This is a genomic window from Rhodococcus sp. DMF-1, from assembly GCF_021441945.1.
In the GTDB taxonomy this organism is placed as follows: domain Bacteria; phylum Actinomycetota; class Actinomycetes; order Mycobacteriales; family Mycobacteriaceae; genus Rhodococcus; species Rhodococcus ruber.
This window is the reverse complement of record NZ_CP090442.1, coordinates 796481-910344: the sequence shown is the minus strand read 5'-3', so window position 1 is coordinate 910344 and position 113864 is coordinate 796481. Positions and strand designations below refer to the sequence as shown.

At 70.7% G+C, this 113864-nt stretch carries 107 protein-coding genes, 1 pseudogene and 1 riboswitch (1 of these 109 cut by a window edge); of the genes and pseudogenes, 45 read left to right on the top strand and 63 right to left on the bottom strand.

The annotated features are described in order from the left end of the window. The 7 genes from LZP97_RS04235 to LZP97_RS04205 all read right to left on the bottom strand — a co-directional run. Window positions 1-650 carry the 5' portion of an MFS transporter gene (locus tag LZP97_RS04235; RefSeq protein WP_048772884.1) on the bottom strand. 520 nt of this gene lie to the left of the window's left edge, so the window shows 650 of its 1170 coding nt (coding positions 1-650); the start codon lies at window positions 648-650; the stop codon falls past the left edge of the window. A 148-nt stretch (window positions 651-798) separates the two neighbouring features. Beyond that, on the bottom strand, window positions 799-1179 hold the full coding sequence (locus LZP97_RS04230; protein ID WP_010595864.1) for a limonene-1,2-epoxide hydrolase family protein: 381 nt from the start codon (window positions 1177-1179) through the stop codon (window positions 799-801). 13 nt (window positions 1180-1192) lie between these two features. Continuing rightward, window positions 1193-2188: an MBL fold metallo-hydrolase gene (locus LZP97_RS04225; RefSeq protein WP_010595863.1), complete on the bottom strand. Its 996-nt coding sequence runs from the start codon at window positions 2186-2188 to the stop codon at window positions 1193-1195. A gap of 51 nt (window positions 2189-2239) precedes the next feature. Beyond that, window positions 2240-3355 carry a 3'(2'),5'-bisphosphate nucleotidase CysQ gene (locus LZP97_RS04220; RefSeq protein ID WP_010595862.1) on the bottom strand — a complete coding sequence of 372 codons (1116 nt, stop codon included), beginning with the start codon at window positions 3353-3355 and terminating at the stop codon, window positions 2240-2242. Next, window positions 3352-5187, bottom strand: coding sequence for an adenylyl-sulfate kinase (cysC, locus tag LZP97_RS04215; RefSeq protein ID WP_048772890.1), 1836 nt, complete (start codon window positions 5185-5187; stop codon window positions 3352-3354). Before cysC ends, LZP97_RS04220 begins: the two co-directional genes overlap by 4 nt. Further along, entirely contained in the window at window positions 5187-6104 is a 918-nt protein-coding gene (cysD, locus tag LZP97_RS04210; protein ID WP_017681716.1) for a sulfate adenylyltransferase subunit CysD, read from the bottom strand. The genes cysC and cysD overlap by 1 nt, the downstream gene beginning before the upstream one ends. A gap of 179 nt (window positions 6105-6283) precedes the next feature. Beyond that, window positions 6284-7198 carry an IclR family transcriptional regulator gene (locus tag LZP97_RS04205; protein WP_010595859.1) on the bottom strand — a complete coding sequence of 305 codons (915 nt, stop codon included), beginning with the start codon at window positions 7196-7198 and terminating at the stop codon, window positions 6284-6286. Window positions 7199-7281: 83 nt separating this feature from the next. On the opposite strand from LZP97_RS04205, the gene LZP97_RS04200 reads away from it, so the two are divergent. Genes LZP97_RS04200 through LZP97_RS04190 form a run of 3 tightly spaced genes read left to right on the top strand, consistent with a single transcriptional unit; the run spans window position 7282 to window position 10453 of the window. Next, entirely contained in the window at window positions 7282-8448 is a 1167-nt protein-coding gene (locus LZP97_RS04200) for a hypothetical protein (protein ID WP_048772891.1), read from the top strand. Beyond that, window positions 8445-9245, top strand: a complete 801-nt coding sequence (locus LZP97_RS04195; RefSeq protein WP_010595857.1) for an SDR family oxidoreductase — start codon at window positions 8445-8447, stop codon at window positions 9243-9245. Before LZP97_RS04200 ends, LZP97_RS04195 begins: the two co-directional genes overlap by 4 nt. Window positions 9246-9304: 59 nt before the next feature. Further along, complete coding sequence (locus LZP97_RS04190; RefSeq protein WP_017681719.1) at window positions 9305-10453, top strand: sulfotransferase family protein; 1149 nt, start codon at window positions 9305-9307, stop codon at window positions 10451-10453. Here the strand turns inward: LZP97_RS04190 and LZP97_RS04185 are convergent. Next, complete coding sequence (locus tag LZP97_RS04185; RefSeq protein ID WP_010595855.1) at window positions 10438-10983, bottom strand: arsenate reductase/protein-tyrosine-phosphatase family protein; 546 nt, start codon at window positions 10981-10983, stop codon at window positions 10438-10440. The two genes, LZP97_RS04190 and LZP97_RS04185, sit on opposite strands and share 16 nt — an antisense overlap. Before the next feature lie 177 nt (window positions 10984-11160). Between LZP97_RS04185 and LZP97_RS04180 the strand changes: the two genes are divergently transcribed. Continuing rightward, window positions 11161-11688: a MarR family winged helix-turn-helix transcriptional regulator gene (locus LZP97_RS04180; RefSeq protein WP_010595854.1), complete on the top strand. Its 528-nt coding sequence runs from the start codon at window positions 11161-11163 to the stop codon at window positions 11686-11688. 56 nt (window positions 11689-11744) lie between these two features. Here the strand turns inward: LZP97_RS04180 and LZP97_RS04175 are convergent, their stop codons facing one another. The 7 genes from LZP97_RS04175 to LZP97_RS04145 all read right to left on the bottom strand — a co-directional run bounded on the left by LZP97_RS04175 (window position 11745) and on the right by LZP97_RS04145 (window position 20917). Then, window positions 11745-12521, bottom strand: a complete 777-nt coding sequence (locus LZP97_RS04175) for an enoyl-CoA hydratase (RefSeq protein ID WP_010595853.1) — start codon at window positions 12519-12521, stop codon at window positions 11745-11747. Then, on the bottom strand, window positions 12518-13426 hold the full coding sequence (mmsB, locus tag LZP97_RS04170) for a 3-hydroxyisobutyrate dehydrogenase (protein WP_010595852.1): 909 nt from the start codon (window positions 13424-13426) through the stop codon (window positions 12518-12520). The genes LZP97_RS04175 and mmsB overlap by 4 nt, the downstream gene beginning before the upstream one ends. Before the next feature lies 1 nt (window position 13427). Then, on the bottom strand, window positions 13428-14489 hold the full coding sequence (locus LZP97_RS04165; protein WP_040275886.1) for an enoyl-CoA hydratase/isomerase family protein: 1062 nt from the start codon (window positions 14487-14489) through the stop codon (window positions 13428-13430). After that, window positions 14486-15640 carry an isobutyryl-CoA dehydrogenase gene (locus LZP97_RS04160; RefSeq protein ID WP_010595850.1) on the bottom strand — a complete coding sequence of 385 codons (1155 nt, stop codon included), beginning with the start codon at window positions 15638-15640 and terminating at the stop codon, window positions 14486-14488. The genes LZP97_RS04165 and LZP97_RS04160 overlap by 4 nt, the downstream gene beginning before the upstream one ends. Window positions 15641-15653: 13 nt before the next feature. Next, the gene (locus LZP97_RS04155) at window positions 15654-17165 is read right to left on the bottom strand and encodes a CoA-acylating methylmalonate-semialdehyde dehydrogenase (RefSeq protein WP_048772896.1); all 1512 of its coding nucleotides are present in this window, start codon (window positions 17163-17165) and stop codon (window positions 15654-15656) included. A gap of 189 nt (window positions 17166-17354) precedes the next feature. After that, on the bottom strand, window positions 17355-18113 hold the full coding sequence (locus LZP97_RS04150; RefSeq protein ID WP_010595848.1) for an SWIM zinc finger family protein: 759 nt from the start codon (window positions 18111-18113) through the stop codon (window positions 17355-17357). Further along, window positions 18110-20917, bottom strand: a complete 2808-nt coding sequence (locus LZP97_RS04145; RefSeq protein WP_026137995.1) for a DEAD/DEAH box helicase — start codon at window positions 20915-20917, stop codon at window positions 18110-18112. Before LZP97_RS04145 ends, LZP97_RS04150 begins: the two co-directional genes overlap by 4 nt. A gap of 146 nt (window positions 20918-21063) precedes the next feature. Here LZP97_RS04145 and LZP97_RS04140 point away from each other — a divergent pair, with 146 nt between their 5' ends. Genes LZP97_RS04140 through LZP97_RS04130 form a run of 3 tightly spaced genes read left to right on the top strand, consistent with a single transcriptional unit; the run spans window position 21064 to window position 23011 of the window. Continuing rightward, a complete protein-coding gene (locus tag LZP97_RS04140) occupies window positions 21064-21390 on the top strand; it encodes a hypothetical protein (RefSeq protein ID WP_010595846.1) in 327 nt (108 codons plus the stop codon). A gap of 48 nt (window positions 21391-21438) precedes the next feature. Further along, window positions 21439-22140, top strand: a complete 702-nt coding sequence (locus LZP97_RS04135) for an HNH endonuclease family protein (protein WP_372462642.1) — start codon at window positions 21439-21441, stop codon at window positions 22138-22140. A gap of 46 nt (window positions 22141-22186) precedes the next feature. Next, complete coding sequence (locus LZP97_RS04130; protein ID WP_200903455.1) at window positions 22187-23011, top strand: shikimate 5-dehydrogenase; 825 nt, start codon at window positions 22187-22189, stop codon at window positions 23009-23011. 10 nt (window positions 23012-23021) lie between these two features. Here the strand turns inward: LZP97_RS04130 and LZP97_RS04125 are convergent, their stop codons facing one another. Next, window positions 23022-23858 (bottom strand): sulfurtransferase, encoded by an 837-nt coding sequence (locus LZP97_RS04125; RefSeq protein ID WP_040275878.1) that lies wholly within the window; start codon window positions 23856-23858, stop codon window positions 23022-23024. An 80-nt stretch (window positions 23859-23938) separates the two neighbouring features. Here LZP97_RS04125 and LZP97_RS04120 point away from each other — a divergent pair, with 80 nt between their 5' ends. The 3 genes from LZP97_RS04120 (at window position 23939) to LZP97_RS04110 (ending at window position 26865) form a co-directional block, all read left to right on the top strand. Beyond that, a complete protein-coding gene (locus LZP97_RS04120) occupies window positions 23939-25126 on the top strand; it encodes a benzoate/H(+) symporter BenE family transporter (protein ID WP_017681727.1) in 1188 nt (395 codons plus the stop codon). Next, entirely contained in the window at window positions 25123-25599 is a 477-nt protein-coding gene (locus tag LZP97_RS04115; protein WP_010595841.1) for an acyl-CoA thioesterase, read from the top strand. The genes LZP97_RS04120 and LZP97_RS04115 overlap by 4 nt, the downstream gene beginning before the upstream one ends. Window positions 25600-25692: 93 nt before the next feature. After that, window positions 25693-26865 carry a thiolase family protein gene (locus LZP97_RS04110; protein WP_040275877.1) on the top strand — a complete coding sequence of 391 codons (1173 nt, stop codon included), beginning with the start codon at window positions 25693-25695 and terminating at the stop codon, window positions 26863-26865. An 88-nt stretch (window positions 26866-26953) separates the two neighbouring features. Here the strand turns inward: LZP97_RS04110 and LZP97_RS04105 are convergent, their stop codons facing one another. Next, window positions 26954-27424 carry an Lrp/AsnC family transcriptional regulator gene (locus LZP97_RS04105; RefSeq protein ID WP_010595839.1) on the bottom strand — a complete coding sequence of 157 codons (471 nt, stop codon included), beginning with the start codon at window positions 27422-27424 and terminating at the stop codon, window positions 26954-26956. A 167-nt stretch (window positions 27425-27591) separates the two neighbouring features. Here LZP97_RS04105 and pdhA point away from each other — a divergent pair, with 167 nt between their 5' ends. The 4 genes from pdhA (at window position 27592) to LZP97_RS04085 (ending at window position 32157) form a co-directional block, all read left to right on the top strand. After that, window positions 27592-28695, top strand: coding sequence for a pyruvate dehydrogenase (acetyl-transferring) E1 component subunit alpha (pdhA, locus tag LZP97_RS04100; protein ID WP_010595838.1), 1104 nt, complete (start codon window positions 27592-27594; stop codon window positions 28693-28695). Beyond that, window positions 28692-29675 carry an alpha-ketoacid dehydrogenase subunit beta gene (locus LZP97_RS04095; RefSeq protein WP_010595837.1) on the top strand — a complete coding sequence of 328 codons (984 nt, stop codon included), beginning with the start codon at window positions 28692-28694 and terminating at the stop codon, window positions 29673-29675. Before pdhA ends, LZP97_RS04095 begins: the two co-directional genes overlap by 4 nt. Before the next feature lie 10 nt (window positions 29676-29685). Next, window positions 29686-30954, top strand: coding sequence for a dihydrolipoamide acetyltransferase family protein (locus tag LZP97_RS04090; protein WP_010595836.1), 1269 nt, complete (start codon window positions 29686-29688; stop codon window positions 30952-30954). Window positions 30955-31050: 96 nt separating this feature from the next. Continuing rightward, the gene (locus LZP97_RS04085) at window positions 31051-32157 is read left to right on the top strand and encodes an MFS transporter (protein ID WP_230831840.1); all 1107 of its coding nucleotides are present in this window, start codon (window positions 31051-31053) and stop codon (window positions 32155-32157) included. Here LZP97_RS04085 and LZP97_RS04080 read toward each other — a convergent pair. From LZP97_RS04080 to LZP97_RS04065, 4 genes are all read right to left on the bottom strand, one after another. After that, a complete protein-coding gene (locus LZP97_RS04080) occupies window positions 32154-32777 on the bottom strand; it encodes an NADPH-dependent FMN reductase (protein ID WP_010595833.1) in 624 nt (207 codons plus the stop codon). The two genes, LZP97_RS04085 and LZP97_RS04080, sit on opposite strands and share 4 nt — an antisense overlap. A gap of 123 nt (window positions 32778-32900) precedes the next feature. Continuing rightward, entirely contained in the window at window positions 32901-34331 is a 1431-nt protein-coding gene (locus LZP97_RS04075) for an NAD(P)(+) transhydrogenase (Re/Si-specific) subunit beta (protein WP_010595832.1), read from the bottom strand. After that, complete coding sequence (locus LZP97_RS04070) at window positions 34328-34675, bottom strand: NAD(P) transhydrogenase subunit alpha (protein WP_010595831.1); 348 nt, start codon at window positions 34673-34675, stop codon at window positions 34328-34330. The genes LZP97_RS04075 and LZP97_RS04070 overlap by 4 nt, the downstream gene beginning before the upstream one ends. Continuing rightward, entirely contained in the window at window positions 34676-35788 is a 1113-nt protein-coding gene (locus LZP97_RS04065; RefSeq protein WP_040275874.1) for a Re/Si-specific NAD(P)(+) transhydrogenase subunit alpha, read from the bottom strand. Window positions 35789-36047: 259 nt separating this feature from the next. Here LZP97_RS04065 and LZP97_RS04060 point away from each other — a divergent pair, with 259 nt between their 5' ends. The 5 genes from LZP97_RS04060 (at window position 36048) to LZP97_RS04040 (ending at window position 39304) form a co-directional block, all read left to right on the top strand. Continuing rightward, on the top strand, window positions 36048-36413 hold the full coding sequence (locus tag LZP97_RS04060) for a DUF488 domain-containing protein (protein WP_017680382.1): 366 nt from the start codon (window positions 36048-36050) through the stop codon (window positions 36411-36413). Between the two features lie 171 nt (window positions 36414-36584). Then, window positions 36585-37355 (top strand): SIR2 family NAD-dependent protein deacylase, encoded by a 771-nt coding sequence (locus LZP97_RS04055; protein ID WP_040275867.1) that lies wholly within the window; start codon window positions 36585-36587, stop codon window positions 37353-37355. 4 nt (window positions 37356-37359) lie between these two features. Continuing rightward, on the top strand, window positions 37360-37800 hold the full coding sequence (locus tag LZP97_RS04050) for an HIT family protein (RefSeq protein ID WP_017680384.1): 441 nt from the start codon (window positions 37360-37362) through the stop codon (window positions 37798-37800). Beyond that, window positions 37797-38669, top strand: a complete 873-nt coding sequence (locus LZP97_RS04045; protein WP_010595825.1) for a maleylpyruvate isomerase family mycothiol-dependent enzyme — start codon at window positions 37797-37799, stop codon at window positions 38667-38669. Before LZP97_RS04050 ends, LZP97_RS04045 begins: the two co-directional genes overlap by 4 nt. An 11-nt stretch (window positions 38670-38680) precedes the next feature. Further along, window positions 38681-39304 (top strand): Type 1 glutamine amidotransferase-like domain-containing protein, encoded by a 624-nt coding sequence (locus tag LZP97_RS04040; RefSeq protein ID WP_040275862.1) that lies wholly within the window; start codon window positions 38681-38683, stop codon window positions 39302-39304. Between the two features lie 22 nt (window positions 39305-39326). Here LZP97_RS04040 and LZP97_RS04035 read toward each other — a convergent pair whose 3' ends face one another. Then, window positions 39327-39644, bottom strand: coding sequence for a hypothetical protein (locus tag LZP97_RS04035; RefSeq protein ID WP_010595823.1), 318 nt, complete (start codon window positions 39642-39644; stop codon window positions 39327-39329). A 128-nt stretch (window positions 39645-39772) separates the two neighbouring features. On the opposite strand from LZP97_RS04035, the gene LZP97_RS04030 reads away from it, so the two are divergent. The 3 genes from LZP97_RS04030 to LZP97_RS04020 all read left to right on the top strand — a co-directional run bounded on the left by LZP97_RS04030 (window position 39773) and on the right by LZP97_RS04020 (window position 41897). Beyond that, window positions 39773-40294, top strand: a complete 522-nt coding sequence (locus tag LZP97_RS04030) for a hypothetical protein (RefSeq protein ID WP_048772905.1) — start codon at window positions 39773-39775, stop codon at window positions 40292-40294. A gap of 162 nt (window positions 40295-40456) precedes the next feature. After that, a complete protein-coding gene (locus tag LZP97_RS04025) occupies window positions 40457-40735 on the top strand; it encodes a GNAT family N-acetyltransferase (protein ID WP_010595821.1) in 279 nt (92 codons plus the stop codon). A gap of 172 nt (window positions 40736-40907) precedes the next feature. Continuing rightward, on the top strand, window positions 40908-41897 hold the full coding sequence (locus LZP97_RS04020; RefSeq protein WP_017680388.1) for a rod shape-determining protein: 990 nt from the start codon (window positions 40908-40910) through the stop codon (window positions 41895-41897). On the opposite strand, the gene LZP97_RS04015 is transcribed toward LZP97_RS04020, so the two are convergent. Beyond that, entirely contained in the window at window positions 41898-44732 is a 2835-nt protein-coding gene (locus tag LZP97_RS04015) for an FtsW/RodA/SpoVE family cell cycle protein (RefSeq protein WP_017680389.1), read from the bottom strand. Between the two features lie 18 nt (window positions 44733-44750). After that, window positions 44751-45881, bottom strand: a complete 1131-nt coding sequence (locus LZP97_RS04010; protein ID WP_010595817.1) for a hypothetical protein — start codon at window positions 45879-45881, stop codon at window positions 44751-44753. Window positions 45882-46337: 456 nt separating this feature from the next. Between LZP97_RS04010 and LZP97_RS04005 the strand changes: the two genes are divergently transcribed. Continuing rightward, window positions 46338-46988, top strand: a complete 651-nt coding sequence (locus LZP97_RS04005) for a hypothetical protein (RefSeq protein WP_040275857.1) — start codon at window positions 46338-46340, stop codon at window positions 46986-46988. 239 nt (window positions 46989-47227) lie between these two features. Here LZP97_RS04005 and LZP97_RS04000 read toward each other — a convergent pair whose 3' ends face one another. The 6 genes and pseudogenes from LZP97_RS04000 to LZP97_RS03975 all read right to left on the bottom strand — a co-directional run bounded on the left by LZP97_RS04000 (window position 47228) and on the right by LZP97_RS03975 (window position 52794). After that, window positions 47228-47506, bottom strand: a complete 279-nt coding sequence (locus LZP97_RS04000; protein WP_230831839.1) for an MGMT family protein — start codon at window positions 47504-47506, stop codon at window positions 47228-47230. A gap of 21 nt (window positions 47507-47527) precedes the next feature. Next, window positions 47528-47737: a DUF2945 domain-containing protein gene (locus LZP97_RS03995; protein WP_040275852.1), complete on the bottom strand. Its 210-nt coding sequence runs from the start codon at window positions 47735-47737 to the stop codon at window positions 47528-47530. A gap of 123 nt (window positions 47738-47860) precedes the next feature. Further along, window positions 47861-48532: a sterol desaturase family protein gene (locus tag LZP97_RS03990; protein WP_010595813.1), complete on the bottom strand. Its 672-nt coding sequence runs from the start codon at window positions 48530-48532 to the stop codon at window positions 47861-47863. Next, entirely contained in the window at window positions 48529-49263 is a 735-nt protein-coding gene (locus LZP97_RS03985; protein ID WP_040275960.1) for a FadR/GntR family transcriptional regulator, read from the bottom strand. Before LZP97_RS03985 ends, LZP97_RS03990 begins: the two co-directional genes overlap by 4 nt. Window positions 49264-49449: 186 nt before the next feature. Continuing rightward, window positions 49450-51134, bottom strand: a pseudogene (locus tag LZP97_RS03980) (transposase). A 118-nt stretch (window positions 51135-51252) separates the two neighbouring features. Then, the gene (locus LZP97_RS03975; protein ID WP_010595811.1) at window positions 51253-52794 is read right to left on the bottom strand and encodes a carboxylesterase/lipase family protein; all 1542 of its coding nucleotides are present in this window, start codon (window positions 52792-52794) and stop codon (window positions 51253-51255) included. A gap of 112 nt (window positions 52795-52906) precedes the next feature. Continuing rightward, a riboswitch (TPP riboswitch) is annotated at window positions 52907-53005 on the top strand. On the opposite strand from LZP97_RS03975, the gene LZP97_RS03970 reads away from it, so the two are divergent. The 4 genes from LZP97_RS03970 (at window position 52998) to LZP97_RS03955 (ending at window position 56302) form a co-directional block, all read left to right on the top strand. Further along, window positions 52998-53717, top strand: coding sequence for a TenA family protein (locus LZP97_RS03970; protein WP_017680393.1), 720 nt, complete (start codon window positions 52998-53000; stop codon window positions 53715-53717). (Overlaps the previous riboswitch by 8 nt.) Further along, entirely contained in the window at window positions 53714-54742 is a 1029-nt protein-coding gene (locus tag LZP97_RS03965) for an ABC transporter substrate-binding protein (RefSeq protein ID WP_010595809.1), read from the top strand. The genes LZP97_RS03970 and LZP97_RS03965 overlap by 4 nt, the downstream gene beginning before the upstream one ends. Continuing rightward, window positions 54723-55517: an ABC transporter permease gene (locus LZP97_RS03960; protein WP_026137675.1), complete on the top strand. Its 795-nt coding sequence runs from the start codon at window positions 54723-54725 to the stop codon at window positions 55515-55517. Before LZP97_RS03965 ends, LZP97_RS03960 begins: the two co-directional genes overlap by 20 nt. Continuing rightward, a complete protein-coding gene (locus LZP97_RS03955; protein ID WP_010595807.1) occupies window positions 55514-56302 on the top strand; it encodes an ABC transporter ATP-binding protein in 789 nt (262 codons plus the stop codon). The genes LZP97_RS03960 and LZP97_RS03955 overlap by 4 nt, the downstream gene beginning before the upstream one ends. Window positions 56303-56308: 6 nt before the next feature. Here LZP97_RS03955 and LZP97_RS03950 read toward each other — a convergent pair whose 3' ends face one another. Next, window positions 56309-57682, bottom strand: a complete 1374-nt coding sequence (locus LZP97_RS03950; RefSeq protein ID WP_048772909.1) for a WS/DGAT/MGAT family O-acyltransferase — start codon at window positions 57680-57682, stop codon at window positions 56309-56311. 293 nt (window positions 57683-57975) lie between these two features. Here LZP97_RS03950 and LZP97_RS03945 point away from each other — a divergent pair, with 293 nt between their 5' ends. Together LZP97_RS03945 and LZP97_RS03940 are read left to right on the top strand one after the other, a co-directional pair. Further along, on the top strand, window positions 57976-58971 hold the full coding sequence (locus tag LZP97_RS03945) for an alpha/beta hydrolase (RefSeq protein ID WP_048772913.1): 996 nt from the start codon (window positions 57976-57978) through the stop codon (window positions 58969-58971). A 151-nt stretch (window positions 58972-59122) separates the two neighbouring features. Next, a complete protein-coding gene (locus LZP97_RS03940; protein WP_048772915.1) occupies window positions 59123-60505 on the top strand; it encodes a T3SS (YopN, CesT) and YbjN peptide-binding chaperone 1 in 1383 nt (460 codons plus the stop codon). A gap of 52 nt (window positions 60506-60557) precedes the next feature. Here LZP97_RS03940 and LZP97_RS03935 read toward each other — a convergent pair whose 3' ends face one another. After that, window positions 60558-62222 (bottom strand): protein kinase domain-containing protein, encoded by a 1665-nt coding sequence (locus tag LZP97_RS03935; protein WP_017680396.1) that lies wholly within the window; start codon window positions 62220-62222, stop codon window positions 60558-60560. Window positions 62223-62369: 147 nt separating this feature from the next. Between LZP97_RS03935 and LZP97_RS03930 the strand changes: the two genes are divergently transcribed. The 3 genes from LZP97_RS03930 to malQ are packed head-to-tail and all read left to right on the top strand — an operon-like array spanning window position 62370 to window position 66973. Next, window positions 62370-64136, top strand: a complete 1767-nt coding sequence (locus tag LZP97_RS03930; RefSeq protein WP_228287166.1) for a sensor histidine kinase — start codon at window positions 62370-62372, stop codon at window positions 64134-64136. Beyond that, window positions 64133-64798 (top strand): response regulator, encoded by a 666-nt coding sequence (locus tag LZP97_RS03925; RefSeq protein WP_010595801.1) that lies wholly within the window; start codon window positions 64133-64135, stop codon window positions 64796-64798. The genes LZP97_RS03930 and LZP97_RS03925 overlap by 4 nt, the downstream gene beginning before the upstream one ends. Window positions 64799-64846: 48 nt before the next feature. Next, the gene (gene malQ, locus LZP97_RS03920; RefSeq protein WP_026137676.1) at window positions 64847-66973 is read left to right on the top strand and encodes a 4-alpha-glucanotransferase; all 2127 of its coding nucleotides are present in this window, start codon (window positions 64847-64849) and stop codon (window positions 66971-66973) included. A gap of 43 nt (window positions 66974-67016) precedes the next feature. Here the strand turns inward: malQ and LZP97_RS03915 are convergent, their stop codons facing one another. The 3 genes from LZP97_RS03915 to LZP97_RS03905 are packed head-to-tail and all read right to left on the bottom strand — an operon-like array spanning window position 67017 to window position 69517. Beyond that, the gene (locus LZP97_RS03915) at window positions 67017-68807 is read right to left on the bottom strand and encodes an AMP-dependent synthetase/ligase (RefSeq protein ID WP_048772918.1); all 1791 of its coding nucleotides are present in this window, start codon (window positions 68805-68807) and stop codon (window positions 67017-67019) included. Then, window positions 68800-69294 carry a MarR family winged helix-turn-helix transcriptional regulator gene (locus LZP97_RS03910; protein ID WP_010595798.1) on the bottom strand — a complete coding sequence of 165 codons (495 nt, stop codon included), beginning with the start codon at window positions 69292-69294 and terminating at the stop codon, window positions 68800-68802. Before LZP97_RS03910 ends, LZP97_RS03915 begins: the two co-directional genes overlap by 8 nt. A gap of 43 nt (window positions 69295-69337) precedes the next feature. Beyond that, complete coding sequence (locus LZP97_RS03905) at window positions 69338-69517, bottom strand: hypothetical protein (protein WP_234574979.1); 180 nt, start codon at window positions 69515-69517, stop codon at window positions 69338-69340. Window positions 69518-69786: 269 nt separating this feature from the next. Here LZP97_RS03905 and LZP97_RS03900 point away from each other — a divergent pair, with 269 nt between their 5' ends. After that, complete coding sequence (locus LZP97_RS03900; protein ID WP_048772922.1) at window positions 69787-71061, top strand: hypothetical protein; 1275 nt, start codon at window positions 69787-69789, stop codon at window positions 71059-71061. Between the two features lie 113 nt (window positions 71062-71174). After that, window positions 71175-72731, top strand: a complete 1557-nt coding sequence (locus LZP97_RS03895) for a long-chain-fatty-acid--CoA ligase (RefSeq protein WP_048772925.1) — start codon at window positions 71175-71177, stop codon at window positions 72729-72731. 63 nt (window positions 72732-72794) lie between these two features. Here the strand turns inward: LZP97_RS03895 and LZP97_RS03890 are convergent, their stop codons facing one another. Together LZP97_RS03890 and LZP97_RS03885 are read right to left on the bottom strand one after the other, a co-directional pair. Next, entirely contained in the window at window positions 72795-73979 is a 1185-nt protein-coding gene (locus LZP97_RS03890; protein ID WP_017680402.1) for a thiolase family protein, read from the bottom strand. A 114-nt stretch (window positions 73980-74093) separates the two neighbouring features. Next, the gene (locus LZP97_RS03885; RefSeq protein WP_234574977.1) at window positions 74094-74945 is read right to left on the bottom strand and encodes a hypothetical protein; all 852 of its coding nucleotides are present in this window, start codon (window positions 74943-74945) and stop codon (window positions 74094-74096) included. A gap of 373 nt (window positions 74946-75318) precedes the next feature. Here LZP97_RS03885 and LZP97_RS03880 point away from each other — a divergent pair, with 373 nt between their 5' ends. Beyond that, complete coding sequence (locus tag LZP97_RS03880; RefSeq protein ID WP_048773088.1) at window positions 75319-75615, top strand: chorismate mutase; 297 nt, start codon at window positions 75319-75321, stop codon at window positions 75613-75615. 74 nt (window positions 75616-75689) lie between these two features. On the opposite strand, the gene LZP97_RS03875 is transcribed toward LZP97_RS03880, so the two are convergent. From LZP97_RS03875 to LZP97_RS03865, 3 genes are all read right to left on the bottom strand, one after another. Beyond that, a complete protein-coding gene (locus tag LZP97_RS03875) occupies window positions 75690-76157 on the bottom strand; it encodes a hypothetical protein (protein WP_010595791.1) in 468 nt (155 codons plus the stop codon). An 88-nt stretch (window positions 76158-76245) separates the two neighbouring features. Next, entirely contained in the window at window positions 76246-77670 is a 1425-nt protein-coding gene (locus tag LZP97_RS03870) for an aldehyde dehydrogenase family protein (RefSeq protein WP_010595790.1), read from the bottom strand. Window positions 77671-77766: 96 nt separating this feature from the next. Then, window positions 77767-78840 (bottom strand): alpha/beta hydrolase, encoded by a 1074-nt coding sequence (locus LZP97_RS03865; protein WP_010595789.1) that lies wholly within the window; start codon window positions 78838-78840, stop codon window positions 77767-77769. A 149-nt stretch (window positions 78841-78989) separates the two neighbouring features. Between LZP97_RS03865 and LZP97_RS03860 the strand changes: the two genes are divergently transcribed. Beyond that, window positions 78990-81077: an elongation factor G-like protein EF-G2 gene (locus tag LZP97_RS03860; protein ID WP_048772933.1), complete on the top strand. Its 2088-nt coding sequence runs from the start codon at window positions 78990-78992 to the stop codon at window positions 81075-81077. Window positions 81078-81090: 13 nt separating this feature from the next. On the opposite strand, the gene LZP97_RS03855 is transcribed toward LZP97_RS03860, so the two are convergent. The 3 genes from LZP97_RS03855 to ppk2 form a co-directional block, all read right to left on the bottom strand. Next, complete coding sequence (locus LZP97_RS03855; protein ID WP_010595787.1) at window positions 81091-81780, bottom strand: alpha/beta fold hydrolase; 690 nt, start codon at window positions 81778-81780, stop codon at window positions 81091-81093. A gap of 33 nt (window positions 81781-81813) precedes the next feature. Then, the gene (locus LZP97_RS03850) at window positions 81814-81984 is read right to left on the bottom strand and encodes a hypothetical protein (protein ID WP_017680406.1); all 171 of its coding nucleotides are present in this window, start codon (window positions 81982-81984) and stop codon (window positions 81814-81816) included. A gap of 135 nt (window positions 81985-82119) precedes the next feature. Next, window positions 82120-83067 (bottom strand): polyphosphate kinase 2, encoded by a 948-nt coding sequence (gene ppk2, locus LZP97_RS03845; RefSeq protein ID WP_010595786.1) that lies wholly within the window; start codon window positions 83065-83067, stop codon window positions 82120-82122. Between the two features lie 190 nt (window positions 83068-83257). Between ppk2 and LZP97_RS03840 the strand changes: the two genes are divergently transcribed. From LZP97_RS03840 to LZP97_RS03825, 4 genes are all read left to right on the top strand, one after another. Continuing rightward, entirely contained in the window at window positions 83258-83710 is a 453-nt protein-coding gene (locus LZP97_RS03840) for a DUF5994 family protein (protein ID WP_010595785.1), read from the top strand. Beyond that, window positions 83700-83885 carry a hypothetical protein gene (locus tag LZP97_RS03835; RefSeq protein ID WP_124258589.1) on the top strand — a complete coding sequence of 62 codons (186 nt, stop codon included), beginning with the start codon at window positions 83700-83702 and terminating at the stop codon, window positions 83883-83885. The genes LZP97_RS03840 and LZP97_RS03835 overlap by 11 nt, the downstream gene beginning before the upstream one ends. 105 nt (window positions 83886-83990) lie before the next feature. Then, the gene (locus tag LZP97_RS03830) at window positions 83991-85139 is read left to right on the top strand and encodes a serine hydrolase domain-containing protein (RefSeq protein ID WP_048772936.1); all 1149 of its coding nucleotides are present in this window, start codon (window positions 83991-83993) and stop codon (window positions 85137-85139) included. Between the two features lie 56 nt (window positions 85140-85195). Next, on the top strand, window positions 85196-85876 hold the full coding sequence (locus LZP97_RS03825) for a DedA family protein (RefSeq protein WP_048772937.1): 681 nt from the start codon (window positions 85196-85198) through the stop codon (window positions 85874-85876). A gap of 88 nt (window positions 85877-85964) precedes the next feature. Here the strand turns inward: LZP97_RS03825 and LZP97_RS03820 are convergent, their stop codons facing one another. The 5 genes from LZP97_RS03820 to LZP97_RS03800 all read right to left on the bottom strand — a co-directional run bounded on the left by LZP97_RS03820 (window position 85965) and on the right by LZP97_RS03800 (window position 89510). Then, complete coding sequence (locus LZP97_RS03820) at window positions 85965-87179, bottom strand: GNAT family N-acetyltransferase (protein WP_048772941.1); 1215 nt, start codon at window positions 87177-87179, stop codon at window positions 85965-85967. A 66-nt stretch (window positions 87180-87245) separates the two neighbouring features. Beyond that, the gene (locus tag LZP97_RS03815; RefSeq protein ID WP_048772943.1) at window positions 87246-87530 is read right to left on the bottom strand and encodes a hypothetical protein; all 285 of its coding nucleotides are present in this window, start codon (window positions 87528-87530) and stop codon (window positions 87246-87248) included. Beyond that, a complete protein-coding gene (locus LZP97_RS03810; RefSeq protein WP_048772945.1) occupies window positions 87530-87841 on the bottom strand; it encodes a hypothetical protein in 312 nt (103 codons plus the stop codon). The genes LZP97_RS03815 and LZP97_RS03810 overlap by 1 nt, the downstream gene beginning before the upstream one ends. Continuing rightward, window positions 87838-89217, bottom strand: coding sequence for a hypothetical protein (locus tag LZP97_RS03805; protein WP_234574973.1), 1380 nt, complete (start codon window positions 89215-89217; stop codon window positions 87838-87840). Before LZP97_RS03805 ends, LZP97_RS03810 begins: the two co-directional genes overlap by 4 nt. Beyond that, the gene (locus LZP97_RS03800) at window positions 89214-89510 is read right to left on the bottom strand and encodes a type VII secretion target (protein WP_082170378.1); all 297 of its coding nucleotides are present in this window, start codon (window positions 89508-89510) and stop codon (window positions 89214-89216) included. The genes LZP97_RS03805 and LZP97_RS03800 overlap by 4 nt, the downstream gene beginning before the upstream one ends. Before the next feature lie 242 nt (window positions 89511-89752). On the opposite strand from LZP97_RS03800, the gene LZP97_RS03795 reads away from it, so the two are divergent. The 3 genes from LZP97_RS03795 (at window position 89753) to LZP97_RS03785 (ending at window position 91261) form a co-directional block, all read left to right on the top strand. Beyond that, window positions 89753-90085 (top strand): hypothetical protein, encoded by a 333-nt coding sequence (locus LZP97_RS03795; protein ID WP_048772952.1) that lies wholly within the window; start codon window positions 89753-89755, stop codon window positions 90083-90085. Beyond that, complete coding sequence (locus LZP97_RS03790; RefSeq protein ID WP_048772953.1) at window positions 90082-90714, top strand: DUF3558 domain-containing protein; 633 nt, start codon at window positions 90082-90084, stop codon at window positions 90712-90714. The genes LZP97_RS03795 and LZP97_RS03790 overlap by 4 nt, the downstream gene beginning before the upstream one ends. A gap of 97 nt (window positions 90715-90811) precedes the next feature. Continuing rightward, window positions 90812-91261: a hypothetical protein gene (locus LZP97_RS03785; protein ID WP_048772956.1), complete on the top strand. Its 450-nt coding sequence runs from the start codon at window positions 90812-90814 to the stop codon at window positions 91259-91261. A 31-nt stretch (window positions 91262-91292) separates the two neighbouring features. Here the strand turns inward: LZP97_RS03785 and LZP97_RS03780 are convergent, their stop codons facing one another. From LZP97_RS03780 to LZP97_RS03715, 14 genes are all read right to left on the bottom strand, one after another. Next, complete coding sequence (locus LZP97_RS03780; protein WP_048772959.1) at window positions 91293-91520, bottom strand: hypothetical protein; 228 nt, start codon at window positions 91518-91520, stop codon at window positions 91293-91295. A gap of 169 nt (window positions 91521-91689) precedes the next feature. Next, window positions 91690-92901, bottom strand: coding sequence for a bifunctional 3,4-dihydroxy-2-butanone-4-phosphate synthase/GTP cyclohydrolase II (locus LZP97_RS03775; RefSeq protein ID WP_048772966.1), 1212 nt, complete (start codon window positions 92899-92901; stop codon window positions 91690-91692). A 5-nt stretch (window positions 92902-92906) separates the two neighbouring features. Beyond that, a complete protein-coding gene (locus LZP97_RS03770; protein WP_043797283.1) occupies window positions 92907-93392 on the bottom strand; it encodes a flavin reductase family protein in 486 nt (161 codons plus the stop codon). After that, on the bottom strand, window positions 93389-93892 hold the full coding sequence (locus tag LZP97_RS03765; RefSeq protein WP_048772970.1) for an NADPH-dependent FMN reductase: 504 nt from the start codon (window positions 93890-93892) through the stop codon (window positions 93389-93391). The genes LZP97_RS03770 and LZP97_RS03765 overlap by 4 nt, the downstream gene beginning before the upstream one ends. Window positions 93893-93916: 24 nt before the next feature. Continuing rightward, on the bottom strand, window positions 93917-94948 hold the full coding sequence (locus LZP97_RS03760; protein WP_048772972.1) for an ABC transporter permease: 1032 nt from the start codon (window positions 94946-94948) through the stop codon (window positions 93917-93919). After that, entirely contained in the window at window positions 94948-96486 is a 1539-nt protein-coding gene (locus tag LZP97_RS03755) for a sugar ABC transporter ATP-binding protein (protein WP_048772974.1), read from the bottom strand. Before LZP97_RS03755 ends, LZP97_RS03760 begins: the two co-directional genes overlap by 1 nt. After that, entirely contained in the window at window positions 96473-97651 is a 1179-nt protein-coding gene (locus tag LZP97_RS03750) for a sugar ABC transporter substrate-binding protein (protein ID WP_048772976.1), read from the bottom strand. The genes LZP97_RS03755 and LZP97_RS03750 overlap by 14 nt, the downstream gene beginning before the upstream one ends. Before the next feature lie 208 nt (window positions 97652-97859). After that, window positions 97860-98498 (bottom strand): isochorismatase family protein, encoded by a 639-nt coding sequence (locus tag LZP97_RS03745; RefSeq protein WP_048772979.1) that lies wholly within the window; start codon window positions 98496-98498, stop codon window positions 97860-97862. Further along, entirely contained in the window at window positions 98495-99988 is a 1494-nt protein-coding gene (locus LZP97_RS03740; protein ID WP_048772981.1) for an MFS transporter, read from the bottom strand. The genes LZP97_RS03745 and LZP97_RS03740 overlap by 4 nt, the downstream gene beginning before the upstream one ends. Beyond that, on the bottom strand, window positions 99981-101633 hold the full coding sequence (locus tag LZP97_RS03735; protein WP_048772983.1) for an amidase: 1653 nt from the start codon (window positions 101631-101633) through the stop codon (window positions 99981-99983). Before LZP97_RS03735 ends, LZP97_RS03740 begins: the two co-directional genes overlap by 8 nt. Further along, window positions 101630-102598 (bottom strand): carbon-nitrogen hydrolase family protein, encoded by a 969-nt coding sequence (locus LZP97_RS03730; protein ID WP_048772986.1) that lies wholly within the window; start codon window positions 102596-102598, stop codon window positions 101630-101632. Before LZP97_RS03730 ends, LZP97_RS03735 begins: the two co-directional genes overlap by 4 nt. Before the next feature lie 73 nt (window positions 102599-102671). Beyond that, window positions 102672-103757: a pyrimidine utilization protein A gene (gene rutA, locus LZP97_RS03725; protein WP_048772989.1), complete on the bottom strand. Its 1086-nt coding sequence runs from the start codon at window positions 103755-103757 to the stop codon at window positions 102672-102674. A 127-nt stretch (window positions 103758-103884) separates the two neighbouring features. Beyond that, a complete protein-coding gene (locus LZP97_RS03720) occupies window positions 103885-104937 on the bottom strand; it encodes a LacI family DNA-binding transcriptional regulator (RefSeq protein ID WP_048772991.1) in 1053 nt (350 codons plus the stop codon). Between the two features lie 204 nt (window positions 104938-105141). Further along, window positions 105142-106494 (bottom strand): T3SS (YopN, CesT) and YbjN peptide-binding chaperone 1, encoded by a 1353-nt coding sequence (locus tag LZP97_RS03715; protein ID WP_152693019.1) that lies wholly within the window; start codon window positions 106492-106494, stop codon window positions 105142-105144. Window positions 106495-106649: 155 nt separating this feature from the next. Between LZP97_RS03715 and LZP97_RS03710 the strand changes: the two genes are divergently transcribed. Beyond that, window positions 106650-108575: a DUF4011 domain-containing protein gene (locus LZP97_RS03710; RefSeq protein WP_234574972.1), complete on the top strand. Its 1926-nt coding sequence runs from the start codon at window positions 106650-106652 to the stop codon at window positions 108573-108575. After that, a complete protein-coding gene (locus LZP97_RS03705) occupies window positions 108524-112663 on the top strand; it encodes a DUF3320 domain-containing protein (RefSeq protein ID WP_234575103.1) in 4140 nt (1379 codons plus the stop codon). The genes LZP97_RS03710 and LZP97_RS03705 overlap by 52 nt, the downstream gene beginning before the upstream one ends. Window positions 112664-112736: 73 nt before the next feature. On the opposite strand, the gene LZP97_RS03700 is transcribed toward LZP97_RS03705, so the two are convergent. Beyond that, window positions 112737-113723, bottom strand: coding sequence for a hypothetical protein (locus LZP97_RS03700; RefSeq protein ID WP_152693020.1), 987 nt, complete (start codon window positions 113721-113723; stop codon window positions 112737-112739). Window positions 113724-113864: the final 141 nt, after the last annotated feature.

Below are 113864 nucleotides of genomic sequence, written 5' to 3'. Positions count from 1 at the left end.
GCGAAGTAGACCACGGAGTAGGCTGCCGGGACCCGCAGCGCTGCCACCAGCGAGGAGGCACCGGGTCGTGCCTCCGGGCGCGGGGCCGGCCCGGTCCGGGGCACCAGGCGCAGGTTCGCCAGGGCCGCGGCCACGGCGGCGAGGGCGATGCCGGCCCACACCAGGCGCCACGAGCCCACCGCGGCCAGGACGGCCAGCCCACCGAGCAGTACCAGTCCGCCGCTGGTGCCGGTGGTGATGATCGCCAACGCTCGGGGTTGCTGCCGCGCGGGCACCGATCGGGTCACGATGTCGGAGTAGGGCGCCCAGACCCAGCCGCCGGCGCTGCCGGCCAGGACGACACCGGCGGCGAGCAGCCCCGGGGACTGCGCGAGGGTCACGATCACCGCTCCCGCGGCGCCGCACACCCCGCCCACGGTCGTCGGAGCGCGCGACCCGCGGCGAGAGGCGAGCCGTCCGGCGAGCACCAGGCCGGCCAGGTAGCCCGCGAACGTTGCGCTGGCGATGAGGCCGAGGGCCAGCTCGGAGAGCCGCAGGTCTTCCCGGATGTCGGGCAGCGTCAGGCCGTAGGCGTAGCGGGCCATGCCGAAGGCGACCCCGACCACCGCCGCTCCGGCCAGGCCGATCCGCCCGCCTGGGGAGAGCGTCATGAATTCCCCCGCATGCCGTGGGCCCGGGCTACGTCACGGACCTTCGGCTGACTCCCGGGAGCGTCGACGATCACTGCGTGCATGCACCGACTCTCCCACGGCCGGATCAACCTCAGTCACCTGCGGCCGACGACCGCGAGACCGGGTATCAGCCCGCCGGATCCTGCTGCGCCGCCGCGGTGATCGGCGCCAGGTCGAAGTAGTCGCGCCAGCCGGCGATCTTGCCGTCGACGACCTCGAAGGCCCCCATCACCGGCAGTTCCACGGTCCGCCCCCCGAGCGTGAACACGTCGACCCGCTCGTTGAGCACCACACCGCCGTGGACGGCCTGGTGCCGGATGCGGAAATCGATGCCGCCGAACGAGGCGACGAACCCGGCGATGAACTCCTCGATCGCCGCGCGCCCACGCACCGGTTCCATCGGAATGTTGTGGTACACGGCGTCGTCGGTGAAGTAGGACGCGAGCACGGCCGGGTCGGGATCGGCCCAGCGGCGGCAGAATTCGGTGACGAGCTCGTCGGGGGTCATACGGTTCCTTCCGTCAGGCCCGGGCGAAACGCGCCGGGTCGGTGCCCGGGACCCGGCGCGCGCGGCCTCGCTCGATGAGGTGCCGCACGTGCGCCGACGCCTCGGACAGCGCCATCTGCTTGCCCGTGGGCGGAGTCTGGTCCCAGGGGCGGTACCACGTCATCCGCTCGGCAGCCTGCCACAGCGTCAGCTCCTCGTCGCCGAAGGCGGCGTACAGGTCGTCGAGGCGTCGTTCGTGGTGCTCGACAAGAGCGCCGGTGCGGGCCGCGAGGTCGTCGATCGGTTGCCGGTGCGCGGGCAGGGTGCGCCGCGCCGGGAGCGTGCCGACGGCGCGCAGCGAGTCGATGAACTCGCCGAGGGCGTCGCGTTCGGCGAGCGGGAAGTCGAAGTCGCCCACGTGCGGGGTCGTGGTGGCGAGGACGTGGTCGCCGCTGAAGAGGATGTCGTGCTCCTCGAGGTAGAAGCAGGCGTGGCCGGGCGTGTGCCCGGGGGTGAACACCGTGCGCAGGGTGCGGCCGGCGAGCGCGATCCGCTCGTCGGTGGCGAGCTTGCGGTCGGGGTGGACGTCGGGCTTGCCGGTCGCGCGTTCCCCGCTCGCCCGCTCGAGATAGGTGACGATCTGCTCGTCCGGGGCGCCGGCGCGGCGCCACTGCTCGGCCTCCCACTCGGCGTTGCCGTCGTCGGAGGTCATGAGGGCGAGCTGGCCGAAGTCGTCCTCGTGCATGCCGACCCAGCAGCCCGACGCCTCCCGGATCCGGCCGGTCAGGCCGACGTGGTCGGGGTGGAAGTGCGTGACGACCACTCCCTCGACGTCCGCGACGGAGGCACCGACGGAAGCGAGACCGTCCTGCAGCGCGGTCCAGGATGTGTCGTCGTTCCAGCCGACGTCGACGAGGACCAGTCCGCGCGGCGACTCCATCGCGTACACCTGGGTGTCGCCGACCGGCAGGTCGCCGACCGGCACGGGGATGCGGAAGATGCCGTCGCCGATGTCGCGGGCGTGGTCCATGGGTCCTCCAGGCACTAGATCGTTAGCTCGTCTATGAACACAAACAGTAAACTATTTGTGTTCGTGCGGCTCGATGATCGCCACGATCGAGCGGATCTCCCCCGCGGGGATGGCGAAGTGCTCGGTGACCGCCACCGTGAGGGCGGTGTCCCCGGCGTCGAGGTCGAGCAGGAACCGCGCGACGACGTTGTCGTCCCATTCGCGGAACGTCAGCTCCCGCACCCGCCGGATCGGGCGGTACTCGGGGCCGTGCTCGAGACGGTCCCGGATCTCGACGCCGGTGTCGCCGGTGCGCACGCCGTTCTCGACCCGCCACGCGTCGGCCGCAAGCCGGACATGCGACGCGTCGTGACTGACGAGGGAACGGATGTAGGAGCGGGCCATCGCGACCCGGGCACTGTCGGTGGGGGCGCCGGCATGCTCGGCGATCGCCGCCATCAGGGCCGGCGCCCAGTCCGGTCGGCAGATCACCAGATCCGGCATGTAGGGGTGGGGGCGGTTGTACTCGAGTTCGCTGCCGTCGATGCGGGCGCAGTACAGCCCCGCCGCCTGCGCGACCCCCACCGGCGCCGCGGAGTCCCACTCCCACTGCCCGCCGGCGTGCACATACGCGTCGACGTCGCCGCGCACCACGGCCATGGCCTTGGCCCCGGCGGAACCCATCCGCACCACGTCGGCGCCGAGGGCGCGGGCGACGTCCGCGACGAACACCGGCGGCCGGCTCCCGCTGACGACGATGCGGGGCCGTCGGCCGCCCAGCGGCCGCAGTTCGGCACGCCCGACGTCCGCGGTGCCGTAGACGGCGCCCACCGCCGGCTGCGCGACCGCGGCGGCGGTGATGCCGCGGCCGGCCTCCCACAGGGCGATGTGCACGGCCCAGTCCTCGTGGTCCGGCATGCCGTACTCCTTGGATCCGTCGAGGGGGTCGACGATCCACACCCGCTTCGCATGCACCCGAGCCGGGTCGTCGGCGGATTCCTCCGACAGCACCGCGTCGGCGGGGCGTTCGGCGGCGAGCCGGCCGAGGATGAAGGCGTCGGCGGCGCGGTCGCCGTGGCGGCCGAGTTCGCGACCGGTGAGCGCGTCGGCCTCGGCCGCGCGGACGGTCAGCAACAGTTCTCCTGCAGCGGTGGCGATCTCGGTGGCGAGGACGGCGTCATCGGTCATGGGGCCAACAATTCCATGATCAGTCCGGCCTGCGCGACCGGATCGCCGTCCTGGGGCCGCAGCACCAGCTCGGGACCGGTGGGCGGCTCGTAGGGGTCGTCGACGCCGGTGAATCCGGTGATCTCCCCGGCCCGGGCCCGCGCGTACATGCCCTTCGGGTCCCGGGCTTCGCAGCCGGCGAGGGGGGTGTCGACGAACACCTCGAGGAACGGCAGCCCGGCCTGCCGGTGCTGCTCGCGGATCCGGTCGCGGTCGGACCGGTACGGGCTGATGAGCGCGCAGATCGTCACCAGCCCCGCGTCGGCCATCAGCTGTGCCACCGCACCCACCCGACGGACGTTCTCCGCGCGGTCCTGCGGACCGAAACCCAGATCGGAGTTGAGGCCGTGCCGCAGGTTGTCCCCGTCGAGCCGGTAGGCCGGCACTCCGGCCGCGAGCAGACGCCGCTCGAGCGCCGCGGCGACGCTGGACTTGCCCGACGCCGACAGGCCGGTCAGCCACACCGTCGCCCCCCGCGAGAGACGTTCGGCGCGGGTCGCCTCCGCCGCGTGCCACACGACGGGGGCCGCGGCGAGGGTGGGGCCGGTGATCATCCCGGCCGCGACGGTGCTGCCGGTCGCGTCGTCGACGAGCACGAAGCTTCCGGTGGTCCGGTTGCGCCGGTAGGGGTCGAACAGGACGGGGCGGCGAGTCCGCAACTGGACCCGTCCGATCTCGTTGAGCGTCAACGACCGTGCCGTCCCGTCGCGGTGCAGGGTGGTCACGTCGAGCCGGTAGTCGAGCCGGACCACCTGCGCGGCGGTGGCGTTGGTGGTGTGCAGCAGGGTGTAGGTGGCGTCGGGCACGAGGCCGGGGCCCTCGGCGAGCCAGCACACCATCGCGTCGAGCTCGTGCCCGACGAGCGGCCGGTTCCCGGGGCGGCACAGCATGTCGCCGCGTCCCACGTCGAGGTCGTCCTCGAGCTCGAGGCACACGGCGCTGCCCGCGAAGGCGCTCGGCACCGGGTCGCCGCCCGGGCCGTGGACGGCGCGCACCCGCGTGCCGTAGCCCGAGGGCAGCACCAGCACCTCGTCGCCGGGGGCGAACACCCCGCTCGCGACGGTGCCCGCGTAACCACGGAAGTCGCGGTGCTCGCCGTGACCGGGACGGATCACGTACTGGACGGGGAAGCGCGCGTCGATGAGGTTGCGATCGGAGTCGACGTGCACCTGCTCGAGACGGTGCAGCAGCGAGGCGCCCTCGTACCAGGTCATGACGGTGGTGCGGTGGACGACGTTGTCGCCGAGCAGCGCCGAGACCGGCACGAAGGTCAGGTCGTGGATGTCGAGTTTGGCTGCGAACGTGGAGAATTCGGCACAGATCTCGTCGAAGCGCTGTTGCGACCAGTCGACCAGGTCCATCTTGTTGACGCACAGCACCAGATGGGGGACGCCGAGCAGGCTGGCGAGGAAGGCGTGCCTGCGGGTCTGCTCGACGACCCCCTTGCGGGCGTCGACGAGGATGAGGGCGAGGTCGGCGGTCGAGGCGCCGGTGACCATGTTCCGGGTGTACTGCTCGTGGCCGGGAGTGTCGGCGACGACGAAGGCGCGGTGCGGGGTGCAGAAGTAGCGGTGGGCGACGTCGATGGTGATGCCCTGTTCCCGCTCCGCCCGCAGCCCGTCGGTGAGCAGCGCCAGGTCGGGGGTGTCCATGCCGCGCTCGCGGCTGGTGCGGGCGACGGCGTCGAGCTGATCCTCGGGCACGGCCTTGCAGTCGTGGAGCAGCCGGCCGATCAGCGTGGACTTGCCGTCGTCGACGCTGCCGGCGGTGGCGATGCGCAGCAACCGGGTCATCAGAAGTAGCCCTCCTTCTTGCGGTCTTCCATCCCGGCCTCGGAGATGCGGTCGTCGGCGCGGGTGGCGCCGCGCTCGGTGACGCGGCTGACCGCGACCTCGGCGACGACCTCGTCGGGGGTGGCGGCGGTGGATTCGACGCAGCCCGTGCAGGTGGCGTCGCCGACCGTGCGGAACCGCACCAGCGCCTCACGCGGCTCGTCGCCCGGCAGGAGGGTGAGGAACTCGTTGAGCGCCAGCAGCATTCCGTCGCGCTCGACAACGGGTCGCCGATGGGCGTAGTAGAGCGGCGGCAGCTCGACGCGTTCGTCGCGGATGTAGTTCCAGACATCGAGCTCGGTCCAGTTGGACAGCGGGAACACGCGGATGTGCTCGCCGCGACGGTGCCGGCCGTTGTACAGCTGCCACAGCTCGGGGCGCTGCGCCTTCGGGTCCCACTGCCCGAACTCGTCGCGGAAGGAGAACACGCGCTCCTTGGCGCGGGCCTTCTCCTCGTCGCGGCGGGCGCCGCCGAACACCGCGTCGAATCCGCCTTCGCGGAGGGCACGCAGCAACGTCCGGGTCTGCAGCCGGTTACGGCTCGCATGCGGACCGACGTCCTCGACGACCCGGCCGGCGTCGATGTCGTCCTGCACCGACGCGACCAGCAGCCGCACCCGGCGCCGGGCCGCCTCGGCGTCGCGGTAGGCGAGGACCTCGGGGAAGTTGTGGCCGGTGTCGATGTGCAGCACGGGGAACGGGATCGGCGCCGGCCAGAACGCCTTGGCCGCCACGTGCAGCATCACCGCCGAGTCCTTGCCGCCGGAGAAGAGCACCACGGGACGCTCGAAGGTGGCCGCGACCTCCCGGAAGATGTGCACGGACTCGGCCTCGAGGGCGCGCAGCAGGGGCAGTTCGTACGACGGCGTGAGGGTCATCAGGGCTCCAGCTCACGAGCGCCGGTCCAAATATGTACCGGCTCGGTCGAAAGGTTCGCCCCGAACGATAGAACGAGTTTCAGTTCCGGGTCAACGCCCCCGCTGGGCGGCTGCGCCGCCGGTGTGTCGTTTGGGCTGCGGGGACAGCCCAAAGGACGCACCGGCGGCGGCCTCGGCCGTCATCGGGGCGGGCGACGCCCGCCGAGTTCGCGCGTGACGGCTTCGGCGGTGGCCACGAGCGCCACCCCGCGCCGGGCGATCTCCCGATTGGTCAGCGTCGCACCCACGTGGAGGGTGAGCACCACCGACTGCCGCCCGTCCGCGTCGTGGACGGGGGCGGCGAGCAGGTTCACCGGGTGCTCGGCATCGTCCGGTTCCGCCCCGGCCAGCAGCACGCGCTCCCCCAGGCTGGACACCATCTCCCCCAGCAGTTCGCGCAGCTCCGCCGGCAGGTCGTGCGCCGCCACCCCCGCCATCAGCGCATGCAACCGCCGGCCACCGGCCGTGAGCGACTCGACCAGGTACCCGGCGGCGCGGCACTCGTCGACCACGTCACGCAGGCGGTCCCGGTCCAGCCGCACCGGAAGCGTCGGTTCCCGTGCGAGCCACTGCTCGAGCCGCTCGTCGGAGTCCCACAGCACGTACATCAACCCGACCGGCGGCGCGAACGGATACACCTCCCCCACCCTCGCCCCGGCGCCGGCCGGATCGGGCCCGGCGACGTCGAGGACGGCGATGCGGTCGCCCACGACGGCCGACGCGGCGCAGGTGGCGCCGAACTCGGCGCCGAGCGCGGCCAGGTGCCGGTGGGTGACGGGACCGACGGCGAAGCCGCGCTGCGCGGCCCGGCCCGCGACGATCAGCGCGGGACCGAGCCCGTACGACCGGTCTGCGGGATGACGCATCAGGTAGCCGGCGTCCGTCAGGGCGGTCAGGATGCCCAGGCACGTCGGCTTGCTCATCCCCAGCCGGCGCGCCAGCTCGGAGAGCCCGAACCGGGCCTCCGGATGCGCCACCAGGTGGTCCAGGACCTGCACGACCCGCTCGGTCGGTGGCGAACGCCGCGCGGTCGACGGCGCGGGGGCCTCGGTCATTGACGCCTCCTTGGAACACGTTCTATCGTCGCTGCACCAGGAGCCTACCGCACCGGTACATATTTGAACCGCAAGGAGATCGTGTGCTCACCGATCCGCTCACGTCCGCCATCACCGAGGCCGAAAAGCTCGTCGCGACGGCGCCGCACATCCGCACCGAGCAGGACCTGATCGAGGGGTACCGCTACCTCGCCGGCGGGATCGCCGCATGCGTGCACTCGGCGTGGGCCGTCGAGGCGTCCCATCCCACGTTCGTCACCGGCACGGGCCCCTACACGAAGATGGGGCTCGACAACCCCGACACCCTCTACTGGGGTGCGCGCATCCGCGACGACGCCGAGTACGTCGTCACCGGCCGTCGCGGCACGACCTGCGACCTGAGCTTCCAGGTGCTCGCCGGCAACTACACCGACGCCCAGGTGCCCGGCAACGTCACCGCATTCGACGACCGCGAACTGCACGTCGCCGACGACGGCACCTTCGAGGCGCGGTTCGGCCCCGGGCCCGCCGACCCCGGGAACAACTACTTCACCCTCACCCCCGGTTCGTCGCAGCTCGTCGTGCGAGAGGTCTACAGCGACTGGTCCCAGCGGCGCGGCACCCTGCGCATCGACCGGGTCGATGCGCTCGGCACCCCGCCGCCCGAACCGACGCACGACGATGCCGCCGCCCGCTACCGGCGCGCCGGGAAAGCGCTGGTGTCGCGGGTGCAGACGTGGCTGCAGTTCCCGCAGTGGTTCTACCTCGACCTGCCGGTCAACACGGTCACCGCTCCGCGGCCGACGCCTGGTGGCCTGGCCACGCAGTACTCGTCCGTCGGGCACTTCGATCTGGGCGACGACGAGGCGATGATCCTCACCGTCCCCGCCTCCGACGCGCCCTACCAGGGCTTCCAGCTGGGCAGCCTCTGGTACATCTCCCTGGACTACGTCCACCACCAGACGTCGCTGAACAACGCGCAGGCCCAAGTGGATCCGGACGGGATGATCCGCATGGTCGTCTCCGCCCGCAACCCCGGCGTCGCCAACTGGGTCGAGACCCTGGGCCGCAGCCGCGGGTTCCTGCAGTTCCGCTGGCAACGGCTCGCCCGCGAACTCACGGCCGCGGACAGCCCCACCGCCGAGGTGGTCCCGTTCGACGACGTGCCGGCCGCACTGCCGTTCCTCGACCACAACCGCGTCACGCCGGAGCAGTGGTCCGGGCGGATTGCCGCCCGCCAGACCGCGATCGCCGACCGGATGCTCGGGTGAGCGCCGTGACCACCCCGAACCCCCTGCTCGCCGGACAGGTCGTCGTGGTCAGCGGTGTCGGGCCGGGACTCGGCCGCACTCTCGCGGTGCGGTGCGCCGAGCACGGGGCCGACGTCGTCCTCGCCGCCCGAACGACCGCCCGCCTCGAGGACGTCGCGGCCGAGGTCACGGCCCGGGGCCGACGGGCCCTGGCGGTCCCGACCGACATCGCCGACACCGACTCCGCGTCCCGGCTCGTCGAGACGACCCTCCGCGAGTTCGGCCGGGTGGACACGCTGGTCAACAACGCGTTCTCGGTGCCCTCGATGAAGCCGCTGGCCCGCACCGACTTCCAGCAGATCCGCGACAGCATCGAACTCACCGTCCTCGGGGCGCTGCGCCTGACGCAGTTGTTCACCGAGGCCCTGGCCGGGACGAAGGGCTCGGTGGTGAACATCAATTCGATGGTGCTGCGGCATTCACAGGAGCGCTACGGCAGTTACAAGCTCGCCAAGTCCGCCCTGCTGGCGATGTCGCAGTCCCTCGCCACCGAACTGGGCCCCCAGGGCATCCGCGTCAATTCCGTTGCCCCCGGTTATATCTGGGGTGAGACGCTGAAGGGCTACTTCGAGCACCAGGCGGACAAGTACGGCACCACCGTCGAGCAGATCTATCAGCACACCGCGGCCGGCACCGATCTCGGGCGTCTGCCCACCACCGAGGAGGTGGCCGACACCGTGATCTTCCTCGCCTCCCCCCTGGCCCGGGCCGTCACCGGCCAGTGCCTGGACGTGAACTGCGGCGAATACCACCACTGAAGCCGTGCGCGGTTTCGGTAGCCACTGCTACCGAAACCGCGCACGGGGATCGGAGATCCATGACCGAGCGCACCAGCGTCGGCACCGTCGAGGACCTGCACGCCTCCGCGACCCGGCTGACCGGCCTGACCGACTTCGGCGACGACGACTACACCGACGCCCTCGGCGTCCTGCTCGACTCGTATGCGCGCGACGAGCAGCTCACCCCGCTGGGCAGCAAGATGTCGCGGGTGTTCCTGCGCGGCGCCCTCGTCGCCCGCCTGCTGAGCGAGGCGGCCTGGCGTGCCCACCCCGAACACGCCGACGTGACGATCGAGCGCCCGATCTTCGTCACCGGGCTGCCCCGCACCGGCACCACCGCCCTGCACCGCCTGCTCACCGCCGACCCCGCCCACCAGGGACTCGAGATGTGGCTGACGGAGATGCCGCAGCCCCGGCCCCCGCGCGAGACGTGGCCCCAGAACCCGGCGTTCGCCGCGCTCGAAGCGGGATTCGCGCAGCATCACGTCGAGCACCCCGAGTTCATGGGCGTGCACTACATGTCCGCGGGCGAGGTCGAGGAGTGCTGGCAGCTGCTGCGACAGTCCTTCCGGTCGGTGTCGTACGAATGCCTCGCGCATCTGCCCACCTACTCGCGGTGGCTCGCGCAGCAGGACTGGACCGGCGCGTACGCCCGGCACCGCAGGAACCTGCAGCTGATCGGGCTGCCGGACGCCGACAAGCGCTGGGTCCTGAAGAACCCGAGCCACCTGTTCGCCCTCGACGAACTGCTCACCGTCTACCCCGACGCGCTGATCGTCGTCACCCACCGCGACCCGCGCACCGTGATCCCGTCGGTGTGCAGCCTGGCCGCGCACGCCACCGACGGCTGGTCGCACACCTTCCGCGGCGAGCGCATCGGGCGCAGCCAGCTCGAGCTGTGGGCGCGCGGGTTCGACACCTTCGAGGCGGCCCGGCGCCGGCACGACCCGGACCGGTTCGTCGACGTGGACTACCGCGACTTCGTCGCCGATCCCCTCGGCACGGTGGGCGCGGTCTACGACCGGCTCGGCATCCGGCTCACCGCCGGCGCCGAGCAGGCGATGGCCGCGCTGCACGCCGAGAGCCGCAGCGGGGATCGCCGGCCGGCGCACCGCTACCGGCTCGAGGACTTCGGGTTGAGCGCGGCCGAGGTGGACGAACGATTCGGGGACTACGCCTGCCGCTGACCGACGGCGACCGCCGCGCCCGCGAGGACGTCGAGCAGCGGGAACAGCGCCGCGGCGATCAGGTCCCCGGTCTCGACGAACACCGGCGCGGACAGGCCGATCGGGTCGGGAATGTTCGGGGTCCGGGCCGCGCCGCTCGGATCCCGGCAGGCATCGAGCCGCGCGACCGTCGCCGCGCCGGTGACGGTCGCGATGCGGTGCGCCTCGGTGAGGGTGAACGACTTCGCCGCGGCGCCGGCGACCAGGCCGGACACGCGGTCGCGCTGCTCCTCGCTCATGGTCAGGACCAGGTCGGCGCCGTCGACCATCGCGGCGGTCACCCGGCGGGCGCGGAAATCGCTCGCATCCGCACCGAGTCCGGCGATGACCGCGGCCGCCCGCGGCTCGACGGGATACCCGACGAGGGCCCGGGTGCCGGCGCTCTCGGCGGTCAGGTCGGCCCACCCGGACTCGCACGCGTACGCCCGCGTCAGCCGCTCCGCGATCACGGACCGGCAGACGTTGCCGCTGCAGACGAACAGGATGTGCACGCGCGCACTCTAGCCGTCGCGAATCGAGCGGCGGGCGGCCACATTTGGATGTCCTCGCGGGTTCATGCGACGTTGTTCCGGCCGTTGCGTGTCGTTCACCCTCGGCGGCCGGCCGCGCGGGGCGCGGAAGCTGTGTCCGCGTCACCTCCACGCGGCACCACGTGGGATGATCGACGTATGCCCGCACCGCTACCGCTCGATCCGATCGCCGAGGCCCACCGCCAGTGGACGGCCCACGGCTGGGGCGAGGTCGCGGACGGCATGGCCGCGGTGACCTCGGTGATGCGCGCGCAGCAGATCATGATGGCGCGGGTCGAGGAGGTCCTCAAACCGTTCGGGCTCACCTTCGCCCGGTACGAGCTGCTGACGCTGCTGCATTTCACCCGGACCGGGGCGCTGCCGATGGCGAAGGCCAGCGCCCGCCTGCAGGTCCACCCGACCAGCGTCACGAACGCCGTGGACCGGCTCGAGACCGCCGGTCTGGTGCGCCGCACCCCGCACCCGAGCGACCGTCGCGCGACGTTGGTGGAACTGACCGACGAGGGACGCGCGCTGGCCGTCGCGACCACCGAGAAGCTCAACGCCGAGGTGTTCGCGCGCCCCGGCGTGCCCGACGATCAGCTCGAGACGCTGCTGCGCATCCTGGCGGGCCTGCGCCACGACGCCGGCGACTTCGACACCGGCGGCGAGCCCAGCCGCTGGTGAAACACACCGGGGCCGTTCCGCACGAGTGCGGAACGGCCCCGGTGTGTTTCGGACGATCAGGCGTGCTCGAACTTCGGTGCACGCTTCTCGACGAACGCGGCCATGCCTTCCTTCTGGTCGGCGGTGGCGAACGTCGAGTGGAACACCCGGCGTTCGAACTTCACGCCCTCGGCGAGGGTGGTCTCGAAGGACCGGTTCACCGCTTCCTTGGCCATCATCGCGACGGGCAGCGACATCGACGCGATCGTGGTCGCGGCCTCGAGCGCCACGTCGAACAGTTCCGCGGCCGGCACGACGCGCGACACCAGGCCCGCCCGCTCGGCCTCCTCGGCGTCCATGTTCCGGCCGGTCAGGCACATGTCCATCGCCTTGGCCTTGCCCACGGCGCGGGTGAGCCGCTGCGAGCCGCCGATGCCGGGGATGACGCCGAGCTTGATCTCGGGCTGGCCGAACTTGGCGGTGTCCGAGGCGATGATGAAGTCGCACAGCATCGCCAGTTCGCAGCCGCCGCCGAGGGCGTACCCGGAGACGGCGGCGACGATCGGCTTCCGGATCGACGAGAGCCGATCCCACTGGGAGAACAGATCTTCCGCGTACACCTCGGAGAACGTCTTCGGCGCCATCTCCTTGATGTCCGCGCCCGCGGCGAACGCCTTCTCGGATCCGGTGAGCAGGATCGCACCGATGCCGGCGTCGGCGTCGAGTTCCTCGACGGCCGCCACCACCTCGCGCATCAGCTGGCTGTTGAGGGCGTTGAGCGCCTTGGGCCGGTTGAGCGTGATGATGCCGACGCGGTCCTTGCGGTCGAGCAGGATCGTCTCGAAGTCCGTCACTGGGTTTCCTGTTCTGTCGAGCGGTTGCGGATCTCGGTGATGATGGCCGAGAAGTCCAGCCCGCCGCCACCCGAGGTGTTGAACCGGTGGTAGATCTCCGCGGCCCGCAGACCCAACTCGGCGTCGACGTTGTTGGCGCGCAACGCATTCGCGGCCAAGCCGAGGTCCTTGTCCATGAGCGCGGCGGCGAACCCGGGCTGGTAGTCGTTGTTGGCGGGGGTGGTGGGCACCGGGCCGGGCACCGGGCAGTTGCTGGTCAGCGCCCAGCACTGGCCGGAGGCGTTGGACGCGACGTCGAAGAGGGCCTGGTTGGTCAGGCCGAGCTTCTCACCGAGGACGAAGGCCTCGCTGATCGCGATCATCGACACGCCGAGGATCATGTTGTTGCAGATCTTGGCGGCCTGGCCGACGCCGGACCCGCCGCAGTGCACGACCTTGCGGCCCATGACCTCGAGCAGCGGCTTCGCGGCCTCGAAGTCCTCCTCCGACCCGCCGACCATGAAGGCCAGGGTGCCGGCGGCGGCGCCCGCGACACCGCCGGAGACGGGCGCGTCGATCGCGCGGTGCCCGGCCTGCACCGCCTTCTCGTGGGCGGCGCGGGCGTCGGCGACGTCGATGGTGGAGCTGTCGACGAACAGGGTGTTCGGCCGAGCGGCCGACAGGACCTCGTCGTACAGCTTCAGCACGAGGGCACCGTTGGGCAGCATGGTGATCACGACGTCGGCGTCGCGGACCGCGTCGGTCGCGGACTCGACGATCGTGAGTCCGTCGGCGCGGCCCTGTTCCTGGGCGGCGGGCACCGGGTCGTAGCCGGTGACCGGGTAGCCGGCCTTGACGAGGTTCGCGGCCATCGGCCCGCCCATGTGGCCGAGACCGAGGAAGGCGACGTTCGGCAGAGTGCTCATGTCAGGCGGTTTCCTTCTCGGGTGCGGCGAGGCCGAGTTCGAGCTCGCCGAGGGGCTGGAAGTACGCGTCGACGTCGGCGTCGGTGACGTCGGCGAGGGTCGCCGGCGACCACGCCGGGTTGCGGTCCTTGTCGACCACCTGCGCTCGGATGCCCTCGACGAGATCGTGCGAGCGCAGAGACGCCAGCGAGACCCGGTACTCCTCGTTCAGCACCTCTTCGAGGCTGCCGAGTTCGCGGGCGTGCCGCACCGAGCGCAGGGTCGCCTTCAGCGCGACGGGCGACTTGCCGAGGATCTGCTCGGCGGCCGCGTGGGCCTCGGGCTCCTCTGCGGCCTGCAGGCGGGCGACGATCTCCTCGACGGTCGGCGCGGAGTAGGCGGCGTCGATCCAGGAGCGCTGCGCGAGCAGCGGCGACTCCGGGGCCGGTCGGGCGAATTCGGCGAGCGCCTCGTCGACCGTGCCGGATTCGAGGGCGGCGACGAACTTGTCGAGCGCCTCGGACGGCACGAAATGGTCGGCGAAACCGAGGGCTATGGCGTCGCCGGCCTTCATGCGACCGGTGGTCAGCGCGAGGTGGGTGCCGAGCTCGCCCGGGGCGCGCGAGAGCAGCCAGGTGCCGCCCACGTCGGGGACGAAGCCGATGCCCACCTCGGGCATCGCGATCGTGGAGCGTTCGGTGACGATCCGGACGTTGCCGTGGGCGGCGATCCCGACGCCGCCGCCCATGACGATGCCGTCCATGATCGCGACGTACGGCTTCGGGTAGCGGCCGATGGCGGCGTTGAGGATGTACTCGTCGCGCCAGAAGTCCTGCGAGCCGGTGCCGCCGTCGCGGGCGTCGTGGTAGATCGAGACGATGTCGCCGCCGGCGCACAGGCCGCGCTCCCCCGCCCCGTCCACGACGACCGCGCGGACCGAGTCGTCCCCGGCCCACTCGTCGAGCGCGGCGGCCATCGCCTTCACCATGTCGTAGTTCAGGGCGTTGATGGCCTTGGGCCGGTTGAGGGTGATCCGGCCGATGCCGCCGGAGACCCGGACGAGGACGTCTTCCGTCTCGGTCATTTTGCTCCGTTCTGCGCCGCGGCCACCACGCTGCGCGCGACGACCACCCGCATGATCTCGTTGGTTCCTTCGAGGATCTGGTGTACGCGCAGATCCCGCACGATCTTCTCGAGTCCGTACTCGGCAAGATAGCCGTAACCACCGTGCAGTTGCAGCGCGTCGTTGGCGACGTCGAAGCAGGCGTCGGTGGCGAACCGCTTCGCCATCGCGCACAGCTCGACGACGTCGTCGGCACCCCGGTCGAGGGCGTCGGCGGCGCGCCAGAGCAGCGTGCGGGAGGCCTCGATGCCGGTGCGCATGTCGGCGAGCCGGAACTGCAGGGCCTGCGAGTCGAGCAGCCGCTCGCCGAACGCCTTGCGCTCGGCGAGATATCCGACGGTCTTGTCGAGCGCGGCCTGGGCGCCACCGACCGAGCACGCGGCGATGTTGAGCCGGCCGCCGTTGAGCCCGTGCATGGCGATGCGGAAGCCGCTGCCCTCCTCGCCGAGAAGGTTCTCGGCGGGCACGCGGGCGCCGTCGAAGATCACCTGACGGGTGGGCTGGGCGTTCCAGCCCATCTTCTTCTCGTTGGCACCGAAGGACAGCCCGGGGGTGTCCTTCGGGACGATGATCGCGGAGATGCCGCGCGGGCCGGGCTCACCGGTGCGGGCCATCACCACGTACACGTCCGACGTGCCGGCGCCGGAAATGAACTGCTTGCCGCCGGTCAGGACGTACTCGTCGCCGTCGCGGACGGCCCTGGTGCTCAGGGCCGCCGCGTCGGAGCCGGCGCCGGGCTCGGTCAGGCAGTAGCTGGCGAGCTGGTCCATCGTGCACAGTCCGGGGACCCAGCGGCGGCGCTGCTCGTCGTTGCCGAACCGGTCGATCATCCACGTGACCATGTTGTGGATGGAGATGTACGCGGCGATCGACGGGCAGCCCTTGGCGAGTTCCTCGAAGATCCGGACGGAGTCGAGACGGCGCAGGCCCGACCCGCCGACGTCCTCGCGGACGTAGATGCCGCCCATGCCGAGCGCCGCGGCCTTGCGCAGGACGTCGACCGGGAAGTGCTTGTTCTGGTCCCATTCGACCGCGTTCGGGGCGAGGAACTCGGCGGCGAAGTCGCGGGCGGTGTCGCGGATCGCCCGGTCGTCGTCGGTGAGGGTGAACATCTGCTACCTCTGCCTAGTCCATCGTCGGGATGACGAAGTGGTTTGCCTCCGCGTGCTCCTTGACGCCGGAGAACCAGCGCTGGGTGACCGTCTTGGTCTTGGTGTAGAAGCGCACCGAGTCCGGGCCGTGCTGGTTGAGGTCGCCGAAGCCGGACCGCTTCCAGCCGCCGAAGGTGTGGTACGCGATCGGCACCGGGATGGGCACGTTCACGCCGACCATGCCGACGTTGACGCGGTTGGTGAAGTCGCGGGCGGTGTCGCCGTCGCGGGTGAAGATCGCCACGCCGTTGCCGTACTCGTGCTCCGACGGCAGCCGCAGCGCTTCCTCGTAGTCGTGGGCGCGGACGACGACCACCACGGGACCGAAGATCTCCTCGCGGTAGATCGTCATCTCCGGGGTGACCCGGTCGAACAGGGTGGGGCCGGAGAAGAAGCCGTTCTCGTGGCCCTCGAGCACGAAGTCGCGCCCGTCGACGGCGAGCTCGGCGCCCTCGTCGATGCCCTTCTGGATGTAGTCGTGCACCCGCTGACGGGCCTCGGCGGTGACCAGCGGCCCGAAGTCGGCGTTCGGGTCGTCGCTGCGGCCGACCTTCAGGCCGGCGACCCGCTCCTTCAGCTTGGCGACGAGCGCCTCGGCGGCCTCCTCGCCGACCGGCACGGCGACGGAGATCGCCATGCAGCGCTCACCGGCGGAGCCGTAGCCGGCGCCGACGAGGGCGTCGGCCACCTGGTCCATGTCGGCGTCGGGCATGACGATCGCGTGGTTCTTGGCGCCGCCGAAGCACTGGGCGCGCTTGCCGTGGGCGGCGGCGGTCTCGTAGATGTACTGGGCGATCGGGGTGGAGCCGACGAAGCCGACGGCCTTGATGCGCTCGTCGGTGAGCAGCACGTCGACGACGGTCTTGTCGCCGTTGACGACGTTGAACACGCCGGCGGGCAGCCCGGCCTCGATGAACAGCTCGGCCAGGCGCAGCGGCACCGACGGGTCGCGCTCGGAGGGCTTGAGCACGAACGCGTTTCCGCACGCGATGGCCGGGCCGGCCTTCCACAGCGGGATCATCGCGGGGAAGTTGAACGGGGTGATGCCGGCGACGACGCCGAGCGGCTGGCGCATCGAGTACACGTCGATGCCGGTGCCGGCCGAGTCGGTGAACTCGCCCTTGAGCAGGTGCGGGATCCCGGTGGCGAACTCGATCACCTCGAGGCCGCGCTGGATGTCGCCCTTGGCGTCGGCGACGGTCTTGCCGTGCTCGGAGGACAGCAGCCGGGCCAGGTTCTCCATGTCGTCCTGCACGAGCTGCAGGAACTTCATCAGCACGCGGGCGCGCTTCTGCGGGTTGAACGCCGCCCATTCCTTCTGCGCCTCGACGGCGTTCGCGATCACGGCCTCGGCCTCGGCGACGTCGGCGAGCGGAACCCGGGCCTGCACCGCACCGGTGTTGGGGTCGAAGACGTCGGCGAACCGGTCGGAGGCACCGGGGATGTGCTTGCCTCCGACGAAGTGGGTGAGTTCTCGAACGCTCATGTCCGGATCCGTCCTAACTGGTCGAATTCTCGTGTTTCGGTGGGATGATCGGGGGCAGCGGGCGGCACCCCCAGCAATGTGTGCTCATCCTATAGTTGGAAGTCCATGTATGTCCATAGGCGGCTTCGCCGCCGGTGTCTCCTTTGGGCTGCCCCAGCCGCCCAAAGGACGCACGGGCCGCGGAGCGGCCTATCGCAGCCGCCGGTACATCTCCTCGAGGTCCGACGTGCCGCGGAGGACGACCGACTCGTCCGTGCCGCCCGCCCGCAGCGCCCGGCGCAGCAGCGTCGGATCGAGATCCTCGGGCGCGGGCCGGTACGGCTCGGCCGGCAGATCCGGCAACCGGATCTCGTTCCCGTAGAAATCCTCGTCGCCGGCCTCGGCCTCGTCCACCCCACCGATCACCGTGCTCAGGTCGACCCCGCGCAGGGTGAGCACCGCCAGCGGCTGCTCGTCGACGTGCTCGGCCAGCAGGTAGGCCACCGCCGCCGCGTGCTTGCACGGCCACCCGTCGTCCGGGCAGGTGCAATCGAAGTCCAGCTCACCGGCACGCCGCGGGAGCAGCAGCGGACCCAGCTCCTCCGGCAGCGCACCCCCCGCGAGCCGGACCAGCATGCCCGGCGCGGACCGCACCCGGTCGATCAGGTCCGCGACCGCGTCCTCGTCGAGGGTGCGGATGGTCACCGTCGAGGTGAACGGGCGCAGCTGGCTGCCCTGCACCTCCCCCACCGCCGCGCCGGGCTCGAGCCGCATCGAGACCACCTGACCCGACCGGGCATAGGTCCGGCCCCGCGCGAGCCGGCCCTTGTCGGCGACCTGCTCCATCGCCGCAACCAGCTCCTTCGACCACCAGGTGCGTCCGATCGAGCCGCGTTTGGTCCGCGCCTCGATGCCGCCGACGACCCGCCGGCGCTTGCCGTAGCGATCGAACCCGCCCGCCGGGCTCATTCGCCCACCGCCTCGTCGCCCAGGGACAGCAGCGAGTGCAGTTGCTCGGTGGACAGCTCGGTGATCCAGTTCTCGCCGGCTCCCACGGCGAGCTCCGCCAATTCCTGCTTCCCCGAGATCATCTCGTCGATCCGCTCCTCCAGGGTGCCGACGCACACGAGCTTGCGGACCTGCACGTCGCGGCGCTGGCCGATGCGGAACGCCCGGTCGGTGGCCTGGTTCTCCACCGCCGGGTTCCACCAACGATCCAGGTGCACCACGTGATTCGCGGCCGTCAGGTTCAAACCGGTACCGCCGGCCTTGAGCGAGAGCAGCATCATCGGCGGACCGTCGTCGCCCTGGAACGCGGCGACCATCGCATCGCGCCGGCCCTTGGACACGCCGCCGTGCAGGAACGGCACCGTGGTGCCGAAGCGCTCGGCCAGATACGGCGCGATCAGGTCGCCGAACTCCCGGAACTGCGTGAACAGCAGGGCCTTCTCGCCGTCGGCGAGGATCGACTCGACGATGTCCTCCACCAGCCCGAGCTTGCCCGACCGGTGCCGGCCGCGGCGCAGCACCCCGGAGCCGTCGCCCAGGTAGTGCGCCGGATGGTTGCACACCTGTTTGAGCCGGGTCAGCGCGGCGAGCACCGCGCCCTTGCGGGCCATCCCCTCCTTGTCCCGGATCTGCCGCATCATCTCGTCGACCACCGCCCGGTACAGCGCCGCCTGCTCGGCGGTGAGATTGGCCCGCACCGTCTGCTCGAACTTCTCCGGCAGATCCGAGATCACCGACGGGTCGGTCTTGACGCGGCGCAGCACGAACGGCGACGTGAGCGCCCGCAACCGCGCGGCGGCCGCCGCGTCGCGTTCCCGCTCGATCGGAACGGCGAACCGGGCGCGGAACGTCGCCGGCGAACCGAGCAGGCGGGGATTGGCGAAGTCGAGGATCGAGCGCAGCTCCTCGAGCCGGTTCTCGACGGGGGTGCCGGTGAGCGCGATGCGGTGCCGCGCGGGGACCGCCCGCGTCGCGCGGGACTGCGCGGTCGCGGCATTCTTCACGTGCTGGGCCTCGTCGAGCACCACCCGGCCCCACCGCAGCGACCGCAACTGCGTCACGTCCCGCGCGACGAGCGCGTACGTCGTGATCACCAGGTCGCTGTCGGCGACCGCCGCGGCCAGGGCGGCGTCGCGCAGCCGCGCCGGGCCGTGGTGGACGTGCACGCGCAGGCCCGGCACGAACCGCTGGGCCTCGCGCTGCCAGTTGCCCACCACCGACATCGGGCACACCAGCAGCGTCGGATCGGTGGCGACGTCGCCGGCCCGTTCGTGGGCGAGCAGCGCGAGCACCTGCACGGTCTTGCCGAGACCCATGTCGTCGGCCAGCACGGCGCCGAGCCCGAGGCCGCTCATGAACGCCAGCCACTCGAGGCCGCGCTGCTGGTACGGGCGCAGGGTCGCATGCAGGCCGGGCGGGGACGGCACCGCCTCGGGCCGGACCTGCCCGTCGAGCAGGGTCGCGACCCAGCCGGTCGCGGCGACGTCGGTGACCTCCACCGGTGGTGGCTCGTCGCCGGTGAACCGGCCGAACAACGTCGCCAGCGTCGCGTCCGTCGCGCCCTGGCCGGCGACGTAGCGGGCGGCCCGGGCGAGCGCGAGCGGATCCGCCTGCACCCACTTGCCGCGCAGCTTGACCAGGTCGCTGTTGGCCGCGATCAGCCGTTCCATCTCGGCGGGGGTGAGCAGCATGTCGCCCACGGCGAGCTGCCACTCGAACGAGACGAGCGCGTTCATGCCGACGGTGTCGTCCTCGGCGGCGACGGGCGCCACCGGCGAGGACACCTGCAGCCGCAGCGACGGCTCGAGCCGCGCCCAGGCGCGGGGCAGCAGCAGCGCCACGCCGGCGTCCGCCAGTGCTCGGCCGCCGTGCTCCACCAGATCTGTCACCACCCCGGTCGGCAGCAACAGGTCGAGGCTGTCCGGGTCGCGCGGCACGTCCTGCAACCGCGGATACGCCTTCAGGGCAGCGCCGAGCTTGCGGATCCCGATCTGCAGCAGCTGCGCGTCGGAGCCGTCCACCGGCACCGGCGCCGGTGCCTGTCCCTCCGAGCGCAGACACACCTCGAGCCGCCACAGGGTGTCGGCGCCGATGGCCTCGTCCTCGTCGTCTTCCGGCTCGACGAGTCGCAGCACCAGGTCGGGCTCGTTTCCGGCGAGCGAGGACCGCCATTCGTCCAGTGCGTCGGCCATGCGCTGGGTGCCACTGTGGTGCGGTTGCCCCTCGGCCAGGGCCGCGATCAACGGGTGCAGGGAAGTACCGACGTTGCCGATCAGGGACCGGGTGATCGGATCGGTGAGTTCGGTGACGAGGTCGTCGAGCAGCGCCGCGGGCCGCCCGGCCTGCCGCTGCACCGGCGGCATCGCGGCGGACAGCTCGGCCGTCCAGGCTCGGATCCGGTCGCCGCCGAGCAGGCGCCACCGCGCCCACCACTGCCCGTCGGCGCGGTGCAGTTCCGGGGCCACCCGCCCGGCCTGTGCCCACCGCTCGATGCCGCGGGCGACGTGGGCGAGGTACCGCAGGTCCCCGGCCACCGTCTCGGCGTGCCGGGGCAACGCCAGCAGCAGCTCCGCGGCGTCGGCAGGCGCGATCGCCACCGCGGGGAGCGGCCGCGGTGCGTCGTCGCCGGGCAGTCGCAGTTCGACGCGGTGCCGGAACGGGCGGTCGATCCATCGGCGCAGGACAGCCGGTGTGTCGTCGGCCGGGTGCTCGTCGTCGCGCCACAGCATCAGGCCCGCCCCCGGTGACCACAACCCGTGCAGCATGCCCACCATGGTGCCAGTCGTGCCCGACACCGCCGGCGCAGGCCGGGGCGCGGGACGAGCGGGCGTGCGCCGGGGACGATCGACCCTGGATCGGGCCGGGCCCCCGGAGGACACTGGGCTGCAGGTGCACCCACCAGGAGACTGCGATGTCGATCATGATCCAGGTCCTCGAGCAGACCTACAGCGCCCACACCCCGTGGGAGCAGGTCAAGTACGCGTTCGTCGACTCCGAGCACGTCACCGCGATGCGACTCGACGGACAGTGCGGCGTGTGGCTCGACGGAACGAAACACGGTGAGTCCCATCGGCTCGCCGCCACCACGACCGCGGAGCAGGCGGTGTTCTTCCTGCTGACCGTGTTCGACCGGGTCGCCGAGTGCAAGCAGCACGGCGGGTCGTGGATCGTCGGGCACGACGGCCGCACCATCGAATCCATCCACGCGGTCCGGTTTCCGTTGACGACCGACGGCTGAGCCGGCGCCGGCGCCGGCGCTGTCGGGGCGATCGGTGAGAATGTCCGCGTGCGAGGGGGCGCAGTTTTCTGGGGGCTGGTGGTGGCGGTCGCGATCGCCGTGTCGTGGGGGTGGGACCGGATCGAGTCGAACGCGCCACCGGCACCGGGCAGCCCCGCACGCGGCGCGCTCGAACAACTCTTGGCGCGGGCGGCGGTGGTGCCGCACCGGCCGCAGGTGCCGGGGTACGAGCGCGGGTGCGGGCCGGGCGAGGGATGTGTGTTCGGGGAGGCGTGGTCGGACGATCATCCGGGCCCGGGTGGGCGCGACGGGTGCGACACCCGCAACAACGTGCTCGCCCGGGATCTGCGCGACGTGGCGTTCCGGCCCGGCACCGGCGACTGCATCGTGCTGTCGGGCACGCTGTCCGACCCCTACACCGGTGCCCGGCTCGAGTTCCGTCGCGCCGAGGGCCGGGCCGTGCAGATCGACCACATCTATCCCCTGGCGGCGGCGTGGGACCTCGGTGCGGCGGAGTGGCCGGTCGAGCGGCGCCGGCAGTTCGCCAACGACGTCGCCTTCAACCTGATCGCGGTGGACGGGCCGGCGAATCAGGACAAGCGCGATCACACCCCGGCCGAGTGGCTGCCGCCCGCGGTGGCGTACCGCTGCTGGTTCGCGGGCAAGTACCTGTCGGTGGCGGTGCGGTACGGGCTGCCGATCACGGCGGCCGACCGGGAGGCGCTGGCGGCGACGATCGCCGCGTGCTGAAAGCGCCGTGCCCCGCGTCCTCGCGACGGGAACTAGCGTGGCACGCATGCTCTCGCGCATCACCAAGGACACCCGTCTGTGCATCTCGCTGTCGGGACGGCCGAGCAACATCGGCACCCGCTTCCACAACTACCTCTACGACGAGCTCGGCCTCGACTACGTGTACAAGGCGTTCACCACCACCGACCTGCCGTCGGCCGTGGCAGGGATCCGCGGCCTCGGCATCCGGGGGTGCGGGGTGTCGATGCCGTTCAAGGAGGCCGTGATTCCGCTGATCGACGAGCTGCACGACTCGGCGCGCGCCATCGAGTCGGTCAACACGATCGTCAACGAGGACGGCGTGCTGCACGCCTACAACACCGACTACCAGGCGGTGGCGGACCTGCTCCGCGAGCACGAGGTCGACCCGGGGATGCCGGCGGCCGTCGCGGGCAGCGGCGGGATGGCCAAGGCCGTCGTGGCGGCCCTGCGCGACAGCGGGTTCACCGACGTGTCGGTGATCGCCCGCAACGAGGAGACGGGAGCCGCCCTGGCTCGGCAGTACGGGTTCGACTGGCACACCGAGCTCGACGGACGCACGCCGGGACTGCTCGTCAACGCCACCCCCGTCGGGATGACCGGTGGTCGCGAATCGGAGCAGCTGCCGTTCCCCGCGGCCGCGGTGGCCGCCGCGTCGACGGTGTTCGACGTCGTGGCGATGCCCCCCGAGACACCACTGATCCGTGCGGCCCGCGCGCACGGGCTGCCGGTGATCACCGGCGCCGAGGTCATCGCCCTGCAGGCGGCGCAGCAGTTCGCGCTGTACACCGGGGTGACCCCGACGCCCGAGCAGGTGCGCCGCGCGTCGGAGTTCTCCCGCTCGCAGGGGTGATCGCGGGTCCTCACGCCCCGGTGGCGACCTCCCGGGCCGGGTCCTGGCACCACTGCGACCACGACCCCGGGAACAGCGCGGCCTCGATACCCGCCACGGCCAGTGCCGCGATGTCGTGGGTCGCGGTGATCCCGGACCCGCAGTACACGGCGACGGGACGGTCCCCGCACAGTGCGGTGAATCGTGCGGCGAGTTCCTCGGCGGATCGGAACGTGCCGTCCGCCCGGAGGTTGTCCGTGGCGGGGGCGCTGACCGCGCCGGGGATGTGCCCGGCGCGCGGGTCGACCGGCTCCTCGTCGCCGCGGTAGCGCGCGGCGGCTCGCGCGTCGAGCAGGGTTCCCCGCGCGGGGTATCGCCCGGCCTCGTCGATGTCGACCGTGGGCAGGTAGCCGCCGCGCAGGGTCACCGAGCCGGACTCGACGAATTCGCCGGGGCCCGCCGCCAGAGCACGGCCCGTCGCCGTCCACAGCGGCAGCCCGCCGTCGAGCAGGCGCACGTCCTTCAGACCCGCCCAGCGCAGCAGCCACCAGGCGCGGGCGGCGGCAAGGCCCCCGGTGTCGTCGTAGACGACGACGGTGTCGCCGTTGTCGATCCCCCACCGGCGGGCATGGTCCTGCAGCCGGGCGACGTCGGGCAGCGGGTGCCGGCCGCGGCCGGGGGATCCGCGGTCGGCGAGTTCGGTGGCGAGGTCGACGTACACCGCTCCGGGGATGTGGCCTTCGCGGTAGCGGTCCTCGCCGTCCGGGTCCTCGAGCGACCATCGCACGTCGAGCAGCACCGGAGGCGTGCCCGCCTCGACGAGGTCGGCCAGCTCGTCCACGGTCATCAGCACGGGATCGGCAACCATGCCCCCGATCCTGACACGTCGGCGCGGGCGGTGCCGGGCGGCGCGGGCGGTGCCGGTCCGCTGCGGCAGAATTGCCGCCCGTGTCCGATGCCCCCGCGCCCAGTCGTCCCGACTCGCTCATCCGGCCGCTCGGGGCGGGCGTCGTCACCGCTCTCGTCGGGTTCACCAGTTCGTTCGCGGTGGTGCTGACGGGGTTGCAGGCGGTGGGGGCGTCGCCGTCGCAGGCGGCCTCGGGGTTGTCGGCGCTCTGCCTGACCCAGGGTCTCGGCATCCTGTGGCTGGCACGGCGGTTCCGCACGCCGATCACGCTCGCGTGGTCCACGCCGGGCGCCGCGCTGCTCGCGGGCACCGGTGTGGTGGCGGGCGGCTGGCCGGCGGCGGTGGGCGCGTTCGTCGTCGTGGGCGCCGCGATCGTCCTGACGGGGCTGTGGCCGCGCCTCGGCGCGCTGATCGCGGCGATCCCCGCATCGTTGGCGCAGGCCATGCTCGCCGGGATTCTCGTGCCGCTCTGCCTCGCCCCGGTCGAGGGCGTGATGGACGCGCCCGCCGCGATCCTGCCGGTGGTGGCGACGTGGCTGGTGCTGCAGCGGCTGCGGCCACGCTGGGCGGTGCCGGGGGCGTTCGGGGCCGCGGCCGTGGTCGTCGCGATCCATCTGGTGCGCTCGGGAACCGCGCCGGCGGCGCGGGAGCTGGTGCCGGCGCTCGAGCTCACGGCCCCGGCGTGGACGTGGCAGGCGTTGCTCGGCATCGCCCTCCCCCTCTACATCGTGACGATGGCGTCGCAGAACATCCCGGGCACGGCCGTGCTCGACTCGTTCGGTTACGCCACGCCGTGGCGGGCGGCGATGACGGTCACGGGGCTCGGCACCGTCGCGGGAGCGACGGCCGGTGGGCACGCGATCAATCTCGCCGCGATCAGCGCCGCGCTGGCGGCGGCGCCCGAGGCCGAGCCCGACCCGGCGCGCCGATGGGTGGTCGCGTGGTGCGCGGGCTGGTCCTACCTGGCGCTGGCGGTGTGCTCGACCGGGCTCGCGACGGTCGTGGCGACGGCGCCCGACGGTGTGGTGGAGGCGGTGGCCGGGTTGGCCCTGCTCGCGACGCTCGGCGGGGCGCTGGCCTCGGCTCTGCGCGACGCGCCGGAACGCGAAGCAGCGGTCGTGACGTTCCTGGTCGCGGCGTCCGGTTGGAGCATGTTCGGTATCGGATCGGCATTCTGGGCGTTGATGGTCGGACTTGCCGTCCGCGTGGGACTATCGTCAGGACGGTGACGAACCGCCAGCCGACGACGCCCGCCGCCGACCCACCCGTTCCCGCCCGGTTTCCGGTCCTGTGGCCGATGCAGACCCGGTGGGCGGACAACGACCACTACGGCCACGTCAACAACGTCACCTATTACTCGTACTTCGACTCGGCCGTCAACGGGTGGCTGATGGCCACGACCGGGGTCGACATCCGGGAGCTGGACGCGATCGGCGTGGTCGCGGAGACGTCGTGCCGGTATCTGGCGGAGCTGTCGTTCCCGGACCGGCTGCGCGTGGGCCTGGCGGTGGAGCGGCTGGGAACCAGCAGCGTGACCTATTCGCTGGCGATCTTCCGGGAGGACGGCGAGGGGGGTCTGCAGGCGGCTGCGACCGGGCGGTTCGTGCACGTGTACGTCGACACCCGCACGCGACGTCCCGTGGCGATCCCCAAGGAGATCAAGAAGGCGGTCGCGCAACTGGTGACGCCCCCGGCGGAGTAGTTCCCACCCACCAAGCATCCGCTTGGCATCATATTCATCTACCGGATTACACTCCGGGGCATCCGCACGTCCCCGACAGAGAGTGATCCGAAGATGCGCGATGCAGTCATCGTCGAAGCCGTCCGCACCCCCATCGGCAAGCGGGGCGGCGGCCTGTCCGGCGTTCACGCCGTCGAGCTGTCCGCCCACGTCCTGCGCACCCTCGCCGAGCGCACCGGCATCGACCCGAGCCTCGTCGACGACGTGCACTGGGGCACCGTGCAGTCCGTGGGCATGCAGTCCGGGAACATCGGCCGCATGGCGGTGCTCGGTGCGGGCTGGCCGGAGTCGGTGCCCGGCTTCACCATCGACCGGCAGTGCGGATCGTCCCAGCAGGCCGTCTCGACGGCGGCCGCCGCGGTGATCTCCGGCCAGGCCGACCTCGTCGTCGCCGGCGGCGTGGAGATCATGTCCGCGATCCCGCTCGGCTCCTCCGCGCCCGAAGGCACCGGGCAGATGGGCGGCCCGGCGCGCGAACGGTACGCCGACGAGCTCACCGCGCCCGGCTTCAACGGCCGCTTCAACCAGGGCGTCGGGGCCGAGATCATCGCCGAGCAGTGGGCCATCTCGCGCACCGAACTCGACGAGTACTCCGTCCGCTCGCACGAGCGTGCCGCCCGGGCCCAGGACGAGGGCCGGTTCGCGGACGAGATCGCGCCCTACACGCTGGCGGACGGCACCGTGATCGACTCCGACGAGGGCATCCGGCGCGGCTCCACCGTCGACAAGCTCGCCGGCCTGAAGGCCCCCTTCCGGGAGAACGGCGTGGTCACCGCCGGCAACGCGTCGCAGATCTCCGACGGCGCCTCCGGGCTGCTGATCACCACGTCGGAGCAGGCGAAGGCACTGGGGCTGACGCCGCTCGCGCGCGTGCACACCGCCGTCGTCACCGGCGACGACCCGGTCAAGATGCTCACCGGTCCGATCCCGGCCACCGCCCTGGCGCTGAAGCGGTCGGGACTCTCGCTCGGCGACATCGACGCGTTCGAGGTCAACGAGGCCTTCGCCTCCGTGCCGCTCGCATGGCAGCGCGAGACCGGCGCACCGAGCGAGAAGCTGAACCCCCTGGGCGGCGCGATCGCCCTCGGCCACCCCCTCGGCGCCTCGGGCGGTCGTCTCGCCGCGACCCTGATCCACCACCTGCGCCACACCGGCGGCCGCTACGGTCTGCAGACCATGTGTGAGGGCGGGGGCACCGCCAACGCCACGATCTACGAAATCCTCTAGCCCGCACGCCGAGGCGCCTTCCGGGTTCGGTCCCGGAAGGCGCCTCAGCGCTGCACGGAAGGCGCCTCAGCGCTGCGCGGAAGGCGCCTCAGCGCTGCGCGAGCCGCTCGAGCAGCGGCGCCGTGCGCGGACCCACCAGTTCGCGCATCACCAGCGCCATGTTGGTGCGCTCGACACCGGGGATCTCGAGGATCTGCCCGGCCAGCCGGTAGAGATCGTCGGCGTCCCGCGCGACCACCTTCACCGACAGGTCCGTCTGCCCCGTCATGCCGTACACCTCGGTGACCTCCGGGATCTGCCCGAGGGCCGCGACGACGGCGTCGAGCCGGTGCTGATCGACCCGGGTCGCGACGAACGCGGCCAGCGGGTAGCCGAGCGCCCGCGGATCCACCCGGCGCTCGAACGAGCCGAGAACCCCCTCCGCATCCCACCGCGCGAGCCGTGCCTGCACCGTGTTCCGGGACAGCCCGAGACGCTGGGACAACTCCACCCCGGTCGCCCGCGGGGTGCGCGCGAGCTCGAGCAGCATCCGGGCGTCGGTGGCATCGAGACTGGTCATGTTTCGCAGTATGACAGCGCCGGACCCCCCGAAACCGTGCTTGCTGCACAATCACGCGACGATCGATTGCGCACCTGCACCCCGCGTGGATCATGTGATGTACAACACAGGTTTGTCCGGGGCGCCTCACGAGGGCGACCGGTCCCGCCATAGCGAGGTGGTGCACGGTGGTCGACAAGATTGCCTACCCGATCCAGCTGATCCAGCCCGACGGTCGACGGGTCCACAATCCCGAGTACTCCGCGCTCGTCGCCGACGTCGGACCCGACGAACTCCGGGCCCTGTACCGCGACATGGTCGTCGTCCGCCGCCTCGACGCCGAGGCCACCGCGCTGCAACGGCAGGGCGAACTCGGACTGTGGGCACCACTGCTCGGCCAGGAGGCCGCTCAGGTCGGCTCCGCGCACGCCCTGCACCGCGACGACTACGTCTTCACCAGCTACCGCGAGCACGGCGTGGCCTGGTGCCGCGGCGTCGACCCCGCCGACATGACCCGGTTGTGGCGGGGCTGCGCCCACTCCGGCTGGGACCCGGCCGCCGTGAACATGACCAACCCCGCGATCGTCGTCGGCTCCCAGGGGCTGCACGCCACCGGCTACGCGATGGGCGCCCACTTCGACGGCGCCGAGATCGCCACCGTCGTCTACTTCGGCGACGGCGCGACGAGTCAGGGCGACATCGCCGAGGCGCTCGGCTTCGCCGTCGCATGGGGGGTGGGCGTGGTCTTCTTCTGCCAGAACAACCACTGGGCGATCAGCAACCCGGTCCACTCGCACAGTCCCGTCCCGATCGCGCAGCGCGCCGCCGGGTACGGAATGCCGGCCGTGCAGGTCGACGGCAACGACGCGCTCGCGGTGCTGGCCGTCACCCGCCAGGCCACCCGGCACGCACGGGAGGGCAGCGGCCCGTCGTTCGTCGAGGCCGTCACCTACCGGATGGGCCCGCACACCACCTCCGACGACCCCACCCGCTACCGCACCCCGGCCGAGGCCGAACTGTGGCGGATGCGGGATCCGATCGACCGGCTCCACCGGCTGCTCGAGCGCGAGGGCCACGCCGATGCCGGGTTCTTCGACGAGGTCGGCGCCACCGCGGACGAGGCCGCGGCCCGGTTGCGCGCCGGCACCCTCGGCGCCCGGGATCCGGAGCCGCTGAGCATGTTCGACCACGTCTACGCCACCGACCACCCGGCGATCGCCGAGGAACGCACCCGCTACCGCGACTACCTCGCCGGTTTCGAGAACGCGACCCACGAGGAGGCGCTGTCATGACCACCACCACCCTGGCCCTCGGCGCCGCCCTCGGCGCCGGACTGCGCCGGGCCCTCGAACACGACCGCAAGGTGGTGATCATGGGAGAGGACGTCGGCCGGCTCGGCGGAGTCTTCCGCGTCACCGACACGTTGCAGAAGGACTTCGGCGACAACCGCGTCATCGACACCCCCCTCGCCGAATCCGGGATCGTGGGAACGGCTTTCGGCATGGCGCTGCGCGGCTACCGACCGGTGTGCGAGATCCAGTTCGACGGCTTCGTCTACCCCGCGTTCGACCAGATCGTCTCGCAGGTCGCCAAGATCCACTACCGCACCGCCGGGCGGGTCACCGCACCGCTGACCATCCGCATCCCCTACGGCGGCGGGATCGGGGCGGTCGAACACCATTCCGAGTCACCCGAGGCGTACTTCGCGCACACCGCCGGACTGCGGGTGGTCAGCCCGAGCAACCCGGCCGACGCCTACGCGATGATCCAGCAGGCCGTCGCCCTCGACGATCCGGTGATCTTCCTCGAGCCCAAGCGCCGGTACTGGGACCGCGCCGAGGTCGATCTCGACGCGGAGCCGGAGCTGCCGCTGGACCGGGCCCGCGTCACCCGCGCGGGCACGGACGTCACCGTCGTGACGTTCGGCTCGATGGTCGCGACCGCCCTGCAGGCCGCGCAGATCGCCGAGACCGAGGGGCATTCCGTGGAGGTGATCGATCTGCGGTCCGTCTCGCCCGTCGACTTCGACACCGTCGAGGCGTCGGTGCGGCGCACCGGACGCCTGGTCGTGGTGCAGGAGGCACCGCTGTTCTGCGGCATCGGCGCCGAGATCGCCGCCCGCCTCTCGGAACGCTGCTTCTACCAGCTCGAGGCGCCGGTGCTGCGGGTCGGCGGATTCGACATCCCCTATCCCCCGGCGAAACTCGAGGCGCACCACCTGCCCGACCCGGACCGCATCCTCGACGCCGTCGACCGCAGCCTCGCGGCGTGAGGACCGGGACATGGAGCAGAGCGTGAGCGAGCGCGGCGACGTGGCGGGCGGGCACAGCGAGGTGTTCCGGCTGCCGGACCTCGGTGAGGGCCTGACCGAGGCGGAACTGGTGTCGTGGACCGTGGCCGTCGGGGACCGGGTCGAGCTCAACCAGGTGATCGCGGAGGTCGAGACCGCCAAGGCGACCGTGGAACTGCCGTCCCCGTACGCCGGGACGGTCGCCGAACTGCTCGCCGAACCCGGCGACAGCGTGCCCGTGGGGAATCCGCTGATCCGGTTCACTCTCCCCGGCGCGGGCGACGGCGGCGGACCCGTGCAGGTGCTCGTCGGCTACGGTCCGGGCGCGGCCCCGGCGAGCAGGCGCGCGGCACGCGCCGCGGCGGCGCCGTCCCCGCAGGCGCCGGCCGGGGCGCGGCACCGGCCGGACGCCAAGCCGTCCGCCCGCCGCGAGGCCCGGGAGCTCGGCGTGGATCTCACCGGGGTGACCGGCACCGGTGCGGGCGGGGTGATCACCGTGCCCGACGTGCGCCGGGCCGCGGAGGCCCGCGACACGCAGCCGCCGGAAGCCGGACCGCCGCGCGAGACCCGCACCCCGATCCACGGGATCCGCAGACGCACCGCCGCCGCAGTGGCGCGCAGTGCCTTCACCGCCCCGCACGTCACCGTGTTCCTCACCTGCGACGTCACGGCGACGGTCGAGCTCGTCTCCCGGCTCCGCGGCGCGGCGGCCTTCGAGGGGCGGCATCCCACGCCGCTCACCGTGGTGGCCAAGGCGCTGCTGCGGGTGCTCGCGCACCAACCGGTCCTCAACGCGGCGTGGGACGAGGAGCACCAGGAGATCGTCACCCGTCACTACGTCAACCTGGGCATCGCGACCGCCACCGACGCGGGACTGATGGTGCCGGTGATCCACGACGCCGACCGCCTGTCGCTGCCGGACCTCGCCGACGCCGTCGCCCGGGCGGCGGAGACGGCCCGCTCGGGCCGGGCCACCCCGGCGGAGCTGACCGGCGGCACGGTGTCGATCACCAACGTGGGCGTGTTCGGGGTCGACACCGGCACCCCCATCCTCAATCCCGGGGAGACCGCCATCCTCGCGCTCGGTGCGATCGGCCCGCGTCCGTGGGTGGTGGACGGCGAGCTCGCCGTCCGGCAGGTCACGACGCTGTCGCTGTCGTTCGACCATCGGCTCGTCGACGGTGAGCAGGCCGCGCGGGCGCTGGCCGAGATCGGCGCGATCCTCACCGACCCGGTGCCGGAACTGCTCGCCGGCATCTGAGGGCCGGTAGCGTCGGGACATGTGAGCGCTCACGATCTTCGCCGTGCCCGCGCGGCCGTGTTCGCGACCTTCGGCGTCAACGGGTTCCTGCTCGCGATGTGGGTGGTGCACATCCCCGCGATCGAGCAGCGCGTCGGCATCGACCACGCCACGCTCGGTTCCCTGCTGCTGGTCCTCGCGGCGGGCGCGATCGCGGGGATGCAGGCCACCGGTCCGCTCGCCGACCGGTTCGGCAGCGACCGCACCACCGTCACCGCGGCAGTGCTGCTGGCGGCGGCGACCGTCGGCCCCGGTCTGGCCGGCGCGGCCTGGCAGCTGGGTGCCGCGCTCGCGGTGTTCGGGTTCGCCAACGGCGCGCTGGACGTGTCGATGAACTCGCAGGCCGTCGCGGTCGAGCAACGCTACCGGCGGCCGATCATGGCCGCGTTCCACGGGCTGTTCTCGGTGGGCGGGGTGGCCGGGTCGCTGGTGGGGGCGGGCACCCTGGCGGCCGGGCTCGCCCCGGCGGTGGCCCTGGGCGGGGCCGGCCTCGTCGGCATGCTCGTCGTCGTGGTCGCGGCGCCGCACCTCGTGCGGGTGCCGCGCGTCGAGCACCGGCACGGGTCCGGCCCGCGCGGCGGATACTCGCGGCGGGTGCTGCTGCTCGGCGGGCTCGCGTTCATGCTGATGCTCAGCGAGGGCGTCGCCAACGACTGGAGTGCCCTGCAGGTCAAGGAACAGCTGGGCAGCCCGGACGCGGTCGCGGCGTTGGCCTTCGGGGCGTTCTCCGCGACGATGACGCTCGGGCGCTTCGTCGCGGACCGGGTCAGCGCCCGCGTCGGTGCCGTCGCCGTCGTCCGGTACGGCACGCTGCTGGCGGGGGCCGGGATGGGCACCGTCATCGCCTCCCCGTGGCTGCCGGTGACGCTCGCCGGGTGGGCGTTGTTCGGGCTGGGCCTGTCCGGGGCCGTCCCGCAGATCTTCAGCGCCGCCGGGAACATCGATGCCCGCGCCCCGGGCCGCAACATGTCCCGCGTCGTCGGCATGGGGTACATCGGGTTCCTGGCGGGCCCCGCCACCATCGGCTGGCTGTCGGAGGCGACCTCGCTCACCGTGGCGATGACGGTGCCGCTGGCGTGCGTGCTCGCCGCCGCCGCCCTCGCCGGCTCCGTCGGTGAGCGGAGCCGGCGCGCGCTCGAGCGGGTGGACGAATCGGTCGGCTAACGCGGCAGCACGGTCAGCACCCGCACGACGTGGTCGCGGAACTCGCGCATGTAGTTGCGGAGGAAGTCCTCGGTGCCGGCGTTGTGCACGCTGCCGTCGTCGCCGAAGACCTCGGGCGTGTAGTGGATGTACGCCTCCGGCGACGTCATCTGCCGGGCGTTGCAGAAGCTCAGCACGGCGCGCAGGCTCTGCTGCCCGACGGCGGTGCCGATCGCGCCGATGGACGCGCCGATCACGGCCGCCGGGATGTGATCGAACGAGTTCTGCCCCCACGGCCGCGACGCCCAGTCGATGGCGTTCTTCAAGGCGCCGGGAATCGACCGGTTGTACTCGGGTGAGACGAACAGCACCGCATCGACGGCGCCGATCGCGTCCTTGAGCGCCGCCCCCTCGGGCGGGTAGTTCGCGTCGTAGTCGGGGCTGTAGAGCGGCAGGTCCCGGATGGGGATCTCGACGAAGTCGAGATCGGACGGCGCGAGCCGGATCAGTGTCTTCGCCAGGATCCGGTTGATCGAGGTGGACGACAGGCTGCCGACGAAATAGCCGACCTTGTAGGTCCTGTCGGTGCCGGTCCGGGGCTGCTCGGTCCCCGAAGGCTCGGTCGCGGGGTGCTCGGTCACGGGACGCGTCCTTTCCGTCGGTGCGACGGGCCGGGCGCGGCCCGCCTGCCGCCTTCGACGGTCGCACACGAACGGGGCGTCCGCACGGTGTTCCGTGCGGACGCCCCGGGCGCGCCGAACTGCTTACAGCGCCTTGAGTTCCTCGGTGACCTCGGAGACCATCTTCTTCGCGTCGCCGAACAGCATGGAGGTCTGGTCGGCGGTGAACAGCGGGTTGTCGATGCCGGCGTAGCCGGAGGACATCGAGCGCTTGAGCACGATGACCGACTTGGACTGGTCGACGTTGAGGATGGGCATGCCGTAGATCGGGCTGGACGAATCCTGCCGGGCGGCGGGGTTGGTGACGTCGTTGGCACCGATGACGATGGTGACGTCGGTGCGGGAGAACTCGCCGTTGATGTCGTCCATCTCCTTGAGCGCCTCGTAGGGCACCTCGGCCTCGGCGAGCAGGACGTTCATGTGCCCGGGCATCCGGCCGGCGACCGGGTGGATGGCGTACTTGACCTCCACCCCCTTGTCCTCGAGCATTGCCGCCATCTCCTTGACCGCGTGCTGCGCCTGCGCCACGGCCAGGCCGTAGCCGGGCACCACGATGACCTGGTTGGCGTAGGCCATCTGGATCGCCGCGTCCGAGGCGGAGGTGGCCTTGACGGTGCCGCCCGCCCCGGCCGGGCCGGCGCCGGCGCCGCCGTCGCCGCCGAAGGAGCCGAACACGATCGCCGGGATCGACCGGTTCATCGCCTTGGCCATCAGGTTGGTCAGGATCGAACCCGACGCGCCGACGATCATGCCGGCGACGATCATCGCCTGGTTGTTCAGCGCCAGACCCGCGGCCGCCGCGGACAGACCGGTCAGGGCGTTGAGCAGCGAGATCACCACCGGCATGTCGGCGCCGCCGATCGGCAGCACCACGAACAGGCCCATCAGCCCGGCCACGACCAGCAGCGCCACGATCCACAGCGCCGAGGTGGGATCGTTGGCCGGATCGGCCGCGAGACCGATGTACACGGCGATCGCGATCGAGGCCAGCGCGAGCACGATGTTGGCCAGCTGGAAGGCCTTGGCCGCGCCGACGAGGCGGCGTTCGAGGTTCTTGTTCAGCAGCTCCTGCAGCTTGGCGAACGCCACCAGCGAACCCCAGAACGAGACCGAGCCGACGATCGCGGCGAACAGCGAGCCGACCACCACGTGCACCGTGGGCTCCTCGGCGAGGGTGGTGAACCCGTCCGAGTCGAGGAACTCCGCCCACGCGATCAGCGCGACGGTGCCGCCACCGACACCGTTGAACAGCGCCACCAGCTGCGGCATCGCGGTCATCTTGGTGCGCAGCGCCGGCGGCACACCCAGGACCACACCCACGGCCAGGCCGGCGACGATCCACAGCCAGTTGTCGGTCTCGCGGATGTCGATCAGCACGGCGACGACCGCGACGAACATGCCGGCCGCGGCGATGTAGTTGCCGCGCACCGCGGTCTTCGGGCCGGTCAGGCCCATCAGACCGTAGATGAACATCGCGAACGCGACGATGTACAGGACGGAGACGAGGTAGCTCATTTCGCGTCGGCTCCCTTCTCCGCCACCGCAGGCGCGGTCTGCGGTGTCACTGGCTTCTTGGGTTTGAACATGCCCAGCATGCGGTCGGTGACGACGAAGCCGCCGACGACGTTGAGCGTGCCGAACACCAGCGCCACGAACAGGATGACCTTGATGCTCCACGGCGCGCCGGCGGGCAGGTGGCCGAAGACCACCAGCGCACCGAGCACCACGATGCCGTGGATGGCGTTGGTGCCCGACATCAGCGGGGTGTGCAGCGTGTTGGGCACCTTCGAAATCACGGCGAAGCCCACGAACCCGGCCAGCACCAGGATCGCGATGTTCGCCAACAGTTCCGTATACATCTAGACGTTCTCCTTCGAGCGGGTCACGCACGCGCCGGCGAGGATCTCGTCGGAGAAGTCCGGGGCGAGCCTGCCGTTCTCGTCGAGCATCAGCTCGAGCAGGGCCACGACGTTCTTCGAATACAGCTGCGAGGCGTGCTCGGGCATGGTCGCGGGCAGGTTCAGCGGCGAGCAGATCGTCACCGCGTGCTTGACCACGGTCTGCCCCGGTTCGGTCAGCTCGCAGTTGCCGCCGGTCTCCCCGGCCAGATCCACCACCACCGAACCGGGCTTCATGCCCTCCACGGCGGCGGCGGTCACCAGCCGCGGTGCGGGCCGGCCCGGCACCAGCGCGGTGGTGATCACCACGTCGAAGCCCTTGATGGCCTCCTCGAGCGCCGCCTGCTGCTGCGCGCGTTCGTCCTCGGTGAGCTCGCGGGCGTACCCGCCCTCCCCGGCCGCGTCGATCCCGAGATCGAGCCACTGCGCCCCGACCGAGCGGACCTGGTCGGCCACCTCCGGACGCACGTCGTACCCGGTGGTGCGCCCACCGAGGCGCTTGGCCGTGGCCAGCGCCTGCAGCCCGGCCACCCCGACACCGAGCACCAGCACCGTCGCCGGCTTGACCGTGCCCGCCGCGGTGGTGAGCATCGGGAAGAACCGGGTGGACTCCGACGCGGCGACCAGCACCGCCTTGTACCCGGCGACGTTCGCCTGCGACGACAGCGCATCCATCACCTGCGCGCGGGAGATCCGCGGGATCGACTCGACGGCGAACGCCTGCACCCCGGCCGCGGTGAGCGCCCCGATCTGGTTCTCGGCGTTACGGGGGGCGAGGAACCCGATCAGGGTCTGCCCCGACCGCATCCGCGCGACCTCCGCGTCCGACGGCGGCGCCACCTTGAGCACCACGTCCGCCGACCAGGCATCCCCGATCCGCGCCCCGGCCTCGGCGTAGGCCTCGTCCGGGATCAGCGCACCGAGCCCGGCCCCGGACTCGACGACCACGTCGAGCCCTTTCTTGATCAACGACGGCACGATCATCGGCACCAGCGCGACCCGCCGCTCGCCGTCGTTGGTTTCCCGAACGACGCCGACGGTGGGTCGCGCTGTCACCGCACGTCCCGTACCCATATCCTCGGTTTCCAAAGTTTTCGACTCCTGCGTTGAATCGGCACCTCACCGCGATGAGCGGCGGGTCATGTGCGACGAGCGGCCGACTCGGGCCGTGCACTATGGGCGATGAGCCCAGTCAGACGTACCGCGCCCAGGTCGGGGGCGCAACCGTTCGGTTTCGTCTGAATCGAGTCCGAACAGTGAGTCGGTGCCAGAATGTGAGGTAGTTCACTTCACAATTCTGCCGTATCGGCCGTGAGGGAGGAGGCACGAGTCCATGGCACGTCGCAGTGTCGTCGTCGAGCGCGTCTACGACCATCCGGGCGACGAGGAGGCGTTCCGGGTGTTCGTCGACCGGCTGTGGCCGCGCGGCCTGCGCAAGGACGCGTTCCACCACGACGACTGGGCCAAGGACCTGGCGCCGTCGACCGGACTGCGCAAGTGGTACTCGCACGACGCGTCGCAGTTCGCCGAGTTCCGCGACCGGTACCTGACCGAATTGGACGGCCCGGACGCGCGGGCCGCGCTGGCGCGCGTCGACGCCCTGGCCGACGGCCGGTCGATCGTCCTGCTCACCGCGACCCGGGACGTCGAGCACAGCGGCGCCGCCGTCCTCGCGGAACGGATGCGGGGTGCGCGATGAACGATGTGCCGGACGCCGGCGGCGACCCCGTCTGCTGGATGCATCGCGTCTGTCCCGACTGCGGTTTCTTCCTCGAGGAACCGGAGGCCCCGTGCCCGCGCTGCGGCGCCGTCCTCCTCCACGACGAGAAGGGGACCGACGAGTCCGGTCCCGGCCCCCTACCCTGAACCGATGACCATTCCCCCTCCGCGGATCCTCCGTCTGGCCCGGCGTGCACGACGGATCGCCGTGCTCACGGGCGCCGGGATGTCCGCCGAGAGCGGCGTGCCCACGTTCCGCGACGCACAGACCGGTCTGTGGGAACGCTTCGACCCGGCCGACCTGGCGACCCCGGAGGCATGGGAGCGCGACCGCGCGTCCGTGTGGGCCTGGTACCAGTGGCGCGTGGCCCTGGTCCGGCGAGTGCAGCCGAACGACGGCCATCGGGCGCTGGCCGACTGGGGACAGGCCGTGGAACTGTCGATCGTCACCCAGAACGTCGACGACCTGCACGAGCGCGCCGGCAGTCCCGTGCTCTCGCACCTGCACGGCAGCCTGTTCTCGCCGCGGTGTGCCGACTGCGGCACGCCCGCCGATCCCCCGGAGGCCCCCACGGAGACGGTCGCCCGCCTCGACCCACCGGACTGCGGCGCGTGCGGCGGCGACGTGCGGCCCGGCGTCGTGTGGTTCGGCGAGCCGCTGCCGACCGGCCCCTGGGAGGCCGCCACCGCGTCCGTCCTCGCCGCCGACCTGGTGTTCGTGGTGGGCACGTCGGGGATCGTGTACCCCGCGGCCGGCCTGCCCTCGCTGGCTCGCCGGCACGGCGTCCCCGTCGTGGAGGTCAACCCCGAGGAGACCGGCCTGTCCGATCAGATGGACGAGGTCTGGCGCACCACCGCGGCAGTGGGCCTGCCGCAACTCGTCGCCGCAGTCGCCGCCGATCGGACGCCCCGCCTACAGTGAGCGGGTGAACTCCTGCGTGTTCTGCGCCATAGTCCGCGGCGACGGCCCGGCAGTGCGCGTGTACGAGGACGACGACGTGCTGGCCTTCCTCGACATCCGGCCCATCGCCCGGGGCCACACCCTGGTGGTGCCGCGGGTTCACGCACCCCGGCTCGACGATCTCGATCCCGGGCACGGCGCCGCATTGTTCCGCGCCGGGCAGCGCATCGCCCGCGGCATGCAACGCTCGGACCTCGCCGCGGACGGTGCCAACCTGGTGTTCAACGACGGTCGGTCCGCCTTCCAGACCGTCTTCCACGCGCATCTGCACGTGCTGCCGCGACGGCGCGGCGACAAGCTGCGCCTTGCGGCAGGACTGCTGCGGCGCCGACCCCACGACCCGGAGGCCACCGGCGCGGCGATCCGCGCCGGTCTGGCCCGTCTCGAAGCGGAGGACGCACTGTGACACACGGAAACACCCCGGCTCCCGGAAGCACTGCGCCGGATACGAAGGAGACGCCGGAGTTCCCGGTCGAACCGATCCGCACGCTGCTCCTCGAGCAGTTCGACGCCATCGACGGGCTGCTCGCCGACGTCCATGGGGACACCTGGTACACGCCCACCTCCCTGCCCGGCTGGACCGTCAAGGACATCACGGCGCACCTGATCGGAACCGAGTCGATGCTCGCCGGCGTCGAGACGCCGCACGTCGCGATCGACGTGCACGCCCTCGGCCACGTCCGCAACGAGATCGGCGCCTTCAACGAACGCTGGATCGAGTCCCTGCGCGGCACGCCGGGCGACGAGGTCCTGGCCCGCTACCGGGAGATCGTCGCCCGTCGCCGGGAGCAGCTCGCGGCCATGACCCAGGCGGACTTCGAGGCACCGGCGACGACCCCGGTCGGCCAGGCGACCTACGGCCGGTTCATGCGGATCCGCATCTTCGACTGCTGGATGCACGAACTCGACCTCCGAGACGCGCTCGGCGTCCCCGGCGACGAGGGCGGCGCGCGCGCCGAACTCGCGTCCGCGGAGATCTTCGGGGCCCTCGCATTCGCTGTCGGCAAGCTCGGCAAGGCTCCCGCCGGGTCACGGATCACGTTCGAGCTGAGCGGCCCGCTCGCCCGCACCGTTCACGTCGAGGTGGACGGCCGGGCCGCGGTCGTGCCGGCCCTGTCCGGTCCGGCGACGAGCACCGTCGCGATGGATTCGCGCCTGTTCGTGCGGCTCGCCGGCGGCCGTGTGCACGCGTTCGAACACCTCGACGAGATCGCCCTCGGCGGCGACACGACGGTCGGCCGGCGGATCGTGGACAACCTCGCCTTCGTGATCTGAGCGGCAGCTCCGTGCGGCTGTTCCTGTCGTCCTACCGGTTCGGCGCGGACCCCGGGTTGCTGCTCGGGGTCACCCGAGGCCCATGCCCGATCGCGGTGATCGCCAACGCGGCCGACGCGTGGCCTCCCCGGGCCCGCGACTCGGCGGTGGCGAGCGAGCTGGCGCCGTTGCGCGCACTGGGATACGAACCCGCCGAGGTGGACCTGCGGGACCACGTCGGCTCGCCCGAGTCGCTGCGAGCCGCGCTGTCGCGGTTCGGGGCGCTGTGGGTGCGCGGCGGCAACACGTTCGTGCTGCGCACGCGGCTCGCCCTGTGCGGCGGGGACGAGATCCTCACGGACCTGGTCCGTTCCGGCCGGACGGCCTACGCGGGGTACAGCGCGGGGGCCTGCCTGGTGACGCCGTCCCTGCGCGGTCTCGAATTCTCCGACGACCCCGGCGAGGCGGACGTCGTCTGCGGGGTTCCGGCCCGCTGGGACGGTCTGGGGTGGGTGGACTACGCGATCGTCCCGCACGCCGGGGACTCGGCCCTGGCCGACGCGGGCGTCGCACGGACGCTGGAATATCTCGCGCAGCAGCGGCTGCCGTTCCGGGCACTCGACGACGACGAGGTGATCGTCGTGGACGAGGCGTGAGTGGGCGTACCGGCGCGGTCGCTCACGGGCCGCTGCTCGCGTGGACGAACGGCGCGAACCGGTCGAGGGAGACCCAGGCCGTGCGGCACCGGCGGGCGGTGACCTCGTCGGCGCGGGCGAGCAGGATGTCGAGCAGTTCCCGGGGATTGTCCCGCCAGCGCAGCACGAGTTGCCGTTCCTCCTCGTCCGACAGCGCCGCGACCCGGCTCGCCGCCGCGGCCCAGTCCGCCACGTTCCCGTGGTGAAGGCTCTCCAGAGCCTGGTAATCGACCCGCCGCGAGAGGAATTCGTCGGACAGGGCGCGGACGAGTCGTGCGTCCGACAGCACGGATGCGGTCATACGGCACCTCCTTCGAACGACCGTTGACGTTAGTGACCTGCCACAACCACCCGATCGCACCGGCGGCACGATTCGGTAACAGAGTGACTGGTGCGACTGATGTGACTTCCGCTGTTAGCATTCCTACGGTGGAGACACTGACCGACCTGCTCACGAGCGGTGCGGCGCCCTGGTGGGCCGTACCGGTGGGACTCGCGGCCGGCGTCCTGCTCGGCGTCTTCGCCACCCGGATCGGCGCGCGACCGTCGCGGCCGGCCGCCACCGTCGCCGCGCCCCTGCGGGCGGCCGATCGCGCCTTGCAGGTCCGCTTCCTGCACGCCGCCGACAGTGTCTACAACCATCTGTTCGAGGCGGATCACTCGGCCCTCGCCGAGGCCGACCTCGCCGAAGCCCTGCAGTCCGACGACCTGCACCTGCGTTCCGTCGCCCGCGGCATCGTCGACCTCGACGCGATCGTCAACGAGATGCGGCTGTCCGCCCCCGAGCCGGTGCTCACCGCCGCGGTCGCCCTCTTCGGCTACCTCACCGCCGTCTCGAGCGACGGGACCGACGATCTCGACGAGTTCCGCGACCGCTACCTGGCGCGCAAGTCCGCGTTCGTCGACGCCGTCCGCGCGGCCCACCCCCCCGCCGGCCAGGTCCCCGCCTGACCCCGTCGCCGCCGTCGCCTGCATCGCGTCACCACCACGTCACCACTCGTACCGGCCCGCCCGCGACACAGGTCCACAACCAGAACATCGCATCCCACCCCGGGCCCATTACCGGCTCGGGCAGATCCCACTGCCCGCGTGCAGGCCGGTAGGGTCGATGGTGTGACCAACGACGAGCACCGCATCGAACATCACCCCGGCCAGTCCAGGTTCGCGTTGTACACCGGGGACACCCTCGCCGCGTTCGCCGACTACACCGACTCGGACGGGGTGCGCGACTTCGACCACACCGTCACCCAGCCCCAGTTCCGCGGCCACGGACTCGCCGCCGAGGTGGTCCGCCACGCTCTCGACACGACCCGCTCGGAGGGTCTGAAGATCGCGGCCTCGTGCTGGTACGTCGCGAAGTTCCTCGACGCGAACCCCGAATACCGCAACTGACCCGCAGCGGATCCCGGGACGCGGGTTCCCGGCGGCGTCGGGCTCGGGCTCGGGCACGGGCACGGTCGGCGACGAACGGACGTCCTCGTCGGTGACACGCCATATCCGCCCCCGCGGAGCCGGTGCTGCGTAACATCGAGACGGTCTCGGTTCGAACCCTTCGGAGGCCGACATGGGTGGACTCGGAATCGATCTCGGCACTGCCAACACAGTCGTCGCCACCCCCGAAGACGGCGTCGTCTTCAACGAGCCGTCGTTCCTGCTGGTTCGCACGAAGGACCCGCATCGCGCACTCGCGATCGGTCAGGATGCGCGTGATCTGGTCGGTCGCACCCCCGTCGGCATCACCCCGGTTCGCCCGATGCGCGACGGCGTGATCGTGGATCTGGAGTCGGCCCGCACCTTCGTCACGGCCGTCGTCAAACGGGTTGCCCCGCACCGGTCCTACGGTCTGCGACCGAAGGGTGTGATCTCGGTTCCCGCAGGGGCCACGCCCCTCGAGCGTCGCGCGGTGCTCGAGGTCGGACACGAGGCCGGCCTTCGGAAGGTCGGTCTGGTGCCGGAGCCGGTCGCCGGCGCCCTCGGCTGCGGCATCAACCCGCTCGAGGCACGTGCCCACCTCGTCGTGGACATCGGCGGCGGCACTTCGGAAGTCACCGCGATCTGTTTCGGCGGCATCCTCTCCCATCGCAGTTGCCGACTCGCCGGAGACGAACTGACCAACGCGCTGTACCAGTACCTGCGCGCGGAGCACAAGATCGTCGTCGGCGAGCTCACCGCCGAGCGGGCGAAGGTGGCCACCCCCGGAACGCCCGACGGGCAGGCCCTCGTCGTGGAGGGACGCGATGCCGTCACCGGCCGCGCCCGGCTGGTCACGCTCGAGACCGAGGAGATCGTGGATGCGTTGCGACCCACGACGGCGGGAATCGTGCAGACCTTGACCGACTGCCTCGAGGACCTGCCCGCCCAGGCGATCGGCGACGTGATGTCGGAGGGGCTGCTCACCATCGGTGGCGGGGCGATGCTGCGCGGTCTGTCGCAGCTGCTCGAGGAGGCCTTCGGGTTCCCGGTGAAGACCGCGGAGCGTCCCCTCACCTGCGTCGCGGAAGGCGCCAAGGCCTGCTTGGAGCACCCCGAGGTGGTGGCGGCGTACAGCAGCTGATCACCGATTCGACTCCACGACCGGCGGTGACGGGAAGTACCACCGCAGGAGTCTCTCGACCACCGGCCCGGCGGTCGCCGACCCGAACCCGCCGCCGCGCACCAGCACCGACACCACGATCTCGGGCGCGTCCAGGGGCGCGACCGCGGAGAACCAGGCGTTCAGACCCTCCCCGGGTGCCGACGGATCCTCCGCCGTGCCGGTCTTGGCGCCCGCCTGCACCGGCAGATCGGCCAGCTGCCCGGCCGTACCGGCCGACGCCGACGCCCGCATCCCCGCCCGAACGGGGTCGAGCCGGTCGGCGAAGGGCAGCCGGCGCGGCTGCGCCGTGGGAATCGGGATGTTGTCCTCGGACCCGTACGCCGCCGCGAGCCGAGGGGTGACCATCGCACCGGTGGCGATGCCCGACGTCCACCGCGCCACCTGCAGCGGGGTCGCGCTGACGGTGCCCTGGCCGATGCCCATCAGCAGGGTGGAGCCCGGATACCAGGTGGCCCCGATCCGTGCCACCGACTCCGGCGTGCCGAGGAAACCTTCGGCCTCGCCCGGCAGGTCGATTCCCGATCGCTGCCCCACGCCGAGTTGCCCGGCGACCGCGGCGATCCGCTCGGGACCGAGGAGCTCGGCCAGGCGGTAGAAGTAGACGTTGTCGGACCACTGGATCGCCTGCAGCAGGTCGTGCGGACCCATCGGCTGCCAGTTCCGGAAGGTGTGCCCGCCGTAGGTGTAGGCCGCGCCCGTGGCGATCACGGTCTCCGGTGCCAGAACCGGGTTCTCGGCGTTCGCGGCGGCGGTGACGATCTTGAACGTCGACCCGGGCGGTGCGGCGGTCTGGGCGACGTGGTTGACCATCGCCCCCGGTCCGGACGACTGAGCCTGCGCCGCGAGGGCGACGAGGTCGGCCGGCGGGCCGTAGGCGTTGTTGTCGAATCCGGGCACGCTGGCCATCGCCCGTACCGCTCCGGTGCGGGCGTCCATCACGATCGCGGCGCCCAGGTCGCCTCCGCTGGTGCGGACGGCCTCGGTCAACGCAGTGGTCGCCAGGTCCTGCAGACCGATGTCGAGGTGCAACCGCAGGTCGTGTCCCCGTATCGGGTCCACCCGCGTGCCGGGGGCGACCGGACGTCCCGTCGGATCGACGTACATGCACTGCTTGCCGTCGCTGCCGCGCAGCAACGCGTCGTACTGCTTCTCGAGTCCGGCCTTGCCGACCCGCGATCCGAGCGCGAGATGCGGCCAGCGTTGCATGTCCTGCTGGTCGGCGACCCCGACATGGCCGAGTACCGACGCGAGCGTCGCGCCGTGCGGGTACGTCCTGCGGCCGGACGGGGCGACGAGGATCCCGGGAAGTCGCGCATTCACGACCTGCCGAGCCTGTTCGGGCGCGACCCTGCCGACGAGGACCTGCGGTTCCCCTTCGGCACGTCCACCCATCACCTCGGCCAGTTCGTCCGGGGAGAGGCCGATCAGCGCAGCGAGTCGCGGGCGCGAGTCCGCATCGTGCTCGTCGAACACCTCGGGCAGGACGGCGACGGCGTACTCCGCGGCGTTCAGCGCGAGCGGCACACCGTTGCGGTCGACGATGAGACCGCGCTCGGCGGGCAGCCGGATACAGCGCATCATCTGCGCCTCGCCCGCGGTGCGCAGCTCCGCACCGCGGACGTGTTGCAGCTGCCAGGTGACCATCGACATCGCGACGAGCGACGCTGTCAGGCCGACGGCCCCTGCCGAGACCCCTCGCAGTCGACGGTGCCGTCGCGGGTCCGGACGCCACAGCGGCCGCGCGACGCCGTCCCTGCGCACCGCGAGTACCAGTCCGACTGCCACGAATGCGACGACCGCGGCAGTCCCCCCGTAGCTGAACAGGGGGATCGGCATGCCGGTGTGCGGGATCAGCGACAGACTCGCACCGATCGATACCAGGGCGTGGATCCCGAACGACGCGCCGATCCCCGCCGCGACCAGCGCCGCCTCACGGGTCCGGGCGGTGCGGGCGGCGAGGACGGCCCGCCATACGATCACCGTGGTGGCCACCACGACTGCCAGGCCGGCGAACAGTCCCCATCCGTACACGACGCTCGCGAAGGCGAGATCGTGTTCCGATTCCGGGAGATAGTCGGCTCTCACCTCGTACAGGGGGTCTCGCGCCAGACCCCACCAGCCGCCGCTGCCGATGGCGATGTCCGCCTGCAGTGCGGCCCACCCCGCCCCGCTCGGGTCGACGTTGCTCGACAGGAACACGTGCACGCGTTCGAGTTGGTAGGGGCGGAGGACGAGAACGGCGAGCGGCAGCGACGCGACTCCCACCGCGAACAACGGCAGCAGGGGCAGCAGCGGCACCCTGGCCAGGATGAGCATGACCATGACCGTCGCGACGAGCACCAGGGCAGTCGACAGGTCCGGTTGCAGCGCGACGAGCGCGATCGGTACCCCGGTGGCCGTCAGGGCCGCCACGAACCGGCCGAGGGTGAAGCCACCGGCCAGGATGCCGGCCGGGACCAGCACGACAGCGAGTTTGGCGAGTTCGGACGGCTGGACGGTGAACACGCCGAAATCCAGCCAGCGCTGGGCGCCTTTCGTCGCGACCCCGGCGAGCGGTACCGCGGCCAACAGCACGGTCGCCACGGCGAGCACCGTCCACCCGAATGCTCGCAGGTCACTCGTCCGCAGGCGAGAGACGACGCGCATCAGGACGAGACCGGCCGCGGCGAACAGTGCGTGCCGAACGGCGTGCGACGTCATCCCGATCGCGGTCAGATTCAACAGGCCGAGCACGACCAGGACCACGGCCGCGGTTACGAGCCACGGATCGGATTCCCGCCGGCGTTCGGCCATGTCCCCTCCTCCGCCGCCTCAGCAGGTCGCGTTCTCGGCGGGCACCGACAGCGGCTCCGAGGCGGCTGTTGCCGGGGCGCTGGTCACCGCGGCGACAGCCAGCGCCCCACCGGGTGGCAGATCCGCCCAGCTGATTCCGTACACCTCCTCATCGCCCGGCTGGGCGGCCAGCGAGACCTCGGCGCTCGCGCCGACCGCGCCGGAACATCTGTCGTAGACGTTCAGCGCCCAGGTCACGGTGCCGACACGTGCCGCGGAGTCGAGGTGTACGTCGACGCGGACGGCGCACATGCGTCCGGGCGCGCACTCGCCGTTGGCGAAGGTGGCGGTGACCAGCCTGATCGGTCCCGCGCTTGCCGGCGCACCGACCTGGACCGGTCCGGGGGCCGTCGTGCCTGCGCTTGCTGCCGGCTCGTCTCGACCGCCCACGGGTTCGGGCGGCGGAGGCGAGACCGGCTCGATCCGGTTCGGCTCCGCCGTATCCACCGGGTTGAGGACGGCATCCCAGCCGCGGCGCAGCTCCGCCCACACCCGCGGTGCCGCCCACAGCGTCCCGACGAGAATCAGGAGTGCGACGAGACCGAGAACCCCCTGCCGTCGCGACGGCCGTCTCCGCCGGCGATGCCACCCACTGCCGGCCGGTGGATACCAGCCGGCCGGTGCGAGGGACGTTCCGGCCCCGCTGCCCGGGCCCCGCGGTGCAGCCGCCCGCGCCACCACCGGATCGTCCGGAACGCGGCGCCCCGCCACCACCGCGACGAGCGCGGCGAGCTGGCTCCGCACCCGGGACTCCTCGGCCGGGTCGCGGTCGGCTGCGACCACGCGACGAACCCGGTGCATCAGGTCCTCGAGATCTGTTGCTTCGCCGATCGATTCGCTCACCCGGTCGGCCCATTCCGGACAGCGGCAGCTCGTCACGATGCTGCCGAGCAGCCTCGCCACCGACTCGTCGGCTGCGTGCCCGTCCGTCGCGCTCCCGTTCCATGCGATCGTGAGCCGTCCGGTCTCGGACACCGTCACGGCGTCGTCCCGCAGCCGGCTCGGACCGCCGCGCTGACGGCGTTCGACCCGGCAGATCAGATCGTCGACGAGCAGTGCGGTCTGCGCTCGGGTCAGCGCGGCCACCGCGAGAAGACGCCGGAGCGTCACACCGTCGCCACGAGTCTCGTCGCCGAGGACGGACGGGTCCCATCGGGGTTCGACAGGCTCACGCCTTCTCCCCGGGAGCTCTGTCACCGCTTCGCTCATCGTGCACCCCGAACCGCTGCGCCGCCCGTACAGGTCGCAACCGGGACGGGCGACGGTGAACCATGACTTGGGATTGGTCGTTGTCGAGTTCCACTACCCCTGGGGTCTCCATTCAACTCCGACTCGCGCTGGCGGACATGCTGTTTACTCATCCGAGACCCGGTCGGTCCCGTCCACCGACTGCATGCGGGCTGTATGTCCGACCGGCCGTCCGCCGGGCGGGCACACGCGTTCGCTCCCGATCCGCGCAGCCCGCCCGAAACGGGCACCGCGTCGCGTCCCGGACCGGTGGCGGCATCCCATTCCCCGTTCCATTGCGCACGTCTGCGACCGGCCCGCGGCGGCTAGCCTCGAACCATGATGCTGGCGAACGCCTGCGAGCTGTATCGGGGCACAGGTCTCGTCGGCCAGCCCGCGGCCACCGTCAGCAGCCTGGCCTTCGTGGTCGCCGGCCTCGCGGTCCTCGCACGCCGGGGCACGGCGAGCGTCACCTACGGCCTGCTCGTCGTCGCGGTCGGCGCCGGATCCCTCGTCGCGCACGGACCGAACCCACCGTGGCAGGCGTACGCACACGACCTCCCGCTTGCGACACTGCTCGCCTACGTCGCCGTCGACGCCGCCTCCGACCGGTTCGGCTCCCGGCTGTCGCCGTGGTGGTGGCGCGTCGTTCCGCTGCTGATGGTTCCCGTCGTGGCCGCCGGGCCGTCGGTCTCCACCGGCGTGCAGGCGCTGCTGGCCGTCGTCGCAGTCGGACTCGCGCTCGACCGCGCCCGCATCCGTCCGGACCTGCGGCGGTCGACGATCGTCGCGGCACTGCTCCTCGCGTCCGGTGCCGTGCTGGGCACCCTCGGCGACCGGACGTCGCTCTGCCGGCCGAGCAGTATCCTTCAGGGCCACGCGCTGTGGCATCTTCTCGCCGCGGCCGGACTGTTTCGGCTCGCCCCCGCCATCGGCTCCACCGGGACCGTCACGGCACAGCGCATGCCCTCGCGGCCGGAAAGCGGCTGAGGGTGCGGCCACTGCCGGGACGAACCGAAGCCGGGTCGACCGACCCAGGAAGGGGTGGCCTGCCCGGACTGTCGGCGCCTGCACGACATGGAGCGTCGCGTCGTTCCCGAGCCGAGTCACCGGCACACGGCCTCGACAGGCACCCGACGCGAGACCGCCGAGCAGCAGTGACCCCGGCTCGCTGCAGCCGCGAGGCGGGGCCGGAATCGGACATCCGACCGGCAGCGTCGGGGCGATCGTCAGGCCGTCCCTCGCTGCCGAGCACGTTGCATGTCTACCCGCTTCCCCGAGACGGGGGTGCCCTCCTCGAGGAGCAGTGCCCACGCACGACCGCCGTGACACGAGGCCGTTGTTCCGTCGGCGTAGACGACTCGCCACCAGGGAATGTTGTCGTCGAGCATGCCCATCGCTCGGCCCACTTGTCGTGGACCTGCCCCGATTCTCCTGCCGATGTCTCCGTAGGAGGCCACCGAGCCCGGAGGGATGGCGAGGACTGCCTCACGGACAGCGTCGATCATGCTCATCGATATTCGGGTGCGCTACAGCTTGGTGAGTGCATCGCCCTTGTGCATCGCGATGTGATCGGTCTTGTCGCTCTTGATCTCGTACTGAGGGTGACTTTCACTGCACCGCCGAGTACGTCCCTTGAACTCCACGTCCTCGGTGTGCTTTGCGATGATGACGCCCTCGACGTATCCGGCTTCGGAGTTCCACCGGACATGGTCACCGACGGAGAAATCGCTCGCCACAGCCCCTCCCTGGTCTGGATGCTGGTTCTGGGGATGCTACCCGGTGCACGGTTTCGGCGACGGCATCACAAGGTCACCGCCTCTCGCCGGCAACCTCCCCGCGAGCGCGGTTCGCGCACCGGATCACCGGGTCGCGTGCAGGTTCCGGGCGGTCGGCGAGGTCTCGACCGTGGCCGGGTCCGGCTCGGTGCCGAGAATCCGGTCGGCGGTGCCGGCGGTGGTGACGGTGAACCAGTAGTGCTCGTTCTTGAAATGGTGGTGCCGGTGATGGCGCCACACCGCGCGGTAGGGCCGCGAGCCGGGGCGGTAGTCCGTGTGGATGAGGTAGTGCATCCACTCGTAGGTCAGGCCCAGGACACCGAGCGTCACCAGGAATGTCAGTCCCAGTCCGGGCCGGGGGAAGACCAGCCACGCGACGAGGACGAGCACCGGCAGCAGCCACGCCAGGGTCTGCCAGGGGATGAAGACCAGCGGCACGTCGCGCGGATCGCTGTGGTGTTCGCGATGCTTGCGCGCCAGCAGCGAGTCGAGCGTCAGCCCACCGATCCGGCGCGGCCGCCAGTGCAAGATGCCGACGTGGATGACCCACTCCACCAGCGGGAACACCAGCAGGGCGACCAGCGGGACCAGCGCGTCGGTGACCTGCCAGTCGCCGACGAGTATCCGTGCGACGACCGCAGCAGCGAGCAACCCGCCGATCATCCACGGCGACGGGTGCCGCACGAACTCGACGGCGGCGTCCCGCAGGCCGATCGAGGCGCGACGGCCCCGTCCCTCGGTCCGATTCGTGCTCATGTCCGGTTCCTCGCCTCTCCGTGTTCGGCCTGGTCGATGGCGGTGGTCAGGGCCGACGTGCCCAGGTCGAGCAGTTCGCCGGCGGCGTGCTCGGCGCCGTCCTCGTCGCACGCGACGATCGCGTCGGCGAGCCGTTCGTAGAGGTCGGCGCGCCCGACCTCGACGATCAGCACCCCGGCCATCGCGGTCATGGCCGGCTCGTACGCGTTGCGCAGGCTGTTGAAGATCAGCCGGAACGCGAGGGAGTCGGCGGCGTCGACGACGTGTTCCCAGAATTCGAGGGCGGCGACCTGCAGCGTGACGGGGTCGTCCCCCGCGGCGAGGCGTGCCACGGACTCGCGCAATCGGGGTTGCGTCTCGTCCGTCGCGCGGGTGGCCGCGAGGCGGGCGACCTGACGGCCGATGAGTTGCCTGGCTTCGAGGACGCTGCGGACGACACCCCAGTCGGGCCGACCGTCGCGCACGAGCAGCCGCGGCAGCAGTTCCGGCCCGGCCTGGGTGCGGAAATCGCGCACCGAGGTCGCCTCCCCCTGGCGCACCTCCACCAGCCCGGCGTGCGCGAGCCGAGAGAGGGCTTCTCGCACAGCGGGTCTCGACACTCCGAACGCCTCGGCGAGGTGGCGTTCGCTCGGCAGCGACACCCCGGCGGCGAGGTCGCCGCCGAGCACCCGGGCGGCGATCTGGTCGTACACCTCGCCGGAGGCGGACTTGCGGGCGATCGGCTCGAACATCACGACCCGACCGTAAGCCCCCATCCGGACAGAGGTCAAGTGGTAAGACCAGTTCCCACCACCGTCGGGAGTGGCCGAATGTCACATCGCGTCGGTCAGCGGGCTGTTGCGAAATCGCCGAGGGTCCGCGACCGCGAACCAAAGCGCCGGTCCCGGGGCGGGGTCTCCCGCCCCGGGACCACCGCCTCACACAGCGGCCGGCAACCCGCCCCCACCCACCGCAGCGAGGATCTTGCCGATGTTGTGCACCGCGGCATGAAAACTCCACTCACCACGGGCACGGACCAGTCCCCGGCCGGTGAACCGCCGAAAATTCAGATTGTGTTTGGCATGCCCGAACGGAGTCTCGGCAATGTGAGAACGCTTGCGGTAGGTGGCGATTCCCTCCTCGGTGCGCAACCGGTGGGCCATCACCTCGACCGGTGAAGCCTCGACCGGCGCCGCCCAGACACCGGTGTGTGCCGGGCCGCGTGTTCGAGGTGGCGGGCCTTGCCGCGGGCGATCAACCGGTCCGGTCCCGGCGCGGTGATGTTGGCTTCGGAGAAGTACCCGGCATCGGCGAGCAGCATCCCGATCCCCTCGCCGTCGGTGCCGTCGGTGCCGTCCGTATCGGCGGTGCCGGTGGGGCGGGCAGCGATGATCGACCCGGCAGCGGCCACCGCCGCCTGCATCATCGGCACGAACGTCGGCGCATCGGTGGGATTGGCCGCCACCGACACCGCCATGATCAGCCCGTCACCGCTGGTCACGGCCTGACAGTTGAACCCCTGCACCCAGCCGCCACCACGCAACGGTTGCAACCCGGACTCCGGGTCGGTGGTGTTGACCACCCGCTCGGGCCGGCCCTCGGTGTCGGCATCGGCTCGTGCCGCCGCGACCGCAGTCGCCGCCGCCGCTGCGGCGGTGGCACGAGCCAGACGTGCCCGGGCCTTGATCACCTTCGGGTCCTGCCCGGCCGGCCGGATCACCCAGCCACCGTATCGGTGGCCTTTCGCTGCCGCTTCGGCCCGCCGCTGCTCGTACCGCCGAACTTTCGCGGCATGGGCAGCCAGGGTCTTCTCCAACGCCAGTTCCGCTGCCGCGACCGCCGCCGAGGCGGGCGGGGCACCCATCGGCATCTGCCCGCCGCGGGCCTGCTCGAGATACAGACGGGCCGAGGTGTCCTTGTCGGCCCGGGCCTGCTCGTCGGCGGCGCGGGCAGCGTCGAGTGCGGCGATCGCCTCGCTGATCCGCGCTGCCCGTGACCGGGGGTCGGTCAACGCCGGTGGGACCGAACCGGGACCGCGGTCGCCGTGATCGTGGGGTTCGTCTTCGGCGGCATCGGTGGCCGCATGCGCGGCCACCGCTGCCGCCGCCACTGCTCGGGCGTGGGCGGCGGCTTCGGCCCGCACCGACGATTCGGTGCGGTTGGCGCCGGCCGAGGCGTTGGAGGCGATCTTGACCGAGTCCAACGCGATGGTCTCCAGCCGGCCCAGTCCCAGGGCTGCAGCCAGCAGCAGGACCTGGGTGAACAGGTCTTCGCAGGCGGTGGCGTGGGTTTTGCGGAACCGGGCGATCGTCACGTGATCGGGGATGTCCTGGGCGCAGATCACCCGGTAGGCCACGTCCTCGGTGCACAGCCGTTCGATGCGGCGGGAGGAGCGTTCCCCGCGGGACCAGGCCCACACCAGCAAGGTGAGCAGCATGTCCGGGTGGTAGCCGGCACGGCCGGCGCCACCGGTCTTGGCGGTCCGATGGAATGCGGTGGTGTCGATCCGGTCGATGATGTCGATGACCGTCCACACGGGATGGTCGGTGCCGAGCCAGTCGCGCATGTCCGGGGGGATCAGGAACTGCTGGTCACGATCGACGGGTCGATATCCTTTGGCCACCAACGGATTCTACACGAAACCGCAGGTCAGCCCCGCCGTGACATGACGGGGCCGACCCACGATTCTGCAACAACCCCTCAGACCGACGGAATGTCACATTCGGCCGCCCCCCGAGCGGTCAGCTGAAGCCCATCACCTGGTCGCCCCACACCTCGCGCAGTATCTTGTCGGGGTCCGGGACGAGGGTGTCGGTGTTGTCGATCAGGAGGGTCATGCGCTTGTCGGTGTCGTACGGCGCCCAGTGCCGGGATCCGTCCAGGGCGGCCGGCACGCCGTGGTGCGCGAAGGCCAGCCAGCGACGCTGGATCCGGCCCGAGATCGTCGTCGCAGCCTTGCGCCCGCCGAGCCAGAACGTGGGATCGCGATCGAGCGTCCCGAAATTGCCGAAGACGTAGGGCAGTTCGGTGGCATGGCCGGCACCGATCCGTGCCGCCTTGAGCATCGGGGTCGCATGGTCGAACCGGTACACCCACGTCGGCGAGTGGGCGCTGTGCGCGTCGGCGATCCACACCACCGGCATCCGGAACCCCGCGTCCCGCGAAAGAGCCATCGCCCCGGACGTTTTCGTGACATCCGGGTACGCGGAGATGATCTCCGCGATGCGGTCGGGCGGCAACTCCGGGTGGTCCTCGGCGAGGGCGTCGAGCATCGCCTGCACGGAGGCGTCGCTCACCGGCATCAACGGCGACTTCATGAAGCGGAAGATCGACGGCTCGTCCTTGTTGGAGCCGATGATCAGGGGGATCCGGTGCGCGAGCCCCTTCTGGAACGCCGCCACCGGATACTTCGGCACCAGGTCGCGATCGACCACGGGCGCCATCGCGAGCGTGCCGGGGAACTTCGTGGGGATCTCGCCGACGAGCACGTCCCCCGCATCGGTCAGCGCCTCGTGCGGCATGTCCCGCAGCGCCCACACCCGCGCCGGGGTGAGGTCGAGGATCTCGAGGTACCGCTCGGCGACCCGCGCAGCCCGCTCGGACCCGTACGCCGACGTCGCCGGCGGGCTCTGCGCGATGGCCCGGTGGAACAAACCCTCGGCGCGGGGCACGGTCATCAGTGTGGTCAGCGACCCGCCACCCGACGACTCGCCGAACACGGTGACCCGGTCGGGGTCGCCTCCGAACGCGGAGATGCAGTCGCGGACCCACTCGAGCGCGGCGATCTGATCGCGCAGCCCCACATTGGATTCGAAGGTGGTCCCGGCGGTCGAGAACGACGAGAAGTCGAGGAACCCGAGCGCGCCGAGCCGGTAGTTGACCGTCACCACGACGACGTCGCCGCGCTCGGCGAGCAACCGTCCGTCGTAGATCCGCTGACCCGAGTAACCGAGGACGTAGGCGCCGCCGTGGATCCACACCATCACCGGCCGGGGCTCCCCGTCCGGCTCCGGCGCCCAGATGTTCAACGAGAGGCAGTCCTCACCGATCGTCAGCCCCGGATCGATGGGGATCGGGTTGTTGCGTCCCTGCGGCGCGATGGGCCCGAAGCGCCGCGCGTCGAGCACGTCGGTCCACGGCTCCGGCGGTTCGGGGGCGCGGAACCGGAGGTCGCCGGACGCCGGCGCGGCGTACGGGACTCCCTTCCACGTGTAGACGGAGCCGTCGCGGTAGCCGCGTACGTCGCCGTACTTGCAGCCGACGATGAGCGTCTCGGCGTCCACGGTTCCTCCCGAACGAACGGTCTCGGGCCAAGGTACCAACAACAGACAGGTTGCATGCGGAGCCCGGTGGCCCGGGCGGCGGAGGCGGTCTGCGCCGAGTGCTATCGTCGGCTCCGTAGACACGGGGTGCTCCGCACATGCGCGGGGCTGAGATCACACCCGTCGAACCTGATCAGGTAATGCTGACGAAGGGATGTCCTGGCATGACCATGCCTGCCCGCGCGTCGGTCCCGGCAGGGACCGACCGCTTCACCGATCTGCTGTGGGACCGGACCAAGGTCCTGCGCGAGGCCATCGACGACCTCGAGTTCCTGCGCCGCCTCGGCGACGGGACGCTGCCGCTCGACGCGTTCCGCTTCTACATCGAGCAGGACGCCCTGTACCTCGCCGGGTACGCCAAGGCACTCGCCCTGCTCGCGGCGAAGGCCCCGGACCCGGGCACCGCCGCGTTCTGGGCGAACAGCGCGGCCACGGCCGCCACCGAGGAATCCGCCCTGCACCGGGGTCTGCTGACCGGTGGCGTCCTGCCGCCCGCCGAGGACACCCCCGCGCACTCGCCCGCTTGCCTCGGCTACGTCTCCTATCTCACCGCCACCGTCGCCACCGACCCGTATCCGGTGGGCGCCGCCGCGGTACTCCCCTGTTTCTGGATCTACGCCGAGGTCGGCCGCGACCTCGCCGTCCGCGCCGCCGACGTGCTCGCCGCGGATCCCGCCCACCCCTACGCCCAGTGGGTCACCACCTACGACGCGCCCGAGTTCCATGCCGCGGTCGCCGGCGCCCGTGACCTCGTCGACGCCGCGGCGGCAGCCGCCACCGACGCCGAGCGCGACGCCATGGCCGAGGCGTTCACCATCGCCACCCGCTACGAGCTGCTGTTCTGGGACACCGCGCTCAACACCCAGGAGTGGCCGGCCTCATGACCACGCTCCCCCGGCTGCGCCGCCGGTTCACCGTCCTGGCCGCCGTCACCGCCGCGCTGCTGCTCACCGCGTCCTGCGCCGGGAACGGCGACGAGTCCGGCGACACCATCCGATTCGCCCTGGACTGGACGCCGAACACCAACCACACCGGCCTGTACGTCGCCCAGCAGGAGGGCCTGTTCGCCGACGCCGGTCTCGACGTCGAGTTCCTGCCCTACAACAACACCACCCCGGACACCCTCGTCGACGCCGGCAACGCCGAGTTCGGCATCTCCACGCAGGCGCAGGCGACGTTCTCCCGGGCGGCCGGCTCGCGCACCGTCTCGGTGCTCGCGCCGCTGCAGCACTGGGCGACCGGCATCGCCGTCAAGGCGGACCGCGCCGACCTGACCCGGCCCGCGGACCTCGACTCCCGCACCTATGCGGGCTTCGGCGACCCGGGCGACGAGGAGACGCTCGCCCAGGTGATCCGCAACGACGGCGGGCGCGGCGACTTCACCTCGGTCACCCTCGGCACCTCCGCGTACGAGGCCGTGTACTCCGGCACCGCCGACTTCACCGTCTCCTACCTGGCATGGGAGGGCATCGAGGCCGAGCACCGCGGGCTGCCGATGCGCTACTTCCGCTACACCGACTACGGGTTCCCCGACGCCTACGCGATCGTGGTCGACGGCAACGAGGACTGGCTGGCCGAACACCCGGACCAGGCCCGGGCCTTCGTGCAGGCCGTCCAGCGGGGCTACGAGATCGCCGCGCAGGACCCCGACCGCGGCGCTCGCGCGCTGATCGAGGCGAACCCGGGGGCCTTCTCCGACGAGGACCTCGTCTACGAGAGCCAGCGGATGCTGTCGACCGACTACCTGCGCGACGAGAACGGCCGCGTCGGCACCCTCACCCTCGAGCGATGGACCGGGTACTCCCGGTTCCTGTTCGAGAAGGGCCTGCTCTCCGGTCCCGACGGCGCACCGTTGACCACCGAGCCGGACTGGTCGACCTACTTCACCGATGACTACCTCACCCCCTGACCCCACCCGCAATTCCTGGGCGCGGCGCGTGGCCCCGGCCGCGCTGACCGTCGCCGCGCTGGCCCTCGGCTGGCAGCTGTACGTGGCGGTCAGCGGCATCCGCCCGCAGGTGCTGCCCTCCCCCGCCCGGGTCCTCGAGCAGGGGTGGGCGCACCGCACCGACATCGCCGGTCACGCCTGGTCGACGCTGCAGGTCACGCTCGTCGGCTTCGCGGTGTCCCTGGCGGTCGCCTGGGCGCTGGCGATCGTCGTGGACTTCTCGCCGTGGCTGCGCCGGGCCCTGGTGCCGCTGTTCGTGGTGTCGCAGACCCTGCCGATCATCGCGATCGCGCCACTGATGATCATCTGGTTCGGATTCGGGCTGCTGCCGAAGATCCTGGTGATCGCGCTCGCCACGTTCTTCCCCATGGCGATCGGCCTGATCGAGGGCTTCGCGGCCGCGGACCGGGAGGCGGGGGCGCTGCTGCGCAGCATGGGCGCCTCGCGTCGGCAGGAGTTCCGGTACGTGCGGCTCCCGTCGGCGCTGCCCCGATTCTTCACGGCGCTGCGCATCGGGGTCACCTACGCCGTGGTCGGCGCGGTCTTCGCCGAGTACGTCGGCGCCACGTCGGGACTCGGGATCTACATGAGCACCCAGAAGAACTCGTTCCGGACCGATCTGGTACTCGCGGCGGTGCTCGTCACCGCGGTGCTCTCCCTCGCGTTGTACCTGCTCACCTATGCCGCCGAGCGGGTGGTGGCCCCGTGGGCGCTGGCGACGAGGAGCCTGCGGTGAACGCCGTCGCCGTCACCGGCGTGCACAAGGCGTTCGATGGGCGCACCGTCCTCGACGGCGCCGAGTTCGCGGTGGCCGACGGCGAGTTCGTCTCGCTCATCGGCCCGAGCGGCTGCGGCAAGTCCACCCTGTTCGGGCTGGTCGCCGGCCTCGACGTGCCCGACACCGGCGCCGTCACGGTCGCCGGTCGGCCGGCCGCACCGGGACGCGCCGCGCTGATGCCGCAGAAGGATCTGCTGTTCCCGTGGCGCAGCGTGCTCGACAACTGCGCGCTCGGCCTCGAGGTCCAGGGCACGCCCCGCGGTGAGGCGCGGGACCGGGCACGAAAGTTGTTCCCCGCCTTCGGTCTCGCCGGGTTCGAGGAGGCCGCGCCGCGGCAGCTCTCGGGTGGGATGCGGCAGCGTGCGGCACTCGCGCGGACCGTCCTGCAGGGCCGCGACGTGCTGCTGCTGGACGAACCGTTCGGCGCCCTGGATTCGCTGACCCGCACCGAGATGCAGTTGTGGCTGCAGCAGGTGTGGCAGCGCGACCGCTGGACGGTGCTGATGATCACCCACGACGTGCGGGAGGCGCTGCTGCTGTCGGATCGGGTGCTGGTGCTCACGCCCCGCCCGGCGCGGGTGTGCCACGAGGTGTCGGTGCCGCTGCCGCGCCCCCGGGGCCTGGACGCGCTGACGTCTCCGGAGTTCGTGGCGCTCGAAGGCGAACTCGTCGACGTCCTACACAGCACGGGCGCGCGGGGTTCGACACCCCAGGACCCGCGCAGCTCGTCGCTGCGGGACTGACACCGCTCACGAAATATCTAGTGCGAGTTCGAGTTCCGTGAGGGCGTCCTCGAGATGTCCCAGCAGTCGCTGCAGTGCGGGGACGGTGCGGCGGCACCCGACCACGCCGAAGTCGACGGTGTCCGCGGTGTTGGTCAGCGTGATGTTGAGCGCCTGACCGCTGAGCACGACCGACACGGGATAGATGCCGTCGAGCCGGGATCCACCCCGGTACACCGGTTCCCGAGGTCCCGGCACGTTGGAGATGATGAGGTTGAACGGTGGCGGCGCCAGGGCGACCGCGCCCGAGATCGGTGCCAGCGCGAGTCCGGCGATGTTGAGCGCCGACCACACCGTCGCCTGCAGCGGTGTCATGCCACCGAACAGGGTCTTGCCCTCCGCCATCGAGTCGCTGACCGTCGACAGCCGGGCGAGTGGATCCTCGAGATGGGTGCCGAGGTTGCACAGCGTGACCCCGACGCTGTTGCCGCCCGAGGCCGATTCGGGGGTGTCCTTCGCGCGTAGCGACACCGGGACCATCGCGATCAGCGGGGTCTCGGGCAGCGCCTGCCGTTCGAGGAGGTACGCGCGGATGGCCCCGGCGCACATGGCGACGACGACGTCGTTGCTCGACACACCGGCCGCGCGCCGCACCCGGGTGATGCGTGCGCGGCTCCAGGACTGCGCCGCGAAACGTCGCGTGCCGTCGATCGGGACGTTGAACATCGACCGCGGGGCCTCGTACGGCAGTGCGACGCGGCGCCCGCCGAGCACGGTCCGCGCGATCCGCAGCGCGACGGGTGCCGCACTGATCACGTCACCGGCCACGGAGCGCACCGTACCGACGGTCGACGTCCGCTCTGGCGTCCCGGATCCGTTCCCGGATCGGGGGCGGGGCGGCAGGTGCCACGGCGCCGGGAAGTCGCGCACACTCGGGTCGACGGTGTAGGTGCGCTGCAGCAGCCGCAGCCCCGAGACCCCGTCGAGCAGCGCGTGGTGCATCTTCGTGTAGACGGCGAACCGGCCGTCGGCGAGCCCTTCGATCAGGTGCGCCTCCCACAGGGGCCGGTGCCGGTCGAGCAGCCCACTGTGCAGGCGGGAGACGAGGGTGAACAGCTCGCGGATCCGCCCCGGTGCCGGCAACGCCGAGTGCCGGACGTGGTACTCGAGATCGATCTCGTCGTCGACGGTCCACCAGGTGTAGCCGAGACTCGACACCGGATCGGCCGGTCGCTTGCGGAACAGCTCGTCGACGTGCGCGTCGGCGACGAGCCGGTTGTAGAGGTCGGTGACGTACCCCGGTCCGGCGTCGGGCGGCGGGGTGAACAGTTCCAGCGAACCGAAGTGCATCGGGCGCTCCCGCGACTCGGCGAGCAGGAACATCGAGTCCGTCACCGGCATGTACCCCACGGGGACTGCCCCCTTTCGTCCGCCGTCGCATGCTGGGATGGATCGTACGTCGGCCCCGCCCATGCCGTACCGAATCGGTAACAGAAAGGCCTGCGACCTGCGAAAACCTCGATGTCCGGTCTCCATCGAGTCACGGTGCTTCGCCCCGGCGGATCGTCGTCGTACTGTCGATCAACCGACCCGGACGAACGTTGCGAAAGCCACGGCGGACGGGCCGCGGAGGACGAGCCGGAGCCGACGACGAGTGCAGCTCCGCCCGAGCGGACGAGGACGAGGAGGTCCCGGTGACGAGCACCGCGTCGAACCATCCTTCGTTGTCGTATCCGCCCGTGCCGCGGCCGGTGCTGCGGCGTGAGATCGCCGGGGTGAGCATGCCGTCGCAGGCCCTGACGTTCTCGGTGCGCAGCACCGTCAAGCCGGTCATCGACGCGTGGGCGCGTGCCCCGCACCTGCCCTGGCCGACGGGCGTGGTCGACCGGCTCGCGTTCCCCCTCAAGCCGGTCCCCGGCACGCACCGGCATGCGGTGCGGCTGCCGTCCTGCCGCGCCGAGTTCCTCGCCGCGCCGGGCGCCGACGGCTCCACCGCGATCCTGTACCTGCACGGCGGGGCGTTCCTGGTGTGCGGGCTGACCACCCACCGGCAGATGGTCTCCCGCATCTCGTCGGCAGCCGGGGCCCCCGTGCTCAGCGTCGCCTACCGCATGCTGCCGGGGCACCCGATCGAGAGCGCGGTCGAGGACGGCATCGAGGGGCTGCGGTGGCTGATCGCGCACGGCTACCCGGCCGAGCGGATCGTGGTGGCCGGCGACTCGGCGGGTGGATTCCTCACCTTCCAGGTCACGCTCGAGGCGCTGCGGCTGGGCCTCGGCCGTCCGGCCGGCAACGTGGCGCTCTCGCCGCTGACCGACCTCGACACCCGCGGCAAGCTCGCGCATCCCAATTCGTATCGGTGCGCCCTGTTCCCGCGCCGCGCCGTTCCGGCCCTGGCCGACGTGATCGCCCGCATCGACGCCGCCGCCGGCGGGCCTGGTCCGCGCGCGGTGTCCCCGGTCGACGCCGACCTGACCGCCATGCCGCCCACCCTCATCCAGACCGGTTCGGAGGAGATGACGTACGTCGACGCCGAGCTGATGGCCGCGCGTCTCGCGGGCGCGGGTGTGCACTGCGAACTGCAGGTGTGGGAGCGGCAGGTGCACGTGTTCCAGGCCGCGGCGGGCATCGTGCCCGAGGCGGGACGGGCCGTCGCGTCGATCGGGGTGTTCGTCCGCAGCCTGCGCTGACGGGTCGGCTGCCCGCAGCCTGCGCCGACGGCGACCCGGGCGGCCGGATGTTCCGGGCCCGCCACCGAGTGATGCTGCCCGCCCGGCGACTGTCGGTCCCCCCGGCTAGTGTCGTCACACGGTCCCGCGACAGCGGAAAAGGGGGTGGATCGTGACCGACACCGAGAGCCGATTCGACCGCGACGTCGACCGGTCCTGGAACGAGTTCCGGGCACGTCTCGCCGACCACGTGGCGGCGATGAGCGACGGCGACGGGCTGGTCCTCGAGCCACTCGTCGAGGAGGACACCGGCCCGGCCGGACCGTGCGTGCAGTTCTACGCGTGGGGTGAGGGCCAGGTTCGGTGCGAGGTGCCGTCCAATGCCCACCTCGACCCCGATCGTCGTCTCGGCCCGGGCGACGAGGCGTTGCTCGCCGAGCTCGGCTGGCGCGCACCGTCCCGGGGACCCGACGACCCGGAGGACGGCGGGTCGCCCGCCTACTGGATGGACCGGCCCGCGGCGTGGGCGGACCAGCTCGCGGCCGTCGCGGTGACGGCGCTGCGGCGGGTGTGGGGGGTGCCGCATCCGCTGTTCCTGCGCACCGACACGTTCGGCACCGGCCGGGCCGACTTCGAGCTACCCCCGCCGGCCGAGGAGATCCCGCCGCAGGCTGCGCTCCCCCTCGCCGTCCAGACGGCGGGCGAGGAGCACGTACGCGAGCTGATCGAGTCGACACTGCGCGAGCGGATCGGCGACGTCCCGCTGTGGGACGAGGACGGCGACCTGGCGTTGCGGGTCGCGGGGATGGTTGTGTTCGTCGGTGTCGGACCGCACGAGCGCACCGTCGACGTGTTCGCCCCGATCGTCCACCAGATCACCGGACGTACCCGCGCCGCCGAGGTCGTCGCGGACCTCAATCGGCGGTGGCCGCACCTGAAGTTCGTGCTGGTCGAGGACCGGGTGGCGGTGGCGGCACACCTGCCCGCGTCGCCGTTCGTGCCGGCCCACCTGCTGGTCACGCTCGACCTGGTCGTGCAGTTCCTCGAGGGACTGGACGAGGGGTTCGGCACCCGTCTCGGCGGCGAGCTGCTGCACGAGATCGACCACGACGGTGTGCCGCCGCCCGCGGACGAGCTGCCGCCGTGGACGGCGGAGTCCGAGGCGGATCTTCCGTTGACGCTGCTGGCACTGCGCGACTTCCATCTCGACGGACAGGTGGCGGTCGAGCCCCGCACGGTGGCCCGCATGGCCGACGACGAACCGGACCAGCTGCTGCGCTTCCTGCGGATGAGCGTGGACGCGCAGGTGTGCTGGCAGGCCGAGGCGATGGGACGCGCCGCGGCCGGGGACGGCGCCGGTACCGCACGGGCCGAGGCGAAGGCGCAGGAGTGGGAATCGACCTGCCGGTCGCTCACGGCGGCGATGCGGCTGCTCGTGCCCCCGGCCGGCACCACCGGGAAACGCCGGCGCCGGCGCCGGTCGTCCCCGCCCGAGCAGATCGAGCTGTTCGAGAATCCGGACGAGCCGACCCTGTTCGACGAACTTTCCGACTGAGCACCTCACGCCGGCCTTCCGTTTCCGAGGGTCGGGCCGTGCCCGGGACGGCTCAGGGCGTGGTCGCCTCGAGGTGCTTCAGCACGGCGAGGACGCGCCGGTGGTCCTCGGGTTCGGGGTGCAGACCCAGCTTGAGGAAGATCGCCCGGACGTGCGCCTCGACGGTGCGTTCCCCGAGGAACAGGGCCGCCCCGATCGCCCGGTTCGAGCGGCCCTCGGCCATGAGCGCGAGGACCTCGCGTTCGCGGGTGGAGAGCGTGTCGATGGGACGGCTGTCGCGGTGCGGGCGGGCCACCAGCCGGCTCACCACGCTGGGGTCGATGGCCGAACCGCCCCCGGCGACCCGGTGCAGGGTGTCGACGAACTCGTCGATGTCGGCGACCCGATCCTTGAGCAGGTAGCCCAAGCCGGCGGCCCCGTCGGCGAGCAGGTTCATGACATGGTCGGTTTCCACGTACTGCGACAGCAGCACCACCGCGGTGTCGGGGTGGTCGGCTCGGATGGTCGCGGCGGCACCGATGCCCTCGGTGGTGTGGGTCGGGGGCATCCGGATGTCGACGACGGCGACGTCGGGACGTTCGTCGGCGACGAGAGCGAGCAGGGTGGCGGCGTCACCGGCCTCGCCGACGACGTCGATCCCCTCGTCGCACAGCAGCCGGGAGATGCCCTCGCGCAGGAGTACGGAGTCGTCGGCGAGCACCACCCGCAGGGGTGCCGCACTGTCGCCGCGCCGTGCGGCGCGCCGCGTCGCGGCCACCTGGGTCGGTGCCGCGGCGTCCACCGCCACCGTGCGGGCCAGCGTGTCGTCGCCCGCCGCACCGGGAACCGGGGTGGGGACGGTGGCCGTGGCCTCGGTGGCGAGGGCATCGCGGGCGGCGGCGGTGAGTTCCCGGCAGGTGCCGTAGCGGTCGTTGCGGTCCTTCGCGAGCGCGCGCGCGACGACGGAGTCGAACGCGGTCGGCAGGTCGGGCCGGGCCTCGCTCGGCCGGGGTATCGGGCTGCGGACGTGCCCGTGCCACAGCTTGGGCAGGGTGTCACCGGAATACGGGGGCCGGCCGGTGAGCAGGTGGTAGAGGGTGCAGCCGAGCGAGTAGATGTCGGTGCGGTGGTCGAGCGCGACGGTGGTGTCGAACTGCTCGGGTGCGGCGTTCTGCAGACTGCCGACGAACGTCCCCGTGCGGGTGAGCCCACTCGCCTCGTCGAGGGCCTTGGCGATGCCGAAGTCGGTGAGCAGGACCCGTTCGGGCTCGCCCGGACCGGCGGGCTCGGCGAGCAGGATGTTCGTCGGTTTCACGTCGCGGTGCAGCACCCCGGCCTGGTGCGCATAGTCCAGGGCCTTGCCGATCTCGCAGACGATGTGCACTGCCCGCTCGGGTGGGACGGGGCCGTGCCGGAGCAACGCGGCGGCGGTGGTGCCGGGGACGTACTGCATCGCGATCCAGAGCCGGCCGTCCTCGCAGCCGCGGTCGTAGACCTGGACGATGTTGGCGTGTTCGAGCCGCGCGGCGTGGTCGGCCTCGAGTTCGAAGCGGGCCCTGACGCTGTCGTCGGCGGTCAGGACCGGGTGGAGCAGTTTGAGGGCTACCTTGCGTGGCAGGTGCGGGTGCTGCGCGAGGTAGATCGACCCCATGCCGCCCGCGCCGAGCAGCCGTTCGATGGTGTATCCGGCAAACACCGAACCCGGCCCGGGAGCCCCGTTCCCGTTCACCGCCACCACCTCCCGAAGCGGCCCGTCTCCTCTATTCAACCCCTCGGGGATCGTCGGCGGAACCGAGGCCGAATCCCAGATGTTCGAACAGTGCCAGCACGGTGGTCGGCCGGGACCCGAAGCGGGATGCTGAGAGCGAGGATCGGAGGCCTCGTCGTGAGTCGTCGAACATTGCCGGCGGTCGTCGCCGTGACCACCCTGCTGGTTGTCGGGGTGGCGGTGGTGTCGGTCGATTGGCCGGGCGGTCCGCCCGCGGGACCGGCGGAGCTGATCGCGTTCCTCGCGGTGGGCGTCGCCTTCGTCGCGGCGGGCGTCGTCGCGTGGCAGAGCCGGCCGGACGACAACACGGGACGGCTGATGGTGCTGGCCGGATTGTTGTGGCTGGTGAAGGGGGGCGCCGCGGCCCGCAACCCGGTGGTCTTCACCGTCGGGGCAGCGCTGACGGTGATGTACCTGCCGGTGTTGATCCACGTACTGCTCGGCTTTCCGACGGGACGACTGACCCGCAGGTGGGAACGGTGGTTCGTGGGTGGCTGCTACGTGTACTTCCTGGCCTCGGTGCTGCTCGACCTGATGTTCTACAACCCCTCCGTGATGATCGGCACCGACCGCTTCACCGCACCCAACCTCCTGCTGGTCCGGGACGATCCGACGATCTTCGCGGCGCTGCAGCTCGTGTTCGGAGCGGTGGCCATCGGCATCAGTGTGGTCGTGATCGGCGTGCTGCTGGCCCGGTGGCGGTCGGGCTCTCCGGCCTATCGGGCCGCGTTCGCACCCCTGTGGATCGCGGGGATCCTGGGGTTCGCCACGGTCATCGGCACCGGGCTGGTCACGGCGCGCTCGTCCGGCGTGGGGAACGTGTGGACGGCCTACGTGGGCTACCTGGCGACCGCGCTGTTTCCGATCGCGGTGCTGGTGGGGTTGTGGCGTTACCGGGTGGCCCGCGGGGCGGTCAGCGACGTGATGGTCGAGGTCGGTGCGGCCCCGCTCGGGGAGGAGTTCGTCCACGCGCTGCGCAAGGCGCTGCGCGACCCCGGTCTGGTCCTGTGGTCGTGGTCGCCGCGGTCGAACAGCTACCTCGACGCGCACGGGGACCCGCAGCGCCTGCCCGGCGGCGGCGACCCCCGTGCGGCGACCGTCCTGGAACGCGACGGCGTCCCGGTCGGGGCGCTCGTGTACGACCGGTCGCTGCGGCATCAGCCGCAACTGCTCGCGGCGGTGCGCAGCGCGGCGACCCTCGCGCTGGACAACCAGCGGCTCCAGTTCGAGTTGCAGGCTCAGCTCGCCGAGGTCCGCCGGTCCCGGGAGCGGATCGTCGCCGCCGGGGACGCGCAGCGGCGGCGACTCGAACGCAACCTGCACGACGGTGCGCAGCAACGCCTGGTCGCTGCGACGATCCTGTTGCGGCGCGCGCAGCGGACGTCCCAGCCGGAGCGCAAGCAGGAGTTGCTCACCGAGGGCACGGCCGAACTGGACTCGGCGCTGGTGGAGCTGCGGGAACTGGCCCGGGGCGTCTATCCGCCGGTGCTGCAGGAACACGGTCTCGCCGCCGCGCTGACCGCTCTGGCCGAGCGTGCTCCGCTGCCGGTGGAGATCGTCGACACCCTGACCGGGCGAGCTCCCGCGTCGATCGAACTCGCCGCCTACTTCATCGCCGCCGAGGCGGTCGCCAATGCCACCAAGCACTCCGGCGCCACGCACATCGAGATCGACCTCCGCCGGGACGGCGGGATGCTGCGGATGGTCGTCACCGACGACGGGTGCGGCGGTGCGACGCTGACTGCCGGCGGCGGTTTGAGCGGACTGAGCGACCGCGCCGCGGCCCTCGGTGGGGTGCTCGGGGTGCACAGTCCCCCGGGGGGCGGGACGACCCTGACGCTGTCGCTTCCCCTCACCGCCGGGACATCCGGGGAGCCGTCATGAACCTGCGGGTGGTGCTCGCCGACGACTCCGCGGTGCTCCGCGAGGGCATCGCCGGCCTGCTGCGCGACGAGGGAATCGAGGTGGTCGGCCAGGCCGCGGACGGGCAGGGTCTGCTGCACCTGGTGGAAGAGCACCATCCGGACCTGGCCGTGGTCGACATCCGGATGCCGCCCACCCACACCACCGAGGGCATCGACGCCGCCCTCACCGTTCGCCGGTGCTTCCCGGGCACCGCCGTGCTGCTGCTGTCCCAGTACGTCGAAACCGAGAACGTCATGAACGTCTTCGCCGGCGGGACCGCCGGCCTGGGATATCTGCTCAAGGACCGCCTCTCCGACATCGACGGGTTCCTCGGGTCGCTGCACCGCGTCGCGGCGGGCGGAACGGCACTCGATCCCGACGTGGCCGGCCGGTTGATCTCCCGGCCGCACCGCGACCGGGGGGCCCTCGACGAGCTGTCCCCCCGGGAGCGGGAGGTCCTCACCCTCGTGGTCGAAGGCTGTTCGAACCGGATGATCGGAGCCGCCCTGGCCCTCGGGGAACGCTCCGTGGACGTGCTCGTGCGTGCCGTCTTCGACAAGCTCGGTCTGCCACCCGAGCCCGACGACCACCACCGTGTCCGGGCGGTGCTCGGCTACCTCGGCCCCACGGTCCGCAGCTGATCTCGCCAGGTCTGCCGACCCGTCCGCGACCTGGCATGATCGGGTGTCGTGACATCGACGGTGAAGCTGCGTGAACTGGCCGAACGATTCGGGATCGCCACCACGTACGTGGGGTGGGATCAGCAGGACCACTACGCGAGCGACGACACGCTGCGCCGGGTCCTGGCCTCCCTGGGGGTGCCCGCCGGCACCGAGGCGGAGATCGACGCCGCCCTCGCGGATGTGCCGAATCAGCCGTGGCGGCGGATGCTGCCGCCCGCGCTGGTCGTCGTGCAGGGCGAGGAGCACACCTTCCCCGTGCACGTGGCCCACGGTGATCCCGTGCGGGTGCAGGTGCGCACCGAGGACGGCGACGTCGTCGACGTCGCGCAGCGGGACGTGTGGGTCGATCCCCGGGAGGTCGACGGCCGGCTCGTCGGCCGCGCGACGTTCGCCGTGCCGGATCTGCCGCTCGGGTGGCACACCCTGCACGCCCGCAGCAACGACACCGAGGCCGAGGCCACCCTGGTGGTGACGCCCGCCCGCCTCGCCACCGCCGACCGGCTCCTCGAGCGACGTCGCCGCGGCCTGGCCACGCAGTTGTACTCGGTGCGGTCGACGCGGTCGTGGGGCGTCGGCGACTTCGCGGACCTCGCGGACCTGACGGCGATCACCGCCTCCGTGCACGGGGGTGACTTCGTGCTCGTCAATCCCGTCCACGCGGGCGAGCCGGAGCCGCCGCTCGAGCCGTCCCCGTACCTGCCGAGTTCACGGCGGTTCGTGCACCCGATCTACCTGCGGGTGGAGAACATCCGGGAGGCGGCGCTGCTGCCGCGCAAGCACCGCAAGACGCTCGAGGCGTACACCGAGAAGTTCGCCAAGTCGAACCGCAAGGACAAGCGCATCGACCGCGACACCGCGTACCGGGCCAAGCTGGAGGTGCTCGGGCACGTGTTCCGGGTGCCGCGCAGCCCGGCGCGGCAGGCACAGTTCGATGCGTTCCGCGCGGCGGGTGGCGACGCGCTGACCGACTTCGCGTTGTGGTGCGCCCTCGGCGAGAAGTTCGGTGAGCGCAGCACTCGCTGGCAGACCCTGGCGGCGACCCCGGACGAGCCGTACGTCACGCGCCAGCGGACCAAGCTGGCCGAGCGCATCGAGTTCCACTGCTGGCTGCAGTGGCTGTGCGACGAGCAGCTCGCCGAGGCACAGGCCACAGCGCGCGCGGCCGGCATGGACATCGGGATCGTGCACGACCTGGCGGTGGGTGTCCGGCCCGACGGCGCGGATGCCTGGACACTCGGCGACGCGCTCATCCGCGACATGACCGTCGGGGCGCCGCCGGACGACTTCAACCGGCAGGGTCAGGACTGGACCCAGCCGCCCTGGCATCCGGTCCGGCTCGCCGAGCTCGGCTACCGGCCGTACCGCGACGTGGTGCGCACCGCGCTGCGCCACGCCGGGGGCCTGCGCGTGGACCACATCCTGGGCCTGTTCCGCACCTGGTGGATTCCCGAGGGCTGCACGCCCGACCAGGGCACGTACGTCAAGTACGACCACGACGCCTTCATCGGGATCCTGGCGCTCGAGGCGCACCGGGCGGGCGCCGTGCTGATCGGCGAGGACCTCGGTGTGTTCGAGGGCTGGGTGCAGGAGTACCTGTCGCGCCGCGGCATCGCCGGGACGTCGATCCTGTGGTTCGAGCGGGACGGCGACGATCCGCGGCCACCGGAGAGCTACCGCAGGCTGTGCCTGACGTCGGTCACCACGCACGACCTGCCGCCGACGGCGGGTTTCCTTGCCGGAGAACACATCACGCTGCGTTCCGAGCTGGGCCTGCTGGAGCGGGACCTGGAGACCGAGGCCGCCGACGCGGCCGCCGAACGCGACGCCGTGCTGGCGGCGCTGCGGGAGCGCGGACTGCTCGACGCGGACGCCGACGAGCAGCGCACCGTCGAGGCGCTGCACCGGTTCGTCGCCGCGAGCCCGTCGGCGCTGATCGGGGTGTCGCTGGCCGACGCCGTCGGGGAGCGACGCAGCCAGAATCAGCCGGGCACGTCCGACGAGTACCCCAACTGGCGGATCCCGCTGGCCGACGAGAACGGCCGGACCGTGCTGCTCGAGGACCTGCCCGGCAACGCGCGGTTCGCGGCCCTGCTCGCCGCGGCGGCCCCGGAGTCGTCCGCCGACAAGGCCTGAACGCCTCGGGCCGGCTGCCGGGGATCCGGCAGCCGGCCGAGCGTCACTTCGCGTACATGCTCTCGATGTCGGCGGCGAACCGCTCGGTCACGACGTTGCGCTTGATCTTCAGCGTCGGCGTCAACTCACCGGTCTCCTCGGTGAGGTCCCGGTCGAGGACGACGAACTTCTTGATGGCCTCGGCGTGCGAGACCATGGAGTTGGCGTCGTCGACGATGGACTGCAGCGCGTCGTGCAGGGCCGGGTCGCGGCGCAGGTCGGCGATGGTGGCCGTGGGGGGCTTTCCGTTCTCGGCCTTCCAGTTGTCGAGCACCTCGGGGTCGACGGTGAGCAGCGCGGTGATGTAGCTGCGCCCGTCGCCGATGACGACGGCCTGCGAGACGAGCGTGTGCGAGCGCATCCGGTCCTCGAGCGGACCCGGGGAGACGTTCTTGCCGCCGGCGGTGATGATGAGGTCCTTCTTGCGGCCGGTGATGCTCACGTAGCCGTCCTCGTCGATCTCGCCGAGGTCGCCGGTGCGGAACCAGCCGTCGTGGAAGGCCTCGGCGGTGGCCTTCTCGTTGCGCCAGTAGCCCTGGAACACGACCCCGCCGCGCAGCTCGATCTCGCCGTCGTCGGCGATGCGGGTGCTGTTGCCGCCCATCGGTTGTCCGACAGTGCCGATCTTCTGGGCGCCGGGGACGTTCACGCTGTGCGCGGCGGTGCTCTCGGTCAGGCCGTAGCCCTCGTAGATCGGGACGCCGACGCCGCGGAAGAAGTGGCCGAGGCGGGGGCTCAGGGCGCCGCCACCGGAGATCGCGAACCAGCACTCGCCGCCCATCGCCTGCCGCAGCTTGGCGTAGACGAGCTTGTCGGCCATGTTGCGCTTGGCCTTGAGCGCGAACGACGGACCGCCGCGGTCGAGCGACTCGCTGTAGGCGATGGCGGTCTCCTCGGCGAACGCGAAGATCGCCGCGTTGAACCGGCCGCCGGCCGCGGCCTTGCGGGCCGCCGCGTCGCGCACCTTCTCGAAGACGCGCGGCACGCCGAGGATCGTGTTCGGGGCGTACCGCTCGAACTGGGCGGAGATGGTGCCGAAGTCCGACCAGTGCGCCTGCGCCGCACCACCTTCGAAGACGGCCAGCGACACGGCCCGGGCCAGCACGTGCGCGAGCGGCAGGAAGGTCAGGACCCGGCTGCCCGGCTTGGCGACCTCGCCGATCGACGCGGTGAGGATGCCGCGGACCTCGCTGTAGAAGTTGCGGTGGGTGAGCATGCAGCCCTTGGGCCGGCCGGTGGTGCCCGAGGTGTACACGAGCGAGGCGAGGTCGTCGGCGCGGATGCCGTCGAGGCGGGCCTGCAGGGTCGCGTCGTCGACGCCGGCGCCCTCGGCGATCAGCGTCTCCACCGCACCGCCGTCGATCCGCAGGGTGCGGCGCAAGGTGTCCGGCATGTCGACGAACAGCGCTTCGTGGCGTGCGGTCTCGACGACGGCGATGCCGGCCTCGGAATCCTGCAGGATCCAGCGGATCTGCTCGGTGGACGAGGAGTCGTAGATCGGCACGGTCGCGGCACCGGCGGCCCAGATGGCGTAGTCGAACAGCGCCCACTCGTAGCGGGTGGCCGAGAGCAGGGCGACCCGGTCGCCGGGCTGCACGCCCGCCGCGACGAGGCCCTTGGCGACCCCCGAGACCTGCTCGGCGAACTGCCGGGCGGTGACGGCGACCCAGTCCTCGCCCTCGGGGCGGGAGTACATCACGCGGTGCGGCGTCTTCTCCGCGTGCGTGAAGACCGTGCGGACGACCGATTCGTCGTCGCCGACGGTGAACTGGGCGGGGGTGGTGTACTCACGCACGAGCGTCTCCCTCGTTGTGGTCGGGGTGGGCAGTGGACCGGTGTTCCACTCCCTGGCGGAATCGGCGCAGCATGTCGACGAACCGGTCGATGTCGTCCCGGTCCCAGCCGGTCAGCGCCGCGCGGATCTCGTCGTGGCGTCCGGCGACGGTGCGGGCGAGGATCTCGCGGCCCCGGTCGGTGAGCCGGAGGGGATGGCCGAGCCGGGTGGGTCCGGCCTCGGCGTGGACCCAGCCGGCGTCGATGCAGCTGCGCAGTTGACGGGAGACGGTGGACCGATTCACGCTGAACGCATCCGAGATGTCGGTGGCTCGGCAGCCCGGGTTGCGGTCGATGAAGCCGAGCATCGAATGCTGCGCCAGGGACAGCACGTCGTCGTGGGCGCGCTCCCCCGCTGTGAGATGGCGAACCAGGTACACGAACTCGTCGTAGACCTCGGATACACCGGTCGCTGCGGACTGCGCCGCAACCTCCCGTTTGTGTTGCACGACGCAACTGTAAGCCCTGTGCCGCTCGACACCCCAATCGCCTCTACCCGCGGCGCCGCACACACGACTCGACGCCCCGATCGAGCACCCCGTCGCCGGCGCCGTCGACGAGCCGCACCGTCGCCGGCACCAGGCCCCGGCCGCGCTCGTCGAGACGCACGTCGTCGATCGCATCGGTGCCGGTCAGGGCGTCGCCGGGACGCCTCGGACGCCGGAAGCGCACCTCGCGCAGACCCGTCCGGCGACGACGCGCCGGCACCCGTACGCGGCCGCCACGCTCGGGCGCCGGGCGACGGCCCGGGTGTGGATCCCGCTGACGATGAGCCCGCCGACATGCCGCCCTCCGCGGCCGCGCGATCGGTGCGGAACCACCGGGGGTCCAGCCGACCACGGCCGCACCGCCGGCCGCGGATTCGCCCGAACCGCCGGTGCGGCCGGCCCGGGTCGGGTACAGATGATGCGACAGGACTCTCCCTCACCCGAGGAGTTCCCATGGCCGTACGCGATCCTTCGACGGCCGGGCGCGGCCGTCGCCTGACCACCGTGCTCGTCGGCGTGCTCGCGGCAGCGCACGCCCTGGTGATGCCGGCGGTCACCGCGGCGCAGCAACCCGTCGGGTCCTGCGCGTGGCAGTTCCGGTCCGATGCGACCGTGCTGGACATCGCGTTCCCCGACGCCGCCGCCACCTACTGGGTGCTGCCGTACGCGCTGACCCCCGGCGACAGCATCGAACTGCACGGCACCTATCCGGCGGCGCGGTACTTCTCGCTCAACACCTACGGAACGAACTTCGACACCGTCGACACCCTGCGCGACGCGCAGATCGCACCCGACCCGGGCAGCGGCAATCCGTTCGCGGACGCGGCTGCCGAGGCGCTGCCCCCGTCGGCGCGGCGCTGGAGCGCGACCGTCGTCACCGGTCCGGCCGACCCCGCCCGCAACGAGATCGCCGCGCTCCCCACCGGGTCGCCCACCGCACCGGTCGGATTCCTCATCATCCGGGTGTACGTGCCCGACGACCCGGCCTCCGCGTCCGGCGGGGTTCCCCTGCCGGACGTGACCCTGCACCAGGGCGGGCGCGCCGTGCCGGTACCCACGTGCACCGCCGAGTTCGACCCCGCCGACTACGGCAGCGGACCGGTCGAGCGCGCCGCCGAGGCGGCCGTCGACCGCATCGTCGAGAGCGCCGCCTCGGGCGCCTTCCCCGGTGACGTTCCCGAGACCACGTTCGTCAGCCCCGCCACCACGTCCGGTTTGTTTCCCAACGGCGACAACAAGTACATCGGCACCGTCCTGACCTACCAGCCGGGCCGCATCGCCGTCGTGCGCGGCAAGGCCCCCACGTTCCCCGACACCCGCGCCGGCGAACCGGTCACCACACCGGGCCGCCAGGTGCGGTACTGGTCGATGTGCCAGAACGACCAGGTCACCCCGTACCCGGTCGTCGCGTGCGCGGCCGACTTCGAGACGGCCGTCGACGCGGAGGGCTGGTTCACCTACGTCGTCGCCGCGCCCGAGGACGTGCCCGCCCGCGCCACGGCCGATCCGACGGTGACGGTCCTGCCGTGGGGCTCGACGGCGGTCCCGAAGAAGACCCTGCTCTACCGGAACATGCTCCCGTCCGACGAGTTCCTGCCGCAGTCGGTGCAGTCCGCGCAGGGCGGCGATCCGGCGGCCACGATGGGGCCCTACTACCCCCGAGGGGCCTACTGCGAGACCTCCACCTTCGAGGCCGGCGGAGTCGCGGCCTGCCTGCCCGGACAGTGAGGCCGCTGGGGTCTGCGGCGATACGCCCGATTCCGAGACGCCGCGCCGCCCCGGCAATAACCTGTGTGACACCCGCCACAGGGCGGGCAGCTGTTCTTCCAGGAGGCCCCCGCATGTCCGTCCCCGCTCCGTCCGTCATCCTCGACCGCGTCGCGCACTGGGCGCAGACCAAGCCGGACGAGGTCGCGGTGCAGTACCTCGACCGCACCCACACCTGGGCGCAATGGCACGAGCGGCTGCTCCACCTCGCCGGCGCCCTCGCCGCGGAGGGGATCGGGCCGGCCGACACCGTCGCGTTCGTCGACAAGAACAACCTCGCCTGCCTCGAGGTCACCTACGCCGCGTCCGCGCTCGGCGCGGCCAACGCGATCCCGAACTTCCGGCTCGCCGGGGACGAACTCGACTACGTGATCAACGACTCGCGGGCGCGGATCCTGTTCGTGGGAGCGGAGTTCGCGCAGGAGATCGCGTCGCTGCGGTCGCGGTTGTCCTCCGTGGAGAAGATCGTCGTCGTCGGCGGGGAGAACGACGAGTTCGAACCGTGGCTCGCGGCCGCCGCTCCGGCGACCCTGCCCGACGTCGCGGCGGAGACCACCGCGCTGCTGCTCTACAGCTCCGGCACCACCGGCCGGCCCAAGGGCGTCCAGCTGACGCACCGCAACCTGTTCGCCCATGCCGAGGACGTGCTCGCCGTGCTGCCGTTCACCGACGGCGACTGCCTGCTCGTGGCGATGCCGCTGTTCCATGTGGGCGGCACCTGCTACGCCGTCATGGGTATCCACGACGGCCGCCGCTGCGTGTTCACCCGCGAGGCGGATGCGCCCTCCCTGTTCGGGGGTCTGGCGGCGGGAGCGAACATCGCGTTCCTGGTGCCCCCCGTGATCGCGGCCGTCCTCGCCGCCGGCGAACGGGCGATCGGGGCGTTCGCGCGGCTCAAGCGCATCACCTACGGCGCCGCGCCGATGCCGCTGCCGCTGCTGCGGGGCGCGCTCGCCGCGTGGCCGGACACCGAGTTCGTCCAGGTGTACGGCATGACCGAACTCGCCGGGGTGATCACCGCGCTGCTGCCGGACGTGCACCGCGACCCGGCACAGGAACGGCGGATGGCGTCGGCGGGCACCCCGATCCCCGGGGTGGAGATGCGCGTCGTCGATCCGGCCACGCTCGAGGACGTGGCGCCGGGCGGGATCGGCGAATTGTGGTGGCGCTCGGCGCAGACCACACCCGGCTACTGGAACCGGCCCGACGCGACGGCCGAGACGATCACCCCCGACGGGTGGTTGCGCAGCGGCGACATGGGCCGGGTCGACGACGGCGGGTTCGTGTTCATCGAGGACCGCCTCAAGGACATGATCATCACCGGCGGCGAGAACGTGTACTGCCCGGAGGTCGAGCGGGTCCTCGTCGAGCATCCGGCCGTGGCCGAGGTCGCCGTCATCGGCGTCCCGGACGAGAAGTGGGGTGAGACGGTCAAGGCGGTGGTGGTCCTCGCCCCGGATCAGAAGGCCGACGAGCAGGAACTCGTCGACTACACCCGCCGGCACCTCGCGCACTTCAAGTGCCCGTCGAGCATCGACATCGTCGACATGCTCCCGCGCAACCCCACCGGCAAGATCCTCAAGCGCTCCCTGCGCGCCCCGTACTGGGCCGGGCACGAACGCACCATCTGAGCGGTGCGTCCTTTGGGCGGCTGCAGCAGCCCAAAGGACGCACCGGCCGCGGAGCGGCCCGGCTCAGCGGATGCGGCGGATCAGGGCGGCCAGGGCCTGGCCGCCGCCGATGCACATGGTGACGATGCCGAGCTCGAGGTCGCGGCGCACCAGGTCCTTGGCCACCCGCAGGGTCAGGATGCCGCCGGTCGCACCCACCGGGTGGCCGAGGGCGATCGCCCCGCCGTACGGGTTGGTGCGGGCCGGGTCGAGCTTGGCGTCCCGGATCACCGCGACGGCCTGCGACGCGAACGCCTCGTTCAGCTCGATCGTGTCGATGTCCGCCGGGGTGGTGCCGGTCTGCTCGAACAGCTTCTGCAGGGCCAGCACCGGCGCGTAGCCCATCAGCTCCGGCTCGAGGGCGGCGGTGGCGACGGACTCGAGCACCGCGAGCCCGCCCAGGCCCCGCTCGACCGCGACGGACTCGCGGGCGAGCACGACGACGCCGGCGCCGTCGTTGATGCCCGAGGCGTTGCCGGCGGTGACGGTGCCGTCCTTGACGAAGGCCGGGCGCAGCGTCGCCAGGGTCTCGACGGTGGTGTCGGGCTTGGGATGCTCGTCGGTGGTGACGACGGTGGGCTTGCGGCCGCCGATCTCGACGGGGGTGATCTCCTCGGCGAACGCGGCGCGGGCGGCGTCGGTGGCGGCGCGGCGCTGCGACTCGGCGGCGAACTCGTCCTGCGCGACGCGGTCGATGCCGTACTCGCGGGCGACGTTCTCGGCGGTGACGCCCATGTGGATGCCGTGGAACGGGTCGGTGAGCATGCCGACGGTGCCGTCGACGAGGGTGCGATCGCCGAGCTTGTAGCCGGAGCGGGCGCCGAAGTCGTAGAACGGCATGCGGGACATGTTCTCGTCGCCGCCGGCCAGGGCCAGGTCGACCCCGCCCCAGCGCATCTGCATCGCCGCCGACCAGATCGCCTGCAGGCCCGAGCCGCACAGCCGGTTGACGGTGTACGCGGGGGTCGAGACGGGCAGTCCGGCCGCGAGGGCGACGCGGCGGGCGTTGTAGGCGTCGGGTCCGACCTGCCCGATGCAGCCCATGACGACCTCGTCGATGTCCTCGGCCGCCACGCCGGCACGCTCGAGGGCCGCCTTCGCGGCGGTCGCGCCGAGTTCGTGGGCCGGCACGCCGGCGAACGCGCCGCCGAAGCTGCCGACCGGGGTGCGCGCGCCGTCGACGACGACGATCCGTTCCGCTGTGCTCATCTCACGTCCCATCTCTCGCAGGAGCGGCACCGAGTGCCATATCTTGCGGTCGACGATACCGGAGCAGTGAGCCGCAACACAGTCGGGTGGCACTGCGACGCAAGGCGGGCACTGTCAGGTGGGATCGCCGAGGTCGTGCCGATGCACGCGCTCGGTCGCCGCGGCCGACCCGAGTTCCGTGCGGGCCTGCGGATTGCTCGCATAGAACTCGAGCACCCGGAACAGCAGCACCGGGTCGCAGTCGAACTTGCGGGAGTCGATCTCGATCACCGGTTCGGGAGGCAACCGGTCCAGGCGGAACAGCCGGCTGGTCCGTCGTCGCGCCCAGGCCGCGGCCGGCGTGCCCAGCACCCAGATCTCGGGGAAGCCGTGGTGGACGGCATGCACCCCGGCCACCGACACCCACGGCAGATACGACTCGATGGTCCAGTCGCGCTGCCGGATCCCGTCCGGTGTCAGCAGTAGCGCCCCCCGGCGGATCCCGCCGCGCAGCACCTCCACGACGAACGCCGCGCACGGCAGCCCGAATGCCGCGAGGAGCACACTCACCCACGGAACGCCGGGGGCGAACAGCACGATCTCGACGGCAGCGCCGAGGGAGAGCAACGCCGCACTCGTCGTCATGGCGCCCATCAGATGGAAGACCGGGCCGGATGCGCGGATCTCGGTGGCCCCGCGGCCCCACGCCTCGACGAGACGGATCTCCGGGTCGCCGCGCCGTGGCCGCCAGAACACGTATCCGAAGAGCGCGGTGAGGGCCATCAGGCCGGACAGGATGAGGAAGAACCGCATCACCGCCCAGGCCCCCGCGTGACCGGCATCCCAAGCCCGCCAGAGGGAGACGAGGATCACGACACCCGCCAGGACTATCGCGGCGGCGACCCGGGTATTGACCTTGGGAGGCGGCCACTCCTCCGGGCGGATCATTCGCGCGGAGGCGGACTCGTCTTCATCGGTGCCGTGCACGAAACACCCGTCCCACTGCGTTCCCCTTCCGGAAGCGCCGGGGACCCCGCCGCCCCGACCGGTTGCCGGTAGGTGGGGAACGCTACCGCAGGGCTCACCGATCGTGGCGCACGACACGCACCGCGACCGCGGTCGCCCGCCGAAGGGACCTTCGACCCTACGCCCGGGGGCCGGATCCGGGCCCGCACGCCGCGGTGTGACCATTGCCACATACGCCCCAGGACGGACATAAAGCCCAGTTCAAGAGGTGTTCATCTCGTGGCCGTCGATCCCGGGCGGCGGGACACGAAAATCTTGTCTACGGATGAGTAACACTGGCGCCGACGGGAACGACACAATCATCGACGATCCAGACGAGACCGGAGGAATCTGCATGACTGTCCAGCTTGATTCGCCTGGCTTCGAGTCCGCCCGCGAGGTGGTTTCGACCCAGGAAGACCTCGGTCGACTGTTCGACGAGATCGGGGAGCTCGACGCGCGGATTCTCGAGGCGATCGAGCGCCGCAGCGAGCTGTCGCGCCGGGCGGGCATCGCTGCGAAGGAGTCCGGGACTGCTCGGCAGGCCCAGAACCTCGAGATGCGAGTCCTCGACCGTTTCGCCGAACTCGGCGCCGACGGCAAGACCCTGGCGATGACGCTGCTCCGCCTCGGACGCACCCGCCTGTCCTAGACCTGACGACTTCCGCGGCCCCCGCACCGATCGGTGCGGGGGCCGCATCGTCGGCACTGCCGGAACACGAACGTTCAGTGCCTCGCGTGCAGCAGACCCTCCCGCACCGAAGCGGGCCGAGATGCCTCGAGCTCGAACTCGGCGAGCGCGCGGCCCGCGACGGCGGCGATGCCCGCCGGCGGCAGCTCCTCGAACTCGCCGAGCACGAGGGCGATCTGCTCGATCGGCGGCAACGTCGAGAACAGCACGGCGTCGTCACCGCAGCCCTCCGCACGCCGGGGCGCCCGGCCCTCCGCGTGCAACAGGTACACGAACCACGACACGGCGTACGCGCACAGTTCGGGACCGATCGGGCCGCGCCAGGTCGCGACCGCCCGTGCCAGCGCCCGGTCCAGGATCGGAGCCGCCCGCTCGGAGCCGACGGACAGCAGCCGAGCGCACGCGGCGAGGTCCGGGAGCCGGCCTTCGAGCACCTCGCGCAGACCACGACCACTCGGGTCGCCCGTGGACCCGCCACTGGGCTCCGGCGGCATGATGTACATCGTCCGCTCCCTCCGTGCATTCCGGCCCGGGGAAACCGATGCCGTCTCCCCGTCTATCGTTCGGCGAGGCCCGAACGTGACGGACCTCTCACCGCAGCAGTGCCTTGACCTCCAGGAATTCTTCGAGGCCGAAGACGCCTGCCTCGCGGCCGACACCGGAGTGCTTGTAGCCGCCGAACGGTGCGTCCGTGTTGAAGGCGCCGCCGTTGAGGTAGACCTGCCCGGTGCGCAGCTGCCGAGCGACTCGCTCGGCCCGGGCGCGGTCGGCGGACCAGACGCCGCCGGAGAGCCCGTAGTCGCTGTCGTTGGCGATGCGCACGGCGTCGTCCTCGTCGCGGTATCCGATGATCGACAGCACCGGCCCGAAGATCTCCTCGCGCGCGATCGTCATGTCCTCGGTCACGTTCGCGAACACGGTCGGTCCGACGAAGTAGCCGGTGCCGAGGCCGGTTTCGCGGCCGTCGAGGACCAGCTCGGCGCCCTCCTCGATGCCCTTGTCGATGTAGGACCGCACCCGCTTGAACTGGTTGGCGTTGACCAGCGGCCCGAGGCGGGTGGTCGCCGCGGCGGGATCGCCGACGGTGTAGGCGCGCGCGACCTGTTCGGCGAGGGCCGCCACCTCGTTCATCCGCTCGGCGGGGACGAGCATGCGGGTCAGGGCCGAGCAGGTCTGCCCGGAGTTCAGGAAGCACTGGGCGACGCCGTCGGTGACGGCGCGGGTCAGGTCGGCGTCGTCGAGGATGACGTTGGCAGACTTGCCGCCGAGTTCGAGCGCGACCTTCTTCACCGTCTCCGCGGCGACGACGGCGACGCGCTTGCCCGCGCGGGTGGAGCCGGTGAACGACACCATGTCCACGTCGGGATGCGCGGCGATGGCCTCCCCCACGACGGGACCGTATCCGCTGACGAGGTTGAACACGCCGGGCGGCAGCCCGGCCTCGTCGCAGAGGTCGACGAGCGCGTAGGTGATCAGGGGCGCCACCTCGGTCGGCTTGAGCACGACGGTGCAGCCGCCCGCGAGGGCCGCGAAGACCTTCAGGACCACCTGGTGCAGTGGGTAGTTCCACGGGGTGATGGCACCGACGACGCCGATGGGTTCCCGGACGATGAGGGCGTTGCCCACCTCCCCGGCGTCGAAGTCGTAGGTCGCGGCGAGTTCGGCGTAGCGGGTGATGTTCTTCAGCGGCATGCCGATCTGGACCGGCTTGGCCAGCGCCACCGGCATGCCCATGTCGCGCGAGACCAGTTCGGCGAGCTCGTCGATGCGCTCGGCCATGAGGGCCGCGACCTTGCCGAGGTGGGCGCCCCGTTCGGCGCCGCTGAGCGCCGACCACGCCGGGAACGCCGCACGCGCGGCGCGGACGGCCCGGTCGACGTCCTGCGCGGTGCCTTCGGCGACGACAGCGATAACGTCCTCGGTGGCCGGGGCGATCACGTCTATCCGGCCGGTGCCGTCGGAGTCCACCCATTCGCCGCCGATGTAGATCTTCGTGCGATCGAGCACGTTGTTCATGTGTCGGTCCTTCTCCCCTGAGTGATGTGCTTCACAGGCAGCGTACGACGCGGGTCCGACGCGCAGCGGGAAGCCGGTCCGGCCCGCCGCGGCGGGTCAGGGCCGGGTCTCGAGGGCGCGCTGGAGCGTCGGCCACGCCTTGGGCAGCTGGTCGCGCCAGTAGCCCCACGCGTGCACCCCGACGGGTTCGTAGGTGACGGTGACGGGGATCTTCAGGGCCCCGAGGCGCTCCTCGAGCCGCTGGGTGCACATCCGCGAGCCGGCCTCGAGGATGCCGCCGAGGACGAGGGTGCGTGCGAGGTCCGGGGTGTCGGGTGTCTCGTGGGGTCCCGGCACGCCGGTCGCGGCGGACAGGTACAGCTCCTTGCCGGCGAGGTTCTCGGCGTGCGCGACGGTGTCGTGCTCGGCCCACTCCCGGCTGCCGGGCGGCCCCCACATGTTCACGGCGTCGCCGCCCTGCGACGAGGTGCTGGTCTGCACGACGGCGCTGCCGAGCAGGTCGACGGTCGAGTAGCAGCCGCTGAACGCGGCGACGCCCCGGTACAGCTCGGGGTGGCGGTGGGCGAGCATCATCGCCGCCTGCCCACCCATCGAGTTCCCGGCGATCGCGTTGACCCCGTTGCTGTTCAGCCGCGCGGCGAGCAGCGGCGGCAGTTCCTGGGTGAGGAAGGTCTCCCACTTGTTGAGCCCGAGCTTGGGGTCGGACTGCAGCCAGTCGCTGTAGAGGCTGCCGCGCCCACCGTTGGGCATGACGACGTTGACGTTCTTGTCGGCGAAGAAGGCGGGCGCGCCGCCGATGTTCATCCAGCCGCTCGTGTGGTTGCGGGCGCTGACCCCGTCGAGCAGGAACAGGGTGGGACGCGGGACGGAGTTGTCGGCGGGGAGCAGGACCTCGACGCCCACGTCGCGGCGCAGGGCGGGGCTCGCGACCGTCAGCCGCACCGCGCGTTCGGCGATCGGGGTCTCCCCCACGATGGCCGCGGTCTCGATGTCACGCAGCTCGGGCAGCGGGCCGGGGTCCTCCTGGAAGGCGGCCGGCACCGAGGAGCCGGAGTTCGACCCGGTGCCGGGTGCCGCGACGGCGGCTCCCGCACCCAGCACGGTCACGGCGGCGAGGGCCGTACCGGTCGTGAGCAGGCGGACGAGTGCCGGACGCCGGGCAACCACCACGAGGACCTCCCTAAACCTCAAGTTCAGGTTGAGAGTAGCCGACGCGCGGGCTTCGTGGTGCCTTTCCGGATCGTCGGCGTGCCCGAAAGACGCCACGGCGACGGAGGCGCCTCCTACACTTTTGGCACAGGCCACGGGAGGAGTCGCCGATGCCCGACCGCTCTGCCGCACGCACCGAACGGGCGCCCGCCGTCGAGCGCCCCGCACAGCTCCGCAACGTCGTCCTCGTCGGCTGCAGCGGGGTCGGCAAGACCACCCTCGCCGAATCCCTCGCGCTGGCCGCCGGCGCCGTGGGCCGGGCCGGCCGGACCGCCGACGGCACCACAGTCTCCGACTACGAGGCGATCGAACAGCAGCACCGTCGCTCGGTGCAGCTGGCCGTGCTACCGCTCGCGTGGAACGGGGTGAAGATCAACATCATCGACACCCCCGGGCACCCGGACTTCGACGCCGAGGTCCGCGCGGGACTGCACGCCGCCGACGCGGCCGTATTCGTAGTCTCCGCAACCGATCCCATCTCCGCCGCCACCCGCACCCTGTGGCGCGAGTGCGCCGAGACCGCGATCCCCCGCGCCATCGTCGTCTCCAAGCTCGACGTCGCCCGCACCGGCTTCGACGACATGCTCACCGCGTGCCACGACGCGTTCGACCTCGGCCCGGACACCCTGCGCCCGGTCTACGTGCCGGTCTTCGACGGCGGCCGCCCCTGCGGCTCGATCGATCTGCTCACCGGCCGCGGCTACGGCAATCCTGCCGCCGTGCCGGACACCGGCGCCGCACGCGAGAGCCTCGTCGAGGCGATCTCCGGCCAGGACGACACCCTCATGGAGCGCTACCTCGCGGGCGAAGCCCTCGACACCGAATCCCTCGACGAGGGGCTGCGGCACGAGATCGTCGACTGCGCACTGCATCCCGCGCTCGCCACCACCGACTACGGGGTGGGTGCCGCCGAGCTCCTCGACCTCCTCGCGATGGCCTTCCCCGACCCCACCCACCGTCGCCCGCCCGCCCCCGCCGCCGACCCCGAGGCACCGCTGGCGGCGCAGGTGATCCGCGTGGCCGGGGACGCCTACGTCGGACGCATCAGCCTCGTGCGGGTGTATTCCGGAACCCTGCGGCCCGACACGACGATCCGGCTGGCCGGAGCCGCCGGCGACGACACCACCGAACGCGTCGCGACCCTCACCAGCCCGTTCGGCCGGCAACAGCGCCCGGTGCCCGAGGCCGTCGCCGGCGACCTGGTCTGCATCGCCAAGCTCCTCACCGCCCAGCCCGGCGACACCCTTTCCGACGCGGGGGAGTCGACCCTCCTGGACCGCTGGCCGCTACCCGAGCCGCTGCTGCCGGTGGCCGTCGAGGCCCACACCCGCAGCGACGACGACAAGCTCTCCCAGGCCCTCGCCCGGCTGACCGCCGAGGATCCGGCCCTGCGCCTCGAACAGAACCCTGACACCCACCAGCTGGTGCTGTGGTGCACGGGCGAGGCCCACGCCGAGGTCGTCCTCGACCGGCTCCGCACCCGCCACGGCGTCCACGTCGACGCCGTCCCCTACCGGGTGGCGCTGCGCGAGACGTTCGCAACCCCGGCCAAGGGCCACGGCCGGCTCGTCAAACAGTCCGGCGGGCACGGCCAGTACGCGGTGTGCGACGTCGAGGTCGAACCGTTGCCGCTCGGCGGCGGCATCGAATTCGCCGAACGCGTCGTCGGCGGCGCCGTGCCCAGGCAGTTCTACCCGTCCGTGGAGAAGGGCGTGCGGGCGCAGGCCGCCAAGGGGGTGGCCACCGGGAACCCGCTCATCGACGTCCGCGTCACCCTCGTCGACGGCAAGGCGCACTCGGTGGACTCCTCCGACGCCGCGTTCCAGACCGCGGCCGGGCTCGCCCTGCGTGACGCCGCCACACACACCGAGGTCACGCTGCTCGAACCCGTCGCCGCGGTGCGGGTGATCCTGCCCGAGGAGTACCTCGGCGCCGTCCTCGGCGACCTGTCCGCCCGGCGCGGCCGGGTCCTGGGCACCGAGAGCGCCGAGCCGGGCCGCACTCTGCTGCGCGCGGAGGTCCCCGAACTCGAACTCGCCCGCTACCCAGTGGATCTGCGGTCGCTCACGCAGGGCACCGCGGAGTTCTCCCGGATGCACCTGCGCTACGAGCCCATGCCGGCCGCGGCGGCGGCACAGTTCACCGGCGGGCAGCGCGAGTCCACGTCGAACGGCAAGTCCCGCAACGGAAACCGGTAGCGTCCCGGTCAGATCATTCCCGCAGCAGCAGCGACGCCAGTTCGGGCGGGCGGGCGAGGGCCGGCAGGTGGCCGGTGTCGATCACCTCCGGCTCCACCCCCACGCGTTCGTGCGCGAGCCGCTCGATCAGCGGCAGCGGGAACAGCCGGTCGTGCCGGCCCGCGATCACCCGCACCGGCACGTCCGGCCACCGCTGCGCCCGCCACGCCGGCTCGAACGCCGACTCCGCCATGTCCGGCTGCTCGTGCGCGAACGCCTCGTCGACGACGTCGTCCGGCACGTCGTGGAAGAACAACGCGCGCGGATCCAGCGGCGCGTCCGGGTCACGTCCGTCGGCGACGTCCTGCGCGCGCTTCGCCTCGGCCTGGCCCACCGCCGACCACCACTGTCCCGGCGACTCGCCCGGCGCCGGGATCATCGGCGCCACCAGGACCAGCGCGTGGACCGGCATCCGCTCGGCGACGATCGCCGCGGTGAACGCGGACATCGACTGCGCCACCACCGTCGGTGGGCGCGCGAGGTCACGGCAGGCCGCCACCACGACGTCCGCGTACGCGTACTGGTCGGCGCCGGGATCGGTGTACGGGAGGTCGACCGGCACGACCTCGTGCCCGCGCAGCAACGGCGCCACCCGGTGCCAGTACCACGAGTCCGACCCCGCCCCCGGCAACAGGACGAAGCTGCGGGTCGTGGCACCGGGCATCGTCGGCGGCCGATCCGTCACGAGAGGGGCCGGTCAGTCCGGCGCCTCGTCGCCGGTCTCGATCGGACGCTGCTCCTCGCGGTCCGAAACGCTGCCCTCGACGCCCTCCTCCTCGCGTTCGCTCTCGACCCGTTTCTCCATGTCGTCCACCAGGTTCTCCAGGTCCTCCCCGGTGACCGGGGCGGGACGGTCGGTGGCCTCCACGGGCTCTTCTCGGTCATCGCGCTGTTCCGGACTTCCCACGGTGTGACGTCCTTTCGATGTCGGCCGACCTCGGTCGGTGCAGCCCTCCCGCATTACCCGGTCGCCCGCGCCCCGAAACCGCGCACCGGGCGCACATCACACCGTCGGGAAGGTCTCCGAGGGGCGCTCCCCCTCGTCGTAGACCGTCTCGGGCGAGCCGATGATCTGGGCATCCGGGGTGCCGACCACGCGCGGATTCTTGCCGGTGTAGTCGAAGCGATGCAGCACCCACTTCATCGCCTCGATCCGCGAACGCTTCTTGTCGTTCGCCTTGACGATGGTCCACGGGGCGTGCGGGGTGTCGGTGTAGAACAGCATCGCCTCCTTCGCCTCCGTGTACGCATCCCACTTGTCGAGGCTCGCGAGGTCCGTCGGCGAGAGCTTCCACTGCTTGACGGGGTCCGTGCTGCGCGCGACGAACCGCGCGTGCTGCTCCTCGCGGCCCACCGAGAACCAGAACTTGACCAGGTGGATCCCGGACTGCACCAGCATCCGCTCGAATTCCGGTGCGGAGCGCGTGAATTCGCGGTACTCGTTGGGGGTGCAGTAGCCCATCACCCGTTCGACACCGGCCCGGTTGTACCAGGACCGGTCCATCAGCACGATCTCCCCGCCCGCCGGCAGGTGCTCGACGTAGCGCTGGAAATACCACTGCGTGCGTTCCCGCTCGGTCGGCTTCTCGAGCGCCATCACCCGCGCACCGCGGGGATTGAGATGTTCGGTGAACCGCTTGATCGCCCCGCCCTTGCCGGCCGCGTCGCGCCCTTCGAAGATGACGACGATCTTCTCGTTGTGCTCCTTGACCCAGGCCTGCAGCTTGAGCAGTTCGATCTGCAGCTTGCGTTTGCGGGCCTCGTACTGCCGCCGCGTCATCTTCGTGTCGTACGGATAGCCGTTCCGCCACGGTTCGTCGACGTCGGCGATCCGATTCTTGCGGCCGGACTTCCGCAGCAGCTCGCCGATCTCGTCGATCTCCGGGGTGACGTCGATCTGACCGTCCGACGCGAGTTCGAACGGTTCGCCCTTCTCGTTCAACTCGTCCACTCCGTGAGATTACCGCCGCCACCGGCCCGTCGCGGTCCGAACGCCGGTGCGACCCGCGGCGCATTCGCCCGTTTCCACCCCACCCTGTAGGCTTCGAGTCATCGATGGGCATTTCGCATCGGGCTTCCCGCCCGGTGGGCCCCGATTGGAACATCTTCCGGCTGATTCGCGGCCGACCAAGGAGCGTCCCGTGACGCACACACCGCGGCCCGGACAGCGCGGCACCGACCGGGGTGTGCCGGCGCAGCCGGGAACGCAACCGTTCCCCGAACCCACCCGCACCCCGCGGCTCCTGCTGCGACCTGCCGGGGCGCCTACGTCGTCCGTCGACGGCGCCTGGTTCCCCTGGACCCAGAACATCACCTCGGAGCTGCACGACCTGGTCTCGGCGCTCGCCCCGAGGCTCGGGCCCGTCGTGCGGATCGCGTTCGAATGGAATGCGGTCAGCTCCGCCCAGCGGCGCATCGACGACGTCGACGGCATCGAGATCACCGGTCCGATCCCCGGCCAGCCGTCGACTCTGATGTACCTGTTCGGCGAACACGGCACGCGGCTCGCGCTGACGATCGTCGCGCCCCACACCGACCCCGACCGCGCCTACGAGATCATGCGGACCGTCGCCGGTGTGCCCGATGAACACTGACCCGCTTCCCCCGACGATTACCACCACAGAACAGGACACCATGCAGCACCACGAGTACCCGATCTTCCTTCAGCCCGGCACCCCCGCCGACGCGGACACTCCCACCGAGGCCGAGACGGATCCCCGCCGGCACGGACCGCACGACTACTCCGGGCTCTTCTCGGCTCCGAACTGACCGGCATATCCCCGCTGCGGGGGGAACATGATCGAATCCGGCGCATGACCCCGGCGCAGACGTCACACTGAAATCCGGAGAAATCCCCCGAACTCTGGAGACGCCATGCGCCGGCTGTCGATCCTTGCGATGACCACCTTCGTTCTGGCGGCCGCCGCCTGCGGCTCCGACAGCGGCACCGAGGACTCCGCGACGACGACCACCCGCGCGCCCGACTCGGCCCAGGCCGAGCAGTTCCAGGCCGCGCTCGACGACGTGCGCGACGACTTCAAGTTCCCCGGCGTCGTCGCGCGGGTGATCACCGCCGACTACGAGTGGACCGGCAGCTCCGGGACCGCCGGCCGGGACTCGACCGAGCCCCCGACCGCCTCCGACCACACGCGCATCGGCAGCATCACCAAGACGTTCACCGTCACCGCGATCCTCCAGCTGATGCAGGACGGCAAGCTCTCCCTCGACGATCCCATCGGCAAGTACGTGCCGGGCCTGCCCAACGGCGACACCGCCACCCTGCGCCAGCTCGCCGACATGACCAGCGGCATCCCCAGCTACACCTTCGACGAGAACTTCCAGAACCAGCTGTTCGGCGACCCCACCAAGCCCTGGACTCCCGAGCAGCTGCTCGACATCGTGCGTGGTGACCCGCCGAACTTCGCGCCCGGTGAGAAGTGGGAGTACTCCAACTCCAACCTCATCGCCCTCGGCCTGGTCGTCGAGCAGGTCAGCGGGCAGAGCCTGGGCGACTACATCACCGAGCGGATCACCGAGCCCATCGGCATGAGCGAGACGTCGTTCCCCGACGGCACCGACATCCCCTCCCCCCACCTCGACGGCGTCACCGAACAGGGACAGCCGGAGGGGCAGACCACCGACGCCACCAACTGGGATCCGTCGTGGGCGTGGGCGGCCGGGGCGATGATCTCCACCCTCGACGACCTGGAGATCTGGGCGAAGGCCATCGGCACCGGCGAGGGACTCTACGACCAGCAGACCCAGGACGTGCGGATGTCGTCGTTCCTGTACGGGCTGCCGCCGAACACCGCGACCGCGGCGTACGGGCTCGGACTCGGCGACGCCGACGGCTGGCTCAGCCACACCGGCGAACTGCCCGGCTTCAACACCTACTTCGGCTACAACCAGGACACCCGCGACATCATCCTCGTCGCGGTCAACAGCGACATCCCGAACGCCCAGAACCAGAACCCGGCACCCACCGTGGTGCAGAAACTGCAGGCCGCGCTCGCCGGATCCTGACCGCACGACGGCCGTGGCGGCCCTCACGTCGGCCGGATCCGGCGTGATCGGTCGTTATGGTGGATCAGGTGACTGCCGCACTCCTCGCCGCCATACCCGCCGACGCCGGCGCCCCCACCGACGGCCTCGCCGGCTGGGCGCTGTCCCTCATGGACCGGCTCGGCGGCGTCGGAGCGGGGATCGCGATCGCGCTGGAGAACTTCTTCCCGCCGCTGCCCAGCGAGGTCATCCTGCCGCTCGCCGGGTTCGCCGCAAGCCTCGGCAGCTTCACCCTCTTCGGTGCCCTGTTCTGGACCACCCTCGGCTCGCTCGTCGGCGCCCTCGGGCTCTACGCGGCCGGACGCGGCATCGGCCCCGACCGGATCCGGCGGATCGTCGACCGGCTTCCCCTCGTCGACGTCGCAGACCTCGACCGCACCACCGCCTGGTTCGAACGACACGGCGGCAAGGCCGTGTTCTTCGGCCGCATGGTCCCGCTCTTCCGCAGCCTGATCTCCATCCCCGCGGGCGTCACCCGCATGCCCGCGTGGCGATTCGTCCTCTTCACGACCGCGGGCAGCCTCATCTGGAACAGCATCTTCGTCTTCGCCGGCTACGGCCTGGGCGCGAACTGGTCCCGCGTCGAGCCGTACGCGTCGGTGTTCCAGAACGTCGTGATCGGTGGCGTCGTGCTCGTCGCCGGGTACGCCGTGGTCAAGCGGGTGCGCAAGCGCCGCGCGCAGACCGACGCGAACTAGCCGACCTTGCACCCGTTCCTGTCGGCTTGCATCCGTTCCGGCGCGACGAAACGGGTGCAAGCACGCAGAAACGGGCGCAGGCTCGGGTTCAGAACATGACGCCCGCGAACGGCGCCGAGGCCGTCGCGAACAACTGCTCGACCACCGGCAGCGCGTCCGCGTCGTGCACCTGCACGAGCCCGGCGACCTCGAGCTGATGCCAGCGGGTCCCGCCGAGCAGCGTCGCGGCGAGCGTGGACGCGTCCACCTCCAGCTGTGCCGGCTCGTCCACGCGTTCCGCGCCCGACGCCGAGATCCGGTAGGTGCCGGAGTTCTCCGGCAGCCGGTCGTCGACCACCGCCAACCGCACCTCACCGGGGCCGGCGAACGTCCGCTCCCGCAACGCGGCGGGCACGTCCACGATCCGCAGCCACGTCTCGTCGCCGGCGCGGCGCAGCTGCACCGCGCGCGAGTCCGTCAACAACCACGGCAACGGGTCGTCCTGCGGCATCGCGGCGAAGACGAACGTGTCGACGAGATCGAGGTTCAGCAGGAACCGCAGCAGGCCCAGGTAGGCGGTGCGGGTCGGCGCGAAGAAGTCCTCGACGACGACCGTGCGCTCCCGGCTGCCGAACCAGGTGTCGGTGCCGATCGGGCGGTAGCGGGCGAAGCCCGTCTCCGCTCCCGGCTCGCCGTGCACCGCGACGTACCGGGGTTCGCGGTCCCCGACGATCCGGTGCTCCTGCGACCGCCACCAAGGCGGGATGCGGTCGATGCTCCCGGGCCGCGACGACGGATTGTCGTCGGCGATGCGCGAGAGCAGGTCCCACGCGTCGTGCGGGTCGACGAGCCGCACCGGCCCGCCCTCCCCCACCGACGGACGCAGGACAGCCCGCCGCACGTCCAGTTCGACGGTGTGCGTCGTGGTCGCGATGCCGTACCCGAAACGGCCGTAGATCGTCGCCTCGGAGGCCCGCAGCGACGTCACCACCTCACCCCGGTCCTGGGCGTCGCTCAGCTGGTGCCGCATCAACGCCGACAGCACGCCCCGACGCGTGTGCGTGGGCAGCACCCCGACGTGCGTGACGGCGGCGTGCGGGACGCGGCGCCCGCCCGGCAGGATCATCCCGCTCGACGCCGACTCCACGGTGCCCACCAACTGCCCGTCGACGAACGCGCCGAGCGTGCGGCCCTGCTCGCGCTGGGTCAGGATCTGGCCCGGCTGGAGCGGATTCGGGGCGGGCATCCCGATCATCGCGGTACGGAACAGTTTCGCCGCCGACAGCAGCTCTGATTCGGTCTCGAGGACCCGGATCTCCGGCATTACCGCAGCATACGGGGATCGCGGCGACGGGACCGCCCGGACGTGCCCTCCGCCCTGGGCTGCCGTTCATCGAAGTGCCGCCGCCACCCCACCGAACAACAGAACACCGACCAGCAGCGACGGGACCGCGACGCTGGAGATGGCCAACCCTGTGCCGAATCGACGGACCGGCCCGCGGAACGCCGTCAGCACTCCCCCACCGACGAGGGGACCGAGGTACGGCCACGCTGCGTCGCTGCCGGCAATGCCGAGAGGGACCGACGCCACGCACACCAGTCCGCACAGCGCCCCGGCGAAGCTCTCCGGGCCGAACCAGTCGATGCGATCGGTCCACCGCGACTCACGGCTCATCACGACAACGACCACACGACACAGAGAACTACCGCGGCCCCACCGACTCCGAGCGCAATGCCGCGGCGACGTTCGACGCGTGAGCGCGCCAGCACAGCAGCGATGGCAGCCATGACCGCGGCGACGACAACGAGAATCCACCCTTCCGGCGGGTTCGCCCGATAGTCGATCGTGCCGATCGCGGCAACGATACCGAGGAACAACGACGCTCCGCCGCCTGCGGCGAGCGGCAGGGACCACGTGGCGGCCTCCCAGAAGCCGATCCGATCGAGCCGTTGCGAGATTCCCGACGGAAGGACCGGCCGAATCATCGGACGACCACCACGCGAAGCGGATCCTCCGTACCACCGAGCCTCGTGGGCTGGTGCGGATCCGCATCCGGACGTGTCCCCGCCTCGTAAGGCGGCAACTGAGCGTACGCAGACCTGAAACGCTCGAACGCTTCCGTTCCGACCCCGATCGAATGATGGAACGGAAGGTTGATGAGCGGTCCGTATTCGCTGCCGCTGTCGGCAGGGTCGATCGTGACAGTTTCCGTACCGCCCATGGGCGTATCCCGATAGACCTCGAGCGCCGGGTAGTCCGTGATCACACCGTCGACAGCAATTCCTTCCGGCCGCGGCGATATCACGATGTCACCGTTGACCGTATGCGTTGGTGTCGACACATCCGGAGCGAGAGGGTTTCTCGCGTGGTACTGGATCCGAACGGCACCGTCGGCCGCCTGCTGGACGTCTACGGTCGGCACACCGACCCGTACGTCACCGTCGACCGACACCGAAGGATTCTGACGGGCGATCACCATGCCGTTCTCGTAGTCGACGTAGATCGCGACTCGTGTGTCCTCGACGTCGAATCGGGGATCCTCGGACCGATGGTCACCCAGATCCTGCGGCAGGTTCACCACCGTTTCGGACGGGATGTAGAGCCCGATCCGCACTACGCCCTGACCCGGCACGGGCCCGATCCGACCCGCGACGACCTCCGGCCCGACTCCCGCGTACTTCTCGGCGAAGCTGTTCGCCACAAGGATGTACGCCGTCGCCCAGTCCACCGGGTCGAGCGGGAGCCGACCTGTGAGTCGTTCGAATGCATCGGCGGCATCCGCCCGCCGCTCGTCGCCGGAGTCTGCCCCCGGGGCAGGCGCGGGTCCTGCGAGCACCACGTCCGCCGGAAACCGAACCTCGTCCGATTGCATCGCGGAGAGCGACTCGAGCGCTCTCCGCATCGCCGTTGCAACCCGCGCGTCTTCGTCGCCCAGTACGGTCAACGCGCGGACAATTTCCGTCTCGTGTCGGCTCGCGGCTTCTTTCGAGGCTCCGGTCACGTCGACCGCCGAGACACGCCCATCGTTCGCAACCCGAAACCCCTCACATTCCGCCGACGCGACGGCATGCAATACGTACGATCGCGCGGCCTCGATGCTCGAGGCTCCGCGGTGAGCAACATCGACACAAAGTTCGAGCGCTCCTGCCGCGCGATTCGCCGCATCCACGAATCGCTGCATCCTGGTGCGTTCGTGATCGCCGGCTGCTCCTAGCCAGAACCGGTGCGAGTCGTCGAAGTCGCGCTCCACGTCGCGCTTACGCCGGTCGATCTCGTCACAAAGTTCCTCCCATGCAGCTGCGATCACGACCAGCGAAGCGGTGTCCCAGCGTTGGGCCTGCTCTCTCGTCGCCGGACTCACACTCTGCCCCGCAGGTCGCGCAATGCGTCGGCCGACGCACGATCCACCTCCGAATACGAGTTCGCAGCAGCATCAGCCCTCATCGCCACGTCGCGCAGACGAGCGGCCAACTGGGACGTCGATGCGACCACGGCTACCCACACCTCTTCACATGCCACCGCGGTGCACGATCCGGAAAGCAGATCCCCGACCTCCGACCAGTCGGTGCATTTCTCCAGTGCGGCACCGGCGTCGGCAGCCCTTGCTGCAAGCAACCGGAGTTCTTCCGGCACGACGAAAACGCTCTCCCCCATGCAGTTGCCCCCTGTGTCCCCAACGTGCCCGATGCACCTTACACAGAAGGACCGCCCCTACTTGCGACTGTCGGATGACCCGATGCCGAAAACCTGACGGCTTGCGCGGCAACGCTCACCGAGTCGGCAGACTCCCGGTCGTCCCGCCCATCAGTCGCCAGTGCCTCGCGTTCGAGCGGTGGCGTTCCCATGCCGTCGGCGCGCTACAGTACCCGGGCCGATGGACATCATGGGGGGATTTCATGGCCGAAGGACTTCGTCTGGATCCGCAGACGATCGACGAGATCGTCGCGATCTGCGACACCATGCTCGAGACTTTGCGAGAAGCGGCGCTGAACGCAAGACGCCTCACCGATGCGCCGAGCTTTGGGGGCTTCAGATCGGCAGAGGATCTACGCGCCGGTTTCGTGCGCAAGGCTCACGGCACGCCCGAGTCGCTCGATGAACGGCTCGAACAGTTCCACGCGGTGCTCAGCGGTATGCGCGAGACGTTCGCCGCCGGCGGGGACGGCTTCCTGACCGCCGAGTACGACTGGACCGAGCGCCTGCACCGTGCAAGCCAGGACGAGCTGTGACCGGACGCCGCACCGCGATCGCAGCCGGTGCGCTTCTGGCACTCGTCGTGCTCACCGGTTGCGCCGCGCCCACGCCTACCGAGGTCACCGTAGGCGCATCCCCGCACGCGCCGACCACCACGACCCGAGTGCCACGCCTGGTCGACGAATCCGATCGGCCTCTCGTCGCCTTCGACCCGTGCCTGGACATCCCCGCCCACGTGCTCACCACCGCCGGCTACGACCCGGAAACCGAAGACGAAGCGGACTTCGCCGCCACGCATTACACCATGCTGGGCTGCTCCTACAAGGGCACCCTCCGCATACCCGGAGTCCTGGCCCGCTACGGACTGACGGTGATGTCGGCCAACTTCACCTTCGAGGAAGAGTGGCAGAAGGCCACCGGCAACGGTGACGACATCGTACCCACCGAAATCGTCGGTCGACGTGCGCTGCTGAAGTCCAATTCGTCTCTGCCCTACAGCTGCGGGATGAGCGTCGAAAGTTCCTACGGGGTGCTCATTTTCGCCCGCATCCACTTCCGCGACAGCAGCGCTCCCCTACCGGAATCACAGTGGTGCGTCGGCCTGGAGGACACCGTCGGTCGGATCGTCGCGGTTCTCGACGACTTCGAATCGGCATCGCGCTGAACGACATCCGCAGGATTCAGGCAGAGTGCACCGCTTTTGTGTCGGCGTCCCGCGCTACGGTTGATCACACTGGAGGAAACCACAGAGGAGGCGGCCGGTGAACGACAGCACGGACGTCCCGGAGATCAACACCTGGGACGGAATGATCGACTGGCTCGTCGACTCGTTCACCGACAAGCCGACGGGTCTCGTCATCGACCTGGGACCGAGCGGCTACGTCGCTCCGCTCGACCAGGACGAGGACGAGGATCTGGTGGTGTGCGTGCAGGTACACGTGCTGGCAGTCGGTGTGCTGATGGTCCGCCGCTCCCGGACCGTACTCGGCCGGCTGCGGCTGGATACTCACGCTGTGGACGGGCTCGAGCTCGACCGGTGGTTCTTCGACGGCCACTTCGACGACTGCACCGACGGCTACCTCTTCACCCGCGACGTCACCTTGGCTGCCGACGCATGTGTTTCGTGGTTCCGCGACAACCCGGACGCGCCCCCGCTCGACGAACTGGGATGCGAGTACGAGTTCCCCGACACGCTTCCGACCGGCACGTAGCCCCTGGCGTGATCCCCGTGGCTCGTTCCGGTCAGCCGTGCCGCTGTCCGAGCAGACGCTCGAGGCCCGTCTGCCCGATGATCGAGATCCTCTGCCCGAGCCGCAGGCGCTCCCGCACCGCGTACAGCTTGCGTCCCTCGGACTCGTTCAGTCCGTTGCGGACGTCCCCTCGCACGAGCAGCGTGGTCGAGTCGCCGACGGCATCCTCACGTGTCCGCCGGCGCGCCGGACGAGCTCCGCGGCCTCGCTCCGAGTCCATCTCTGGAGCTTGCCGGATCGAAGACACTGTCGCGCGTATCGTCGCCGCCCTAGGCGAGTTCGAGTCACGCAGCCGCTGAGTGACATTCACAGCCGCTCCACCGTCAGTCATACGCTCCCACAATTGAACGTGCGGATGACTGCGCGACGCGCGGATACCGTTCTGCGCCTCAGCCTTCCGCAGCGGGCAGCAGATGCCCCATCCGCCGTCGTTTGGCCTCGAGGTACCGCACGTTCGCCGGGGCCCTGCCCACGTGCAGCGGTATCCGCCCCGACACGACGATGCCGTTGTCCTCGAGCCCGGAGATCTTGGCCGGGTTGTTGGTGAGCAGCCGCACCGACCGCACACCGAGGTCGTGCAGGATCGCGGCGGCACCGCCGTATTCGCGGCCGTCGGCGGGTTCGTCCAGTTCCAGATTGGCCTGCACAGTGTCCAGGCCGCCGTCCTGCAGCCGGTAGGCGGCCAGCTTCTTCAGCAGTCCGATGCCACGGCCCTCGTGCCCGCGCAGATACACCAGCACCCCGCCCTCGTGGGCGAGACGCTCGAGGGCGGCGTCGAGCTGCGGGCCGCATTCGCAGCGCTGGGAGGCGAACGACTCCCCGGTCAGGCACTCCGAATGCACCCGCACCAGCGCCCCGTCGACCGGGTCGCCGGCGAGCAGCGCCAGGTGCTCGGCACCGGTGTGCCGGTCCAGGTAGCCGACGGCACGGAAGGTGCCGAACCGGGTCGGCATCACGGTCTCGTCGGCGCGGATCACCCTCCCGGCCGGCACCACGGTTGCGGGCAGCGGGTGCGCGGCGCGGTAGTTGATCAGCTCCGCGACGGTGAGGACGGGCAGGTCGTGCCGGGCGCCGAGGTCCTCGATGCCGGGCATGCGCATCATGGACCCGTCGTCGGCGACGAGTTCGGCGATCACCCCGACCTGGGGCAGCCCGGCGAGAGCGCACAGGTCGACGGCGGCCTCGGTGTGGCCGGGACGTTCGAGCACCCCGCCGGGCCGGGCGCGCAGCGGCAGGATGTGCCCGGGCCGGATCAGGTCGCGGGCGGTGGCGGTGGGGTCGGCGAGCACCCGCAGCGTGGTGGCGCGGTCGGCGGCGCTGATGCCGGTGCTCACCCCGCGCGCGGCGTCGACGGTCACCGTGTACGCGGTCTGCTTCGGGTCCTGGTTGTCGGTCACCATCGCCGGCAGGTCCAGGACGTCGGCGCGAGCGCCGGTCATCGGTGCGCACAGCAGGCCCGAGGTGTGCCGCACGGTCCACGCGATCCACTCCGGACTCGCATGGTGGGCGGCGAGGATCACGTCGCCCTCGTTCTCGCGGTCGGCGTCGTCGGCGACGAGGACGGGCCGCCCCGCGCGCAGTGCGGACAGCGCCGCCTCCATCCGGCTCACGACGCCACCAGCCGGCGGAAGGCGCTGCGGTGGAACACGATCGGCTCGGTGCCGGAGTCGTCGCAGTGCAGTTCGTGGACCCGCAGCACGACGATGGCGTGGTCGCCCGCGGGCACTTGCTGTTCGATCGACACGTCCAGCCGGACGCTACAGCCGGCGACGAACAGCGCTCCCCCGTCCCGGGTTTCGGTGTCGATGCCGGCGAACCGGTCGCCGTCCTTGGCCGCGAGCACCCGGGCGGCACCGTCGGAGTTCAGGACGCTGATGCCGAGGCGCGGTCGTGCCGCGAGCTTCGGCCAGGTGGTGGAGGTGTTCTGCACGCAGAATGCCACCAGCGGCGGATCCAACGACACCGGCACGAACGTGCTCGCGGCCATGCCGAGGCGTTCGGTGCCGGTGTCGGCGCAGATCGCGACGACCCCGGACGGGATGTGGGCGAAGGCGCGACGCAGCGCGGCGCCGTCGAGGGTCAGGGTGGTCATCGGGCCTCCGTCCGGAGAGTGGACCGCAGGACCGGAGCCCAGCGCTGGGCGTAGTCCGCGATCCGCGTGTCGGTGGTGTAGGTGGAGTCGAGCAGGTACAGACCCGGCGCCGGGGTGGTGGCACCGAGTTCGACGAGGACCGGCTTGAGCAGCAGGTCGGGGGCCAGGGCGTGGGCCGGGCCGGCGCCGAGCATGAGCGGCACGGCGGTGACGTCGCGCAGGCCGTCGCCGGTGGCGAACTGGTCGAGGAAGAGCTTGAGGATGCCGGTGTAGGTGGCCTTGAAGGTGGGGCTGGCGACGACCACGAGGTCCGAGGCGGCGACGGTGTCCACCGCCGCCTTGACGGCGTCGTCGCCCCAGCCGAGCAGGCCGGGTCCGAGGGTGATCACGTCGACGACGTGGTCGGGTGCGGCGCCGGTGAGTTCGGTGGCCAGGAGGGTGGCGGCGTCGAGGGTGCGGGAGCCGGGCTTGGGGTTGCCGGCGACGACGGTGGTCTTCATGGCGGGTGTCCTTCGGTCGGGCGCTCAGCGCGCGGATCGGGAGGCGGTGCGGCGACGGACCGCACCGGAGAGGGCGACGGCGGCGACGAGTGCGCCGCCGTAGAACAGTTGCTGGACGAAGCTGGCGACGCCGAGCATCTGCAGGCCGACGACCCCGGCGACGAGGAAGTACACCGCGACGAGGGTGCCGAAGGCGTTGAAGCGGCCGGGCACGATCGCGGTGGCGCCGAGGAATGCGGCGGCGAACGCCGGGAGCATGAACGACTGGCCGGACGACGGGTCGGCGCCGCCGAGCATGCCGGCGTAGACGATGCCGGCCAGGGCTGCGACGAGCGCGGAGGTGACGAGCGCGCCGCCGCGGATGCGGTCGACGTGCAGGCCGCTGAGCCGCGCGACCTGCGGGCCGCGCCCGACGAACAGCAGCCGGCGCCCGATCGGCGTGTACTGGAAGATCACCGCGGTGAGCAGGACGAGGGCGAGGGCGTAGTAGAACTGCAGCGACACCCCGAACAGGCGGGTGCCGATGGTCGCGTCGACGAGCGCGGCGTCGATGCCGGTGACCGAGGTGGAGTCGGAGATCCACTGCACCACGCCGAGGACGACGGTGCCGCTGCCGAGCGTCGCGATGAACGAGTCGATGTGCAGCCGGACGACGAGCACGGCGTTGACGATGCCGACGAACAGCGCGACGAGCACGGCGACAGCGATGGCCGGCGGCAGCGACCAGCCCTGCTGGACGTTGAGCACCGCGATGGTCATTGCGGCGAGGGACATGGTGGACACGGCCGAGAGGTCGAACTCGCCGGCGGTGAGCGGCACGATCAGCCCGAGGGCGAGGATGAGCAGCACGGCCTGCGAGCCGAGGATGTTCTGCAGGTTGTTCGCGGTCGGGTAGATCTCGGGGCGCAGCGCGCTGAACACGAGCACGATGGCGACGAGGGCCAGCACGAGCGCGTACTTCTCGACCAGCGGGCCGAGCGCGACGCGTGGCCGGGTCGACTCTGCAACGGTGGCGGGCGTTTTCGTGGTGGTGGTCTTGTCGAGGGTGACGGACATCAGGCTTTCACTTCCTGTCGGGTCAGTCCGAGGACGCTGTCCGAGATGTGGTGCTTGGAAAGGTGGTCGCCGGTGAGTTCGGCGACGATGTGGCCGCGGGAGAAGACGAGGACGCGGTCGCACAGCACCGACAGCTGCTCGTAGTCGGAGCTGGCGACGACGATGCCCGCTCCCCCGCGCGCCGTCTCGCGGAGCATCTCGAAGATGCGGGCGCGGGCACCGATGTCCACGCCCTGGGTGGGTTCGGCGAGCAGCACCAGCGCCGGGTCGGTCTGGAGCCACTTGCCGAGCAGGGCCTTCTGCTGGTTGCCGCCGGAGAGGGAACCGTAGACGGCCTGCGGGTCGCGGGGCCGCACGTCGCAGCGTTCGGCGAGGGACCCGGCGACGGCCCTGAGCGCGCCTGGTTTGACCAGGCCCGCTCCGAGGATCGGCAGGGTGACGTTCTCGGCGACGGTCAGCTCCGGTGCGCTGCCCTCGACCTTGCGGTCCGGCGGCACGTACACCACCTTGCGGTCGAGCGCGTCGATCGGGGTGATCGTCTGCAGCGCCACGGTGTCGGGGCCGAGCGCCAACCGTCCCCCGCGGGCCGGACGGGCCCCGTAGAGGACGGGCAGCACGTCGTCGTAGCCGGAGCCGGCGATGCCGGTGAGGCCGACGATCTCGCCGGGCCGCACGTCGAAGCCGATCCCGTCGACGGTCGCGGTCTCGAGCTCCTCGATCCGCGCGAGCGGCGCCGCGTCGTCGAAGTCGCGGACGGGACCGGCGACGCGGGGGTCGGCGGAGTCGAGGCTGCGGCCGACGATGAGGTCGATGAGCGAGGCGGCGGTGAGGTCGCGGGTGCGATGGGTGCCCTGGGAGACGCCATCGCGCAGGACGGTGACGCGGTCGGTGTGGTCGAGCACCTCGTCGAGGTCGTGCGAGACGAACAGGACCGCGGCCTTCTTGTCGGCGACGATCTCGCGGACAACGGAGAACAGCAGGTCGGTGCCCTCACGGGGCAGGAACACGGTCGGCTCGTCGAGGACGAGGAGGGTGCGGCGGTCGCCGAGCTCCTCCACGGCCCGCAGGATCGCGACGAGCGCGCGGTCGGTCTCGCCGAGGCTCGACACCGGCGCGTCGGGGTCGACGTCCAGGCCGAAGCGGTCGAACAGCGCTCGGGCGGTGGACTTCTCGCGCCGCCAAGAGATCCACGGCCGCGAGCCGGCGACGACGGGGCCGACGCGCAGGTTCTCCACCACCGACAGGTCGGGCACGAGGGCGAGGTCCTGGTGGACGAAGCTGATGCCGATGTCGCGGAACGCGCCGGCGGGGACGGGCAGGGGCACGTCGCGGCCGCGGACCTGCAGGGCGGCGCCGGGGTCGGGGGCGTGGAACCCGGCGAGGACTTTGATGAGGGTGGACTTGCCGGAGCCGTTCTCGCCGAGCAGGCCGTGCACCTCGCCGGCGTGGATCGTCAGGCCGACGTCTTTCAGGACGGTGTGGCTGCCGAAGGTCTTGGACAGGCCGACGATGTTGACGATGGGGTCAGGGCTGCTCACTGGACCCCCAGAGGGCCTCGTAGCCGGTGACGTAGGCGGTGCCGTAGCCCCTGTTGGGCTGCGGCGGGATGCCGGTCTCGTCGATGTTGTCGGCGGTGATGAGCTTGAGCGGGGTCTGCTGGGCACCGTTCGGGACGGGGTCGTAGCCCAGGAGCAGGCGGCCGGCCTGGTCCATGGTGGCCCAGGCGAGCCACGGGATGGATTCGCCGACGTTCATGGTGACGATGCCGTCGTCCTGCTGGATCTTCAGCACGGCGGGGGTGCCGTTGACCGAGGAGATCTCGACCTGTCCGGTCTTGCCGGCGGCCTTGATGCCGGACTGGGCGTAGAGCGACATCGAGTCGTAGATGGGCAGGACGAAGTCGATGGTGGGGTCGGCGGAGAGGGCGGACTGCACCTCGGACTGGATCTTGGTGGCCCACTCGGCGACGGGCACGTTGACGATCTTGTATTCGCACCTGGGGCAGTACTGCGCGATCTCGTCCTCCATCGCCGCGACCTCGGCCTTGGCGGGCGGGACCTCGTTGGAGGTGATGATCAGGGCGTTGCCCTCGCCCTCGGTCCGGTCGATCATCCAGTCGACGGTGAGACGGTTGGCCTCGGCGAGCGGGGCGTCGGTGGTGGCGTCGACGAGGTCCTCGAGGTCGGCGGGCAGCGGCTCGCCGCGCAGGATGGTGTGGGTGAGCAGGACGGGAATGTTTGCTGCGTCTGCCTTTTCGAGGGAGGGTTTGATGAGGGAGGCGTCGATGCCCTGCGAGAGGATGATCAGGTCGACGCGCTGGTTGACGGCCTGTTCGACGCCGGTGGCCCACTGGGCGGGCTGGCCCTGGTTGGTGTATTCGATCCAGGTGGCGCCGTAGCGTTCGGCGACCTTCTTCGATTCCTCGTCGACCGCGACGTTGTAGGGGTTCTCGCTGTTGGTGGGGATCGCGAAGATCGTCTTGCCGGCGATGTTCCGCATCGGGAAGGGCTCGGCCTCGAGCGTGAACTCCGGGTCGGCCGCGTACTTGGCGAGCTGGGCGCGGGCGTACTCGATGCCGGCGGCGACGTCGGCGGCGGAGACGTCACCGCCGCCGGAGCCGGAATTGCTGCATGCGGCGAGACCGAGGGCGGCCGTGAGGGCGAGCGCGGCGATCGCGGCGCGGCCGGGAAGGTTGGGGCGCATGGGTTCTCCTGGAGGGGAAGAGGAGGTTCGACGAGAGGCTGCGTTCGACGAGAGGCGGGGCGCGACGTTGCGGAGCCGGCCCTTGCGGTCGATGACTTCGAATGTATCGATCGTCGTGTTGCGTCCGGCAACACCGTTGGTTCGTTCGTGTTAACTACCGTGCGGCTCCGCCGCCCGTGCGCGTTTCTGGTAGCCAGAGCTACCGGAATCACGCACGGGCGAGGTAGGACTGGGCGCGGGTCAGCGGCCAGACCTCGCCCATCTTCTGCTGCATGTCGAACAGGTTCGAGTGGTGGATGGCCGGATCCCGGTCCCCCACGGCGTCTTCCACGACGATGGGGATGTAGCCGTGCTGCATCGCGTCGAGCGTCGTCGCGCGCACGCAGCCGCTCGTGGACAGGCCTGCGATGAGGACGGTGTCCACCCCGAGCGACGTCAGGTACGAGTTCAGCGACGTGCCGAAGAACGCGCTCGCGTATTTCTTGGTCACGAGCAGCTCGGCGCACGTCGGCTCGAGGCCGTCGATGAGTTCCCCGTACGGGCTGCCCTCGCAGAACGCGACGAGCGTGCCCGACTTCTTGAAGAACACCCCGGCGTCGGCACCGTCGGCGCGCAGCCGCACCTCGGTGATCACGACGGGGATTCCTGCGGCGCGGGCGTCGGCGAGCAGCGTGCGCATCGCCGCGACGTTCTCCTCCACCCCGGCATACAAGGGGCAGTCGGGGTCGATGTAGGCGCGGGCCGGGTCGACGACGATCAGGGCCGGGCGGGTGCCGGGCTGAAGTTCCTGCCCGAAGCCGGCGCGGGCGTAGTCGGCCGCCTGGGCGGTGCGATCGGCGAGGGTCATGCGGATTCCTTCAGGGTGGTGACGGGTTCGAGGGGACGCACGACCGCGGGCGTGGCGACGTCCCGTCGCGGGAAGGCCAGGCACACCGCGACGCCCGCGGCAGCGACGACGGCCAAGGCCAGACCCACCGCGCGGACGTTGTCGACGAACCGCGCGAGTTCGGCGCTGCCGAGGGTGCCGAGGGTGCCGCCGTACGCGGCCTGCCGCGCGGTGGCGCTGAGCCCGACGGTCGCGACGGCCAGCGCCAGCGCGGTGCTGAGCAGGTAGCCGACGTTCTGCAGCGTCGAGCGCAGCCCGTTGGCGATCCCGCGACGTTCCGCGGGCGCGGTGAGCATCAGCGCGCTGGTGCTCGGAGTCATGAACAGGCCGGTGCCGCAGCCGAGGACGAACAGGAACGGCGCCGTCGCCCCCAGCGAGCCGCCGTCCGGCGAGAGCATCGCGGTGACGCCGAGCAGACCGACGGCGTTGAGCGCCATGCCCGTTGCGGTCAGCGTGCGCGGGGTGAAGCGCAGCATGAGCGAGCCCGCGGCGGCGGCCGCGACGACGGTGCCCACCGCGACGGGCATCACCAGCAGCCCGGCCGCGACGGCCGAGATCCCGCCCACCGCCTGCCCGTACAGCGACACGAGCAGCGTCACCGCGTAGGTGGCGACGGCGTTGACGAGCACCGCGACGAGGACGAGCGCGATGCCGCGGTTGCGGAACAGCGTCAGGTCCACCAGCGGGTGGGTGCGACGGATCTGCACCGCCGCAAACACCGCGCCGAGCACCAGGCTCGCCGCGCCGCACACCCACGGCAACCCCGGCGACGACGTCACCCCCGGCGTCAGCGCCAGCACGACGGCGGTCAGCAACGCGGTCGACAGCACCGCGCCGGCCAGGTCGAACGGCTCACGCTCGACGCGACGGCGAGCCCCGCGCGGGATTACCAGCAGCGACGACGCGATCGCGAGCACCCCCACGGGCAGCACGACGACGAACAGCCCGCGCCAGCCGAACGCGGCCGTCGCGGCACCGCCGATCACCGGCCCGACGACCTGCGCGATGGCCGCGACGGTCGCGTTCCAGCCGAGGGCACGGCCCAGGCTGTGCGGCGGGAACGTGTCGGTGAGCAGCGCCGTGTTGTTGGTGACGACGGCCGCCGCCCCGACGCCCTGCAGCACCCGTGCCGCGATCAGCCACCCGGCCGTCGGGGCGAGCATGCACAGCCCGGTCGCGACCGTGAACACCGCCAGCCCCGCCAGATACAGCGGGCGCCGGCCGACGATGTCGGCGAGCCGGCCGAACACGAGGATCAGCGCGGTGGTGACGAGCATGTAGCCCAACAGGATCCACGTCGACTGCGCCGCCGACGCCCCCAGCTCGCGGGTGACGGTGGGCAGCGCGACGGTGAGGCCGCTGATGCTGAGAAATACCGCGACCACGCCAATGCTGGTGGCCGCGAACACCCGCCACGGATGCGGATGATGCCGTGCGGCAACGCTATCCATCGGCGCGACGCTCGTGGACGCCGGTGACGGTCTGCAGCACCTGCGCCAGGCGCAGGCACGTGTCGTCGGCCCACGGCCGGCCCACGATCTGCACGCCGACGGGCAGGCCGTCGACGAAACCGGCCGGCGCCATCACCGCGGGCAGGCCGAGGTAGTCGAACAGGCCGGTGTTACGGCCGACGATCGACTGCATGGGGTGGCGCACGCCGTCGATCTCGACGGTGACGTCCGACAGCCGCGCGGCCGTCGCCCCGATGCCCGGGGTGACGAGCGCGTCGATCCCGGCGGCGTCGAACGCCTGCACCGTCGCGCGCTGGGCGCCGGCGCGGCGGCGCAGCGAGCGCAGGTAGTCCACCGCCGACGGCACCAGCCCGCGCGCGATGCGCACCTGGGTGCCGATGTCGTACTGCGCGAACCGCCCCAGCGCGCCCTCCTGGTTGGCGGCGAGCTCGCAGGTGAGCACGATGGTGACGTCCTCGTGCAGGCGGTGGGCGTCGGGGACGTCGACGGGCACCACCTCGGCGCCCAGGCCCCGCAGCGCGGCGACGGCCGCATCCCACGCGGCCAGCACGCCCGCGTCGCACAGCTCGGTGAACCACGTGGTGGGGATGCCGAGCCGCACGCCCGCCAGCGACGGCGCGCCGGGCGTGCCCGGTTCGGCGAGGCCGGCCTGCACCTGCCGCGCCACCGCATCCGGGGCCGCGGCGGGGTCGAGGCCGTCGGGTCCGGCGAGGACGTCGAGGACGACGCGCAGGTCGGCGGCGGAGCGGGCCATCGGCCCGATGTGGTCGAGGGTCCACGACAGCGACGCGACGCCCGTGCGCGGGACGAGCCCGTAGGTGGGCTTGATGCCGGTGAGGTTGCACAGGGCGCTGGGCACGCGGATCGAGCCGCCGGTGTCGGTGCCGAGCGCGAGCGGGACGAGGCGCGCGGCGAGGGCGCCGGCCGAGCCGGTCGACGAGCCGCCGGTCCAGCGGCTGCGGTCCCACGGGTTGGTGACGGCCCCGTAGCGGGCGTTGTGCGGGGCACCGCAAGCGAATTCGGTGGTCGCGGTGATCAGGACAGGGATGGCGCCTGCGGCCCGCAGCCGGGCGACGGCCGTCGCGTCGGTGCCGGCGATGCGGTCGCCGGTGGTGTGCGAGCCCGCGGTGACGGGCGCGCCGGCGACGTCGACGATGTCCTTGACGCCGAAGAAGATCCCCTCGAGCGGGCGGGCGGTGCCGTCACGCCAGCGACGGTCGGACTCGGCGGCGGCCGCGTCGGCGCCGTCGACGACGGCGAGGATCGCCCCGCCCACGAGCGCCGGGTCGGCCCAGCGGGCGCGCAGCGCGGCGAGCACCGCGGTGGGCGTGGTGGTGCCGGCGGCGTAGGCGGCGAGCAGGTCGAGCACTCCGAGGTCGTGCAGCGCCGCGTCGGTGTGCGCGCGGTATGCCGGGGCAGGGAGGGGTGGGGGCGGGACGGGGCTCGCGGCAAGCAGGGCGACGGAGTGGGCGGGCTCGGTGGCCGGTGCGTCGGGTGCGGGCGGCAGCGGGGTGAGCCGGGAGGTCTCGAGCAGGGGCGTCATGTCGGCGCGGGCTTGCGGCAGCAGGTCGTCGACGGTGGTGGCCGCGGCGGCGGTGAGGTCGGGGTAGTCGGTGGTGGTCACCCGCTCACCTCCAGCGGCAGGGCGCTCGGCCGAGGCAGCGGCGCGGGCCGGACGGTGCCGGCGGTGAGGTCGGCAAGCAGGCGCAGCACGTCGGGGCGACGGTCGCGGGCCAGCGGGAACGCCGCGCGCACGAACGGGACGGCGTCGAGGTCGAGCGTGAAACGCAGCGTCTCCCCCGCCCGGTGCGCGGGTGCCTGTGCGACGATCTCGCCGTTCGGGGCGATGACGCACGAGAGGCCGAAGTAGTCGACGGTCACGCCGTTGAGGGTTTCCGGCCCGGCGCGGTTGGCGGCGACGATCCACATCTGCGATTCGAGGGCGCGGGTCTGCAGCTCGGCGAGGAACAGGTCTTCGCGGGTGCCGAGGGACGAGACGATCGCGAGCATCACCTCGGCGCCGAGCGCGCGGGCGACCGCCCAGTATTCGGGGAAGGTGCGGTCGTAGCAGATCACGCAGCCGAAGCGGGTGCCGAACAGGTCGGCCGTCGCCGGGGCCTGGCCGGGCGCGAAGTGGTACTTCTCGTCGATGTCGACGTCGCCGACCTTGCTCGCCGGCAGCGAGAGTTTGCGGTAGGCGGGCACCGCGCCGCCGTCGGGGGCGCGCCAGGTGACGACCTCGCCGGTCGGGTCGACGAGCACGACGGAGTTGTGGGTGACGTCGGAGGCGGTGCGCTCGTACAGCCCGAAGGCGATGGCGCAGCCAAGTTCGCGGGCGAGGTCGCCGAACAGCGTGGTGGCCGCGCCGGGAACGGTCTGCGCCCAGGGGGTGCGGTCCACGTCGTGGCTGGTGCAGAAGTAGGGGGTGGTGACGAGTTCGGGCAGCACCACCAGATCGGGGACGGCGCCGGTCGCGTCGGGTGCGGCAGCGGTGCGGACGAGGGCGGCGAGCCGGGCCAGGTTGCCGAGGAGGTCCTCGGTGAGTTCGCCGGCCTGGACGATCGCGACGTCGAGGGTGCGCGGATGCAAGAGGGAACCTCCGGGTGTGGGGTGGCGGGGGGGGGCGCGGCTCGGGGCACGCGCCCCCACCCGCCGCTCGGGGTCAGGCGGCTTCGGCCTGAACGGTGGTGCGGCTCTTCATCAACGGCTGGATGCGGGTACCGAAGTTCTCGATGCCCTCGACGAAGTCGTCGAAGGTGAGCATGATGCCCTTGATGCCCTCGATCTCGGCGACCTCGTCGAGCATCTTCGCGACGGTCTCGTACGAGCCGACGAGGGTGCCCATGTTGAAGTTCACCGCGCCCTCGGGCAGGGAGATGGTCTTGGCGGTCGAGACGTCGTCTGCGGTGGCGTCGGCGGCGGACTGGTCGGCCATGTAGCCGAGGGCGGCGAGGTCGGCGTTGTCGTGGTAGTCCTGCCACTTCGCCTGGGCCGCTTCGTCGGTCTCGTCGGCGATGATCATGAACAGGGTCAGGGCGCCGACGTCGCGGCCCGTCTTGTTCGCCGCCTCGACGAGGGTGGCGGTGGCGTCGGAGATCGCGGTGGGCGTGTTGATGCCCGTGCCCATGATGAAGTTGTAGTCGGCCATCTCGGAGGCGAACTTCATGCCGCTCTTGGACTGTCCGGCCGCGACGATCGGCACGGCGCCGCCGGTGGGGCTCGGCGAGAGGACGCACTCGTCCATCGTGTAGTGCTCGCCCTTGAAGTTGCTGACGCCGTCGGCCCACAACTGCCGCATGACGGTCACGTACTCGGTGGCCTGCTGGTAGCGGTAGCCGAAGTACTCCTCGCCCGGCCACAGGCCCATCTGCGTGTATTCGTTGGGCGCCCAACCGGTCACGATGTTGACGCCGAAGCGGCCGGGGGCGATCGAGTCGATGGTCGACGCCATGCGGGCGACCATGGCCGGCGGCAGGGTGAGGATCGGGGTGGAGGCGAACAGCTTGATCTTCTCGGTGACAGCCGCGAGGCCGGCCATGAGGGTGAACGACTCGAGGTTGTGATCCCAGAACTCGGTCTCGCCGCCGAAGCCCTTGAGCTTGATCATCGACAGGGCGAAGTCGAGGCCGTGCTTCTCGGCCTTCTGCACGATCGTCTTGTTGAGCTCGAACGACGGCATGTACTGCGGGGCGCTCTTGGAGATGAGCCAGCCGTTGTTGCCGATGGGGATGAAGACGCCGATTTCCATGTCGCTCCTGAAGCTGCGGGGATTCGAAGAAGCGGTGGGGCAACACTGCCCTGCTCGCTATGACTTCGAATGTATGCAGGGGTTATTGCCGGATCGGAGCACGTGGGTAACGGACTTGTTGCCCCGGTTAACGATCTTTGACGGACTCCGCACGCCCCAGTTGACCGATAGGGGCCGCACTCCCCCGCTGCACCCATTCCACAGCGAAGTTCCGGTGCACCGGCGCGCCCGCCGCGCCGTCGATCCGCGCGAGCAGCAGTTCGGCGGCGGCCGAGGCCATGTCCTCGAGCGGCTGCCGCACCGTCGTCAAGTCGAACATCGACCAGCCCGACGCGTCGAGGTCGTTGTATCCGACGATCGACACGTCGTCGGGCACGAGGAGACCCAGGCGCTTGGTGGCGTCGAGGGTGCCGTAGGCCATGTAGTCCGTCGCACAGAACACCGCCGTCGGCCGGTCCGGCCGGCTCAGCAGCTCCATGCCGCCCTCGAAGCCCGTCTTCGCATCCACGGCGCCACGGTGGACGAGCGTCTCGTCCAGCGAGACGCCGTGCCTGTCGAGGCCTTCCCGGAAGCCGGTCTCGCGCAGCTTCACGCTCGGGTTCTCCAGCGGGCCGGAGATCAGCCCGATGCGCCGATGCCCCAGCTCGACCAGGTGGTCGGCGACGAGCCGGCCCCCGCCGACGTTGTCCGACGTGACCCGGTCCACCCGGCCGGCCTGGCTGCCGTCGACGTCGCGGTTGAGGATCACCAGCGGGATCTTCCAGTCGATCATCTCCGACACGATCGGCGAGTCCAGCCGCGCCGAGATGAACACGACCCCGTCCACCAGCCCGCCGCGCAGCGCCAGGATGTCCTTCTCCAGCGACCCCTCGGTCCGGTCGCTCATCAGCAGCACCCGGTAGTCGTGCTGCGCGAACCGGTCCTGCAGCGTGTTTACTAGCGTCGGATACGACGGGTTCCGCAGGTCACCACTGACCACCGCGATCGACGACGACCGCCGCGTGATCAGGCTCCGCGCCGTGATGTGCGGGACGTAGCCCATCTCCTTCGCCAGGGCCTGAATGCGCTCACGGGTCTCCTCGATGACGCGGGGGTCGCCCCGGAGGGCGCGGGACACCGTCGACTGCGACACACCTGCGGCGCGTGCGACGTCGTAGCTGGTGACCGACTTGTTGCCCACGCACGGATTCTAGGTGCGCATCGCCGCTCCCGGCGCTCAGGCTTGCACCCGTCGACGACGGCTTGGACCTGTTCCAGCAGGTTGAAACCGGTCCAAGGTGTCCCCTTCGGGTATCAGGTTGCCCACGACAACGACCGTGCAGTCCCGAGAACCCGGCGCTATTCGCAGTCTCGCTCGAACATCTTTCGCGCTCGGTACGAATGTCTACGGGTTGCCGACCTTTGCGGCGCAGTCCTCGCACGCCCCGCCGCTCCCGGGCAGCACCGTGACTTCGAGAGCCGCCCGCAGGCGTTGGTAGGTGTTCTCCCAGGCTGCTGCTTCGTGGTTGCACGAGGCAGCTTCCTCTGCATCCCCCGATGCGGTCGCTCCATCCGCAGACGCCAACCATTCCAATTCCTGTTCCTTCACAAGGCGCAGATACTCGAGGATGGCATCCCGATCGTGGTTGCATACGTGAGCAACTTTGACGGGCTCGAGCGCCTTAGTTCCGTCCTCGTCTAGGTGCATCAAAGCCAAGAGAGCAGCTGGGAGGGGCTCATCCTTGCCATCCCCCTCGTCGACTATTGGCGGTCCGTCCTGATATAGGGCTTGATACCTCGTCCGACCCTCTTTTCCCGCGGCATATTCCGACCTGCAACGGTTGATGAAGTCCTGCAACTGCCCGACGGCGTCGTCAAGATGTCGCGGCACAAATGGGTGGGCGGGAATATCCACCACGACGGACAAGTGCTTTCCGTCGTCGACGAAACGCAGGTACGAGGTCCTGACCAACATCTCCACTCGTCGTTCGGGAAACTCTGCAAAACCGAACGGACGGGCCATCTTCGGCGCAATGAGCAGAACCCGAGGATAAGATGGCCCGACCATTACCCGAACCATCTGCGACCCCAACGGAATCTCCCAGGACTCGGGACCCACCAATCTCACTCTGTCGTCGAACATCCTTTTCAGCGAACGAAATACCAGTTTTCCGAGCTCACTTCGGTCCTGCACGATGACGGCGGTGTTCAATTCGCTCTCGGTCATCAGCGAGTAGTGACGAGTTTCCCGCCCCGGCGGAACGGTGCGGTGTTCGAAACGACGGGTACGGATGCCTCCGGTCGTATGATCGATAATCCTCACCGATGTCCCATTGGGATGGGGAAGCGCGAATACACGTTCGAACAGTTCAGCCAGGTCGCGCACGCCGAAAGCCCTGGTGGCCGATTTCAAGCGAAACTCGACGAGCTCCGAGGGAGTGGGGACCGACGCCCGCATCGACTTCTCTTCCCACCGAGATGAAGAACGTATCCTTTCGAGTTCTTGTTCGTTGAGTAGCCGGGCGGGTACGCCCACGCGCGACGGCCCGCCCGACCGCGACTCGATCTCCACTCCTACCGTACGCACACCGAGTTCGGCTTCGAGCACGATCGATGCCGGACCGTCGATGTCCCAGATTTCCCCTCGAAGCCAACCCGCGAACGAGGCCCAAGCGTCGCGATGCCGCTCCTCCCACGTCTCGGCGGCATACACACGACGCTTGGGCAGCAAGATGTCTTCGGTGCGCGATCCGGTCATGCCGGGAGAGTATGCACCCCTTCACTGACGGCGTTGACCAGCTTCAATAGATTTATGTCACATTTGACTGCTGCGCTCCGATAGGGGGGAGTGGGCGATGTGTCGGTTCCGGCTGATATACGTCTGCTTGTTCGAAGAAGGGGTGGAGTGAAGCAGTGAGACACGAGTCGTTGTGGCAGGAGAACACGGCCGAGCAATCCGGACTCGTCGTCCGGATGCTTACCCAGCCAGCCGTCAACCTGGCACTGGTTCACAACTCCGTCCCTTTGGTCGGGGGGCTTCGTGTTACGAACGCGTCCGGTCAGCCGGCCGTCGACACAACGGTCACAGTCCGCTTGTTCGGCAACGGTGAGGAGCTCGCGCCGGCCTGGACCCGCACGTACGACGGCGAACTTCTCGACGGCACCGACGCCTACTGGGACGATTTCACGGACTTTGTGCCCGCAGTACCCTATCTGCGTGCGCTGAACGAAGCTCATCCGGCGACGATTGCGGTCACCGTGTCGAGGATGTGGGCAGCAGACGTCCACCTGACGATGCCGATTCAGGTCCTCGCATACAACGAGTGGTTCAACGCCCCGATCTTCTACGATTCTCTGGCCGCGTTCGTCCAGCCCAACACGTCGGCCGTGCGATCCGTCCTCAGCGACGCAGCCGAACTGCTACGCACGAACACCGGTGATTCATCGCTGGAGGGATATCAGAACGGGCCGGAGCGGGCCGCGCTCATCGCGGCTGCTATTTACGCATCATTGCGGTCGCGCGGAATCCGATACATCAATCCTCCGGCATCTTTCGAGGACACAGGGCAGAAGGTTCGCACCACCGCTCAGGTTCTGGACGAAAGCTTCGGTACCTGCGTCGACCTGTCGGTCACCTACGCCGCGTGCCTCGAAGCGGCGGGGCTCCGACCCTTGCTCTGGCTCGTCCAGGGTCACGCTTTCGCTGGCTTCCTGAGCGATGATGCCTCCCTGCCTCACGCGACGATCACAGAACCGAACGCGCTCGTCAATCTGGTCGAGTCCGGCAAGGCCGTGGCGGTGGATGCGGTCTACTACGACCAGACCGATGCCGGAGAATTCAAGGGTGCGGTGAAGCGCGCCCGAGAACGCTTCGCGTCTCCCGACACCTTGTGTGGTGTTGTCGATGTCGTCGCCGCCAGGAAGAGCGGTATCCGTCCGTTGCTGTCCGCCGATGAGGTTGTGCCCGCGCCCCAACCCCGGCCAGCCAGCCTTCACGACGTCGTCCTCACGCTTCCCGACGAGTTGAAGGTCCGCGGCGCTACCGACGACGTCGTCCTCGACACCACTGACCGTGCACCCGCAAGGGTTCGCAAGTGGAAACGTGCACTACTCGATCTGAGTACCCGAAACCGCCTGTTGAACCTGAAACCGTCCGCGCAGGTCATCGATCTTCATGTACCTCAAGACGGGCTCCCACTTCTCGACGACATCATCCATGCCGGCGACGCGATCACCCTGACCCCCCACGACGATCTGGCGTCGATCCACGAACTGCGGGGTGCGCGTCGCGCGGCCGAGATCGAATCCGACGTGCTGCTGTCCTATCTGGCGGACGACCATCGGATGTACGGCGCGATTTCGCGTGACCTGTATGCCAAGCGGTTCAAGGAACTCGCCCGCACAGCGCGGACCATGCTCGAGGAAACGGGTAGCTCCAATCTCTACCGACCCTCGGCGCGCTCATCCACCGGACATCGACTGGCGTGGAGGCCCGCGCTCCCCTCTTCCTGTTGCCAGTCCGTCTCGTCGGTGGCGTCGGGCGGAAGCCGTTCCAGATCACCGTCGACACCACCGAGGTCGCGACTCCGAACTATTGCCTCGTCGAGTGGCTTCGTCTCAAGCACAACGTGTCGATCGAGTCTCTCGAGTCGCCGAAGCTGGACGACAGCGGCCTCGACATTGTTCACGCGCTCCGCGGTATTCGAGCAGCGCTCGTCGAGAACAACATCGATCTGCGGGTCGACGAGATTGCCACTGTCGCGATCTGCCAGTTCGGCACCTTCGGGATGTGGAAGGACCTCAACGATCATTGGGACGTCCTCGAGCAGAGCCCGATAGTCCGGCACCTCACGCACCACGCCGGCGAGTCGTTCCTCGACCCGCAGGGCAACGAGAACCTTGACAGTGTGGAGGTGGACGAGGCGTCCGTCCCTGTCCCCATCCCCGCGGACGGGTCACAGCTTCGGGCGGTTGCGCTGGCTGCTTCCGGGCGCACCTTCGTGATCGAAGGTCCTCCCGGAACCGGCAAGTCCCAAACCATCACCAATCTCGTCGCTCACGCTCTCGGGTGCGGTAAGACCGTCCTGTTCGTAGCGGAGAAGCAGGCTGCGCTGGACGTGGTGAAGAAGCGTCTGACGAAAGTCGGCCTGCGCAACTTCACTCTGGATCTGCACGGGAAAAGTCAGAGCCCGAACGCAATTCGCGATCAGCTCAAGGCTGCGATCGACAATCACCTCTACTATAACCCGCATAATTGGGACGCGAAGGTCGCCGAATTCAGGTCCAAGCTGGTACCCCTCGCCGACTACCCCGACAAGATCCACAGCCGCAATGGCATCGACCATTCGTTGTGGCGTGCCTTCGAATCGGTTCTGGAGGTCGGCGACGGACCGGTTGCGCCGATCCCCGGCTGGTACGTTGCGCGGCCGACTCAGCCCTGGGCCACCATTCGGGACACCCTCGAACTTTTCTCTCGTGCAGCTCAGCCGCTGGAGATCCGCCCTGGTTCTCCGTGGTCACTGGCCGGATCCGTTCCGCAGGGAATCGAAGACCAGCAGGTCTCCCTCGCTGTTCGCCGATTCGCGGATGCGATCGACGCTGCTTTGGAGAGTTCCCGGACACGCGCACTGCTCGAACGTGTGGCGGCGCCCGACGATGCCGTTGCGCTGCTCCCCGCGGCGCGTCGCCAGCTCGGGCGTCAGGTTCCTGACGCGGCGACGCTCGCGTGGATGCGCAGTCCCCAGTTCGCCGCGGCACGTGATGCTTTGTTTGCCGACCTCGACCGGGCACACCAGAACTGCGCACCGCTGTTGCGCACGTTCGTTCCAATGTTCCTGGAGTCGGGTGACGTCGATTTCTTCATCACCGAAGCGGAGGAGTGCGACAAGGGTCTGTTCGGCAAGAAGAAGAAGGCCGAGCAATTCCAGCGGAGCCTGGCGCCGTTCGCACACCCGGATGCCGACCTCGTTCCGCAAGCCGTCCTTCCGCTACTACGAATGATCCGCATGGCCCGCGAGCAGGTAGCACACCTGCGTACAGCCGTCCGCCATCTCCTGGGTCCGTTCGCTGCGGCAACCTGGAACCCACTCTCCCCCACGAGTGCCGACGAATTGCGGCCGGTATTCGAATACGTCGACGACACGGTCCGTTTTGTCGACGAGGCGCCGGAGTTGTGGAAGGAGCTCGAATCCGTCGGGTTCCTGTCGGATCGCGAGATTCGCGCACTCGACGAGGTTGCCGGTGCATGGGTGAGCTTGCGTTCAACTCTCGGAACGTCCGATACCGATGTAGCACGTTGGACGAACGGCGACCACTGGCTCACGGCATGGCAGCGGGACAGCCGCACGGTGCGAGAAGAGGCGCAGTACGGCGGTTCTCAGCGATTCTTCGCGTGGTCACGCATGTCCGCATATCTCGAGCCCTTGCGTCGCGCAGAACTGCACGACTTCGTCGAAGCCCTTCTCACCGGACGGATTCCCGCGGCCGAAGCGGCGGTCGCTTTCATTCGCGGCGTAGCACGTGCTTCGCTCGACGAGCGGCGACGCGCCACCGGGGTCGCCAACTTCACCACCGCCCTGCGCGACGGCGAGATCTCGGATTTCGTGCGTAGTGCCGACGCGCTACGCGGAGAACAGGTCAAGGCGCTGCCGGCCGCATTGCTGTCTCGTCGGCCGTTCCAGGCCGGTGCGCTCCAGGGCGAGGTAGGCGAACTCCGCCGCGCGCTCGAACGCAAACGTGGCGGTGCGACGTTCCGCAACCTCATGGCGCGGTATTCGCACCACATCCTGGCGGCGACACCCTGTGTCTTCGTCAGCCCGACATCGTTGGCGCAGTTCATCCCGCCCGGATCGGCGACATTCGACCTGGTCGTGTTCGACGAGGCATCTCAGGTGACAGTCGCACAGGCAATCGGTGCGCTCGGCCGGGGTCGCGCAGCCGTCATCGTCGGCGACTCGCAGCAGATGCCTCCGTCGTCCTTCGGTCAGGTCAGCGCGGTCGACGACGACGAGGCGGACGAGGACGGAACGATCGTGCCGGAGGACCTCGACAGCATCCTGACCGAGTGCGTCGAGTCCGGGGTTCCACGCCTGTGGCTGTCGTGGCATTACCGCAGTCAGGACGAGACGCTCATCAACTTCTCGAACCAGAAGTACTACGAAGGCCGGCTCGCGAGCCTTCCGTCGCCCGGAGGGGACGACACGGCAGGTGTCGAGTGGCGACGTATCGACGGTCACTTCAACCGTGAGAATCGCAAGGACGGGTACCGCACGAACCGCGTCGAGGCAGAAGCCATCGTCGAGGAGATCCGCACCCGCCTCGCCACTCCGCGCCTGGCAGGTCAGAGCATCGGCGTCGTCACCTTCAACCTCCAGCAACGCGTCCTTGTCCAGGATCTCTTGGAGGCATGCGACGACCCTCTCGTCCGCGAGCAGCTTCGTCCTGACAAGGAAGAGGGCATCTTCGTGAAGAACCTCGAGAACGTCCAGGGCGACGAGCGCGACGTCATCCTCTTCACCACGGCGTTCTCGAAGAAGCCCGGTGAGTCCCAGTTGCCGCTCCAGTTCGGTCCTTTGAGTCGGGCGGGTGGCGAGAAGCGCTTCAATGTCGCCATCACGCGAGCGCGTCGGAAGGTCGTGATCTTCACGTCGTTCGATCCGTCCGATATCGATCTGTCGCGCACGAAGTCTGTGGGACTCGCGCATCTGCGCGGCTACTTGGAGATGGCGGCGCAGCGGGTGGCTCCGAACCCGTCGGTGACAACGAACGACAACGTCGACGCCGTCCAACGAAGCATTCGCACGGCCCTCGCCGAGCGTGGGTACGAGGTGACCACGAACTACGGCCTGTCCGAGTTCGTTCTCGACATCGTTGTACGTGAACCTGGTTTTGATCATTGGCAGGTCGCGGTGATGCTGGACGGTCCGCGTTGGGCCGGCCGTCCGACCGTGTCCGACCGCGACCTCACTCCCCGTTTGCTCGAAACTCTGATGCACTGGGGTTCGTCGGTGCGGGTGTGGCTTCCCGAGTGGATCGAGAATCCCGGAGCGGTGCTCGACCGTATCGATGCTGCTGTCGGCACAGCGCGGGAACGACGGCGTGAGTACGAGGAACAGCTCGCGCGGGAAGCGGAGGCACGCGCAATCAAGATCGCCGAGGCGGAAGCATGTGCCGCGGATGAGCTCGTCATCGAGAACCTGGAGGCGCTGGCCGATCTCTCCTTCGCGAAGGGTGAGCCCGAGCAGATGCTTGTGCCCGACACGATCCCCGAGGAACGGCACGAGCTCGTCGCAGGTGTCGCGACGACGTCCACTCCTACGATCTACTTCGAGGAAGCTCCGGCGTCGTCCTCCGCCGAACGCGATTGGCATGGTCGCGGCATTGCCTACACCTGTGCGCCGACTACCCCGCTCGGGGAGCGCGAAGACCTCGACCGCGTCCACTCCGCTTCGATTCGGCGGATCATCACCGACGCGGTGCGCGAAACTGTGGAGATCGAAGGTCCGATCCTGTTGGACCGATTGACACGAGACGTTGCGAGACGCTTCGGGTTCGAGCGGGTGGGAGCCGCACGAAAGGAGTTCGTCGGAGAATGCGTCCCGGCCGATCTGGTTCACTCCACCCCATTGGGGAAGTTCGTATGGCCTCCCCAGCTGGACCGAGCTTCCTGGCGGGGGTTCCGCACAACTCCCGACGATGTAATTCGCTCACTGAACGAAATTGCGCCTGAGGAAATCCTCAATGCTATGAACGCTGCTTGCACGGGTCGCGAACTCGATGTCGAGACCCTGATCCGGGAGACGATGGCTCTCTTCAATCAGAGTCGACTCGGCGGGCCGAGTCGAGATCGTCTCGAGGCGTGCCTCGACCTCGGCGTGGCGAATGGTCGGCTCATTCAGATAGGACGGATGATCCGAGCGGGCAGCTGAGCGCAGCCCCGCAACCTACCGGAACCCGTTCCCTCAGTGTCATGTAGTTCCGATCGGACTGACGTAGACAGGATCAACCTTGGCCCATTGGTCTTCCGGATATGCGGACTTCCATGAGGAGCTGTACGCAGCTCCTCCTCGTCCCGTGACACCACCGGCCCTGCCGTGCTCCGACTGCGACGCAACCTTCACTACGCTCGCTGCACTGCGGGAGCACGTGTTCGTGGCACATCCCGTTGCTCATCCCGTTCTGCTCCTCCGAGGAAGACCGTGCGGGGACAGACGGGAGCTGGTCCAAGTTCGGACGGATCCGGCGGACTGGTCGCTTACGAACTGCACGAAGGCACGTCTGAACGGAATCGACGTCGATCCCGATGAGGTCGGTCGTCTTCTGTCCGCCGGTCAAGGGATAGTCGAAGTGCGATTGGGCAATGACCGGTCGCAGAGAGAATACGAGTTCGACTTTGCTATCGCTGACGAAGCAGATCTTCGCGGTGTAGAGGACGAGCTTGCTCGCTTCATCGCAGACGGAGTCCCCAACTCGAGCTCGATCAACGCATTTTTCGAGCGCGCTCTCGCCTTCCCTACAGCCCGGAACTACGCCGGAGGAATCACCGAGTACCTCTATTGGCTCGCAGGGCGCGGGCACGTCCTCGACGCCACAGCCGAGGTCCGGAATCGCGAAAAGCTGAACAAGGCCGCCGACATGCTTCGTGACATCCACCGCCCAGCTGCGCTGGCCGTCACCAGCCTGATTTCGTTTCACTTCAATCACTTCGGCGAGTCCGCGCATCGTGCCCTCAGCCCACACCTTGGGACCGTTGCGGAACGACTGGGCCGAATGCTGACCGTCCGGACGACCGCAGCAGACCTGATCGAGGTTCCCGGCACACCTGCCCACCTCGAACAGTTGCTTGCGGATGATCGGACTCGAAATCTCATCAAGCTGTGCAGTCTCCCGTTGTCCGCCGAAAGCTCCGCGGAGGTCTCCAACTTCGACCTTGAGATGGTGGACGGATACGACCTGACCAAGGCAGCACTCTTCATCGCGGAACATCATCTAGCCACAGGAGACCCCCGCGCCGTACCGCTCGTACGCGCGGGCAGTAAGAATGGTCTGCCCGACCATTGGGTGAACGCCCGTTTGGATTGCATTACCGATGAAGGACCCCCATGGAACACGGCTCCGGCAACAAGCACT

What these genes read in the sequence shown, in the direction of transcription:
- LZP97_RS03810 (WP_048772945.1), bottom strand. Translation starts at nt 87,841, where the DNA reads ATGATTCGGCCGGTCCTTCCGTCGGGAATCTCGCAACGGCTCGATCGG.
- LZP97_RS03795 (WP_048772952.1), top strand. Translation starts at nt 89,753, where the DNA reads ATGGCCGAAGGACTTCGTCTGGATCCGCAGACGATCGACGAGATCGTC.
- LZP97_RS03960 (WP_026137675.1), top strand. Translation starts at nt 54,723, where the DNA reads ATGACTACCTCACCCCCTGACCCCACCCGCAATTCCTGGGCGCGGCGC.
- LZP97_RS03770 (WP_043797283.1), bottom strand. Translation starts at nt 93,392, where the DNA reads ATGACCACCCTGACCCTCGACGGCGCCGCGCTGCGTCGCGCCTTCGCC.
- LZP97_RS04140 (WP_010595846.1), top strand. Translation starts at nt 21,064, where the DNA reads ATGTCGATCATGATCCAGGTCCTCGAGCAGACCTACAGCGCCCACACC.
- LZP97_RS04110 (WP_040275877.1), top strand. Translation starts at nt 25,693, where the DNA reads ATGCGCGATGCAGTCATCGTCGAAGCCGTCCGCACCCCCATCGGCAAG.
- LZP97_RS03985 (WP_040275960.1), bottom strand. Translation starts at nt 49,263, where the DNA reads ATGTTCGAGCCGATCGCCCGCAAGTCCGCCTCCGGCGAGGTGTACGAC.
- LZP97_RS04015 (WP_017680389.1), bottom strand. Translation starts at nt 44,732, where the DNA reads ATGGCCGAACGCCGGCGGGAATCCGATCCGTGGCTCGTAACCGCGGCC.
- LZP97_RS03880 (WP_048773088.1), top strand. Translation starts at nt 75,319, where the DNA reads ATGACTGTCCAGCTTGATTCGCCTGGCTTCGAGTCCGCCCGCGAGGTG.
- LZP97_RS04070 (WP_010595831.1), bottom strand. Translation starts at nt 34,675, where the DNA reads ATGTATACGGAACTGTTGGCGAACATCGCGATCCTGGTGCTGGCCGGG.
- LZP97_RS04190 (WP_017681719.1), top strand. Translation starts at nt 9,305, where the DNA reads ATGACCGAGCGCACCAGCGTCGGCACCGTCGAGGACCTGCACGCCTCC.
- LZP97_RS03760 (WP_048772972.1), bottom strand. Translation starts at nt 94,948, where the DNA reads ATGTCCGTCACCCTCGACAAGACCACCACCACGAAAACGCCCGCCACC.
- rutA (WP_048772989.1), bottom strand. Translation starts at nt 103,757, where the DNA reads ATGGAAATCGGCGTCTTCATCCCCATCGGCAACAACGGCTGGCTCATC.
- LZP97_RS03700 (WP_152693020.1), bottom strand. Translation starts at nt 113,723, where the DNA reads ATGATGTTCCGCGATGAAGAGTGCTGCCTTGGTCAGGTCGTATCCGTC.
- LZP97_RS04035 (WP_010595823.1), bottom strand. Translation starts at nt 39,644, where the DNA reads ATGACCGCATCCGTGCTGTCGGACGCACGACTCGTCCGCGCCCTGTCC.
- LZP97_RS03990 (WP_010595813.1), bottom strand. Translation starts at nt 48,532, where the DNA reads ATGAGCACGAATCGGACCGAGGGACGGGGCCGTCGCGCCTCGATCGGC.
- LZP97_RS04125 (WP_040275878.1), bottom strand. Translation starts at nt 23,858, where the DNA reads ATGGTTGCCGATCCCGTGCTGATGACCGTGGACGAGCTGGCCGACCTC.
- LZP97_RS04165 (WP_040275886.1), bottom strand. Translation starts at nt 14,489, where the DNA reads ATGACCGAGACGGAAGACGTCCTCGTCCGGGTCTCCGGCGGCATCGGC.
- LZP97_RS04065 (WP_040275874.1), bottom strand. Translation starts at nt 35,788, where the DNA reads ATGGGTACGGGACGTGCGGTGACAGCGCGACCCACCGTCGGCGTCGTT.
- LZP97_RS03950 (WP_048772909.1), bottom strand. Translation starts at nt 57,682, where the DNA reads ATGCCGGTGACGGACTCGATGTTCCTGCTCGCCGAGTCGCGGGAGCGC.
- LZP97_RS03855 (WP_010595787.1), bottom strand. Translation starts at nt 81,780, where the DNA reads ATGCCCGGTGCCACGACCCGCAGCTTCGTCCTGTTGCCGGGGGCGGGG.
- LZP97_RS03745 (WP_048772979.1), bottom strand. Translation starts at nt 98,498, where the DNA reads ATGACCCTCGCCGATCGCACCGCCCAGGCGGCCGACTACGCCCGCGCC.
- LZP97_RS03970 (WP_017680393.1), top strand. Translation starts at nt 52,998, where the DNA reads ATGACCATGCCTGCCCGCGCGTCGGTCCCGGCAGGGACCGACCGCTTC.
- LZP97_RS04230 (WP_010595864.1), bottom strand. Translation starts at nt 1,179, where the DNA reads ATGACCCCCGACGAGCTCGTCACCGAATTCTGCCGCCGCTGGGCCGAT.
- LZP97_RS03900 (WP_048772922.1), top strand. Translation starts at nt 69,787, where the DNA reads ATGGCCGTACGCGATCCTTCGACGGCCGGGCGCGGCCGTCGCCTGACC.
- LZP97_RS03890 (WP_017680402.1), bottom strand. Translation starts at nt 73,979, where the DNA reads ATGAGCACAGCGGAACGGATCGTCGTCGTCGACGGCGCGCGCACCCCG.
- LZP97_RS03780 (WP_048772959.1), bottom strand. Translation starts at nt 91,520, where the DNA reads ATGGACTCGGAGCGAGGCCGCGGAGCTCGTCCGGCGCGCCGGCGGACA.
- LZP97_RS03800 (WP_082170378.1), bottom strand. Translation starts at nt 89,510, where the DNA reads ATGGGGGAGAGCGTTTTCGTCGTGCCGGAAGAACTCCGGTTGCTTGCA.
- cysD (WP_017681716.1), bottom strand. Translation starts at nt 6,104, where the DNA reads ATGACCCTCACGCCGTCGTACGAACTGCCCCTGCTGCGCGCCCTCGAG.
- LZP97_RS03765 (WP_048772970.1), bottom strand. Translation starts at nt 93,892, where the DNA reads ATGAAGACCACCGTCGTCGCCGGCAACCCCAAGCCCGGCTCCCGCACC.
- LZP97_RS03830 (WP_048772936.1), top strand. Translation starts at nt 83,991, where the DNA reads ATGCGCCGGCTGTCGATCCTTGCGATGACCACCTTCGTTCTGGCGGCC.
- mmsB (WP_010595852.1), bottom strand. Translation starts at nt 13,426, where the DNA reads ATGAGCACTCTGCCGAACGTCGCCTTCCTCGGTCTCGGCCACATGGGC.
- LZP97_RS04145 (WP_026137995.1), bottom strand. Translation starts at nt 20,917, where the DNA reads ATGCTGCACGGGTTGTGGTCACCGGGGGCGGGCCTGATGCTGTGGCGC.
- LZP97_RS03775 (WP_048772966.1), bottom strand. Translation starts at nt 92,901, where the DNA reads ATGGAGGCGGCGCTGTCCGCACTGCGCGCGGGGCGGCCCGTCCTCGTC.
- LZP97_RS03815 (WP_048772943.1), bottom strand. Translation starts at nt 87,530, where the DNA reads ATGAGCCGTGAGTCGCGGTGGACCGATCGCATCGACTGGTTCGGCCCG.
- LZP97_RS04225 (WP_010595863.1), bottom strand. Translation starts at nt 2,188, where the DNA reads ATGGACCACGCCCGCGACATCGGCGACGGCATCTTCCGCATCCCCGTG.
- LZP97_RS03925 (WP_010595801.1), top strand. Translation starts at nt 64,133, where the DNA reads ATGAACCTGCGGGTGGTGCTCGCCGACGACTCCGCGGTGCTCCGCGAG.
- LZP97_RS04205 (WP_010595859.1), bottom strand. Translation starts at nt 7,198, where the DNA reads ATGACCGAGGCCCCCGCGCCGTCGACCGCGCGGCGTTCGCCACCGACC.
- LZP97_RS04130 (WP_200903455.1), top strand. Translation starts at nt 22,187, where the DNA reads ATGCTCTCGCGCATCACCAAGGACACCCGTCTGTGCATCTCGCTGTCG.
- LZP97_RS03870 (WP_010595790.1), bottom strand. Translation starts at nt 77,670, where the DNA reads ATGAACAACGTGCTCGATCGCACGAAGATCTACATCGGCGGCGAATGG.
- LZP97_RS04090 (WP_010595836.1), top strand. Translation starts at nt 29,686, where the DNA reads ATGGAGCAGAGCGTGAGCGAGCGCGGCGACGTGGCGGGCGGGCACAGC.
- LZP97_RS03705 (WP_234575103.1), top strand. Translation starts at nt 108,524, where the DNA reads ATGTGGAAGGACCTCAACGATCATTGGGACGTCCTCGAGCAGAGCCCG.
- LZP97_RS04160 (WP_010595850.1), bottom strand. Translation starts at nt 15,640, where the DNA reads ATGTTCACCCTCACCGACGACGACCGGGCGATCCGCGACACCGCCCGC.
- LZP97_RS04005 (WP_040275857.1), top strand. Translation starts at nt 46,338, where the DNA reads ATGATGCTGGCGAACGCCTGCGAGCTGTATCGGGGCACAGGTCTCGTC.
- LZP97_RS04150 (WP_010595848.1), bottom strand. Translation starts at nt 18,113, where the DNA reads ATGAGCCCGGCGGGCGGGTTCGATCGCTACGGCAAGCGCCGGCGGGTC.
- LZP97_RS04105 (WP_010595839.1), bottom strand. Translation starts at nt 27,424, where the DNA reads ATGACCAGTCTCGATGCCACCGACGCCCGGATGCTGCTCGAGCTCGCG.
- LZP97_RS03740 (WP_048772981.1), bottom strand. Translation starts at nt 99,988, where the DNA reads ATGGATAGCGTTGCCGCACGGCATCATCCGCATCCGTGGCGGGTGTTC.
- LZP97_RS03875 (WP_010595791.1), bottom strand. Translation starts at nt 76,157, where the DNA reads ATGTACATCATGCCGCCGGAGCCCAGTGGCGGGTCCACGGGCGACCCG.
- LZP97_RS03835 (WP_124258589.1), top strand. Translation starts at nt 83,700, where the DNA reads ATGAACACTGACCCGCTTCCCCCGACGATTACCACCACAGAACAGGAC.
- LZP97_RS04155 (WP_048772896.1), bottom strand. Translation starts at nt 17,165, where the DNA reads ATGAGCGTTCGAGAACTCACCCACTTCGTCGGAGGCAAGCACATCCCC.
- LZP97_RS04180 (WP_010595854.1), top strand. Translation starts at nt 11,161, where the DNA reads ATGCCCGCACCGCTACCGCTCGATCCGATCGCCGAGGCCCACCGCCAG.
- LZP97_RS04020 (WP_017680388.1), top strand. Translation starts at nt 40,908, where the DNA reads ATGGGTGGACTCGGAATCGATCTCGGCACTGCCAACACAGTCGTCGCC.
- LZP97_RS03820 (WP_048772941.1), bottom strand. Translation starts at nt 87,179, where the DNA reads ATGCCGGAGATCCGGGTCCTCGAGACCGAATCAGAGCTGCTGTCGGCG.
- LZP97_RS03860 (WP_048772933.1), top strand. Translation starts at nt 78,990, where the DNA reads ATGCCCGACCGCTCTGCCGCACGCACCGAACGGGCGCCCGCCGTCGAG.
- LZP97_RS04075 (WP_010595832.1), bottom strand. Translation starts at nt 34,331, where the DNA reads ATGAGCTACCTCGTCTCCGTCCTGTACATCGTCGCGTTCGCGATGTTC.
- LZP97_RS04085 (WP_230831840.1), top strand. Translation starts at nt 31,051, where the DNA reads ATGTGGGTGGTGCACATCCCCGCGATCGAGCAGCGCGTCGGCATCGAC.
- cysC (WP_048772890.1), bottom strand. Translation starts at nt 5,187, where the DNA reads ATGACCCGGTTGCTGCGCATCGCCACCGCCGGCAGCGTCGACGACGGC.
- LZP97_RS04220 (WP_010595862.1), bottom strand. Translation starts at nt 3,355, where the DNA reads ATGACCGATGACGCCGTCCTCGCCACCGAGATCGCCACCGCTGCAGGA.
- LZP97_RS04095 (WP_010595837.1), top strand. Translation starts at nt 28,692, where the DNA reads ATGACCACCACCACCCTGGCCCTCGGCGCCGCCCTCGGCGCCGGACTG.
- LZP97_RS03895 (WP_048772925.1), top strand. Translation starts at nt 71,175, where the DNA reads ATGTCCGTCCCCGCTCCGTCCGTCATCCTCGACCGCGTCGCGCACTGG.
- LZP97_RS03750 (WP_048772976.1), bottom strand. Translation starts at nt 97,651, where the DNA reads ATGCGCCCCAACCTTCCCGGCCGCGCCGCGATCGCCGCGCTCGCCCTC.
- LZP97_RS04060 (WP_017680382.1), top strand. Translation starts at nt 36,048, where the DNA reads ATGGCACGTCGCAGTGTCGTCGTCGAGCGCGTCTACGACCATCCGGGC.
- LZP97_RS03825 (WP_048772937.1), top strand. Translation starts at nt 85,196, where the DNA reads ATGGTGGATCAGGTGACTGCCGCACTCCTCGCCGCCATACCCGCCGAC.
- LZP97_RS04055 (WP_040275867.1), top strand. Translation starts at nt 36,585, where the DNA reads ATGACCATTCCCCCTCCGCGGATCCTCCGTCTGGCCCGGCGTGCACGA.
- LZP97_RS03965 (WP_010595809.1), top strand. Translation starts at nt 53,714, where the DNA reads ATGACCACGCTCCCCCGGCTGCGCCGCCGGTTCACCGTCCTGGCCGCC.
- LZP97_RS04000 (WP_230831839.1), bottom strand. Translation starts at nt 47,506, where the DNA reads ATGATCGACGCTGTCCGTGAGGCAGTCCTCGCCATCCCTCCGGGCTCG.
- LZP97_RS03715 (WP_152693019.1), bottom strand. Translation starts at nt 106,494, where the DNA reads ATGACCGGATCGCGCACCGAAGACATCTTGCTGCCCAAGCGTCGTGTG.